Genomic DNA, 113,664 nt, shown 5'->3' with positions numbered 1-113,664 from the left:
CGCCGACCTGGTCGACGTCGACTACGAGGAGCTGGAGCCGGTCCTCGACATGGAGGCCGCGCTCGCCGAGGGCGCCACCCTCGTGCACCCCGACCTGGGCACCAACGAGAACGCCACCTGGGTGTTGGACTCCGGGGAGGCGGGCACCGGTGGCCGCATCGGCGACGCGATCGCCGCCGCCGAGGCCGACCCGGACTCCGTCGTGGTCAAGCGCCGGTTCCGCCAGCAGCGGCTGATCCCGGCGTTCATGGAGCCGCGCTCGTGCGTGGTCGACCCGTCCGGCGAGCAGCTGACGATCTACGCGGCCACCCAGGTCCCGCACATCCTGCGGACCATGACCACGGTGACCATGGGGCTCAACGAGAGCAAGGTCCGGGTCATCGCCCCGGACGTGGGCGGCGGCTTCGGCGGCAAGATCGGCGTGCTGCCCGAGGAGATGCTCTGCGTGGCGCTGGCCAACAAGCTGCGCCGCCCGGTGAAGTGGACCGAGACCCGCTCGGAGTCCATGCTGGCCGCCCACCACGGGCGCGACCAGATCCAGGACATCACCATCACCGCCAAGCGCGACGGCACGGTGACCGGCCTGGACGTGCACCTGCTCGCCGACATGGGCGCCTACCTGGGCCTGGTCGGGCCGGGCGTGCCGATCCTGGGCGCGTTCATGTACAACGCGATCTACAAGATCCCGGCGCTGAAGTTCAGCTGCACCAACGTCTTCACCACCAAGACGCTCACCGACGCCTACCGCGGCGCCGGGCGCCCCGAGGCCACGTTCGCCATCGAGCGGATCATGGACGAGCTGGCCGTCGAGCTCGGCCGCGACCCGATGGACCTGCGCAAGCAGAACTGGATCCCCCACGAGGAGTTCCCGTTCACCACCGTGGCCGGGCTGACCTACGACTCGGGCAACTACGAGCAGGCCACGGCGCAGGCCGTGGAGATGTTCGACTACGACGGGCTGCGCCGCGAGCAGGAGGAGCGCCGCCGCAACAACGACCCGGTCCAGCTGGGCATCGGCATCTCCACGTTCACCGAGATGTGCGGCATCGCGCCGTCGCGGCTGCTGGGCTCGCTGTCCTACGGCGCCGGCGGCTGGGAGGCCGCCAGCGTACGGATGCTGGCCACCGGCAAGGTCGAGGTGACCACCGGCGCCTCGCCGCACGGCCAGGGCCACGAGACGGCGTTCAGCCAGATCGTCGCCGACCAGCTGGGCGTGCCGTTCGAGGACGTCGAGATCCTGCACGGCGACACGCAGGTCTCGCCCAAGGGCCTGGACACCTACGGCTCGCGCTCGCTGGTCGTCGGGGGCATCGCGGTCGTCAAGGCGGTCGACAAGGTCATCGCCAAGGCCCGCAAGATCGCCGCGCACCTGCTGGAGGCCTCCGAGGACGACCTGGAGTTCGCCGACGGGACGTTCACCGTCCGCGGCACCGACAAGGGCAAGGCCATCCAGGAGATCGCGTTCGCCGCGTTCGTGGCACACGACTACCCGGAGGACATGGAGCCCAGCCTCGACGCCGACGCCGTCTACGACCCGGAGAACTTCTCCTACCCGCACGGCACGCACCTCGCCGCGGTCGAGATCGACACCGAGACCGGCCGGGTCCACCTGCGCAAGTACGTCTGCGTCGACGACGTCGGCACGGTGATCAACCCGCTGATCGTCGAGGGGCAGGTGCACGGCGGGCTGGCCCAGGGCATCGCCCAGGCGCTGTTCGAGGAGGCCAACTACGACGAGCAGGGCACGCTGGTCAACGGCACGTTGGTCGACTACACCCTGCCGTCGGCTGCCGACCTGCCCAACTTCGACACGGCGGTCGTCAGCACCCCGGCGACCAGCAACCCGCTGGGCGTCAAGGGCGTCGGGGAGGCGGGCACCATCGCCTCCACCCCGGCCATCGTCAACGGCGTGCTCGACGCGCTGCGCCACCTCGGGGTGCGCGACATCGAGATGCCGACCACGTCCCAGCGGGTGTGGCGGGCCATCCAGGAGGCGCAGGGCCGCAGCACCCAGCAGACCCCGGTCGACACCCACTCGCCGGGCGCCGGTCTGGGCTCGATCGACCCCAACAACCCGCAGGAAGAAGAGGTCCAGTGATCCCGGCCAAGTTCGACTACGTCAAGCCGGCGTCGGTCGCCGACGCGGTGCGGGCCCTGCGCGAGGGCGGCGACGACGCCAAGATCATCGCCGGCGGGCAGAGCCTGCTGCCGGTGCTGCGGCTGCGCCTGGCCGCCCCGTCGCTGGTCATCGACCTGGGCGGGATCGCGGAGCTGCGCGGCATCCGCGACGACGGCGACCGGATCGCCATCGGCGCGATGACCTCCTACTACGACATCCTGCGCGACGACCTGGTGAAGCAGCACGTCGCGCTGCTGGGCCAGGCGACCGAGACGGTGGCCGACAACCAGGTGCGCCACCGCGGCACGCTGGGCGGGGCGCTGGCGCACGCCGACCCGGCGGGCGACCTGGGCGCCCCCGCCCTCGCGCTGGACGCCGAGATGGTGATCGCCGGCGAGTCCGGCACCCGCACGGTGCCCGCCGCGGAGTTCTTCGTGGACTACTTCACCACCGCCATCGGCGAGGGCGAGATCCTCACCGAGATCCGGTTCCCGAAGTACACCGGCTGGGGCAGCCACTACGAGAAGTTCAACCGCACCGCGCAGGCCTGGTCGATGTGCGCGGTGGCCGTGGCGGTCCGCGTCGACGGCGGCAGCATCGCCGAGGCCAGGGTGGGTCTGACCAACATGGGCACCACCCCGATCCGGGCGACCGGCGTGGAGCAGGCCCTGGTCGGGCAGCAGGCGACGGCCGAGGCCATCCGGGCGGCAGCCGATCGTGCGACGGAGGGCACGGCCGCTCCGAGTGACGCAGATGCCGCCGCGGACTACCGTGAGCACCTGGCCAGGGTGCTCACCGGCCGCGCGGTGCTCGCCGCCGCGGGCTGATACGACGCTTTGCACAGCGGACGTGCGCCCCCGGGGGCCCGGGGGGGCGGGCGCCCGCGGGTTTGACGCGGGGGCGGGCTCTCCCTCTAGTGCTCCCCCCCGCGCGCCGCCCGGGGCCCGCCGCCGCCCCCCGTCCGCTCGCTTTTATCCGAGGAGAGCTCATGCAGCTGGAGAACAAGTTCACCATCGAGGCGCCGATCGAGAAGGCGTGGGAGGCGCTCAACACCCCGGAGATGATCGCCCCCTGCTTCCCGGGCGCCACCCTGACCGAGTACGAGGGCGACTCCTTCACCGGCACGGTGAAGGTCAAGCTCGGCCCGATCTCGCTGACCTACAAGGGCAAGGGCACTTACGTCACCCGCGACGAGAGTGCGCACAAGGTGGTCATCGAGGCCAACGGGCGCGACTCGCGCGGCAACGGCACCGCCAGCGCGACGGTGACCGGCTCGATGACCGCCGACGGCCCGGACAAGACCGCGGTCACCATGGTCACCGACATGACCATCACCGGCCGCCCGGCCCAGTTCGGCCGCGGCGTCATCTCCGACGTGGCCGACAAGATCATCGGCCAGTTCGCGACCTGCGTGGCGGGGAAGCTGACCTCGCAGGAGGAGACCGGCCCGGCCAGCCCGGCCGGAGCGGGCAGCGCATCCAGCGCGGCGCCTGCGCCGGCCGGGTCGGCCAACGGCACCGCGAGCAGCACCGCCAAGCCGACCAGCGGCACGGCCACCGGGATCGTCCCGTCGACCCCGGCGAGCAGCACCGGCGTCAACAAGCCCACCCCGATGGCCAGCCCGTCCGGCCCGATGAAGAGCGACATCGACGCGATCGACCTGCTCGACACCGCTGGTGCCCCGGTCCTCAAGCGGCTCGCCCCGGTGCTCGCCGGCGGCCTGCTGCTGCTGATCATCTTCCTGATCCGGCGCAGCCGCTCCGGCAGCTGATCCCCGGCCCGGCCCGGCCCGCCCCGGCCCCGGCCCCGGTCCGGCTCGACGTCAGGAAAGCCACCTTCAGGACGCCAGACGTCCTGAAGGTGGCTTTCCTGACGTCCGGGGGTGGGGGTGGGGAGGGAGCGGGCGGGGGCGGGGGCGGGGTGGGTGGGTCAGCGGCGGGCGGCGACGGCCGAGCGGGCGAAGTCGGCGACCAGCCGGTCGTAGAGCTGGGGGTCGGGCACCGCGTCGACGTCGTCGACGGCGAAGAAGCCCACGTGCGCCATCGTGCGCGCGAGCTCCGGGAGCACGCCGTAGTCGGCGTCGCTGATCCCGACGAACTGCCAGAACGCCGTCGCGGCCCCGGCGGAGCGCAGCTGGCGGCGGATCTCCTGGTCGCGGGTGATGCCGCCGTCGGAGACGAACAGCACCAGCGTGGGCCGCGGGCCGCGGCGGACGAACCGGCGCACCTCGGCGAGGGCCTTCGGCTCGTCGTTGAAGACGCCCACCTCGCCCATGTCGACCTGACCGGGCAGCAGCCCGCGCTGCTTGTGCCGCGAGCCGACCCGCACGTGCAGCTCGATCCACCGCGGCAGCTCGTCGAGGCGCAGGTCGGGCAGCCGGGCGGGGTCCGCGGCGAACGTCCAGGCCGCCACCTCGCCGCCGTCGAGGCGCGCGGCCACGGCGGCCAGCCGCTCGACCACCCGCGCCATGACGCCGTGCTCGTAGAGCCACTCCGTGGTGAGGGAGGCGTCGAGCACCAGGACGACGCGGGCGGTCAGGTCGGCCGCGCCGTGCTCGGCCAGCGCCGTCGCCGCCAGGCGCGTGCGGAGCGCCAGCAGCTCCGCCGCGCTGATCGGCCGCGCGGGCTGCTGGACCGGCTCCGGGACGGCCCGCGGCTCCGGTTCGCGCGGCGGTACCGGTCGCTGGGGCGGTGCCGGTGACCGGGGTGGTGCCGGTTCAGCGGGTGGTGCCGGGTCAGCGGGCGGGGCCGGTTCGGCCGGAGCCGGTGGGGCGACCGGCGGCGGGGGCGCGGCCGGCTCGGCGAGACCGATCCCGAAGTCGGCGACCAGCCGGGCCAGCCCGGCGGCGTAGCCCTGCCCGACCGCCCGGAACTTCCAGCCCTCGCCCCGGCGGTAGAACTCCCCGCCGATGACCGCGGTCTCGGTGGCGGCGGTCAGCGCGAAGTCGGCGATCCCGCTCCCGTCGGCGGAGTCGAGGACGCGCAGCCGCAGGTCGCGCACCCCGCCCAGGTCGCCGCGCTCGGTGGAGGCGACGAGCACCACCCGGTCGACGCCGTCCTCGACCCGGCGCAGTGCCACCTGCACCGCCTCCCGGTGACCCTGCTCACCGAGGTGGCGCACCGCTCCGGAGGGGTGCTCCGGCTGGTTGTAGAAGACGAAGTCGTGGTCGCCGCGCACCCGCCCGTCGGCGGCGACCAGCAGCGCCGAGGCGTCGACGTCGGGACCGTCGGCGGTCGTCGTCCAGGACAGCTCGACGCGCACCCGCACCGCCCCGACCGGCAGGTTCTCGCCCTTGCTCAGGCTCGCCACCCCGGCAGGATGCCATCCGCGGGTGCGGGTGCCGGTCGCTACCGGAGGATGCCGGCCGAGCGCGCCGCGGTGATCCAGCTCGGGAACTCCGAGAGCAGCCGGTCGTAGAGCTCGGCGTCGGGCACGTCGTCGATGTCGTCGACGGCGAAGAAGCCGACGTTGTCGACCTTGCGCCCGGGCAGGGAGTCGAAGCGCTCCAGCACGCCGAAGTCGGCGTGGCCCAGCCCGACGAACTGCCAGAAGATCGGCTCGCTGGCCGCGGCGGTCAGCTCCTTCTCGATCTCCCGGTTGCGGTAGACGCCGCCGTCGGAGAAGAACAGCACCAGGGTGGGCTCGGGCAGGGGCGCGAACTGCACGTGGCCGCGCACCTCGGCGATGACCTTCTGCTCCTCGTTCTGGATGCCGACGGTCTTCATGTCCAGCTGGCCCGGCTCCAGCCTGCGCTGCTTCATCATGGCGCCGACCCGCACGTGCAGCCGGATCCACTCGGGGAGCTCGCCCAGCTCGAAGTCGGGCAGCCGGGCCGGGCGGGAGGCGAACGTCCAGGCCTGCATCTGGCCGTCGTCGTCGAGCTGGGCGGCGACCGCGGCCATCCGCTCGACGACCCGCCCGACGACGCCGTCGGCGTAGAGGCCGGTCATCGACCCGGACGCGTCCAGGACCAGGATGACGCGGGCGCTGATCCCGGCCGCGCCGCGCTTCTCCAGCGACACCGCGACCTGCTGCTTGCGCAGCGAGAGCCGCTTGCGCACGTCCACCGGCAGCTTCTCCTCGCCCTTGGTCAGCCGGGCGCGGGCCGGCGCCGGAGTGGCTGGAGGGGCGGCCGCGGGTGCGGCGGCGGGCGGGGCCTCCTCGGCCACGCTGATCCCGAACTCGGTGGCCAGCCCGGCGAGGCCGGAGGCGAAGCCCTGCCCGACGGCCCGGAACTTCCAGCCCCCGCCGCGGCGGTAGAGCTCACCGCCGATGAACGCGGTCTCGGTGCTCGCGGTCATCGCGAAGTCGGCGATCTCACCGCCGTCGCCCGCGTCGACCAGCCGCAGTCGCAGGTCGCGCACCTGGCCGAAGGTGCCGCCGTCGGCCGAGGCGGCGAACACCACCCGGTCGACGGCGTTCTCCACCCGGCCCAGCTCGACCTGCAGCGCGTCGCGCGAGCCCTGCTTGCCGAGGTGGCGTACGGCGCCGGAGGGGTGGCCGGGCTGGTTGTAGAAGACGAAGTCGGTGTCGTCGCGGACGCGGCCCGCGGCGGTGACCAGCAGGGCCGACGCGTCGACGTCGGGCACGCCCCCGCCGGCCGCCCAGGACAGCTCGGCCCGCACCGCGGTCGCGGCGACCGGCACGTTCGCACCCTTGCTCAGGCTGGTCATGGCGGTGATCCTGCCAACCCCGTATCGCCTGGTCAGCGCCGCCCCGGAAGATCACCCGCAGTGGTGGGGGCGGTGCGCGGGGTGGTCGTCGACGAGCTCGGGCGCGTGCCGAAGGCCGGCACCAGGTCCGGGTCGTTGAACGCGGTGATCCGGGAGATCCGGTCGCCGAGCACGGTCAGGACGAACACGCCGTGCGCGACGTGGCGGCCGTCGCCCGCGCGCTCGTAGGCGACGGCGGCGGGTTGGCCGTTGGCCCCGGTGGGCACCAGCCGCCACTGGTCGGGACGGCGCAGGACGCGGGTGGCGAGGAACCCGACCACGGCCGGTCGGCCGGTGAACCAGGTCGGGGTCGGCGGCATCTCCAGCTCGACGTCGGCGCGCAGCAGGTCGACCAGCGCGTCCGGGTCGGCGCGGGTGAACGCGTCGACGTAGGCGGTGAGCAGGGCGCGGCGGGTGCCCTCGGCCGGCTCGACCAGCTCGTCGGGCACCGTCCCGGCCGCGGTCAGCCGGGTCCGGGCGCGGCGCAGGGCGCTGTCCACGGCCGCGGTCGTCGTGCCCATGATCTCGGCGACCTCGGCCGTCCGGAACGCCAGCACGTCGCGCAGGGTCAGCACGGCCCGCTGCCGGGCGGGCAGCAGCTGGAGCGCGGCGATGAGCGCCAGCCGCACCCCGGCCCGCCCCACCGCGACCGCGGCCGGATCGTCGGCGTCGAGCAGCGCGTCGGGGACGGGCTGGAGCCAGGGCACCGCGGGCTCGCCGGGCGCCACGGCCACCCGGTGGTCGTCCGCGGGTGCGCCGAGCCCGGAGGGCAGCGGCCGACGGGAGCGCCGCTCCAGTGCGGTCAGGCAGGCCGTCGTGGCGATCCGGTAGAGCCACCGCCGCACCGAGGAGCGGCCCTCGAACCGGTCGAACCCGCGCCACGCCCGCAGGTAGGTCTCCTGGACCAGGTCCTCGGCGTCGTGGATCGAGCCGAGCATCCGGTAGCAGTGCGCGAGCAGCTCCGGCCGGAACCGCCCGGTCAGGCCGGCGAACTCGGCGTCGGACACGGCCGCACCGGTCCCACCCACCGGGCGCCTCAGCCGATCCGGCTCAGCCCGGCGCTGCCGAGCTGGTACTCGGGCGCCGCATCGGGGTCCGCGGCGACCTTGAGCACCGCCTCGCCGACCTGCTCCGCGGTCAGCACCGGCTGCATGGCCCGCACGAAGGTGTCGCGGTCGACGCCCTGCCGCGCCGCGTAGCCCACGACGCCGGTCTCGCCGACGCCCCCGGCCGGGGTCATCCCCGGCAGCAGCGCGACGAACCGGATGCCCAGCCCGGCGCGCTCCGACTCGCCTGCCGCGTACCGGGACAGGTGCCGCACGGCGGCCTTGGCCCCGGCGTAGCCGCCGCTGAGCGGGGAGCCGTGCAGGGCGGCCCCGCTGGACATGGTCACGACCGCGCTGCCCGGCGCCAGCGGCTCGCGCAGCGCCGCCCGGGTCCAGCCGAACGCGTGTCGGGTGTCGGTGTGCCAGTTGCGGCTGAAGCTCTCCCAGGTCTGCTCCTGCACCGGGGCCATCGGCGGCGCGGCCCCGGCGTTGAGGACGAGCAGGTCGGGGCGGTGCTCGTGGAGCACGTCGCGGGCGAGGGCCTCGTCGGTGGCGTCGGCCGCGAGCGCGGTGAAGAGGTCGCCGAGCTCGTCGCCCGCGGCGCGCAGGTCGTCGCGGCTGCGGGCGATGCCGACGACGCGGGTGCCCGCGGCGACGAGCGCGGCCGCGACGGCGCGGCCGAAGCCGCGTCCGGCGCCGGTGACGACGGCGGTCTGGTGGGGGTCGGACATGGGGTGGCTCCGGGGTGCTGGTCGGGTCGGGTCGGGCATCGAGACCAGCCCCGGCCCGGGAACCCGTCACCACCGTCCCACATTCTTCTGTGGTGTGCGTCACACCCCCGCCGCGTCCGGGCGATCCCCGTCACGCCGCACCGGCGCGGGCCGCGGGCGGCGGCAGGATGTCCGGATGCGCACCGGAGCGGAGAACGCGGTGACCGACGTGCCCGGGCTCGCCGTCGGGCACGCGGAGGTCGCGGGCGGCCTGAGCGGCACGACCGTCGTGCTGGCCCCTCCGGACGGCGCGGTCGCCGGCGTCGACGTGCGCGGGGCCGCGCCCGGCACCCGGGAGACCGACCTGCTCGACCCGCGCAACACCGTCCAGCGCGTGCACGCGATCGTGCTCAGCGGCGGCAGCGCGTTCGGCCTGGCCGCCGCCGACGGCGTCATGCGCTGGCTGGAGGCGCGCGGCCGCGGCTTCCCGGTGCCCGGGGCCGTGGTGCCGATCGTGCCCGCCGCCGTGTTGTTCGACCTGGGCCGTGGGGGCGACGTGGCCGCCCGCCCGACCCCGGAGACGGGGGCCGCCGCGTGCGACGCCGCCGCTGGGGGGCCGGTCGCCCAGGGCGTCGTCGGCGCCGGGACCGGGGCGCTCGTCGGCGGCCTCAAGGGCGGCATCGGGACGGCCAGCGCGGTGCTGGAGGGCGGGGCCGTGGTGGCCGCACTGGCCGCGGTCAACGCGGCGGGGTCCGCGGTCGACCCGGCCACCGGAGCCCTGCGGGCGGCCCGGCTCGGGCACCCCGGCGAGTTCCCGGACGTGCCGGTCACCCCGGCCGGGCTCGACGCCCTGCGCGCCGCGTCCACCGCGCCGCCGCCGCGCCTGGGCACGGCGACGACGCTGGCCGTCGTGGCCACCGACCTGGCGCTCGACAAGGCCGGCTGCGCCCGGCTGGCCGGCATGGGCCAGGACGGGCTGGCCCGGGCCCTCTCGCCGGTGCACACGGCCCTGGACGGCGACGTGGTCTTCGGGCTGTCCACCGCCGCCCGGCCCGCTCCCGAGCTGGCGCAGCTGATCGCCCTGCAGGCCGCCGCGGCCGACGTCGTCGCCCGGGCCGTGGTGCACGCCGTGCTGGCGGCCACGACCGTCACCACCGGGGTCGGGACGTTCCGCTCCTACCGCGAGCTGGCCGCGCTGTCCTGACCGCGCGCGGGCCGGGCAGCCTGGTCCCGGCGGACCCAGGATGATCGGGGCGTCCCCGCGGCCGCGCCGCGGGAGCACAGTGGACGCAGGCTCCCGGGACCCGCGGGAGCCGGGAAGGTGAAGACCATGACATCCCCCGTGCTCCCCGGCGGCACCTACCGCGTCGGCGACCTCGACCTGACCCGCTTCGGCTACGGCGCCATGCAGCTCGCCGGCCCCGGTGTGTTCGGCCCGCCGGAGGACCGCGCCGCCGCCGTCGCCGTGCTGCGCGAGGTCGTCGAGCTGGGCATCACCCACATCGACACCTCGGACTACTACGGCCCGCACGTCACCAACGAGATCATCCGCGAGGCCCTCGCGCCCTATCCGGACGACCTGCACATCGTCACCAAGGTCGGCGCCCGCCGCGACGAGCAGGGCGGCTGGCCGCCCGCGCGCAGCCCCGAGGAGCTGCGCGACCAGGTCCACGACAACCTGCGCCGCCTCGGCCTGGACGCGATGGACGTGGTGAACCTGCGGATGGGCGGGTTCGACGCCCCCGAGCCGGGCTCGATCGCCCCGCAGGTCGAGGCCATGGCCGAGCTGCAGCAGCAGGGCCTGATCAAGCACATCGGACTCAGCACCGTCGACGCGGAGCAGTTGGCCGAGGCGCAGACCATCGCCCCGATCGTCTGCGTGCAGAACCTCTACAACATCGCCCGCCGCGAGGACGACGCCCTGGTCGACCTGACCGCGGCGCAGGGCATCGCGTTCGTGCCGTACTTCCCGCTGGGCGGCTTCTCCCCGCTGCAGTCCGACGCCCTGCACAAGGTGGCCGGGGAGCTGGGCGCCACCCCGATGGCGGTGGCCCTGGCCTGGTTGCTGCAGCGCTCGCCGAACATGCTGCTGATCCCCGGCACGTCCTCGGTCGAGCACCTGCGCGAGAACGTCGCAGGCGCCGCACTCGACCTGCCCGCCGACGCCCTGGCCGAACTCGACGCCATCGGCACGTGACGGCCGGTCAGCCGCCGGCGAAGGGGGGCAGGACGTCGAGGGTGGCGCCGTCGTGCAGCGCGGCGGACAGGTCGCGGGCGGCGACCTCGTCGAGCAGGTAGCTGCACCGGTCGAGGACCTCGGCCAGCTCCGCCCCGTGCTCGGCGCGCACGGCGTCGAGCAGGTCGGCGATCGAGGCGCCCGCCCCGACCCGCACCTTCTCCTCCTCGACGCCGGCCGCGGCCCGGGCGGCGGCGAAGTAGCGCACGACGACGGTCATGCCGGCCATCCCCGCTCAGCCCCCGATCGCGCTCATCGGACGGTCGGGCTGCAGGAATCCGGGCTCGTCGATGCCGTGCCCGGCGAGCTTGCCCCACATCGCGGTCCGCCAGGTGTCAGCGATCTCGGCGTCGCCCGCGCCGCCGCGCAGCAGGGCGCGCAGGTCGGTCTCGGTGCGCGCGAACAGGCAGGAGCGGATCTGGCCGTCGGCGGTGAGCCGGGTGCGGTCGCAGGCCCCGCAGAAGGGGCGGGTGACCGAGGCGATCACCCCGACCACGGCCGGGCCGCCGTCGACCAGCCAGCGCTCGGCGGGGGCGCCGCCGCGCTCGGTCGGGTCGGGGGTGAGGGTGAACCCGGTGCGCAGCCGCTCGAGGATCTCCCCTGCGGTGATCATCTCGGTGCGCTCCCAGCCGTGCTGGGCGTCGAGCGGCATCTGCTCGATGAACCGCAGCTCGTAGCCGTTGTCGACGGCGAAGCGCAGCAGGTCGACGGCCTCGTCGTCGTTCTGGCCGCGCAGCAGCACGCTGTTGATCTTGATGGGCTTCAGGCCCGCGGCCCGGGCGGCGGCCATGCCGTCGAGCACGTCGGCGAGCCGGTCGCGGCGGGTGATGGTGGCGAAGCGCTCCTGGCGCAGCGTGTCCATCGAGACGTTGAGCCGGTCGACCCCGGCCGCGGCCAGCGCCTCGGCCCGGCGGGCCAGCCCGATGCCGTTGGTGGTCAGCGAGATGTCCGGGCGGGGCCGCAGCGCCGCCGACGCCGCGACCAGCTCCTCCAGCCCGCGGCGCAGCAGCGGCTCGCCGCCGGTGAACCGCAGCTCCTCGATCCCCAGGTCGCGCACCGCGATCGTGATCAGCCGGACCAGCTCGTCGTCGGTGAGCTGCTCGGACTTCGGCATCCAGTCCAGGCCCTCGGCCGGCATGCAGTACGTGCACCGCAGGTTGCACCGGTCGGTGAGGGAGATGCGCAGATCGGTCGCGACCCGGCCGAACGTGTCGACGAGTCGGGGGTCGGCGGGGCGGTTCGGGTCCGGCGGAGCGGTCCGACGGACCGCGGGGAGGCCGAGCTCGGTAGCCGTCACGACTCCAGCGTAACCGCGCTCGGCGATCTCCGACCCGCTCGCGACCCGGGAGGGCGAGCGCCTCCGCATCCGCGGTGACGATCGCGCAGCGGAGCCGCAGAAGCGCGTCACGAGGGGTGGATGTGACCGGTCCGGCCTCCCCCTGCGGAGAGGATCAGCTCTCCGCAGGGGCGCCGCTCAGGTGTGGCGGCCCAGCTCCTGGCGGGCGACGGTGCGCAGGTGCACCTCGTCGGGGCCGTCGGCCAGGCGCAGGGCGCGCGCCCAGACGTAGAAGTAGGCCAGCGGGGTGTCGTCGCTCATCCCGGCGCCGCCGTGGACCTGCAGCGCCCGGTCGATCACGGCGCAGGCGATCCGCGGGACGATCACCTTGATCGCGGCGATCTCGGTCGCGGCGCCCTTCGCGCCGTACTTGTCGATCAGCCAGGCCGTCTTGAGCACCAGCAGCCGGGCCTGCTCGACCTCGATGCGGGACTGCGCGATCTGCTCGCGCACGACGCCCTGCTCGGCCAGCGGCCGGCCGAACGCGACGCGGTTCTGCGCGCGGCGCACCATCAGGTCGATGGACCGCTCGGCCATCCCGATCAGGCGCATGCAGTGGTGGATGCGCCCGGGGCCCAGCCGGGCCTGGGCGATGGCGAAGCCGCCGCCCTCCTCGCCGAGCAGGTTCGTCGCCGGCACCCGGACGTCGTGGAAGGCGATCTCGGAGTGCCCGTGCTGGTCCTGGTAGCCGAACGTGGGCAGGTGCCGGACGATCTCCATGCCGGGGGTGTCGCGCGGGACCAGCACCATCGACTGCTGGCGGTGCTTGGGCGCGTCCGGGTCGGTCTTGCCCATCACGATGAAGATCCTGCAGCGGGGGTCGGCGGTGCCCGAGATCCACCACTTCTTGCCGTTGATGACGTAGTCGTCGCCGTCGCGGCGGATCGAGGTCTGCACGTTGGTGGCGTCGGAGGAGGCCACGTCGGGCTCGGTCATCGCGAACGCCGAGCGGATCTCGCCGGCCAGCAGCGGCTCCAGCCACTCCTGCTTCTGCTCGGGGGTGCCGAACAGGTGCAGCGTCTCCATGTTGCCGGTGTCGGGGGCCTGGCAGTTGATCGCCTCCGGGGCGATCACCGGCGACCACCCGGACACCTCGGCGACCGCGGCGTACTCCAGGTTGGACAGCCCGGAGATCGCCGGCAGGAACAGGTTCCACAGGCCGCGGGCCCTGGCCTCGCTCTTCAGCTCCTCGACGACCGGGGGCAGGTCCCACTCCCGGGGGGTGCCGCGGCGCTCGGCGCGGAAGGCCTCGTAGCCGGCCTCGGCCGGGAGCACCTTCTCGTCCAGGAACGCGCGCATGCGCTTGGTGTAGTCGTCGGCCGCGGCGCTGGGTGCGAAGTCCACGCCCGCAGCAAACCACAACGACGCCGGCATCTGGCCGAACTCGCAGATGCGGAACTAGATTTGGCGTCGTGCCGCAATTCAGGATCGCTGACGCCGCCCGGCTGCTCGGGGTCAGCGACGACACCGTCCGCCGCTGGGTCGACGCCGGGACGCTGTCCGTGCAGGTCGACGGCTCCAACCGGAAGGTCGTCGACGGGGCCGAGCTGGCCGCGTTCGCCCGCCGGCAGGCCAGCGTGCCGCCGGACCCGTCGGGGGTGCAGAGCTCGGCGCGCAACCGGCTGGTCGGCCTGGTCACTGCGGTGCTGACCGACCGGGTGATGGCGCAGGTGGAGATGCAGTGCGGCCCGCACCGGATCGTCTCGCTGATGTCGGCCGAGGCCGTCGGGGAGCTCGGGCTGGAGCCGGGTGTGCTGGCCGTGGCCGTGATCAAGTCGACCACCGTCGTGGTGGAGACGCCGGGGGGCACCTCGTGAGGGGGTCCGCAGTGCTCGTCGCCGCAGGTGCGGCGTTGCTGCTCACCGCGTGCGCCTCGGGGGGCGCGGCCCCCGACGCCGGGGAGCTGACCGTGTTCGCCGCGGCCTCGCTCACCGAGACCTTCACCGAGCTGGGCGAGCGGTTCGAGGCCGAGCACCCCGGGGTCGCCGTCAGGTTCAACTTCGGCGCCTCGTCCGACCTGGCCCAGCAGATAGCCAGCGGCGCCCCGGCCGACGTGTTCGCCGCGGCCAGCGAGGCCACCATGAAGACCGTCACCGACGCCGGCGCCGCCGCGGGCACGCCCACCGTGTTCGCCACCAACGTGCTGCGGATCGCCACCGCGCCCGGCAACCCGAAGGGCATCGCCACCTTCGCCGACCTGGCCAGGCCCGACCTCAAGGTCGTCGTGTGCGCGCCCCAGGTGCCCTGCGGGGCCACCGCGGAGAAGATCGAGGAGGCCACCGGGGTGATGCTGAGCCCGGTCAGCGAGGAGCCCGACGTCAAGTCCGCGCTGGGCAAGGTGACCTCCGGCGACGCCGACGCCGGGCTCGTCTTCGTCACCGACGTCACCGACGTCACCGGCGCGGGCGCCGACGTGCAGGGCGTCCCGTTCCCGGAGGCCGCGCAGGCCGTCACCGACTACCCGATCGTCGTGCTCGAGGACGCCCCGCAGGCCGGCCTGGCCGCGGAGTTCCAGGACCTGGTGACCGGCGAGCGGGGCAGGGAGGCGCTGTCCGCCGCCGGCTTCGGCACCCCGTGACCGACACCACCTCCCGGCGCCGGGCCACCCAGGCGGTGGCGCTGCCCACGCTGCTGTGGGTGCCCGCCGCCGTCGGGTTCGCGCTGATCGCGCTGCCGGTCGTCGGGCTGGCGCTGCGCGTGGACTGGGCGCGGCTCCCGGAGCTGCTGCTCAGCGAGGCCGCGCTGTCCGCGCTGCGGCTGTCGCTGATCACCGCGGCGATCTCGACGGCGCTGTGCATCCTGCTGGGCGGGCCGCTGGCGGTGGTGCTGGCCCGGGGCAGGCTGCCCGGGATGCGGTTCCTGCGCTCGATCGTGCTGCTGCCGCTGGTCCTGCCGCCGGTGGTGGGCGGGCTGGCGCTGCTGTTCCTGCTGGGCCGTCGGGGCCTGGTCGGCGCCCAGCTGGACCTGTGGTTCGGCATCACCATCCCGTTCACCACGGCCGCCGTGGTGCTGGCCCAGACCTTCGTCGCCCTGCCGTTCCTGGTGGTCAGCGTGGAAGGTGCGCTGCGCACGGCCGGGCAGCGCTACGAGGCGGTCGCGGCCACCCTCGGCGCGGCCCCCGGCTACGCGTTCCGCCGGGTGACGGTGCCGCTGGTGCTGCCGGGGCTGCTGTCCGGGGCGATCCTCGGCTTCGCCCGCTGCCTGGGCGAGTTCGGTGCGACCATCGCGTTCGCCGGCAGCCTGGAGGGCGCCACCCGGACCCTGCCGCTGCTGGTCTACCTGGAACGGGAGACCGACGTGGACGCCGCCGTGGCGCTGTCGCTGCTGCTGGTCGTGGTGGCCGTGATCGTGATCGCGGTGGCCCGGCCGCGGTCGGGGGAGGGGCTGGCATGACCGCCGGGGTGGACGCGCGGGTGGTGGTCAGCCGCCCCGGGTTCGAGCTCGACGTGCGGCTGTCCGTCGAGCCCGGCGAGGTGCTCGCCGTGCTCGGGCCCAACGGCGCCGGCAAGTCCACGCTGCTGTCCGTGCTCGCCGGCCTGCTGCGCCCGACCGACCCCGGCTCCCACGTCCGCCTCGGCGACCGCACCGTCACCGCCGCCGGCGTGCACGTGCCGCCGCACCGCCGCGGCGTCGGCCTGCTGGCCCAGCAGGCCCTGCTGTTCCCGCACCTGAGCGCGCTGGCCAACGTGGCCTTCGGGCCGCGCTCCCGGGGCAGACCCCGCCGGGAGGCCGAGGCCACCGCGCGCGACCTGCTCGCCGCCGTCGACGCCGCCGAGCTGGCCGACCGCCGCCCCGCGCAGCTGTCCGGCGGCCAGCAGCAGCGCGTGGCGCTGGCCAGGGCACTGGCCGCCGAGCCGGGGCTGCTGCTGCTCGACGAGCCGCTGGCCGCGCTCGACGTCGACGCCGCCCCGGCCATGCGCTCCCTGCTGCGCCGGGTGATCCGCGGCAGCGGGCAGACCGCCGTGCTGGTCACGCACTCCGCGCTGGACGCCGTCGTGCTGTCCGACCGGGTCGTCGTGCTGACCGCGGGCCGCATCGTCGAGCAGGGCCCCACCCGGGAGGTCGTCGCCCACCCGCGCAGCCCGTTCACCGCCCGGATCGCCGGCCTCGACCTGGTGCCCGGCACGGCCTGCCCCGGCGGACTGCGCACCGCCGACGGCCAGGTCGTCTCCGGGCGGGGCGCCGCGCTCGTGGAGGGCGAGCCCGCGGTCGCGGTGTTCCCGCCGTCCGCGGTCGCCGTCTACGCCGCCGCGCCCCAGGGCAGCCCGCGCAACGTGCTCGCCGTGCGGCTGGCCGCGGTGGAGCCGCACGGCGACGTCGTCCGGCTGCGGGCCGCGGCCCGCCCCGGCGGACCGTCCTGGGTGGACGGGCTGGCCGCCGACGTCACCCCGGCCGCGGTGGCCGACCTGGCCCTCGAACCCGGCGCTGACCTGTGGTTCGTCGTCAAGGCGACGGAGGTCGGGGTGCACGCCGCGACCGCCGGGGTACCCGCCGCACGGCACGGGCCAAGCGCCCCCATCGTGTCGTTGTCGCGGTCGCCCACGCCTCCGTAACTTGCTGCGCGTGCGCCGCCCGCAACTGCTCGTCGTCGCCCTGGTCGTCGGAGTCGGGGTCGTCGCGGCGTGCGCACCGCCGCCCGCGGCCCCCGCCGGCTACGTCGTCCGGACCACCACCGCCGGCTCCGCCGCCGCGGCGGCGGACGCGGTCGGCGCGCGACCGCGGCAGGTGTTCGGCTCCGTCGTGACCGGCTTCGTCGCCGACCTCACCGCCGGGCAGGTGCACCACCTGCTGGCCACCGACGGCGTGCTCGCCGTCGAACCCGACGGGGCGCGCCCCGTCCTGAGCGAGGCCGACCACGGCCCGAGCGCCCCGGTCCCGCCCGCCGCCCCCGCCGGCTGGGGGCTCGACCGCATCGACCAGCGCCATCTGCCGCTCGACGGCGACTACCGCACCGCCGCCGACGGCTCCGGGGTGACGATCTACGTCCTGGACACCGGCGTCGACACCACCCACCCCGGGTTCGAGGGCCGCGCCGCCACCGGCGCCAACCTCGTCGACGACATCGGCGGCGACTGCGACGGCCACGGCACGATCGTCGCCGGCATCGCCGCCTCCCGCGACCACGGCGTCGCCCCCGGTGCCCGCGTGGAGTCGGTGAAGGTGCTCGACTGCGCCGGGGCCGGCACCCTGTCCTCGCTGATCGGCGGCATCGACTGGGTCGCCCGCGACCTGGACGGCCCGGCGGTGGCGGTGATGTCGTGGAGCTTCGGGCGGTCCGATTCGCTCGACGCCGCCGTCCGCGGTCTCGTCGAGCGCGGTGTGCTGGTCACCGCGTCGGCCGGCAACACCGGCACCGACGACTGCGCCATGGCCCCGCGCTCCGTCCCCGGTGTGCTGGTGGTGGCCAACTCCACGATCGAGGACCGGCGCGAACCCACGTCCTCGACCGGGTCCTGCGTCGACCTCTACGCCCCCGGCACCTCCATCGTCTCGACGGCGGCAGGCGGCGGCACGGCCAGCTGGACCGGCACCTCCATGGCGGCCCCGCACGTGGCCGGCGTGGCCGCCCTGCACAGGCAGGCCTTCGGCGACGCGCCGAGCGCGGTGCTGGAGCGCTGGCTGATCGACAACGCCACCCCCGACGTCGTCGCCGACGCCCCCGGCCCCGCCAACCGCCTCCTGCACACCGCCGGCCTCTGACCACCCCGACCCTCACCCCGCTCCGCCCCCTCCCCGTCGTGGCCTTCCTGAACCCACAGGAGGCGCCGGCCACCAACCCCCGGACGTCAGGAAAGCCACTTTCCGGACGCCAGGCGTCTGCAAAGTGGCTTTCCTGACACGGGGCCGGGCGGGTGAGGGTCCGGAGCGCGGGTCAGGCGGGGGTGAGGCGGTCGAAGCCCGTGTAGGGGACGAGGGCCTCGGGGATGACGACCGAGCCGTCGGCCTGCTGGCCCTGCTCCAGCAGTGCGACCATGGTGCGGCCGATGGGCAGGCCCGAGCTGTTCAGGGTGCCGGCGAAGCCGCGGGTGCCGTCCTTGGACCTGGTGCGGATGGCGGCCCGGCGGGCCTGGAAGGTGCCGAAGTCCGAGGCCGAGGCGATCTCGCGGTACTTCTGCTGGCCGGGCAGCCACACCTCGAGGTCGTAGGTGATCTGGGCCGAGAAGCCGAGGTCGCCCGCGGCCAGCTTGACGACCCGGTAGGCCAGGCCGAGGCCCTGCAGCACGGCTTCGGCGTGCCCGACGAGGACCTCCAGCTCGTCGCGGGTGGTGGTGGAGTCGACCACGCGGACGAGCTCGACCTTCGAGAACTCGTGCATGCGGATCAGGCCGCGGGTGTCCTTGCCGTACGAGCCGGCCTCCGAGCGGAAGCAGGGCGTGTGCGCGGTGTAGGCCAGCGGGAGTGTCTCGGTGGCCAGGGTCTCCTGCGCGTGCAGGTTGGTCAGCGGGACCTCGGCGGTGGGGATGAGGAAGAGCTCGCGCTCGTCGACCCCGGTCTTGAACAGGTCCTGCTCGAACTTGGGCAGCTGCCCGGTGCCGGTCATCGAGGTGCGGTTGACCAGGGTGGGCACCGAGTACTCGGTGTAGCCGTGGCGTTCGGTGGCGAGGTCGAGGAAGTAGCGGGCGAGGGCGCGCTCCAGCGCCGCGCCGCGCCCGCGCAGCACGGCGAACCGTGGGCCGGCCAGCTTGGTGGCCCGGGGCAGGTCGAGGATGCCCAGCCGGTCGCCGAGGTCGACGTGGTCGAGCGGGGTGAAGTCGAGCGCGGGCGGCTCGCCCCACGTGCGCACGAGCTCGGCGTCGTCGTCGCTGGCCCCGTCGGGCACCTCGTCGAGGGGCAGGTTGGGCACGTCCAGCAGCAGCGCGGTGAGCTCGGCGTCGAGCGCCTTGTGCTCCTGCTCGGCGGCGCCGACCACGGCCTTCAGGTCGCGGGCCCGCTCGACCAGTGCGGCGCGCTCGTCGGGGTCGGCGCCCTTGACCGCGGTGGCCACGCGCTTGGCCTCGGCACGGGCCTCGTCGCCGCGCTGGATCGCCGCGTTGCGCCCGGAGAGCAGCTTCTCCAGGGAGCCGAGGTCCAGCGAGTAGCCCCGGCGGGCCAGCTTGCGGACGGCGTCGGTCGCGGGATCGAGCAGGACACGGGGATCGTGCATCGCCCCAGGGTATCGGGGGCGCGCCAGCGGTATCGCGGCCGTGCCCCTCCCCATCGGGAGGTAGCGGGGCGGCGGGTGATCGTCGCAGGATGTGGGCGGAAGCACATCGAGTGACGAGAGGCCCGCTGCCGTGTCCCCAACCGCTCCCTCGGTCCCGTCGTACGCGTCCGGGGTGTCGGACGTCCCCCTGCTCGGCGACACGATCGGCGACAACTTCGACCGCACGGTCGCCGCCCACGGCGACGGTGAGGCCATGGTCGAAGCGGCCACGGGCCGTCGCTGGACCTACCGGCAGCTGCGCGACGACGTCGACGCGGTGGCGCTCGGGCTGGTGGCGGCGGGCGTGGAGAAGGGCGACCGGGTCGGCATCTGGGCGCCGAACCAGGCCGAGTGGACGCTGACCCAGTACGCCACGGCCAAGATCGGCGCGATCCTGGTCAACATCAACCCGGCGTACCGGACCCACGAGCTGGAGTACGTGCTCAAGCAGGCCGGCATCTCGCTGCTGGTGGCCGCTCCGTCGTTCAAGACCTCGGACTACGCGGGGATGATCGAGCAGGTCCGGGGGAACTGCGCGGCGCTGCGCCGGGTGGTGCTCATCGGCACCCCCGACTGGGACGCGCTGGTGGAGTCGGGCCGCGGCGGGGACGCCGCGGAGCTGGCCCGCCGCCAGGGCGAGCTCAGCCCGGACGACCCGATCAACATCCAGTACACCTCGGGCACCACCGGCTTCCCCAAGGGCGCCACCCTCAGCCACCACAACATCCTCAACAACGGCTACTTCGTGGGCCGGGGCTGCGGGTACACCCACGAGGACAGGGTCTGCATCCCGGTGCCCTTCTACCACTGCTTCGGCATGGTCATGGGCAACCTGGCGTGCACCTCGCACGGGGCCACGATGGTCATCCCCGCGCAGGGCTTCGACCCGAAGGCGACCCTGGCGACGGTGGCCGCGGAGCGCTGCACGTCGCTGTACGGGGTGCCGACGATGTTCATCGCCGAGCTCAACGACCCCGACTTCGAGTCCTATGACCTGTCCTCCCTGCGCACCGGGATCATGGCCGGCTCGCCGTGCCCGGTCGAGGTGATGAAGCAGGTCGTCGAGCGGATGGGCATGACCGAGGTGACCATCTGCTACGGCATGACCGAGACGTCCCCGGTCTCCACCCAGACGGGCGCCGACGACGAGCTGGAGCGCCGGGTGTCGACCGTCGGGCGGGTGCACCCGCACGTCGAGTCGAAGATCGTGGACCCGGCGACCGGGCTGACGCTGCCCCGCGGCGAGCCGGGCGAGCTCTGCACCCGCGGCTACTCGGTGATGCTGGGCTACTGGGACGAGCCGGAGAAGACCGCCGAGGCCATCGACCGGGCCCGCTGGATGCACACCGGCGACCTGGGGGTGATGGACGCCGACGGCTACATCAACATCACCGGCCGGATCAAGGACATGGTCATCCGGGGCGGCGAGAACGTGTACCCGCGCGAGATCGAGGAGTTCCTCTACACCCACCCCGACATCCTCGACGCCCAGGTCATCGGCGTGCCCGACGTCAAGTACGGCGAGGAGCTGTGCGCCTGGGTGACCCTGCGCCCCGGCGCGCCGGAGCTGACCGCGGAGGCGGTGCGCGAGTTCGCCACCGGCAAGCTGGCGCACTACAAGATCCCCCGGTACGTGCTGGTGGTCGACGAGTTCCCGATGACCGTCACCGGGAAGGTGCGCAAGGTCGAGATGCGGGAGAAGAGCGTCGACCTGCTCGACCTGCGCGAGGCCGCGAGGGTCCGCAACGCCTGACGGCCCCGGGTGCTCCGTCCCGCCGACGCGGGTCCCGTGCCCGGTGCACGGAAATGCCGAGCGCCGATGGGCCGGTTAGACGGCTGCGCAGGGGTGGACGCTCGGTCTACGCTTGCGCGACGCGTCCCGGTGCAGCTCGACGGGCAGGTGCGATGGCCCGAGGCATCAGGACGCGTTCGTCGTGTGGTCCACGAAGGCCCGCATGGCGCGGGGTTCGAGCGAGGAACGGGTGAACAGGGTGCCGACCGGCAGGGTCAAGTGGTACGACGCCGAAAAGGGCTTCGGGTTCCTCGCCCAGGACGGGGGCCAGGACGTCTACGTCCGCAAGGCCGCGCTGCCGGCCGGGGTCGAGGGGCTCAAGCCGGGGCAGCGCGTGGAGTTCGGCATGGCCGAGGGCAGGCGGGGGCCGCAGGCGCTGTCGGTGCGCCTGGTCGACGCGCCGCCGTCGGTGGTGGAGGCCGCGCGGCGCCCCGCGGAGGACCTGCACAGCCTGATCGAGGACATGATCCGGCTGCTGGAGACGAAGGTGCAGCCCGACCTGCGCCGCGGCCGCTACCCCGACCGCAAGACCGCCAAGCTGGCCGCCGAGGTCGTCCGGGCCGTCGCCCGCGACCTGGACGGCTGAGGGCTCGTGACGCGATCCGCGATCGACGTCCGCGCCCGACTGGCCGCGGCCCGCGCCGGCGATCCCGGCCTGCGCCGCTTCGGTGCCGCCGAGCACCACTACGCGCTGCGGCCCCCGCTGGACGGGGCCGCTGTCGCGGCCTTCGAGGCGCGGCACGCCGTGGTGCTGCCGACGGAGTACCGCCGCTTCCTGCTGGAGGTCGGCTCCTGCGGCGCCGGGCCGCACTACGGCCTGTACCCCCTGGACGGGAGCGGCATGGAGCCCGTCGACCTGGCCGAGCGGGAGCTGCCCGGCCACCTGGCCACGTCCTTCCCGCACACCGAGGCGTGGAACCCGGCGGGGACCATGAGCGAGCAGGAGTACAGCGCCGACGGCCGCACCACCGGTTCGCTGGTCGTCTGCCACTTCGGCTGCGGGGCGCTGTACCGCCTGGTCGTCACCGGCCCCGCCCGCGGCCAGGTGTGGTTCGACGACCGCTGCTCCGCCGCCGGGCTCACCCCCGGTCCCGGCTTCGACCGCTGGTACGGGGACTGGCTGCACGCGCTCTGAGGTGGGTCCGACAGGGTCGCCCGATGATCAACAGCGCTCGACATGAACCTCATGGGGCTCGAACGCGCCGCCGAGCCCCACCAGCTACATCTCACGCCGTAGAACCGGGCGCGGCCACGGGGCCGATCGGGTGCAGCGGGGGGTCAGGCCCCGGTGCGGACCACCCAGCTGGCCCGCACCGGGAACTGGATCTCCTGGGTCTGCGGGTCCATCTGCGGGGCCGGGCCGAACTGCTGCACCTGCGCCTCCAGCAGCTGCGCGGTCGGGGTGGGCAGCTGCAGGGTGTAGCCGCTGCCGGTGTCGGGGGCGAACAGCCTGCTGCGCTCGTCGACCTGCTGACCGGTGTCGTCGCGGTAGCTGAACACGACGTGCCACGGGGCGTCGGCGACCTCGTCGGGCACGGTGATCTGCAACGCCGTGCCCCCCGGGACGGCCAGCTCGGCCGGGGCGCCCGGCTCCGCGCACTCGCTCAGGTCGATGTCGCAGTACTGGGTGGGCGCGGCGGTGACACTGGCCGTCCCGGCGGCGAAGGTGACCTGCGGGGGCGGGGCGTCGGCGCAGGCCGTGGCCAGCAGGCCGGTCGCCAGCGCGGCGACGATGGCGGTCCGGCGGGGCACGGCGACCAGGGTAGGCCGCCCGCTCACCGCACCGGGGCGGCGGCCTTGCGCCGCCGCGGCAGCATCGACTTCCCCTTGGTGACCAGCGCCGTCTGCGTCCCGGAGACCGCCACCAGCGCGGCCACCACGGTGAAGCCGAGCCAGTAGGTGTCGTGCGGCAGCAGCACGCCGACGACGCCGCCGAACACCCACGCCAGCTGCAGCACCGTCTCCGACCGGCCGAACGCCGACGCCCGGGACTCCTCCGGCAGGTCGCGCTGGATCACCGCGTCCAGGCAGACCTTGGCCAGCGCGCTCGCCGTCGCCGCGACCAGCCCGACCACCGCCGCCGTGGCGATCCCGGGGACGACCGCGGCGAGCGTGGCGACCGCGACGCACGCCCCGATGCAGGACAGGATCACCCCGTCGACGCGGGCGAAGCGGGCCCGAGCGCCCGCGGCGTTGCCGACGAACGAGCCGAGGCCCGCGGCGGCGCCGACGATGCCGATCAGGAGCAGCTGCTGGGAGGCGTCCGGCGCGGGCAGCCCGGCCGCGGCCGCCTCGGCCTCGCCCGCGCCCTTGACCACGAACGCCACGAACAGGGTCAGGAAGCCGGTGAGGATGCGGATCGAGCCGTTGCCCCACAGCGCCACGGCCACCGCGTGGCTCACCATCGGCCGCTTCTTGCGGCTCGTGCTGCGAAGCGCGGCCGGGACCTCGCCCGCCGTGGACTCCACCCAGCGCGGTATCCGCAGGCAGAGCCACGCGCCGGCGATCGAGAGCACGGCGGTGTAGACCAGCGCGCCGGGGGAGTCGGCGAAGAAGGCCACGCCGGCCGCGAGCCCGCCGCCGACCGCCCCGGCGGCCAGCCCGAACGCGTTGAGCCGGGAGTTGGTGATGGTCAGCGTGATCTCCGGGGGCAGCACCCGGGGCGTGACCGCGGCCTTGAGCACCACGAACGACTTGCTGAGCACGAGCATGCCCAGCGCGCACGGGTAGAGCAGCCAGGAGTCGTAGTTGAGCGCCAGCACCAGCGCCAGCGCCGCCCGCCCGGCGAACGACACGGCCAGCGCCGCCCGCCTGCCGCGCTGGATGCGGTCGAGCATGGGGCCGATGACCGGCGCCACCAGGGCGAACGGGGCCACCGTGATCGCGAGGTAGAGCGCGACGTTGGTCTTGGACTCGGCGGTGGCCGCGGCGAAGAACAGGGTGTTGGCCAGCGCGACGGCGACCGCGGCGTCCACCGCGTAGGTCATCATCGTGGCGTAGGTGAGCGCCGTGAGCCCGGAGCGGTCGGCGCCGTCGGCGGTGGCCGCGCGGCGGAACGCGGCGATCCCCTTGCCGGTCAGCTCGCGCCCGCGCAGGGCGGCGACCCTGGTCACGGTGAGCTTGCGGGGCACGCGCATCCCGGTCGGGGTGTCCGCCGGCGCCGACGCGGCCGGGACGGCCTCCTCCGGCTCCCTCACCGGTGGCGGCGCGGGCGGTGGTGGCGCGACCCTGGCCGCCGGCACGGGCGGCACCCACTTGGTGGTGGCCGGGGGCGTGCGGCGGTGCGCGGACGGGTCGTAGTCGGGGTCGTCGTGCCAGGGGTAGCGCCGTCGCGGCTGGTACGGGTCCGGAGCGGGCGGCTCGGCGTTCAGCGGCGGGGTCCTCTGCTGTGGCCTCTGCGGTGGTCGGCTCCGCGGGTGCTCCGGCGCGTCCGGCTCGTCCTCGGCCCGGCCCCGGCGCCCCTCGCGACGACCGCGGTCGCGCCAGGAGGACTCGGATCGGGCCACCCTCCCATTCTGACCCATCGCGGGGCGTCGCGGCGTCCGCTCCGGACGACCCGGACGGGGCGCCCGCTCACCCGGGCGGGTCGAGCCGGACGCGGAACGCGGTCGGCCAGAGCTTGCCGGTCAGCAGGTACTCGTCGCCGCCGGCGTGGGCGATGCCGTTGAGCACGTCCGCCCCGTCCCTGCGGTCGTCGGGCAGCAGCCCGGTCGCGTCCACCACGGCGTCGACGACCCCGTCGGCGGGGTCGATCCGGACGATCTCGTCGCTCTGCCAGACGTTGGCCCACACCCGCCCGTCGACGCACTCCAGCTCGTTGAGCTCGTCCACCGGGGCGCCGTCGCGGGTGACGGCGACCGAGCCGGTCTCGGCGAAGGTCGCCGGGTCGTGGAAGCGCAGCCGGTCGGTGCCGTCGCTGCGGACCAGGCGGTCGCCGTCGCGGCACAGGCCCCAGCCCTCGCCGTCGACCGCGACCTCGCGCCGCAACGCGAACGTCGCCTTGTCCCACTCGATGGCCACGCCGTCCCGCCAGGTCAGCTGCCAGATGCGGTCGTCGACGACGGTGATGCCCTCGCCGAACATCCCGTCGGGCACCGGGACCGAGCGGCGGACGTCGCCGGTCGCCGGGTCGAGCTCGCGCAGCTGCGAGAGCCCCGCCAGGCCGGTGCCCTCGTAGAGCGCGTCGCCGTCGAACTCGAAGCCCTGGGTGAAGGCGGCGGTGTCGTGCGGGACCTCGGCCAGCACCTCGGGGCGCAGCACCGGCACCCCGCCCGGGTCGGGCGCCGCCGCGCAACCGCAGAGCACCGCGGCGAGGGCGATCGCCTGCCCGGTCGCCCGGAGGAGTGCGCGGCGGACGGGCATGGCGGGGAGGATGGCACAATCGCCGACGTGACCGCCCCACCAGTCGTGAACCCGCCCCAGCGGCTCGTCGACGCGGTGGCCCGGGCCAGGGCAGCCGCCGAGGAGGAGGCCGCCGCCGACCTCGGCGCCGACGCCGCCGCGGCCGCCGTCGGCGAGCACCTCGACGTCGTCACCGAGATCGCGGACGAGCCCACCCCCGAGTTCGACGGCGTCGTCACCCACTACTTCGCCGCCGAGCGCGACGGCTACCGCGGCTGGCGCTGGTCGGTCACGCTCGCCGCCTGCGCGGACGGCCCGATCACCGTCTGCGAGGTCGTGCTGCAGCCCGGCCCGGACGCGCTGGTCGCCCCGGCCTGGGTGCCGTGGGAGGAGCGGGTCCGCCCCGGCGACCTCGGCGTCGGCGACCTGCTGCCCACCGCCCCCGACGACGACCGGCTGGTCCCCGGCTACCTCGCCTCCGACGACCCCGCCGTCGAGGAGGTCGCCGTGGAGGTGGGCCTGGGCCGGGTCCGGGTGCTGTCCCGCTCCGGTCGCGAGGACACCGCCCAGCGCTGGTCCGACGGCGCGCACGGCCCCGGCGCCGACATGGCCCGCTCGGCGCCCGGCCAGTGCGGCACCTGCGGGTTCTTCCTGCCGCTGGCCGGCTCCCTGCGCGGCTCGTTCGGCGCCTGCGGCAACCGCTACTCCCCGGCCGACGGCTCCGTCGTCGCGGTCGGCTACGGCTGCGGCGCGCACTCCGACGTCGTCGCCGACACCTCGTCCCCGGTCACCGTGAGCGAGCTCGTCTACGACGACGGGGTCGAGCTGGAGCCGGCCGGCCGGTAGTGGGCGACCGGTACGGGACCGCCGCCCTCCGGGCCGGGGTCCTCGACTCCTGGGCGGCCTCGCCGACCCGGTTCCGCGAGGACGCCAACGCGGAGGAGGACCTGCGCCTCGGCGGCTACGCCGACGCGTGGCTCGTCGAGCTCGCGCAGAACGCCGCCGACGCGGCCAGGGCGGCCGGGGTGCCCGGCAGGCTGGCCCTCGCGCTGGTCGACGGGCCGGGCGGCCCCGAGCTGCGGGTGGCCAACACCGGGGCCGGGCTGGACGTCGCCGGGGTGGCCGCGCTGGCCTCGCTGCGGGCCTCGGCCAAGCGCGACGACCCGGGCGCCGTCGGCCTGTTCGGGGTGGGGTTCGCGGCCGTGCTGCCGCTGTCGGACGCGCCGCGGATCGTCTCCCGGACCGGGCCCGCCGACGACCGCTGGGGCGGGATCGGGTTCTCCGCCGAGCGCACGGCGGCGGCCGTGGCCGGGCTGGCCGGGCCCGCCGCCGAGCTGGCCCGCCGCGGCGAGCCGCCGATCCTGCGGCTGGCCTGGGACCTGGAGGAGCTGGCCGCGGCGGTCGGCGCCCCTGGCGTCCCGGCCCCGCCCGCCGGCTACGACACCGAGGTGCGGCTGCCGCTGCGCCCCGGCGTCGACGGCGCCGCCCTGCTCGACCGGGCCGCCGCCACCGCCGTCGACCTGCTGGTCGCCCTGCCCGACCTGGTCGAGGTCGCGGTGGCCGGGCGCGAGCCGGTGCGCCGCGAGCCGGGGGAGCGCCCGGGCGAGGTCGTCGTCGGCGGGCGGCGCTGGCTGCTGGCCCGCGCCACCGGCACCCTCGACGAGGACGCCACCCGGGGGCAGGGCGCCGAGCAGCGGTCCCGGCGCAGCTGGTCGGTCTGCTGGGCGCTGCCGCTGGCCGCGTCCGGGGCGCCCGAACCGCTCTCCGACGAGGTCCTGCACGCGCCCACGCCCACCACCGAGCGGCTCGCCCTGCCGGCCCGGCTGATCGCCACGGTGCCCGTGGAGCCCGACCGCCGCCGCGTGCGGCCCGGCCGGGCGACCGACGCCGTGCTGGCCGGGGCGGTCGCGGCCTACCTCGACCTGGTCGCCGCGGTCGCGCCCGGGCAGCGGGTCGCGCTGGTGCCCGAGGTCGGCTTCCCGCGCTCCGAGCTCGACGGCAGGCTGCGCGAGCTCCTGGTCGACGCGCTGCGCGCGGCCCGCTGGCTGCCGGGCGCGTCCGGTGCCGAGCTGGCCCCGGGCGGCGCCGAGTGGCTCGACCTGCCCGGCGCCCCCGACTCGCTGCGCGCCCGGCTGGCCGCGGCCGGCTTCGACAGGCTCGCCGCCACCGACCCGGCCCCGCCCGCCGCCCTGGGCGTGGCCAGGGTGAGCGCCATCGACCTGGTGTCGCGGCTGTTCGGGATCGAGCGGCCGCCGTCGTGGTGGCGGGAGCTGTACGCCGAGCTGGCGCCGGTCGCCGAGGACGTGCCCGGGCTGCTCGACGAGCTGCGCGCGCTGCCGGTCCCGCTGGCCGACGACCGCACCGCCGCCGGCCCGGCCACGGTGCTGCTGCCGGGGGCGGGATCGGGAGCCGCGCCCGACCCGGCCGTCGCCGCGGTGGCCGCGCTGGGCCTGCCCGGCCTCCACATCGCCCACGTCGACGCCGTGCACCCCCTGCTGGTGCGCCTGGGCGCCCGCGCCGCCGACCCGGCGGCGCTGCTGGAGCACCCGGCGCTGGCCGAGGCGGTCGACCGCTCGCTGGACGACGCCGACGCCGGCCTCGACCCGGCCCCGCTGGCCGCCGCCGTGCTCGGGCTGGTCGCCGCGACCGGGGGCGGCGCCGGGCGTCCCGGCCTGGCCGCGCTCGCCCTGCCCGACGAGCGCGGTCGCCCCGCGCGGGCCGACGAGCTGGTGCTCCCGGACGCCGCGCTGCGCCCGCTGCTGGCCCCGGACGCGGGGCTGGACGTGCTCGACCCGGCCTGGGCGGCCCGGTTCGACCGCGCGGTGCTGACCACCGTCGGCGTCGTCGACGGGTTCGTCGTGCTGGTCGACGAGGAGCCGCTGGGCCCCGACCACGACCTCGACGGCGAGGAGGACTGGTGGGACGGGCTGGACGGGCCGCCCGCCCGGCTGGTCGCCGTGCGCGACCTCGACCTCGTCGACGACGAGGCCTGGCCGGCCGCGCTGGCCCTGCTGGCCGGCGAGCGGGAGACCCGGGAGGCGCTGCTCACCCCCGGCTCGTACACGCAGTGGTGGCTGTCCCGGCACGCCCGCCTCGGCGGCCACCGCCCCGCCCACTGGCGGCTGTCCTCGGCCATCGACCTGGCCGCCCTCCACGAGGACGTGAGCGAGGATCCCGGTCCGGACCGCGAAACGCGCTCACGACCGGTGGACGAGCAGGTGCTGGCGGCGATCGGGGTGCGCGCCGACCTGCGCATCCGTGACACCGCCTCGGCCGACGACCTGCTGCTGCGGCTCACCGACCCCGACCGCCACCCGGACGCCGCGCTGATCGCCAGGGCGCACGCCGCGCTCTCCGAGTCGGTCGCCCGCGGCGACGTGCTGGCCGACGACCTGGCGCTGCCCGAGCGGGTCCGGGCGCTGGACGGCACGGTCGTCGACGTCGACCTCGCCGTCGTGCTCGACGACGTCTGGCTGGGCGCGGTGCTGCCGCCCGGCGAGGTCGTGGTCGGCGGCGACCCGGCCGCCCTGGCCGAACTGCTGGACCTGCCGCTGGCCTCCGAGGTCGTCGCGGCCGAGGTGGAGGGCGCCGGCGAGCCGGTCCGCTGGTCGGCCCTGGGCGAGATCGTGCTCACCTGTGACGTACTCGGCGTCCCCGTGCCCGACGGCGAGCTGCGCCGCCACGAGGCGCTCACCGTGGCCGTCACCCGGCCCTCGACCGGCCGGTTCACCGTCCCGGCCTGGCGCGACGCCGCCGGGACGTGGCATGCGGCCGATCCCGTGCGCGCCCTCCTGGGCCTGCTCGGCGGCGGAACGGACCAGGATTAGGTCACCCCGGCGCGTGCTACACAGGATCGTGTCCCATGTCAGCCATTGGCGGCGACCGACGAGGGTCTGCCTGCTCTCCGTGCACACGTCGCCCTTGGAGCAGCCGGGAACGGGCGACGCCGGCGGGATGAACGTCTACGTCGTGCAGACCGCCACCCGGATGGCGCAGCGCGGGGTCGACGTCGAGATCTTCACCCGGGCGACCTCCTCGGAGCACCCGCCGGTCGTCGAGCTGGCGCCGGGCGTGCTCGTGCGGCACGTGGCGGCCGGGCCCTACGAGGGGCTGGGCAAGCACGACCTGCCCAGCCAGCTCTGCGCGTTCACCGCCGGGGTGCTGCGCACCGAGGCCCGCCACGAACCCGGGTACTACGACGTCGTGCACTCGCACTACTGGTTGTCCGGGCAGGTCGGCTGGCTGGCCCGCGACCGCTGGGGCGTGCCGCTGGTGCACAGCGCCCACACCCTGGCCCGGGTGAAGAACGCCGCGCTGGCCGCGGGCGACCCGCCCGAGCCGATGGTCCGCGTCATCGGCGAGGACCAGGTGGTCGCCGAGGCAGACCGGCTCATCGCCAACACCGACGCCGAGGTCCGCGAGCTCGTCGAGCTCTACGGCGCCGACCCGGCCCGCACCGTCACCGTCCCGCCCGGCGTCGACCTCGACCGCTTCACCCCCGGCTCGCGGCAGGCCGCGCGCCGCGCGCTCGGCATCGCCCCGGACGCCGTGGTGCTCGCCTTCGCCGGGCGCATCCAGCCGCTCAAGGCCCCCGACGTGCTGCTGCGCGCCGCCGCCGAGCTGCTGCGCCGCGACCCGGCGCTGCGCTCCCGGCTGGTCGTGCTGGTGGCCGGCGGGCCGTCGGGCAGCGGCCTGGCCGCGCCCACCGCGCTGCAGCAGCTGGGGGCGTCGCTGGGCATCACCGACGTGCTGCGGTTCCTCCCGCCGCAGACCGCCGACGGCCTCGTGCACGTCTACCGGGCCGCCGACGCCGTCGCCGTGCCCAGCCACAACGAGTCCTTCGGGCTGGTCGCCCTCGAGGCCCAGGCCTGCGGCACGCCGGTCGTCGCGGCCGCCGTGGGCGGGCTGCCCGTCGCGGTGGCCGACGGGCGCTCGGGGCTGCTGGTGCCCGGGCACGGCTCCACCCAGTGGGCCGACGCGCTCGCCGCCGTCGCCCTGGTGCCCGCCCGGCGCGACGAGCTCGGCCGCGCCGCCGTCGGGCACGCCCGCGGGTTCTCCTGGGACCGCACCACCGACGCCCTGCTCGCCACCTACACCGGCGCGGCCAACGAGTTCGCCGCGCGGCAGCGCCGGATCCTGGAAAGGATGACCGGGTGAACCCCGCCGGGATCGATGAGGAGCAGGTCGACGCCACCCTCGCGGCGGCGCTGGCCGACATGGACGTCGAGCACCACCGCCGCGCGCCGGGCGAGTACATGGTCACGCTGCCGGGCACCAACCGCCTGCAGACCCACTGCTGGCTCGTCGTCCGCGACCACGCCCTGTTCGTGCAGGCGTTCGTGTGCCGCAAGCCCGACGAGGCCCACGAGGCCGTCTACCGGTTCCTGCTGCAGCGCAACGCCCGCCTCTACGGGGTCCACTACGCGCTCGACCGCATCGGCGACATCCACCTGATCGGCCGGATCAGCCTGCGCGCCGTCGACGCCGACGAGGTCGACCGGGTGCTGGGCCAGGTGCTCGACGCCGCCGACAACGACTTCAACACGCTGCTGGAGATCGGCTTCGCGGGGTCGATCCGGCGCGAGCACGCCTGGCGCCGGGAGCGCGGGGAGTCGACGGCCAACCTGCGGGCCTTCGAGCACCTCTTCAACTGAGGGGCGGCCGGGTCACGCGGGCACGGCCACCGCGCCGTGCAGCGCGACGCCGTCGGCCCGCAGCCGGTCCAGGAACGCGTCCGGCTCGACGAGCCGGTCGAGGTGGTGCACCCCGGCCGGGGCGGTGCCGGTGTCGAGCAGGGCGGCGACGTGCGCGGCCACCCGCGCGGTCGCGGCGCTCTCGCCGTGCCCGGAGGCCGCCGCCCAGCGCCGCCGGCCGCCTGCGCCCGTGGCCGCCGCGTGGACCACCCACCGGTCCGACCCGAACCCGATCCGCGCCATCGCCCCGACCAGCGGCCCGTCCGCGCCCAGCCGCCGCAGCGCGGTGAACAGCCCGGCCCGGCGCAGCGCGAACAGCGCGCCGGTCAGCGGGGCGGAGTCGAGGCAGAGCCGGGTGGTGACCGGGATGCCGAGCGAGGCGGCGAGCGCGTGCTGGTCGGAGAACCCGAACGGGTACGCGGTGCGGGTCCCGCTCCCCGGCAGCTCGACCCGCTGCCGCCGGGCGCCCGGTCGCGGTGCGGCGAGCTGCTCGACGAGCCAGCGGAGCGCGTCCGGGCCGTGGTCGCCCGCCGTGCCGAGCAGCACGGTGAGGTCGACGCCGGTCGCGTCGGGCAGGCGCCGCACGCACGCCGCGGCCAGCACGTTGGTCAGCCCGGGCGCCAGGCCCACGCTGAGCGCCACCGTCGTGCCGCGGGCGACCGCGGCCCCGTGCAGGTCCTCGATCCGGGCGAGCACCGGGCTGGTCGCGCAGATGTCCACGTAGTGCGCGCCGCGCTCGACGCAGGTGCGGGCCACGGCGGGGTTGGCCCGCTCGACGCACATCACGACGACGGCCGCCGACCCGGCCGCCGCGGCGACCTCCGCCGGCCGCTCGACGTCCACCCGGATCGCGCGCACCGCGCCCGGTAGGGCCCAGGCCAGCTCGCGGGCGCGGGCGAGGTCGCGGCCGGCCACGACCACCCGGCCGGGGAACCACCCGGCCAGCGCCCGGGCGACCTCCCGGCCGGTGGCGCCGTACCCGCCCAGGACCACGAGGTCGCGCCGGCTCATGCCGCGTCCTTGCGGCGGGCGACGACCCGCAGCCCGAGCGGTTGGAGTGCGCCCTGGTCGACCCGCAGGGCCTCGACCTCGCGCAGGGCGGCGAAGACGCCCGGTGCCCCCGGACCGTCGCCCAGGTGGCCGCCGAGGTAGCGGTGCAGGTAGGGGACGCGGGCCTCGGCGACGACGCGGAACGGTCCGGCGATCGAGCGCAGCATGTCCGCCGCGGGGTGCATCGGGTCCTCGTCGCGGTGGTGGTGGCGCCAGCGCCGCAGGGGGTCGGGCGCGGGTCCCCGGCCCGCGCCGGGGCGCAGCACCCCCGCCGCGTCCAGCAGGGCGTGGACGTCGTGGAACCAGGTCGCGGTGGCCCGGTCGGCGCGGTCCCACCCGAACTCGTCGACGACGAGCACCCCGTCCGGCGCGAGCAGCGCGGCGGCCCGGGCGACGGCGTCGTCCAGGCGCCCGACGTGGTGCAGCGACAGCGAGAACACGACGGCGTCGAACGGGCCGCCGGTGAACCCGGCGATGTCGGCCCGCACGGCCGGCACCCCGGCGCGCCCGGCCGCGGCGACCGCGTCGGGGTCGGTGTCGACGGCGGTGACCCGGTAGCCCCGCTCGGCCAGCGCCGCCGCCAGCGCGCCACGCCCGCACCCGGCGTCGAGCACCCGGGCCGGTGGGGCGGGCAGCCACGCGCCCAGGAACTCCAGTTGCTCGGCCAGCACCTGCGCCGTGACGTCCAGGGTTTCTGCATGCATGGAGCGAGCGTGCGGCGGATCTGCCATGCGCGCCACTACGGATCAGGCATCGCTGCCATAACCTGGGCGCATGCTGGATGCGTGGAGCCTGCGGGTGCTCGTCGAGGTCGCCGACCACGGCTCGTTCTCGGCCGCGGCGCAGGCCCTGTCGATGACCCAGCCCGCGGTGTCGCGGCAGGTCGCCGGCCTGGAGCGGCGGCTGGGCGTGCCCCTGTTCCGCAGGGTCCACCGCGGCACCCGCCCGACCGGGCCCGGTGGGGTCGCCGTCGAGCTGGCCCGGGACGTGCTGGCCCGGATGGCGGCGCTGGAGGCCCGGATGGGCGCGTTCGGCGGGCTCGCGGCCGGTGAGCTGCGCCTGTCGGCGTTCCCCAGCGCCAACGCGGCGCTGGTGCCCGCGGCGATCCGCCGGTTCGGCCGCGACCACCCGGGCATCGCCCTCAGCCTCGTGCAGTCCGACCCGGACGGGCCGCTGCCCGCGGTCCGCGGCGGGCGGGTGGACCTCGCGCTGCTGACGTCCTGGCAGCTCTACGCCCACCCCGCGGCCGCCCGCACCGATCCGGACGCCGTCGCGCTGACCGACCGCGACCTGGCAGGCCTCGACCTCCTGCCGCTGCTGGACGAGCGGCTCAGCGTGGCCCTGCCTGCCGGGCACCCGCTGGCCGGCGCGGACCCGGTGCCGCTGGCCGGGCTCCGCGACGAGATGTGGATCGAAGGGGGTCACCCGGACTGCCTCGGCCCGATCCCGCAGCTGGCCGCGGCGCTGGGCGGTCCGCCGCGGATCGGGTTCTTCTGCGAGGACTGGAACGGCAAGCAGGCGCTGGTCGCGGCGGGCGCGGGCGTCACGCTGGTGCCGACGCTGGCCCGCGCGGCCGTGCGCGACGGCGTGGTGCTGCGCCCGACCGCCCCGGAGCTTCCCACCCGGCGGCTGTACGCCCTGTCGGCGGCACCGCCGCAGCGGCTGCCCGCGGTGACCGCGATGCTGGGACTGCTCACCGAGCTGGCCGGGGCCCTCGCCGCCGGGGCCCCGGAAGCGCCCGTGGGGCGTAAGCCGCTCCCGTCGGGCACATCCGAGACCGGATCGTGATCCGGGCCGTCCAACCGCGGGCGGCGCCCCGAGCGTCCTGTGCCCGACGACCCCGGACGGACCGGGTCGGCGGAGGGGTGAGGGCGATGGCGCGGTGGGCGGGGTGGAGGTCCGGCGGGCGGCGGCTGCGGTGGCCGAGCCGCAGGGCCGTGGTCGTGACGGCGGTCGTGGTGGGTGTCGTGGTGGCCGGGGGGTCCGCCGCGGTGCTCGGTGCGCAGTCGCGGACGTCGTCGTCGGGCGGCGGGGTGTGGGGCGGCTCGGGGACGTCGGCCGTGGCCCCGTCCATGCCCGACTACGGCGCCGGATCCGACTACGGGCCGAACTCGGAGGCCGGGGACGCGTCGGCGGAGGTGGGCGCCCCGGCGCCCGCGCCCTCGTCGATGCCCTCCGGCGAGGCCGCCGGCTCGACGGCCGACCGCGACGCCTCCGTCGGGAACGTCCCGACCGGCACCGTCGGGCGCGACCTGATCCGCAGCGCCCAGCTCAGCATCGAGGTGGACGACACCGGGGCCCGCACCCGCCAGGTGCGCACGGCGGCGGCCGCGGTCGGCGGGATCGTGGTGGAGGAGCAGTCCGGCGACACCGGCGGCTGGCTGACGCTGCGGGTGCCCGCGGACTCCCTCGACCGGCTCGTCGACGACATCGCCGGGCTGGGCAAGGTGGTGCAGCGCTCGGCGCAGGTGTCCGACGCCACCGAGCAGGTCACCGACCTCGACGCGCGGGTCGCCAGCCAGCGGGCCAGCGTCGACCGGGTGCGGACGCTGCTCGCGCAGGCGCAGACGATCGGCGACATCGTCGCCATCGAGTCGGAGCTGGCCGACCGGGAGGCCGAACTGGACTCGCTGGTGTCGCGGCTGGCCGCGCTGCGCGACCAGGTGGCCATGTCCACGCTGACCGTCGACCTGCGCGGACCGGGGGCGCCGGTGCCGCCGGTCGAGCCGGACGGCCCGGCCGGGTTCGCCGACGGGCTGGCCGCCGGGTGGTCGGGGCTGCTCGCGGTCGGCACGGCGGCGGCCGCCGTGGTGGGCTTCGTGCTGCCGCTGCTGCCGCTCGTGGTGGTCGGGCTGCTGCTGGTGCTGCTGGTGCGGCGGTTGGCGCGCGGGCGCCGGACCCCGGCGCCCGCCCCGGCAGGCGGGTCGCCCGCCCCGGGCGCCGCACCCTGACCGGACGAGGGGGCGAGGGGCGGGGGCGGAGCGACCCGGGAACCGAGGGGGAGTCATGGACTCGGGTCGCTCCACCGTCCGACCGGTCGCCGGGACCGCGCAATCGGGGGCGTCACGCGGTCGTCGGCGACCGTCCCGGGGTGGCGAGGGGGGCGCCGTTCCCGGGTCCGGAGGACGGGAGGGGGGTTCCGTCCGGTCCGGCGATGCACACCATGACACTCCGTGACAGGTTGAACAAGCCCGGACGACTGGGCCTTTCGAGTGTTTGATCTTATGTCACCGGAGCCGCGCTGGGCCTAGGCTTGGCCCGTTCCGGACCCCGGTGTCCGGTCCCGCCACTCGCAGAGGAGCCCCCGCATGGTTGTCCGCAGCCCGTACCCGGACGTCGAGATCCCCGAGGTGTCCCTGTACGACTTCCTGTTCTCCGGCTTCGGGGACCGGGGCGGGGCCACCGCGTTCGTCGACGGGATCAGCGGAGCGTCGCTGACCTTCGACCAGCTCGAGGACATGGTCGACAAGATCGCCGCGGGGCTGGCAGAGCGCGGCATCGCCGCGGGCGACGTGGTCGGCCTGTTCGCCCCCAACACGCCGTACTACGCCGCGGTGTTCCACGGCGTCCTGCGCGCCAACGCGGTCGTGACCAGCGCGAACTCGCTCTACACCCCCGGCGAGCTGGCCCACCAGCTGACCGACTCCGGGGCCAAGCTGCTGGTCACCGTCTCGGCCTTCCTCGACCGGGCCACCGCCGCGGCCGAGCAGGCCGGCCTGCCCCCGGAAGCGGTCATCACCCTCGACCCGGTCGAGGGCCACACCTCGCTGATCGACCTGATCAGCACCACGGCCGAGCCGCCTGCGCAGACGGTGGGCGCCACCGACATCGCGGTGCTGCCGTACTCGTCGGGCACCACCGGCCGGGCCAAGGGCGTGATCCTGACCCACCGCAACCTGGTGGCCAACCTGGTCCAGTTCGGCGCGCTGACCGGCGTCAACACCGAGTCGAAGATCCTTGCGGTGCTGCCGTTCTTCCACATCTACGGGATGACCGTGATGATGAACAACGGCATCCACAAGCGCGCCACGGTCGTCACGATGCCGCGCTTCGACCTGACCGACTTCCTGCGGGTCATCGCCGAGCACAAGGTCACCTACGTCTACATCGCCCCGCCGATCGCGGTCGCGCTGGCCAAGCACCCGGTCGTCGACCAGTACGACCTGTCCAGCATCGAGATCATCTTCTCCGGCGCCGCCCCGCTGGACGCCGAGCTGGGCCGGGCCGTGGCCAAGCGCCTGGGCACCCGCGTCCGGCAGGGCTACGGCATGACCGAGCTCAGCCCCGTCAGCCACTCGATGCGCGAGGAGGACGACGACGCCGACCTCAACAGCGTCGGGGTCGCGCTGCCCAACATCGAGTGCAAGCTCGTCGACCCGGAGTCCGGCGAGGAGGTCGGCCCGGGCGGGCGCGGCGAGCTGTGGGTGAAGGGCCCGAACGTGATGTCGGGCTACCTGAACAACCCCGAGGCCACCGCCATCACCCTGGACGCCGACGGCTACCTGCACACCGGCGACGTCGCCACCGTCACCGACGACGGCGTGTTCACCATCGTCGACCGCGTCAAGGAGCTGATCAAGTACAAGGGCTACCAGGTGCCCCCGGCCGAGCTGGAGGCCCTGCTGCTCACCAACGACCGCATCGCCGACGCCGCGGTGATCGGCGTGCGCGACGCCGAGGGCGAGGAGGTCCCCAAGGCGTTCGTCGTCCGCCAGGCGAACGCCGACGACCTCAGCGAGGACGAGGTCATGTCGTTCGTGGCCGAGCGGATCGCCCCGCACAAGAAGGTGCGGGTGGTGGAGTTCATCTCCGAGATCCCGAAGTCGTCCTCCGGCAAGATCCTGCGCAAGGACCTGCGCGCCCGGGAGACCGCGACGGGCTGAGCCCACCGGTCCGACCGCCAACGGGTCCGCGGCGAAACGCACCGGCCGGCCGCACCGGCCGGCCGCACCGGCCGGCCGGTGCGTTCGTCGATTGTCGGCCGATGGAGTACGTCTCCCGGGCTCCCGCGCCGCCGCTGCCCATCGTCGACGACCTCTACCAGCTCGCGGGGACCCCGCCCTACCCGCGACTGACGATCCCGCCGATGCCTCGGCGCTGGTGGTCGTCAACCTCGGGGCCCCGTTCCGCTTCGTCGACGGCGTGACCGAGGCCGTGCGCGTCGCACTGACCCGGGTCCGGATCGTCGGGGTGGCGTGCTCTGCTGTCGCCGTGCACGAGACCGGTCGACGGCAAGAGCTCCTGGGCGCGTCCCCGAGCATGTCCACCAGCGCGATCGTCGCGGCGGCGGTCCTGCCGCCGTCGGCGGGATAGGGGCCCGCGATGGCACTCGACCTCTTCGCCGGGATCTACGTCCGCGACTACCCGGCCGCGCTGGCCTGGTACACGCGCCTGCTCGGCTCGGAGCCCGACTTCATCGCCTCCGACACCGAGGCGGTGTGGGAGCTGGCCGAGCACCGCTCGCTGTTCATCGAGGAGGGCGCCGAGCACGCCGGGCACGCCCTGCACACGGTCTTCGTCGACGACTTCGACGCCCGCATCGCCGCGATCGCCGAGCGCGGCATCGAACCGGTGCAGCGCGAGACCTACCCGAACGGCGTTCGCAAGGCGCTCTTCCGCGACCCCGACGGCAACGAGGTCGGGTTCGGCGGCGGTCCCGCCTGACCGGGCGCTACCCGGTCGTCCGCAGGTGGCGGGCGAGCGCGGCGAGGGGGTGCTTGACATGCAGCTGCATGGCTGCTTATTTTTAGGCAGCCAGATGGCTGCATGACGGAGGTGGGGATGGACGAGGTGTTCCGGGCGCTGGCCGACCCGAGCCGGCGTCGCCTGCTGGACGACCTCAACGCGCGCAACGGGCAGACCCTGCGCGAGCTGTGCGCCGGGCTGGACATGGCCCGGCAGTCGGTCAGCAAGCACCTCGCCGTCCTGGAGGCGGCCGATCTGGTGACCACGGCGTGGCGCGGGCGGGAGAAGCTGCACTTCCTGAACGCGGCGCCGATCAACGCGATCGCCGAGCGCTGGATCGACCGCTACGACCGCGGTCGCGCCCGCGCGCTCGACGACCTGACCCGAGCCCTGGAGGCCACTGTGCCCAGCACCGAGAACCCCGTGTTCGTCTACGCCACCTACATCGCCACGACCCCCGAGCGCCTCTGGGAGGCGCTGACCGCCCCGGCGTTCACCCGCCGGTACTGGGGCGGCACCGAGCTGCACTCCGACTGGGCGGTCGGCTCCCCGGTGCTCTGGCAGGACCTCGGCAGCGAGCCGAAGGACCTCGGCCAGCTCGTGCTGGAGGCCGACCCGCCGCGCCGGCTCTCCTACAGCTGGCACGGCTTCCAGCCCCAGCACGCGGAGTTCTTCGGCTGGACGCCGGAGGAGTTCGCCGAGCGGAGCGCGGAGCGCCGGTCCAAGGTCACCTTCGAGATCGAGCCGCACGGCGACGCCGCCGTCCGGCTCACCGTGACCCACGACGACTTCGACCCCGGCAGCGTGATGCACCGCGCGATCAGCGGCCAGCTGCCGCCCAGCGGCGGCTGGCCCGAGCTGCTCGCCGACCTGAAGACGCTGCTGGAGACCGGCGACCTGATGTCCGGGGTCGGCGCCCGCACCTGACCCGACCCCGCCGGAGTTCAGGAAAGCCACGATGCCGAACCCACAGGGCAGCATCGTGGCTTTCCTGAACCGGGGCCGGGCGGTGTCGTGGGTGACGAACAGTTGCCGGTGGGCGTGCCGCCCGACCAGACTTGCCCGATGCGGTGCGCGACGGCTGGTCGACGGCCGGTGCCCGCGTCCGGGGCCGGCGGTCGGTGATGGCCGCCCGCACGCTGAGCCGGGTGGCCGGCACCCCGCTGTGGGCCCAGCTGCTGGCCGACCTGCGCCGCCGCCTCGACCAGGACGAGTTCGGCGCGGCCTTCCCCGGCGAGCTCGCCCTGGTCGCCGAGTACGGCGTCAGCCGGCACACGGTGCGCGAGGCGGTGCGGCGGCTGCGGGACGAGGGCGTGGTCGTCGCCGGGCGCGGGCGGTCGCCGCGCCGGGCCGAGCCCGCCGAGATCGAGCAGCCGCTCGGGGAGATCTACAGCCTGTTCAGCGCGGTGGAGGCCACCGGGCGGGTGCAGCGCAGCGTGGTGCGCACGCTCGACGTGCGGGCCGACGGGGTGGTCGCGGCCCGGCTCGGTCTGGAGGAGTCGACCCCGCTCGTGCACCTGGAGCGGCTGCGGCTGGCCGACGCCGAGCCGCTGGCCGTCGACCGGGTCTGGCTGCCCGAGCGGTTGGCGGCGCCGCTGCTGGAGGTCGACTTCGCGCGCACCGGGCTGTACGCGGAGTACGCGACGCGGTGCGGGGTCCGGGTGACCGGCGGCAGCGAGCGCATCCGGGCCGTCGTGCCGGGGACGGCCGAGCGGGTGCTGCTGGGCACCGCGCCGGAGGTGGCCGCGTTCGCGATCGACCGGATCGGACTGGCGGGCGGGACGCCGGTCGAGTGGCGCCAGACCCTCGTGCGCGCCGACCGGTTCAGCGTGACGGCGCGGTTCTCCGCCCGCGACGGCTACCGCATGGAGGGCGCAGGCTAGGCAGGCTCACCGCACGTCGACGTGGACGCGCACCGTGGTGCCGGTGGAGCGGCGGTGGATGCGGACCAGGTCGCACACCTGGTGCACGATGTAGAGCCCGTGGCCGACCTCCGGCGGGGCCGGCGGGCGCCGCCCGACCAGCGGGTCGCTGATCCGGCCGCCGTCCTGGATCTGGCAGACGACCTGCCCGCCGGTGGTCCAGATGCTGAGCAGGCCCTGCCCGCCGCTGTGCACGAGGGTGTTGATGACCAGCTCCTGCACGGCCAGCCGCAGGTCGCCGAGGCGCTCCGCGGTCATGCCCGCCGCCGTGCCGAACTCGTGCACGAAGCGCCGGGCCGAGCGGGTGCCGGTGGTGCTGCTGACGACCATGACGTCGGCGTCGGGCGGGGAGAGCGGGAGCGGCGAGTCGAACAGCATCGCCACGGCGGCCGGGTCGGCGTAGCCGGGGCTGGCCCAGCGGTCGTCGTCGGAGGCCATGATCGGGTGCGTGCGGGTGGCGTCGACCAGGACGGACTTCTCCAGCTTCGTGACGTCGTAGGGGCAGCGGATGAACGCGGGCGCGTCGGCGAGCGCCACGTTGATCAGCGCCTCGTGCTCGGCGCAGGCCGGGTACTCGGCGGCGTCGCGGCCGGCCCAGATGGGCTCGCCGATGATCCGCACGCGGGTGCCGGGGTGCTCGGCGACGAACGCGGTGAGCACCGAGCCGATGATCCGCCCGGGGTTGCGGCCGTCGACCGACATGTCGGCCGTGCGCACGCGGGCCAGCTCGGAGTCGTCGAGGGCGGCGCGCAGCAGGCCGAGGCCCGGCTGCGGGACGGCGACCAGCACCGGCTCGCCGAGGGCGAGGCCTTCGCGGATGAACGGGACCAGCCCGGCGCGGTAGGTGGAGGCGTCCGTGTAGAGGAACGCGTCGTGCTCAAGGGTGCCGAGGGAGCCGTGGGGACGGAGTCCGTCGGCACGGTCCACACTTCCGCCGACGGTCATCGGCCTCCTCAATCACCGGTCCGGGTCGCCGCTCACGGTGGTGGGTCGACCACGCAGGGCGACAGGATACCCGCTCCGCCGCGGGCTGCGAAGAGGTGGGCGATGTGGACGGTGTGGACCCCGGTCGGGGAGTCGTCGCGGGTCAGCGCACCGCGACCGACACGCCGATGCCACCCGGGGTGTCGGCGCCGTAGCGGGCGATCTCGGCGTCGAGGTCGAGGACCGCGGTGCGCATCCCGGTGGTGCCGTCGAGCAGGTCGGCCGGCACCAGCCAGCTGACCTCGAACTCGATGCCGTCGGGGTCGTGGGCGTAGAGCGCCTTGGTGGAGCCGTGGTCGGAGGCGCCGACCAGTGCGCCGCGCTCGACCAGCGCCTCGCGGACGCGCCGCAGCTCGCCGAGGGTGTCGACCTCCCAGGCGAGGTGGTAGAGCCCGACGGTCCCGCGCCCCGCTGGCGAGTCGCCGGCCTGCGCGCCGACCTCGAACAGGCCAAGGTCGTGGTCGTTGGTGGAGTCCGCCGCCTGCAGGAATGCGGCCTTGCCGCCCATGTTGGTGATCACCCGGAACTCCAGGGCCCCGGTGTAGAAGTCGACGCTGCGCGCGACGTCGCGGACGTAGAGCACGGCGTGGTTGAGGCGTTGGACCGGCATCGTTTCCTCCAGTAGTTGAACGTTCAAGTTCAACCATAACCGGCGGGCCCGCGGACTTCAACCGGATCCGACGGGCCCGCGGGGTGCGCGGCGTCACCGCCCGCACACCCGTACGAGGCCGGGCACGGTCGTACCGCCCGGTAGTCTGTGCAGGTGGACGAGGGGTCGACGCGCTGGCTCGAACCGGCGGAGATGCGCGCCTGGCTCTCCTACGTCGCCGGGTCGACGCTGCTGGAGGCCGCGCTCGACCGCCAGCTCCAACGCGACTCCGGCATGCCGCACGCCTACTACCAGATCCTGGCCATGCTCTCCGAGGCACCGGACCGCACCCGCCGGATGAGCGACCTGGCCGCCGCCACGCAGAGCTCGCAGAGCCGGCTCTCGCACGCGGTCAGCCGCCTGGAGGCCAACGGCTGGGTGCGCCGGTCGCAGTGCCCCGACGACCGCCGCGGCACCCTGGCCACGCTCACCGAGCAGGGCATGGCGGTGCTGCGCGAGGCCGCGCCGGGGCACGTGCGCACCGTCCGCGAGCACCTGTTCGACCGGCTCACCCCCGAGCAGGTCGAGCAGCTCACCGACATCTGGCAGACCGTGCTGGAGGGCATGGGCGACCGCGACGGCGTCCCCGCCGCGGCTCGCGCGGTGCTGGGCGAAGCGGCGCGCTGACGCCGCGTCGTACGGTGTGTGGCGGTCGTCCGGTCCGGGCGTCCGGTCGATCATCGCCCGTAATGCCGGGCGGCGCGCCACGACATCTCCGATGAGGCCCACGATCGGGTGATCGTCGGCGCAGCTTTCGGGGGAGGACTCGATGTCACGTTCCGTTCCGGTCTCCGCGCGGGTGGCCGCCGCGGTGGTGCTCGCCGCCGCGCTGGCGCTCGGCGGTTGTTCCAGCGAGGTCGCCGGGTCGGCCTCGCCCGTGGCCGGCGGCGGAGCGGGCGCCCCGGCCGCCGGGCCGGAGCCGTCCGGCGCGCCGCAGCCGACCTCGGCCGCGCCCACCCCGGGCGGCGGCGGCCAGGCGCGCCAGGGCGACGCCTTCGACGACGCGCAGGGCCGCTTCGACCTGCTCCCGCCCGAGGGCTGGGACGTCGACACCAGCGGCCAGCAGGGCACCACCGCGGTCTTCCTCGACCCGCAGCCGGTGAGCACCGCGGCCGGGCAGTTCCGGGTCAACGTCAACGTCATCGTCGGCGCCTTCGACGGCGACCTCGACGACCTGCTCGCCGAGACCCGCACCCAGCTCACCACCTTCACCGCCTACACCTCCACCGCCGACGAGGACGTCGAGCTGTCCGACGGCACCAAGGCGCACCTGATCGGCGGCACCTTCACCGACGACGCCTCCGGGTTCGACCTGCAGAACCTGCAGCTGTTCACGGTCGACGGCGGCAACGTCTTCGCCGTCACCGGCACCGCGCCCGTCGAGGTGTGGGACGACTACGAGGCCGAGCTGGAGAGCACCCTGCGCTCGCTGACCCTCTCGGTCTGACCCGGGCGGGTTTCCCCGTTCGGCCCCGCGGACGGGGCTCGCGCTGCGAGACTCCGCGCGACCCGCCGCCCGGGCGGGTCGCGATCCCCGGGGGGCGAGGATGACCGGTTCCGTCCGGCCGCGGGCGGCGGGCGCGCTGCTCGTGGCGCTGCTGGCCCTGCTCGGCCTCACCGGCTGCGCGGTCGCCGTGGCCGGTGAGCCCGCGCCCGCCGCCGCCACCGGCGACTACCGCGACCCGCAGGGCCGCTTCGCGCTGGCCCTGCCGCCGGGCTGGACGCGCGACCCGAGCCACCCCGGTCCGGCGATCGTGTTCCTCGACGCGCCCGCCGTCCCCGACCCGCTGGCCCGGCTGACGTCCCCGGCCATCGAGGTGCGCGTGCTCGACTGGCCAGGCGACCTGGGGCGCGCCGTCGACACGTTCCACCCGACGCTCGGCGCGCGCGGCCCGGCGGCCTTCGACGAACCCGTCACGCTGCCCGACGGCACCCCCGCGCACCTGTTCGGAGACACCGTCCCCGACGGCCTCGGCCCCGGCTTCGACCGGCGGGAGCTGCAGGTCTACGCGGTCACCGGGGGCAGGCTCGTGACGGTCACCGCGCGCGGGGAGACCGGGGACTGGAACGGCTACGGCGAGCCGCTGTTCGACACCGCGGTGCGCAGCCTCACCGTCGGGCCCTGACCCCGGCCGGTCTCCCGCGCACCTGGCAGAGTGACCGCCATGGGAACACTGGTGCTTCTCCGGCACGGCCAGAGCGTGTGGAACGCGGAGAACCTGTTCACCGGCTGGGTGGACGTCCCGCTCTCCGAGACCGGTGAGCAGGAGGCTCGCCGCGGCGGCGAGCTCATGCGCGAGACGGGCCTGCTGCCCGACGTCGTGCACACCTCGTTGCTGCGCCGGGCGATCTCCACCGCCAACCTGGCCCTGGACGCCGCCGACCGGCACTGGATCCCGGTCCGCCGCGACTGGCGGCTCAACGAGCGCCACTACGGCGCCCTGCAGGGCAAGGACAAGAAGCAGACGCTCGACGAGTTCGGCGAGGAGCAGTTCATGCGCTGGCGCCGCTCCTACGACGAGCCGCCGCCCGCCATCGAGCGCGGCTCGGAGTTCGACCAGTCCGGCGACCCGCGCTACGCCTTCGACGAGGTGCCGGCCACCGAGTGCCTCGCCGACGTGGTGGCCCGGTTCCTGCCGTACTGGGAGTCGGCGGTGGTCCCCGACCTGCGCGCCGGGAAGACCGTGCTGCTGGCCGCGCACGGCAACTCGCTGCGCGCGCTGGTGAAGCACCTCGACGGGGTCTCCGACTCCGACATCGTCGGGCTGAACATCCCGACCGGCATCCCGCTGCGCTACGAGCTCGACGACGAGCTGCGCCCGACCGTGGCGGGTGGCACCTACCTCGACCCGGAGGCGGCGAAGACCGCCGCCGCCGCCGTCGCCGCGCAGGGCCGCTGACGCGCGGACCCGGTCGGGTGAACGGGGCGTGAACGGCGGCGGAAATGTCGCACTGAGCGGCGTCAGCAGCGTCACGACCAGCCGTTGACGCTGGCCGCGGGACCGGTCTGACTGCCTATATTGCGGTCGTGACCGTGCCGGCGACCGTGGTGATCGCGGCCGTGGCGCTCGTCGTCGGAGTGGCGATCGGGGTCGCGGTCGCGCGGCGGCGGGTGCCGCCGCCCGCCGGGGGCGCGCTCCCGGCCCCGGAGCCGCCGCCGGACGCCGACCTGCTGCAGCGGGCGTTCCGGGCGGCCGAGGTGGGCATGGCGGTGCTCGACCGGGCGGGCGAGGTCGTGCTGCACAACGCCCAGGCCGCCCAGCTCGGAGTCGTCCGCGACGGGCGGGTCGACGCCCGCGCCGTCGCGGCCCTGCAGACGATGCTGCAGACCGGCGCCCCGGTGGCCGTCGACCTGTCGCCGCTGCGCGGGCGGGCCCGCCCGCCCGCGGCCGTGCTGGCCAACGTGCGCCCGCTGGTCGACGGGTTCGGCCTGGTGGAGGCCAGCGACACCTCCGAGGTGGTGCGCCTGGAGGCCACCCGCCGCGACTTCGTGGCCAACGTCAGCCACGAGCTGAAGACTCCGGTCGGGGCGATGGGAGTGCTGGCCGAGGCCGTGCTGGATGCCGCGGACGACCCCGACGCGGTGCGCCGGTTCGGCACGAAGATCGTCAGCGAGGCGGCCCGGCTGGGCAACCTGGTCACCGAGCTGATCGCGCTGTCCCGGCTGACCGGCGCCGAGCGGCTGCCGGAGATGTGCGCGGTGAGCCTGGACGACGTCGTGGACGCCGCGCTGGCCCGGTCCAAGGTGACCGCGGAGTCGGCCCGCATCGAGATCGTCGTCGACCGGCCGCTGGGCATCGAGGTCGACGGCGACGAGACGCTGCTGGTCACCGCCCTGTCGAACCTGGTGGAGAACGCGATCGCCTACTCCCCGGCCGAGGCGACGGTGTCGGTGTCGCGGCGCCGCTCCGGGCAGTGGGCGGAGATCTCGGTGACCGACCGCGGCATCGGGATCGCCCCCGAGCACCAGCAGCGGGTCTTCGAGCGCTTCTTCCGGGTCGACCCGGCCCGCTCCCGCGCCACCGGCGGCACCGGCCTCGGCCTGGCGATCGTCAAGCACGTGTTGGCCAACCACGGCGGCGAGGTCGGCCTGTGGAGCAGCCCGGGCACCGGGTCCACGTTCACCATGCGGCTACCGGTCCGCGCCGCCGACCGCCGACCGCTCCCCGATCCCGACGCGGCCCCCGCCGGCGCCGACGACCAGCCACGACCGGAGGCAGCGCCGCCCCCGCCCCCCGTCCCGACCGGCGCGACCCGCCGGCCGGCCGACCTCCCCGACCGCGTCGGGTGACCTGGAGGATCCGATGACCAGGGTGTTGATCGTCGAGGACGAGGAGTCCTTCGCCGACCCACTCGCCTTCCTGCTGCGCAAGGAGGGTTTCACCACCGCCATCGCGGTCACCGGTCAGGACGCGCTGGAGGAGTTCGACCGCAACGGCGCCGACATCGTGCTGCTCGACCTGATGCTGCCCGGCATGAGCGGCACCGACGTCTGCAAGGCTCTGCGCGCCCGCTCGGCCGTCCCGGTGATCATGGTGACGGCCCGGGACAGCGAGATCGACAAGGTGGTCGGCCTGGAACTGGGCGCCGACGACTACGTCACCAAGCCGTACTCGGCCCGCGAGCTGATCGCCCGCGTGCGCGCCGTGCTGCGCCGGGGCGGCGACGCCGCCGACGCCGACGTCCCGTCCGGCGTGCTGGAGGCGGGCCCGGTCCGGATGGACGTGGAGCGGCACGTCGTCTCGGTGAACGGGTCGACGGTGGCGCTGCCGCTCAAGGAGTTCGACCTGCTGGAGTACCTGTTGCGCAACGTCGGCCGGGTGCTGACCCGCGGCCAGCTGATCGACCGGGTCTGGGGCGCCGACTACGTCGGCGACACCAAGACCCTGGACGTGCACGTCAAGCGGCTGCGGGCCAAGGTCGAGACCGACCCGGGGGCACCCCAGCACCTGGTGACGGTGCGAGGGCTGGGCTACAAGTTCGAGTCGTAGCCCTCGGCCTCGGGGGCGGATCGAGCGCTTCCGGAACGGGCCTCGCTCGGTTCGCAGAGGGCTGTGAGGTCGACCCGAGCCGGGTCCACCGCGCCGTGGGGTGACCGACGTCCCATGCGGGTTGGCGGGCGGGGGGAGGGGTACCCGAGTAGTTGAGGCAACAACTACTACTCGTGGAGGCACGTCCGTGACGGACCTGCGAACAGCGGTCATCTACTACTCGGCCACCGGCAGCGTGTACGCGATGGCCCAGGCCGCCGCGAAGGCGGCCGAGCACGCCGGCTCGGAGGTGCGGCTGCGCAAGGTGCGCGAGCTGGCCCCCGAGCAGGCCATCGCCGGCAACGAGGGGTGGGCCGCGCACGCCGCCCAGACCCAGGACGTCCCCGAGGCGACCCTGGACGACCTGGAGTGGGCCGACCTGCTGGTCGTCGGCGCGCCGACCCGCTTCGGCCTGCCCGCGGCCCAGCTCAAGCAGTTCCTGGACACCACCGGTCCGCTGTGGGGCGAGGGCAAGCTGGTCAACAAGGCGGCCACGTCGTTCACCTCGGCGGCCACCGCGCACGGCGGCCAGGAGACCACCATCACCGCCCTGAACAACACCTTCTACCACTGGGGCTGCCTCATCGTGCCGCCCGGCTACGCCGACCCGATCCAGTTCCAGGCGGGCAACCCCTACGGCAGCAGCCACACGTCCAACAACGGCACGACGCCGCCCGGCCAGGTCGAGCTGGACGCCGTCGCGTTCCAGGCCCGGCGCGCGGTGCAGGTCGCGCAGGCCCTCAAGACCGGTCTCGCCGCGGCCTGACGCCCCGCCCCCGCACCCCCCGGCACCCCCCGCACCGGTACCGGCCCCGCACCGGCGCGGTTCAGGAAAGCCACGATGCTGCCCCCACAGGACGGCATCGTGGCTTTCCTGAACTCCGGGACGGGACGGACGGGCGCTCCGCTGACAGCAGGTGTCAGTGGGGTGCTCCTAGCGTGCGTCGGGTGACGACCTCCCCAGTCCCTCCCGTCGGCGACGGCCGGGCGGACTTCGACTTCCTGCACGGTTCCTGGCGCATCGCCGCCCGGCGGCTGAGCGACGTCTTCGACCCGGCGTCGCCCTGGGTCGACTTCGACCTGACCGCGGAGGTCCGGCCCGTCCTGGCCGGCCTGGGCAACCACGAGGTCTGCCACGGGCCCACCGGCCCGTCCGGCGGCCCGTTCGACGGCATGACGCTGCGGCTGTTCGACCCCCGCACCCGGACCTGGCGCATCTGGTGGGCGTCGACCGGCGATCCGGGGCACCTCGACCCGCCGCTGGAGGGCCGGTTCGACGGCACCCGCGGCGACTTCCACGGCCGCGACCGCGTCGCGGGCACCGACGTCGACGTGCACTTCCGCTGGGACGACGGCGGTGGGGACGCGGCCAGCTGGGCCCAGGCGTTCTCCACCGACGGCGCCCGGACGTGGGTCACGAACTTCACCATGGACTTTCGGCGGGGGTGAGCGGTCAGCCCGGCCGGCCCGTGGCATGTCGCGCTGCGCGACCGGGTCGTCGACGACATCGACCGCTTCCCGCGGTCGACCTGGGATCAGGGCGAGACCTCGGCCACGACCTTCGCGATCCGCCGCGCCCGGGTGTCGGCCGCCTTCGCGCCCTCGACCGACAGCACGTGCCGGCGCTGGTTGCTGTAGGAGAGCGCGGCGAACGCGGCCTGCGCCGCGGGCACCTCGGCGAGCGCGGCGGCGAGGTCCGCGGGCACCTCCACCACCCGCGGTTCGGTGTCCACCTCCACCTCGACCTCGATCTCGTCGCCCGCGGCGACACCGGCGGCCGCGCGCACCTCGGCGGAGACCGGCAGCAGGTACCGCCCGCCCATCACGGCCACGGTGGACCGGTAGGTGCGGCCGTTGATCGTGACGCGGACGGGGACGCGCTTGCCGCCGAGCCCGGTCACGACCGCATCGGGCACTTCGATGCCGGTGGCGGTCTTCCTGCTGAGCTCCACAGTGGTCCGGAATCTCATGGGCGCAGTCTGCCCCGATCGCCCTGGGTGGCGGGAACACGACACCGCGGCTGAGCAACCATCCCCAAGGTGTGGACAGCGGTGTGGGCATCCGGGCAGCTCGCACAGTGATCGGCCCCGGACGTCGGTTGCGCGAACCTGAGAGCGTGTGTTCCGGCGTCCGGGTGGTGTGCCGGGCCTGGGGATGTCGCTGTGAGTAGTAGTGCTCTACGCTTGGTGGCGGGTTCGGTCACGGCCGCATCACGACCAGGCAGTAGCCTGCTCCCGTGCGCACTCGTGTGCTCGACGTCGTGGACCGCTCCCCGCTCGAGACCCCCGTCCCCGCCGCCCGCCCGGTCGGGCCGGGCGGGCGTCGCGCCATCCTCGGTTCCGGAACCGACCGCTCGGCGCAGGACGCGCCGTGCGGGCTTGGACGCTTGACGCGCTTCGGGGCACGGTGTACGCGATGAGTTCCGAGACCGACCAGCCCCGCCAGCGGACCGTCGCCGAGCTGCTCGCCCAGCACGGCGGCAGTGACGCGACGTCGACCGGCCGTCGGCGCCGTCGTCGGGACCCCGACGACGTCTCGGACGACGCGGGCGCCCCCGGTGCTCCCCAGTCCAACGGATCCAACGGCGCCGACCCGCCCGGCGGGTCGGGCGCCTGGCCCTCGGCCCGGTCGCCGCAGCCCGAGCGCCCGTCCGGGCCGCCCCCCGCCTCGCTGGCCGGACCGGCCGGGGCCCGGGAGTCCGGACCGCGCCCTCCCGGAGCCCTGCCCCACCAGTACCAGTCGCCCGCCGTCGACTTCCCCGGCGGCCCGGGGAACGGCTCGCCCAACGGCGCCACCAACGGCTCGGCGAACGGCTCGGCCAACGGGGCCGGCCGCGGCGGTCCCGGCCAGTGGGGCGGCCCGCCGCGCCGCGAGCCCGAGCGCGATCAGGACGCGACCAGCGCATTCCGGTCCGACGCCTTCCGCCCCGAGCCGCCGCGCGACCGCCCCGCCCCCGGGTGGGACCCGGCGGGCCAGCCCGACCAGCCCCGCATGGAGCAGTCCCGGACCGACCAGCACCGCCCCGACCAGGCCGGTGCGGCGTGGGACGCCCAGGGCCGTCCCGGTGCCGGGCGCGACCGCCAGGGCCCGGCGGAGCCGCCGGGGGGCCAGCGCGGCCCGCAGCAGTTCGGTCCCCGCGAGCAGCCGCCGCAGCGCGCGTTCCCGCAGGTGGCGGAGCAGGCGCGACCCGCGGGCCCGCCGCACGCGTCCGCCCCGCACGCGGGCGGGGCCCCGCTGGCCGCGTCGGCGCTGCCGGCGCCGCTGTTCGGGCCGCCGTCGGCCGGGCCGAACGGGCAGCCCAACGGGCGGCCGCCGTTCGAGGTGCCGGGGTACGGCCGTCCCGGCGCCGACCCCAACCTCACCGGTCCGATCGACCACCAGCGGCTCGAGGCGCTGCGCCAGTCCGAGGCCACCAGCCGCGTGCAGGCCGCCGACCGCGGCGCCCGCGCACCCGTCGACGACGGCGGCCCGGCCACCGCCGTGGGCGCGGCGCCCGCGGGCGCCGAGGACTGGCACCGCGCCCGCACCGGTCAGGACCGCCCGCCCGGTGCCCCCGCCGTCGACGCCGGCCCGCCGACCGAGGCCGCCGCCCCGATGGACTTCGACGACTTCGACGACGACGGCCACCCCGCAGGCCTCGGTCCGGCCGAGGCGGGCGCCGACCGCCCGGCGGGCACCCGCACCGACTCCGACGCCGACCCGGCCGACGCCGACGACGAGGTCGCCGAGGGCGAGGGCACCGCGCAGTCGTGGGCGCCGGTGCTGGCCCAGTGGGTCGTCGGGGCGATCGGCGGCGCCGCTCTCTGGGTGGGCTTCCGGTACCTGTGGAGCAGCCTGCTCGTCGTGGCCATCGCGGCGGCTATCCTGGTCACCGCGGGTCTGGTCGTCGTCGTGCGGACCCTGCTGCGCAACAGCGACCTCCGCACCACGGTCGCCGCGATCCTGGTGGGCGTCCTGCTGACCGTGTCGCCGGCCGTGCTGGTCCTGCTGGGGAGATAGCCGGGGAGGAGATGCCATGCCGTCGGGACCACCCGTCGCGCTGTCGACGGCATCGGTGTACCCCGAGCCCACCCCGGCCGCGTTCGAGCTGGCTGCGGAGCTGGGCTACGACGGCGTCGAGCTGATGGTCTGGAACGACCCGGTCAGCCAGGACGTCGCGGCCGTCTCGCGGCTCTCCAGGCAGTACGGCGTGCCCGTGCTGGCCGTGCACGCGCCCTGCCTCGCCGTCACCCAGCGCGTGTGGGGCAGCGACCCGATCGGCCGCATCCGCCGCTCGGTGACCGCCGCCGCGGAGTGGGGTGCGAGCACCGTCGTGCTGCACCCGCCGTTCCGCTGGCAGCGCCGCTACGCCGGTCTGTTCGCCGACGAGGTGGCCCGCGCGGGGGAGGCGGCGGGCGTCGCGCTGGCCGTGGAGAACATGTTCCCGGTCAGCCGGGCGGGCGTGCGCAGCGTCCCGTACGCGCCCGGCTTCGACCCCACCGAGGTCGGCCACCGGCACTACACCCTCGACCTCTCCCACACCGCCGCCTCCGGCGTCGACGCGCTGGCCATGCTCGACCGGATGGGCCCGGCCCTCAAGCACCTGCACCTGACCGACGGCAGCGGCGCCCCGCGCGACGAGCACCTCGTGCCGGGGCGGGGCTCGCAGCCGTGCGCGGAGGTGTGCCAGCGCATCGCCGACAGCGACTTCGACGGCGTCGTCGTGCTCGAGATCAGCACCCGCCGCTGCCGCACGCGCTACGAGCGCGCCGCCCTGCTGGCCGAGTCGCTGCTGTTCGCCCGCCTGCACCTGCAGCCCACCGGCACCCGCCAGGCGCGCCCCCGCGTCGTCGAGCCAGCCCGGTAGCGGTCAGCCCTGACGGCGACGCGGATCACACCCGGTTCCGCAGGCGCCCGGCACGGTGATACCCCTGTGGCATGACCACCGAAGCGCGGGTGGACGACCCGCCCGCGGCGCCGTTCCGGGCCGCCGTCGCGCTGCAGCCGCTCGGCGACGGGCGCTACTCGGCCGAGCTGGGCCGCCACTGGACGGTCGGGCCGAAGGCGCACGGCGGCCTGCTGATGGCCCTGATGGCGCGCGCCGGGCTGGCGGCCGTCGAGGACGCGGCGCCGGGCGTCGCCCCCGACCCGCTGGCCGTGGCGGCCGACTTCCTGCGCGCCCCCGACCCCGGACCGGTGGAGTTGAGCACCGAGGTGCTCAAGACCGGGCGCACGGTGTCGGTGGTGGCGGTCCGGCTCGTGCAGAGCGGCCGGTCGATGCTGGCCGCGACGGTGACGGCGGGCCGGCTGCCCGACGTCGCGCCCAGCTGGACCGACCTGCCCGACCTGCCCCCGGAGCCGCCCGACGGCGCCCGCGACGCCTCGCTCGGGCGGGGCGGGGAGGGCCTCGGCGCCGCCTGCGACCTGTGGTTCGATCGGTCGACGATGGCGTTCACCCGGCACGAGCAGGGCCCGCCGGTCCTGCGCGGCTGGGTGCGCCCCCGCGGCGAGCCGGTCGACGCACTGTTCGCCATGGTCGCCGGCGACATCCTGCCGCCGACGGTGTTCAACCTCGGCACCGACTTCGGCTGGGCCCCCACCGTGCAGCTCACGGCGCTGCTGCGGGCCCGCCCGGCGCCGGGCTGGCTGCGCCTGGAGGCGCGCTCGGCCAGCGTTACCCGCCCGTGGTTCGACGAGGACGTCCTGGTCATCGACTCGGCGGGCCGGCTGGTCTGCCAGACCCGCCAGCTCGCACTGGCCCCTCTGCCCCCGTCCTGACCCCCGTCTCGACGGAATCCGGTGGCGGGGGAGTCGTAGGGTCGCGGCCATGACACGGATCGCGGTGCTGGGTGCCGGGAAGATCGGCGAGGCCCTGCTGGCCGGCCTGCTGGCCGCGGGGCAGGACGCCGACGAGCTGATGTTCACCGAGCGCCACCCGGAACGGGCCGACGAGCTGACCGCGCGCCACGGCGTGCGGGCGGTCGACGTGGCCACCGCCGCCGCCCGCGCGGAGATCGTCGTGGTGGCGGTGAAGCCGCAGGACATCGGGCCCGTGCTGGACGAGCTGGCCGGCGCGCTGAGCCCGGGCACGCTGGTCGTCTCGCTGTGCGCGGGGCTGCCGACGTCGCTTTTCGAGGGCGCCCTGCCGGAGGGCACGCCGGTGGTGCGGGTGATGCCGAACACGCCGATGCTGGTCGGTGAGGCGATGAGCGCCATCTCCGCGGGCACCCACGCCACCGACGACCAGCTGGCGGTGGTGGAGAAGATGCTGGCCTCGGTGGGTCGGGTGGTCCGGGTGCCCGAGTCCCAGCAGGACGCGGTGACCGCGCTGTCGGGCTCCGGCCCGGCCTACTTCTTCTTCCTGGTCGAGGCCATGATCGACGCCGGGATCCTGCTGGGGCTGCCGCGCGAGGTGGCGGCCGACCTGATCGTGCAGTCGGCGTTCGGGGCCGCCCGGATGCTGCGCGAGTCCTCCGACCACCCGGTGCTGCTGCGCGAGGCGGTGACCTCGCCCGCGGGGACGACGATCGCGGCGATCCGGGAGCTGGAGCGGCACGGGGTGCGGGCGGCGTTGATCGACGCCATCGAGGCGGCGCGGGACCGGTCGGTGGAGCTCGGCAAGCAGAGCTGACGCGGCCGTCGAGACCGGTCGCCCGAAGCTAGGCCGATCAGTTTAGTCCATTCACCCTTACGCGCCGACGCCATGCAGTCTCTCGGGGTAGGGCAGGGTCTGGGGCGTCACACCGGCCCCGGTAAGCTCACCGGCAACATCACGGTCACGTGCTCGCCGCCGACGAGGTCGGGCACGGCCGGTGCGACCACGAAAGCGGTGATCGGATGCCGTCCGACCCCCCCGACATCTCCCTGGCCCAGGTGCAGTTCCTGACGGTGGCCGAGGTGGCGTCGATGATGCGGGTGTCCAAGATGACCGTGTACCGGCTCGTGCACGCGGGCGACCTGCCGGCCGCGCGGGTGGGACGCTCCTTCCGGGTGCCGCGCGCCGCCGTGGCGGACTACCTCCGCAACGCCTACTTCGACGCCGGCTGATCGGCCGCCCGGCCCGCTCGGGGGTGCCCCGGGTAGAGTGGGCCACCGGTCATGGTCCGGCCCGGCGCGTGGGCGCCGTCTCGGCCGGGCAACCACAGCATGGCGGCCTTCGCGGGCCGCGGACGTCATCATCACCGAAGGGTCGACGCATGGGTTCAGTCATCAAGAAGCGCCGCAAGCGGATGTCGAAGAAGAAGCACCGCAAGCTGCTGCGCAAGACCCGCGTCCAGCGCCGCAAGCTCGGCAAGTGATGGCGACGGCCGGCGGAGACGCCGGCCGTTCCCGTTTCCGCGCCGCGACGCGGTTCACCGGTGTGACGGCTCACGATGCGCGCCGAGCGGTGTCACCGCAGCGCCGTGAGGTCTAGCATCGGTCACTCGCCGCACCCGATACACATTCCTGAGGTAGGGCCGTGACGCCATCCGTCGTGCTCGTCACCGGCGTCAGCCGGTTCCTCGGTGGGCACCTCGCCGCGCGGCTGGCCGCCAACCCGGCGATCGACCGGGTCCTTGGCGTCGACACCGTCCCGCCCCCGCGCGACCTGCTGCGGCGGATGGGCCGCGCCGAGTTCGTGCGCGCCGACATCCGCAACCCCCTCATCTCCAAGGTCATCTCCAACGCCGGCGTCGACACCGTGGTGCACGCGTCGGTGTCGGCCAACCCCGGCTCGTCCGGGGGCCGCACGGCGATGAAGGAGATGAACGTCATCGGCACCATGCAGCTGCTGGCGGCCTGCCAGAAGGCGCCGTCGGTGCGGCGAATGGTGCTCAAGTCGACCACCGCCGTCTACGGGTCCAGCCCGCGCGACCCGGCCCTGTTCGACGAGTCCATGACCCCGAAGGACCTGCCCTCGGGCGGCTACGCCAAGGACGCCGCCGAGATCGAGGGCTACCTGCGCGGCTTCGCCCGGCGCCGGCCCGACGTGTCGGTCACCGTGCTGCGGTTCACCAACTTCATCGGCCCGCGCATCGACACCGTGTTCACCCGCTACTTCGCGCTGCCCGTGGTGCCCACCGTGCTCGGCTACGACGCCCGCGTGCAGCTGCTGCACGAGGAGGACGCGCTGGCCGTGCTGGAGCGGTCGGCGAGCCAGGACATCCCCGGCGTGTTCAACGTCGCCGCGGACGGCGTGATGCTGCTGTCGCAGGCCATCCGGCGGGCCGGGCGGGTGCCGCTGCCGGTGCCGAGCCCGGCCGTGGGCCCGGTGAGCCGGGTGTTCCGCGGCGCCCGCATCGTCGACTTCTCCCCGGAGCAGATGCGGCTGCTCAACTTCGGCCGAGTGGTCGACAACCGGCGGCTGCGCCAGCAGTTCGGGTTCGCCCCCCGCTGGACGACCGTGCAGGCCTTCGACGACTTCGTGCGCGGGCGCGGTCTGCGCCCGGTGATCGGCCCCGAGCGGGTCGAGACCGTCGAGCGGGGCGTGCGCGCCCTCGTCGGGATGCTGCGGTGAGCCCCCGCAGACCGTCGGCGGGCAGCCGCAACGGCCGGGTGCGCCCCGCCGCCCTGCCCGCACCGCGCACCGCACCGACCACAGGAGGGAGGCCGCCCGTGACCGAGGCCAGGGTGATCCCGCTGCACGCCGACGACGCAGGCGCGCGCAGGCGCTGGCGGCTCGGCGGCCCGCAGAACGGCGGGCCCGCGCCGGAGCCCGAGCCCGAGCCGGCCGTCGAGGCCGAACCGGAGCCCGGCGCCGAGTGGGACGAGCTGATCGAGTTCGCGAAGCGCCGCCTCGGCGGCGACTACACCGTCGACGACTTCGGCTTCGACCGCGAGCTCACCGACAACGTGCTGCTCCCGGCGCTGCGCCCGCTGTACCGCAGCTGGTTCCGGGTCGAGACCATCGGCATGCACAACGTGCCGGGCGAGGGCGGCGCACTCGTCGTCGCCAACCACTCCGGCACGGTCCCGATCGACTCGCTGATGACGGCCGTCGCCCTGCACGACGACCACCCCGATCACCGCCACCTGCGGTTGCTGGGCGCGGACCTGATGTTCCGGCTGCCCGGGATCGGCACCCTGGCCCGCAAGGGCGGCGCCACCCTGGCCTGCACGCCCGACGCCGAGCGGCTGATGTCGAGCGGGGAGCTGGTCGGCGTGTGGCCGGAGGGCTTCAAGGGCATCGGCAAGCCCTTCCACGACCGCTACAAGCTGCAGCGCTTCGGCCGAGGCGGCTTCGTCTCGGCCGCGCTGCGCACCGGCGTGCCGATCATCCCGTGCGCCATCGTCGGCGCCGAGGAGATCTACCCCAAGATCGGCGACATCCGGCCGCTGGCCCGGCTGTTCGGGGCGCCGTACTTCCCGGTGACGCCGCTGTTCCCGTGGTTCGGGCCGCTGGGGATGATCCCGCTGCCGTCCAAGTGGTACATCGAGTTCGGCACCCCGATCCCGACCGACACCATCGGCGCCGCCGAGGCCGACGACCCGATGACGGTGTTCAACCTGACCGACCAGGTCCGCGAGACCATCCAGCACACGCTCTACCGGCTGCTGTCCCAGCGCCGCAACGCGTTCACCGGCTGACCGGCACCTGCAGCTCCGTCACCCACTTGTCGACGTCGTCCGCGGGGCATTCGAGGTAGACCTCGCGGGCGAAGCCGGGCCCGACGGGCCGGTAGCCGTTGTCGTCGATCCAGCCCGCGATCGTCTGCTCGGTGCGGAACGCCTCCGACATCGATCCGTGGTGCAGCATCGTCGCCGCGGCCTCGACCGCCGGTAGTTCGACGACCGCGAACCCGCAGTCCACCGGCGGCTCCCCGACGATCGGGAACGCCGCGTGCACGGTGATCGTCTCGTCGCCGGGCTCGCGCGGCGCGGGCTGGTAGTAGGCCAGCGGCGGGCCGACCACCGCCGTGCCCGACGCCTCCAGCAGCTCCATCAGCCGCGGGTAGAGCGGGCTCAGGTTCTCGGTGATCGACGTCGGGTGGTCGTAGCCGGCGGCCGTGGCCGACAGCTCCGCGACCCGGACCGCCGGGATGGGCTTGAGCACGACGTCCTGGGTGGGCATGCGTCCCTCCTCCTCGATGGATCGGAGCCTCGCGTCGACCCGGGCCAACCGCGCGGTGTCGGCCTCGACCTGGGCGGCCAGCTGCGCCCGCCGCAGCCGCAGCATCCCCCTCAGCTCCCCGACGTCCACCTCCTCGACGATCACGGCCTGCACCTGCTGCAGCGTCAGGCCGAGGTCCTTGAGCGCGAGGATCCGGTTGAGCAGCGCCAACTGGGCGGCGGCGTAGTAGCGGTAGCCGTTGTCCGGGTCGACCCGGGCCGGGCGCAGCAGACCGATGGCGTCGTAGTGGCGCAGCATGCGCACGGACACCCGGCCCAGGCCGGCGAACTCTCCGATGCTGAACATGGCGGGGTCCACTGTGGGCCCTGACAGGGTGTCAGGGTCAAGCCGGGAGCGGAGGCGGGACGGCGGGCCCGGGAGGGGGTCGGGCCCGCCGCCGCGGACTCGGGCGGGGTCTCCGCCGTCGTCGGAGGTGCGTGACCGTCCACCCGCCGCCGTCCATGTCGGCGAGCGGGAGCGGGCGGACGCCGTGCTGGGGAAACGGCTCGCCCGGCGGACCGGTCGCCATGACGGTCCGTGCACCTGCAACCATTCGATCGGGTGACGGTGGCGACCGCCAGGAAGAACCACAGGCAGAAACCGCCGGCAGGCGGTTCGGGAGGTGCGTGGTGGACGACCCCGCGTTCGGGGCGCGGTTGCGGCGGCTGCGGCACGCGGTGGGGCTGACGATCGAGGAGCTGTCGTCGGCGTCGGGGGTGAGCGAGCGCACGATCGGCAACATGGAGCGCGGGACGAGCCGCCGTCCGCAACGCGCCACCGTCGGGCTGCTGGCCGATGCGCTCGGGCTCACCGGCGCCGGGCGCGACGAGCTGCTCGCCGCGGCCCGGGCCGGTCGGCGCAGCCCGGTCGAGGTTGCCTCGGCCCTGCTGGCGATGCCGCGCGGGGTCGTCGACTTCACCGGGCGGGAGGCCGAGCGCGCCCTGCTGGCCGACATGGTGCCGGACGGGCCGGCGGGCACCGCGGCGGTGGCCGTGGTCAGCGGGCCGCCCGGCGTCGGGAAGACGTCGCTGGTCGTGCGCGCCGCGGTGGAGCTGGCCGCGCGCTTCCCGGACGGGCAGCTGTTCGTCGACCTGCGCGGCCTGGACGCGCGCCCGCTGGACCCCGCGCTGGCCCTGGAGCGCCTGATCACGGCGCTGGACGCGGGGCACGGGCCGATCCCGTCCGACCTCGCCGGGCGCACCGCGCTCTACCGGTCGCTCGCGGCCGCGCGGCGGGCCGTCGTCGTGCTGGACAACGCCGCCGACGAGGCCCAGGTGCGTCCGCTGCTCCCGGCGACCGGCGCCGGGCTGACGCTGGTCACCAGCCGGCGGCTGCTGACCGGGCTGGAGGGCGTGCGGCGGGTCCGGCTCGACCCGCTGCCCGCCGCCGACGCCGACCGGCTGCTGCTGAACCTGATCGCCGAGCGCCCCGACACCGGTCCCACCGCCGACGCGGAGATCGACCCCGCCGACCGGGCCGTCGTCGCCGAGCTGTCGCGGCTGTGCGGGAACCTGCCGCTCGCGCTGCGGATCGTCGGCAACCGGCTGGCCCTCCGGCCGGATTGGACACCGGCCCGGTTGCTGAGCCGCCTCGGCGACGCGGGTCGCAGGCTGCCCGCGCTGGTCGCGGGCGACCTGGAGGTCAGCGCGGCGTTCCGGTTGTCCTACGCCCAGCTGTCGGACGGGGCGCGCAGGCTGCTGCGCAGGCTGGCCCTGGTACCCGGGCCCGACACCGGACCGGCGCTGGCCGCCGCGCTGACCGGTGAGCCGGTCGAGGCCACCGAGGACGCTCTCGACGAGCTGGTCGAGCTCGGGCTGCTGCAGTCCGGGTTCACCGGCCGCTACCGGCTGCACGACCTGATGCGCCTCTACGCCGCCGACCGCCTCGACGAGGAGGAGACGGCGGCCGACCGGTCAGCCGCGCACGACCGCGCCGTCGACTGGCTGCTCGACACCGCGATCGTGGCCGGGCGCTGGTTCGAGCCCGAGTTCGGCGGCACCCCGGGCGGCTGGGCGGGGGCGGCCGGGCTGGACACCGAGCAGCGGGCCGAGCGGTGGCTGCGCGCGGAGGCCGACAACTGGCTGGCCGCGCTGGAGGACGCGGCCGCGGCCGGTCGGCACCGAAAGGTACTGGCGGTGGCCGAGGCGATGCACTGGTTCTCCGACCGGTGGATCCACTGGGGGCACTGGCCGCGGGTCTTCACCCTGTCCAGCCGGGCCGGCCTGCACCTCGGCGACGACGGCGCCGCCGCGACCCACCTCAACTACCTGTCCTGGGCCTGCGGGAGCTGCCTCGGCGACGCCGCCGCGGCGGCCGCCTGCGCCCGTCACGCCCACCGCCGCGCGGTCGCCGCGGCCGATCCGCGCCAGCAGGGCTGGGCCCGCTCCTACCTGGCCACCGCGCTGCTGGCGTCGGGCGACCCGGCGGCGGCCCTGGTGAGCGCCCGGCAGGCCGCCGGGCTCTTCCGGGAGGCGGGCGACCGGGAGGGGCTGCCGCACGCGCTGGCGCTGGCCGGGCGCTCCCTGGAGCGCACCGGCCGGTTGGACGCCGCGCTGCGCACCTTCCGGGAGCGTCTCGTGGCGGTCTGCGACCCGGCCACCGCGCCCGTCGCCCAGGTCGCGGCGATCACCCGGGTGTCGGCGCTGTTCGACATCGGCCGGCTGCACATGCGCCGCGACGAGTGGGCCGAGGCGGTCGCGGCGCTGGAGACGGCGCTGGCCTCGGACGTGGCCGGGGCGATCCCGCAGTGGCAGGCCGCGATGTACGTCGCGCTCGGCGAGGCCCGCGGCCGGCTCGGGTCGACCGCCGCGGCGCAGGACGAGCTGCGCCGCGCGGAGGCCGTCCGCCGCCGCATCGGGGAGGGCGAGCACGCCGCGCGCACCCGCGAGTGGCAGGACCGGTTGCGCCCGCTGCCCGCCGGGGGCGGCTGAGGCAGCGGCGAACGGACCTCGCGCCGCCGCACCCGGGGTTGCGATCATCCGGGCGTGGCCGCAGCCGGGATCGCCGTCCGCCCCGTCGAGCGCGGGGACTTCGACCGCTGGCTCCCGCTGTGGGACGGCTACAACGCCTTCTACGGCCGCTCCGGGCCGACGGCGCTGCCCCGCGAGGTCACCGACGTGACGTGGGCCCGGTTCTCCGCCGCAGACGAACCGGTGTACGCGCTGGTCGCGGAGGCCGACGGCGAGCTGGTCGGCTTCACGCACTTCCTGCTGCACCGCAGCACGACCGCGATCGCCCCCAGCTGCTACCTGCAGGACCTGTTCACCGCCCCGGCCGCCCGCGGGAGGGGTGCCGGGCGGGCGCTGATCTCGGCGGTGGCCGACCGGGCCCGGACCGCGGGGGCGGCGCGGCTGTACTGGCACACCCACGAGACCAACCGCACCGCCCGGCGGCTCTACGACGAGGTCGCCGAGCTGACCGGGTTCGTCGTGTACAGCCACCCGCTCGGCTGAGCGCGCGGGCTCAGCGGCGGCGGGCCGCCACCCGCGCGGCGACGGCGCCGGCGATGGCCCCGGCGCCCAGCACCGAGGGCACGCCGATCCGGGCGGCCTTGCGCCCGGTGCGGAAGTCGCGGACCTGCCAGGCGCGTTCCTTGGCCACGTCGCGCAGCTCGGAGTCGGGGTTGACGGCGACCGCGGTGCCCACGGCCGACAGCATCGGCACGTCGTTGACGGAGTCCGAGTAGGCCGTGCAGCGGCGCAGGTCGAGGCCCTCGGTGGCGGCGAGCGCGCGGACGGCGTGGCCCTTCGCCGGGCCGTGCAGGATCTCGCCGACGAGCCGGCCGGTGTAGACGCCGTCGATGCTCTCGGCCACCGTGCCGAGGGCGCCGGTGAGCCCCAACCTGCGGGCGATGATCAGGGCCAGCTCGACCGGGGTGGCGGTGACCAGCCAGACCCGCTGGCCGGCGTCGAGGTGCATCTGGGCCAGCGCCCGGGTGCCCGCCCAGATGCGGTCGGCCATCAGCTCGTCGTAGATCTCCTCGCCCAGCTCGGTGATCTCGGAGACGGTGCGCCCGGCCACGAACGACAGCGCGGTGTCGCGGCCGGTGGTGGTCGAGTACCGGGTCTCCCGGCCGCCGATCCGGAACTTGAGCTGCTGCCAGGCGAAGCCGGCCAGGTCGTGGGTGGTGAAGAACTTGCGGGCGGCCAGCCCGCGGGCGAAGTGGAAGATCGACGCGCCGATCATCATCGTGTTGTCGACGTCGAAGAACGCGGCGGCGGTGAGGTCGGTGTGCGGGACGTCGGGCGGGCCGCTGTCGCCCGCGGCCACCGCGGCGGCGGCCGCGGCCTCGCCTGCGCGGACGGCGGAGTCGGTCGACGTGGCCGCCTCGAGCACCCCGGGGGATTCGGTCGCGCCGCTGGGTTCACCGGACGCGGTGGGCGTCAGCGGCCCGCCGGGCACTGGTTCTCCAACCACGGTGGGGCCTCCGGAATGGGAGTCGTGTCCGTCCAGCCTACTGGCGCGGCTGGAGCGGACCCGGCCCGGTTTCCGCACGCCGTGCGAACGCCGGGGCCGCCGCCGGGCGCGTGTCCGACGGCGGCCGCGAGCGGTGCGGGTCAGCCGATCGAGACGCCCGGCAGGCCCGGCAGCAGTGGCGGGACCTCGACCGGCGGCAGCCCGCCGTCGGAGCCGCCCGGGTCGTCGGAGTCGTCCGAGCCGCCCTGCTCGTCGTCCGACGAGGAGGAGCCGGAGGGACCGGAGCCGGCAGGGCCCTGGTCGCCGGAGCCGCCGACGACGCCGCCGAGCGGGTCCTCCGGGAGCAGGCCGGGGAGCAGTGAGTCCTGGCCGCCGCCCTGCTGGCCGCCCTGGCCGGACCCGCCGCCGGAACCGGACTGACCGGTGGGCGGGGCGCCGGTGCGTCCGGCCTGGGCCGGGTCGGTCGGCGCGGTGCCGGTGGCGGCGGTGCCGGGCAGCCCCGCGTCGGTGGTGGCGTCGGTGCAGGCGCCGTCCCCGCAGGCCCCGTCGAGGGTGCCCGGGCCGCTGAGCTGCTCCAGCCGCTCCAGCGAGCCGGCCGCGCCGGTGGCGGCGGGGGCCGGCAGGTCGCCGCGCAACGCGGCCAGCCGGGCCGCCTGGTCGGCGGCCCATGCCTGCCACTCCGCCTCCGCGGCCGCCCGCGACTCCTCGGCCGACAGCAGCAGCCGGTAGCCCTCGTCGGCCTCGGTGTCGAACTCCTGCAGCCCGGAGCGGAACACCTCGGGGTCCATCTCGGCGCCGTCCTGGGCGAGCAGCTGCTCGACCTCGCCGATGCGGGTGCTGGCCAGGTCGAGGTGCCTGCGGCCGCGCTCGGTCTCGTCGAAGGTCATCGCCAGGCCCGCGGACTCGGCCACCCGCTTGACCGGGTACAGCCCGTCGCCGGGCAGCGCGTTGCGGCTGGCCAGCACCCCGGCGCCGCCGAGCACGGCGGTGCCCAGCACGGCCGCGGCGGCCACCACCACGATCCGCCCGCCGATCGGTGGGCGACGGGTCTCGGCGTCGGCACGGCGGCTCGGCATCGCGTGCCGGCGCGCGCCGCGGGTCCGGCGCAGCCTGGCCAGCTCGTCGATCGGCTCCGGGGCGGGCTCGGGTTCCGGCTCGTCGACCACGGCCTCGAGCAGTGCGGTGCCCTGCGGCGGCCCGCCGGAGCGGACCGGCTCGGTGCCGGGCACCTCGGCGTGGTCGGACGGGTCCTCCGCCGCGGCGAGCCGGGCGAACACGGCCGCCCTGGCGCGGGCGCGCTCGTCGGGCTGTGGGGCGAGCTCGGGGCCACCGGCCTGCAGCAGGGCCACCAGCTCCAGGTCGCGGGCCAGCTCCACGTCACCGGCGAAGGCCGGGTGGGTCCCCCGGTCCACGGCGGTGGCGAAGATCTCCTCGTCGCCGGCGGGCATGCTGGCCGTCCTCACTGCGTACCTGCGCTGTCGGTGCTCGCGCCACGGCCCTGGCAGCCGCGGCTTTCGACAGCACAACGAGCCGCGGCGCGCCGGGTTACGCCCGATTCGCGGATCGGTGGGACGGCGTGTGCGGTCGGGTTCACCGCAGGCCCTCCGGCAGCAGCTGGGCGAGCCTGCGCACGGCGCGGTGCTGCAGCGCCTTGACCGCCCCTTCGTTGCGGTCCATCAGCGCGGCCGTCTCGGCCACCGACAACCCCTGCAGGAACCGCAGGGTGATGCACTCCTGTTGGTCGGGGTTGAGCCGGCCGATGCAGCGCAGCAGCTCGGAGTTGGTGGCGCCGTCGAGCACCTGCTGCTCGGGGCCGTGCGTGGCCGGCGAGTGCTCGACGATCTCGTCGGTGGCGTGCTCCAGCCGGTACCGGCTGGACTTGACGTGGTCGAAGATCAGGTTGCGGGCGATGGTGACGAACCAGGCGCCGATGTCGCGGCCCTGGTAGGTCACCGAGCCGATGCGCCGCAGGGCGCGCACGAACGTCTCCTGGGCGATGTCCTCGGCCTGGGCCCGGTCGCCGTTCATCCGGACCAGCGCGAACCGGAAGACCATGTCGAAGTAGCGGTCGAACAGCTCGCCGAACGCCTTCATGTCGCCGGCCTGGGCCATCTTGACCAGCGCCCAGGAGCCGTCGTGCCCATCGCCGGCCGGCTGGGGCTGGGGCTGGGGCTGGGGGACGGCGGCGGTGCCGGGCTCGGCCACCGCGACCGGCCGTGCGTGCGGCGGGCCGGACGGCTGGCGGGCAGCACCGGAGTACGGCCCAACCGCCTGGGTGGGGTACGGGGCAACAGCCTGCCCCGGATGGGTGTGCTGCGGCCGCGGCCGGGGCATCGGCGGGCCGGCCGGTCGGGGGGCTCCGGGGTACGCCGCGTCGACGGGGCGGACCGCGGCGGGTCGCGCCGGGGAGGGTGGGACGGGGCGCGCGGACGGTGCGCCTGCGCCGGGTGGGGCGATGACGTGGGACGTGCTGGGCTGGGGCATCGCTACCTCTCCACCCGCCGGGTGACGGGCGGTGTCGAACGGGAGCAGCCGGGGCGGACGCGCGGGCTCGGTCACGGCTCCAGATCGGCCCCGCCTCGCGGTGCGCCCGTGCGGGCGGGTGCGGTCCGCGGTGCGCCGGAGACGACTGGGTGCATGCCACTCCCTTTGGGTGAGTCGCGCGACGAAGCCGGGCGACCGGGCGTTGAGGTTCGGTAGCGGCGGAGCATAGGACTGGGAGGGACGCCGGGAAGCGCGCTGCCGTACGGACCAACAGCCTTTCCGGCGAACGGATACCCACGCGCGGTGAGCGACACGTCGCTCTGCGTGTCAGGGGGTGGTTGGGGCGCGCGGTGCGACGAACGTCGCGGGACACGCGCCGCCCGGTTCGTGCCAGACTCGCCGCAGCCCGCGAGCAGCCTCTCCGCCTGCCGAGTCTCGACCCGATGGAGGACCGTGGACAGCGCGCCCGACCACCAGCCGCGGACCGCGGCCCACGTGGCCGACCTGGTCGCCCTGGCCGCGGCCAGGGGGCCCGACCAGCCCGCCATCGTGGACGTGTCGACCGCCGGCCCGGAGCGCACCCTCAGCTGGGCGCGGTTCGACGCCGCCGTCACCGCGGAGGCGGTGCGGCTGCGGGCGGCCGGCGTCGGCCGCGGCGACCGGGTCGTCATCCGGCTGGGCAACGGGGCCGCGTTCTGCGTCGCGGTGCTCGGGGCGCTGCGGGCCGGTGCGGTCGCCGTGCCGTACGGGCCGATCGCCGTCGTCCGCGAGCTGGAGATCGTCTTCGCCGACGCCGAGCCGTCCGCGGTGATCGCCACCGACGACGACGCGGCCGCGCGCACCTGCGCCGGACCGGTCGGCGCGCGGTTGCTGCCGCCGCCCGACCTCGACCCGGCCCCGGTCGACCCGGCGGAGGTGCCCGACCAGGGCCCGGGCGGCGAGGAGTTGGCGCTGCTGGTCTACACGTCCGGCACCACCGGGCGCCCGCGCGGCGTGCAGCTGTCGCACCGGGCCGTGCTGGCCAACCGGGAGCAGACCGCGGCCGTGCGCCCGGCGCCGGTCACCCCGGTCGACCGGGTCCTGCTGTCGCTGCCGCTGTTCCACATCTTCGGCCTGGCCGCCGGGCTGCTGCAGGCCTGCTGGGCCGGGGCCACGGTCGTCGTCACCGACCGCTTCGAGCCCGAGCACGTGGTCGAGGTGCTGACGCGGCAGCGGGTCAGCGCGGTCGCCGCCGTGCCGTCGATGTTCCGCTCGCTGCTCGACGTGCCGCCCGCGCGGCTGCGCGCGGCCACCTCCGGGGTGCGGCTGTGCACCTCCGGCGGGGCGCCGCTGCCGCCGGAGTGGCTGGTGTCCTTCAAGGAGGCCACCGGCCTGCCGATCTTCGAGGGCTACGGGCTCACCGAGGGCGGCCCGGTGATCACCACCAACGCGATCGGCGGGGTGGCCAAGCCGGGGTCGGTCGGGCGTCCGCTGCCGGGCATCGAGCTGCGCCTGGTCGACTCCGCGGGCCGCCCGCTGGACGAGGCCGCCGAGCCCGACCCCGACGCCGACGACGACGGCTTCGACCCCACCGAGGACACCGGGCTCGTCGCGCTGCGCGGCCCGAACCTGTTCTCCGGCTACTGGCCCGACGGCGCGGGCGGCCCCGACGAGGACGGCTGGTTCCGCACCGCCGACGTCGGCTTCCTGGACGCCGACGGCGACCTGCACCTGGTCGACCGCTCGTCCGACGTGGTGATCGTCAACGGCTTCAACGTCTACCCGCGCGAGGTCGAGCAGGTCCTGCTGGAGCTGGACGGGGTGGCCGAGGCGGCCGTCGTCGGCGTCCCGGACGAGCGCCGCGGGGAGCGGGTGCTGGCGGTGCTGGTGCGGGCGGCCGGGGCCGAGCTGACCGACGAGCGGGTCCGCGAGCACTGCGTCGAGCGGCTGGCCCGGTTCAAGGTGCCGGCGGTGATCGAGTTCGTGGACGAGCTGCCCCGCACGCCGACCGGCAAGGTCGCCCGTCGGACCCTCGCGGCGCAGCGGCGATGACCGGCGTCGAACCGCGGGTGACGGTCTACACGCGCGTCGGCTGCCACCTGTGCGAGGTCGCCGCGCAGGCGGTCGAGCGGATCTGCGGCGAGCTGGGCCGGACCTGGCGCGCGGTCGACGTCGACGCCGACCCGGCCCTGCGCGCCGAGTACGGCGACCAGGTCCCGGTGATCATGGTGGACGGGCGTGAGCACGGGTTCTGGCGGGTCGAGGAGGACCGGCTCCGGGCCGCCCTGGCCTGACTCGGCCCTACTTCTTCTGGTTCAGCGGATAGGTCTGATCAGACCATCGGTGGTGCTGCTGTACGGTCCTGCGCCGACCCGACCGCCGTTCCCAGAGGAGACCCGGTGCACCGGATCCGCATGTGCGCGACCGCCCTCACCCTGACCGCCGTCGCCGCGGGCGCCGTCGCCTGCGCCGGGCCGGTGACCGCGCCCGGCACCGGCGCCGCACCGCTCGTCGCCCCGGCCGCGAGCGCCACGCCGATGGCCGAGCCCTACGGCGACTGCGCCGACGTCCCGACGACCGAGCTGGGGAACCGGCCCCTCGTGGCCGCGCTGGCCGCCGTCCCGCGGCTGGCCGCGCTGTCCGCAGCGCTCGGGCGGCTGCCCGCACTGGCCGGCGCCCTCGACGCGGCCCCCGCCCTGACGGTCTTCGCGCCGACCGACGCGGCCTTCGAGGCGCTGCGCGGCCGCCTCGGCGCGCCGGAGTTCGACGCGCTGATGGGCGACGCCGAGCGCCTCGACGGCCTGCTGTCCTACCACGTGACGGAGAAGCGGCTGGACGCCCGCGGCCTCGTCGAGGCGGGCAAGACGACCCAGCTGGCCTGGGGCGACGTGACGGTGGCCGACACACCCGAGATGCTCACCCTGGCCAGTACCGACGAGGGCACCGCCGGGGTGGTCTGCGGGAACGTCCAGTCCGCGAACGCGACGGTCTTCCTGGTCGACGCCGTGCTGACGCCCGCGACGCCCACGGCTCCGCCGGCGCCCTGAGCCGCTCAGCCCGGGCGGATCCGCAGGATCACCCGCGTGCGGTGCGCTCGGGCGCCGGGATCGACGGCACCGGTCCTGCTCGACGGCCGCAGCGCGACCCGCGGGTCGCGGCGCAGCCGCTTCACCTCGCCGGGTGCCGGCCGGCGTCGTGACGACCAGCGCATCCCCGTCGCGCGCCGCCTTCCCCGAGCGCTGGAAGGTCGTCAAGGACACGAACTTCTCCTCGCCATCCGCCGCACACCCCGACCGTAGGTCGACGCGGTCGCGCGCGTCGCGGCTCTGCTGGTCCGGTCCGGCCGGGCCCAGTCGCGTGTGGGCGGGTGTGTTCCGGCGCGTAGGTGGTTCCGTTGCGACAACAACGAATAGTGTGGTTGCGCTGGCGGCCGTCCCCGATCCGAGGTGCCGGTTGTGATTGTGAACGCTTCCCTTGCGAGCGCGGCGACTATCCCGTGGTGCCGATCCTTCCTCGACTTCGCACGAATGTTCGAGTAGAATCGAGGCATGATTCCGACCGAACTCGCCGCCACGGCAGACCGCATTCTTGCGGTCGCTGCCGGGTTGCGCGAGAACGGCTCGGACCAAGACGCACTGGATGCTCTGACTCTCAGCCGAGAACTGACCCGGGCGATATCGCAGTTGCAGGTCGAGGCCGTGGCCGTGTTGCAGCGCAGCGGCGCGTTCGCCGCCGCCGGACACCGGCGACCCGACTCCGCGGTGGCCTCGGTGCTGACGGTCGATCGGGGGCGGGCGCGGGAGATCGTGCGCGCGGCCGAGCACGTCGCCGCGCGAGTGGACCTGCAGGGCCAGGTGCTGCCGCCCTTGCTACCTGCCATGGCCGCCGCCTTCACTAGCGGTGCGGCCAGCTTGCAGCACATCGATCTGATCGCCCGACTCCTCGACTCACCGGCCGCGCGGCGGATCCCGCCCTACGCCTGGGCGGGCATCGAAGAACAGATCGCCGCGGTCGCCGACACCTGCACCCCGACGGAGTTGGCCAGGTTCGGAGCCGAGCTGGTGCGGGCCTACGACCAGGACGGCGCCGAACCGGACGATCGGGAACCGGTACAGGTCAACGAGCTACGACTCACCCCGCTACCCGGGGGCGGCGGGAAGATCAGCGGGGTGTTCACCGACCCGGTCCGCTACGCCATGATCGCCACCGTCATCGACGCCAAAGCCACCCCGTTGACCGCGCAAGACCCGCGCAGCGCCGCCGAACGCAACGCCGACGCGTTGACCGAGGTGTGCGGATTCGTCGCCACCCACGGCGACACCATCCTCCCCGACAAGGCAGGCGAACGCCCCCATGTCGCCGTCACGGTCAGGCTGGCCGACCTGGAGAACCGCGCCCGCGCCGCCTGCCTCGACCTCGGTGGCACCCCGACTCCGGCGGCGCTGCGGGCACTCTGCTGCGACGCCAAGGTCATCCCCATCGTCCTCGACGGCGACAGCCAACCCCTCGACATCGGGCGAGAAGCCCGCACCATCCCCCTCCCGATCCGCCGCGCGATCGTCGCCCGCGACCACGGATGCGCCCACCCGGGATGCGACCGCCCACCCAGCTGGTGCGAAATCCACCACATCAAAGAATGGGCCCGCGGCGGCCACACCAAAACCGACAACCTCGTCATGTTGTGCTGGACGCACCACCAAGAGATCCACTCCACGGAATGGCTCGTACGCATCGCCCGCGACGGACTACCCGAATTCATACCCCCGACCTGGCTCGACAAAGAACGCACACCCCGACGCCACCCCAGAACCGCGCCACCCGGGCGCCCGGACTCGACTCGACCACCGCAGACCAACCCCGGCCGGAGTGTGTCCCGTGTTCCGCGCTGACCCCGTGGGCACTGGTGCCCACCCCGGTCCCGAAGCCCCTGCCGTCACGTCGGCACGCGCAGCGTGCACGTCCGGCACGGCCCCCGCCGCCCCGGCCGACCCAGCCCACATGCGCGCAGGCGCCGCCGGAGGCAGCAGCAGCGCAAGGCCCACCCCGGGCCACCCACTGAACCGGACGCTCCGGACAGCCGAACGTCGTCCATGGTCGTCACCGAGCAGTCGCGCCACACCCCCCACCCGCTGCCGGGGCGCCGCGTCGCCGCGACCGTCGGCCTGCTCTCCGTGGCCGCGGCCGTCGGCACCGGCCACCTGGTGGCCGGCCTGCTCGCGCCCCGGTCCTCGCCGTTCCTGGCGGTCGGGGACGCGGTCGTGCGGCTGTCGCCGTCCTGGCTGACCGAGTTCGCGAAGGGGGCGTTCGGCACCGCCGACAAGCCCGTCCTGCTGGCCGGTACGGCAGTGCTGCTGGTCGTCGTGGCGGCGGTGATCGGGTTGGCCGCGCGGCGGCGGGTGCTGCCCGGGGTCGTGGGGGTGGTGGGGCTGGGGTTGGCCGGGTTGCTGGCGGTCGTCACGGCGCCGGGGGTCGGGCCGGTGGACCTGGTCGCGCCGCTGGCCGCACCGGTGGCGGGGGTCGCGGTGCTCGGGTGGTTGCGCGGGTTGGCGGGGGGTGCCGGCGGCGGGCGTCCCGCCGGGGGCGGGCCGTCGCGGCGGGCCGTCCTGATCGGCTCGTCGGTGGCCGTCGGTCTGGTCTCCGTCGGGGCCGGGCTGGGCGGGGCGCTGGTGGGCGGCGGGCTGGTGGAGTCGCGGCGGGCGGTGAGCGAGCGGCTGGCCCGCATCCGGCCCGCGCGGGCCGCGCCGGCGATCCCGGCGGGGGCGGCGTTCCCGGAGTCGGGGACGCCGCCGTTCGTCACCGCGAACCCCGACTTCTACCGGGTCGACGTCGCCCTGCGCGTGCCCGCGGTCACCGCTGAGGAGTGGCGGCTGCGGGTGCACGGCATGGTCGACGACGAGCTGACCCTGACCTTCGACGACCTGCTGGCCCGCCCGCTGCTGGAGCGGACGATCACGATGACGTGCGTCTCCAACGAGGTCGGCGGGCCCTACATCTCCACGGCCACCTTCCTGGGGGTCGACCTGCGGGAGGTGCTGCGGGAGGCGGGGGTGCGGCCCGGGGCCGACCAGGTGCTCAGCACCAGCACCGACGGCTGGACGGCGGGCACCCCGCTCGACGTGCTGCTGGAGCCGGAGCGGGGCGCGCTGCTCGCGGTCGGGATGAACGGCGAGGCGCTGCCGCCCGAGCACGGGTTCCCGGTGCGGATGGTGGTGCCGGGCCTCTACGGGTTCGTCTCGGCCACGAAGTGGGTGGTCGACCTGGAGGTCACGACGTTCGCGGAGCGGCAGGCGTACTGGCTGCAGCGGGGGTGGGGGCGGCTGGCCCCGATCAAGACCCAGTGCCGGATCGACAGCCCGCGCGGCTTCGCCACGGCGCCGGCCGGGCGGGTGGTGGTGGCCGGTATCGCCTGGTCGCAGCCCGTCGGGATCGGTGGGGTCGAGGTGCGGGTCGACGGCGGGCCGTGGCAGGGGGCCGAGTTGGCCACCGAGGTCGGCGGGGACACCTGGCGGATGTGGCGCACGGCGTTCGACCTGGCCCCGGGCAGCCACACGGTGCAGGCCAGGGCGACCGACCGGGACGGGGTCACGCAGACCGAGGAGCGGGCCGCGCCGATCCCGGACGGGGCGTCCGGGTGGCCGGCGCTCATCTTCACCGTGAGCTGAACGGCTCAACCATTTTGCTCCTGTGATCTCATCGTCACTACGTCCGATGAACCGGATCCGGAGCACCTGCGAACGCTGTGCAGAGGTCCGGATCGACCGGGCCACCCCGAGGAGGACCCAGTGCGAAAGACCCAGCGACTGGCCGCCGTCGGCGCGATGGCCGCGATGACCCTGGCCCTCGCGGCGTGCGGCGGCTCCGAGCCGACGACCACCGGCAGCGCCCCGACGAGCGGTTCCCCGATGAGCGGGTCGGCCCCGATGAGCGCGGCGCCGACCACCGCCGCGGCCGGCGGCGTCACCCAGGTCTCCGACATCTTCGGCCCGGGCTGCAGCGCGGTCCCGACGTCGGGCGAGGGTTCGGCCGAGGGCATGGTCGACGACCCGGTGGCCACCGCGGCCTCGAACAACCCGCTGCTCTCGACCCTGGTGACCGCGGTCGGAAAGGTGCCCGGCCTGGCCGAGACGCTCAACTCGCAGGAGGCCATCACCGTCTACGCGCCGTCCAACGACGCGTTCGCGGCGGTCCAGCAGGAGGTCGGCGACGAGGCGTTCAACGCCCTGCTCGCCGACCCCGCCGAGCTCGGCGCGCTGCTGTCCTACCACGTCGTCCCGCAGCGCTACGACGCCGCGCAGCTGGTCGAGGCGGGCAAGAGCACCGAGCTGGCCGGGGGCGACGTCACCGTCGGCGGCACGGCCACGGCGCCCACGCTGACCAGCGGCGGCGGCACCGAGGCGAACGTCCTGTGCGGCAACATCCCGACCGCGAACGCCACCGTGTTCGTGATCGACAAGGTGCTCATGCCGGCCGCGGGCTGATCCACCGCACTCCCGACGGGGCGGCTCCGGACTTCCGGGGCCGCCCCGTTCCGCGTGCCGTCCGGCGCCGGGTCGGGCGCCCGTTCCGTCCGGTGCGGTGCGACGAACGGGCACCCTGCGGCGATCACCGGTCGCTCTCCCGGGTGTCGGCGACTGAGCACGGTCCCGTTCAAGATCGCAACTTTGTGCGTGCCTTCACAAGCGGCTACCGTGGAAAACCGTCGCCGTCAACGCCCGGTCCCAGCGGATTGTCGGCCGGGTTCCCCAGCCGACGCGCCGCCGGACCGGACGCCACGTATCGATCGTGGCCGATGGCGGCTCCTTGTCAGCAGACACACCCAGCAGAGCAGCGCGAGGAGAGGCCGTGACGTTGCCGCAGGCCGGCTCCGAGGGGGTGGCCGCACGGGTCCCGAGGTCGATCCCCGAGGCCAGCGTCGCCCGCCTCGCGGTGTACCTGCGGATGCTCGGTGAGCTCGCCGAGCAGGGCGCCGACACGGTGTCCAGCGAGGAGCTCGCCGCGGCCACCGGGGTCAACTCGGCCAAGCTCCGCAAGGACCTGTCCTACATCGGTTCCTACGGCATCCGCGGCGTCGGCTACTCCGTCTCGGCGCTCGTGCACCAGCTGGAGCGCGCGCTCGGGCTCAACCACCGGCAGGCCGTCGCGCTGATCGGCGTCGGCAACCTGGGCCACGCGCTGGCCGGCTACGGCGGCTTCGGCGGGCGCGGCTTCCCGGTGACCGCGCTGTTCGACGTCGACCCCGACCTGGTCGGCATCCACATCAACGGCATCCTCGTCGAGCACGTCCGCGCCATCGGCGACACCTGCCGCGAGCGCGGCATCACGATCGGGATGATCGCCACGCCCGGGCCGGCCGCCCAGGGCATCTGCGACATGCTCGTCGAGGCCGGCGTGCGGTGCATCCTCAACTTCGCCCCGGTGGTGCTGCAGGTGCCCGACGAGGTCGAGGTCCGCAAGGTCGACCTGGCCGTCGAGCTGCAGATACTGGCCTTCCACGTGGCCCGCAAGCGGCTGGTGGCCGAGAGCCCGGAGACCGAGGCGTCGCTGGCCGTGCCCGCCACCGACGTCGACGTCGTCCCGCCCCCGGACGCGCAGACCAACGGGCACCCCGTGAACAGCACGTTGAACGGTGGGATGCGGTGAGCGAGCTCGCGAGCGAATCATCGACACAGCGCTTCCGCGAAGCGCCGACCGAGTGCAGCGAGGTCGGGCGATGAGCGTCATCGTGGTCGGGCTGTCGCACCGCAGCGCGCCCGTCGACGTCCTGGAGCGGGCCGCCGTCGGATCCGACGACGTGCCCAAGCTGCTCGACGAGCTGCTGCGCCGGACGCACGTCTCCGAGTGCCTGCTGCTGTCGACCTGCAACCGCATCGAGGTCTACGCGGTCGTCGACGCCTTCCACGGCGGACTCGGCGACATCTCCGCGGTGCTCGCCCGGCACGCCGGGACGACACTCGCCGAGCTCACCGAGCACGTCTACGTGCACTACGCGGGCTCGGCCGTGCAGCACATGTTCGCCGTCGCGGCCGGGCTGGACTCGATGGTCGTCGGCGAGGCCCAGATCCTCGGCCAGCTGCGCACCGCCTACGCCGCCGCCGACGAGGCAGGCACGGTCGGGCGCTCGCTGCACGAGCTGGCCCAGCACGCCCTGCGCACCGGCAAGAAGGTGCACGCCGGCACCGGGATCGACGCCGCGGGCGCGTCCGTGGTGTCCGAGGCCCTGGTCGAGGCGGCCGCCGTGCTCGGCGGCGACCTCGCCGGGCGCCGGGCCGCGGTCGTCGGGGCCGGGGCGATGGGCGGGCTGGCCGCCGCGCACCTGCGCCGCGCGGGCGCCGCCGAGATCGTCGTGCTCAACCGCAGCCCCGCCCGCGGCGCCCGGCTGGCCGAGATCACCGCCGCCGACGGCACCCCGGCGCGCTCCGCCGGGCTCGACGCCCTGCCCGAGGCGCTGGCCGGCGCCGACGTGGCCGTCGTCTGCACGGGCGCGATCGGCACCGTCGTCGACGCCGCCAGCGTGGCCGCCGCCGTCGCCACCCGCGCCGGGCGCCCGCTGGTCGTCTGCGACCTCGGGCTGCCCCGCGACGTCGACCCGGCCGTCGCCGAGCTGCCCGGCGTCACCGTGATCGACCTGGCCACCCTGCAGGTCAAGCTGGCCGACGGGGTCGGCGGCGCCGCGGTCGCCGCGGCCCAGGACCTGGTGGCCGAGGAGGCCCAGGCCTACCTGGCCGCGCAGCGCTCCGCCGAGGTCACCCCCACCGTCACCGCGCTGCGCAGGCGCGCCGCCGAGGTCATCGACGCCGAGCTGCTGCGGCTGGACTCCAGGCTGCCCGGCCTGGACGGCGGCGTCCGCGACGAGTTCGCGCGCACCGTGCGCCGCGTCGTCGACAAGCTGCTGCACACGCCGACGGTGCAGGTGAAGCGGCTGGCCGAGGGCCCGGACGGCGACAGCTACGCCGCCGCGCTCCGCGCCCTGTTCGAACTCGACCCGCAGACCCCCGCCGCTGTCGCCGTGCAGCGCAGCGGCGACGTCCTCGGTGCGCTGGAAGCGCGCACCGAGCGCGAGGAGGACCGCTGATGACGCCCACCCCACCGCTGCGCGTCGGCACCCGGCCGAGCGCGCTGGCGATGGCCCAGAGCGGCCTGGTCGCCGACCGGCTCCGCGCCGCGGGGCACCCCTGCGAGCTGGTCGAGGTCAGCACGCGGGGCGACCGATCGTCGGCTCCGGTGGCCGAGCTCGGCGTCGGCGTGTTCGTCTCGGCGCTGCGCGACGCGCTGGCCCGCGGCGACGTCGACGTGGCGGTGCACTCCTACAAGGACCTGCCCACCGCTCCCGACGCGCGGCTCACCCTCGCCGCGGTGCCCGGTCGGGAGGACCCGCGCGACGCGCTGGTCGCCCGCGACGGGCTGGTGCTCGGCGAGCTGCCGACGGGGGCCACCGTCGGCACCGGCTCCCCGCGGCGCAAGGCCCAGCTCGACGCGCTCGGGCTCGGCCTGGAGGTGGTGGCGATCCGCGGCAACGTCGACACGCGGATCGCGAAGGTCCGCGACGGCGAGCTGGACGCCGTCGTGGTGGCCGCGGCCGGGCTGCGCAGGCTCGGGCGCGTCGGGGAGGCCACCGAGCTGCTCGATCCGCTGCAGATGCTGCCCGCCCCCGCCCAGGGCGCGTTGGCGATCGAGTGCCGGGCCGGGACGGCCGACGGCGACCTCGCGCTGGCCCGCACGCTCGCCACCGTGCTGGACGACCCGTTCACCCGGGCCGCGGTCCTGGCCGAGCGGGCCGTGCTGGCCACCTTGGAGGCGGGCTGCAGCGCGCCCGTCGCCGCGCTGGCCGACGTGGTGTCCGACTGGGAGTACGGGCCCGACGACGAGGACGGCCACCCGGTCGACCGGGTGTCGCTGCGGGCCGTGATCGGCACGACCGGCGGGGGGCTGCTGCGCGCCTCCGCGACCGGTGACCTGGACAACGCCGAGAAGCTCGGTGCGGCGCTGGCCGCGGAGCTCCTCGACATGGGGGGCCTCGCGGCCCCCGCGGAACAGCTGGATCGGGAGACCTGAGATGAACCGAGCACCATCGCCCCCCCAGGAGGCGCCCGCGGCCCCCGGCGCGGCGTCCGCTGAGCCGGCGCCCGCGCCCGCGGCCCCGCCCGCGCCGCCCCGGGCGGTCGACCGCTCGGTCGTGCCGGGCCGGATCGCCTTCATCGGCACCGGCCCCGGCGACCCGGGCCTGCTCACCGTGCGGGCCCGCGACGCGCTCGCCGCGGCCCCGCTGGTGATCGTCGACCAGGAGGTGCCGGAGACGATCCTGGCGCTGGTCGCCGACGGCGCGGAGGTCCGCACCGCGGTCGGCGAGCCCGCCGACGTCGCCGCCGAGCTGCTGACCGAGGCCCGCAACGGGCGCGCGGTCACGCGGCTGGTCAGCGGCGACCCGCTGACCACCGACTCGGTCGTCGCCGAGGCCGTCGCGGTGGCCGCGGGCGACGTGCCGTTCGACGTGGTCCCCGGCGTCGCCGCCGGCACCGCGGTCCCGGCCTACGCCGGCGTGCCGCTGGGCTCGGCGCACATCGAGGCCGACGTCCGCACCGGCATCGACTGGGCCCGCCTGTCGGCCGCCCCCGGCACCCTGGTGCTGCACGCGACGGCCGCCCACCTGGCCGAGGTCGCCGCCGCGCTCACCGAGAACGGCGTGGCGGCGCAGACCCCGGCCGCGGTCACCGCGAACGGCACCGTCACCACCCAGCGCACGGTGCAGACCACCCTGGCCGGGCTGGCCGGCGACGCCGGCGACCTGGAGGGCCCGCTCGTGGTCACCATCGGCGAGGAGGTCGGCCTGCGGCCGTCCCTGTCCTGGTGGGAGTCGCGCGCCCTCTACGGCTGGCGGGTGCTGGTGCCGCGCACGAAGGACCAGGCGGGTGCGATGACCGAGCGCCTCGCGGTGCACGGCGCGAGCGCCGAGGAGGTGCCCACGATCGCCGTGGAGCCGCCCCGCTCGCCCACCCAGATGGAGCGCGCGGTCAAGGGCCTCGTCGACGGCCGCTACCAGTGGGTGGTCTTCACCTCCACCAACGCGGTCCGCGCCGTGTGGGAGAAGTTCGCCGAGTTCGGCCTGGACGCCCGCGCCTTCTCCGGCGTCAAGATCGCCTGCGTGGGCGCGGCGACCGCGGAGAAGGTGCGCGCCTTCGGCATCGTCCCCGAGCTGGTCCCCGACATCGACGAGGGCCAGGAGTCCTCGTCGGAGGGCCTGCTCAAGATCTTCCCGCCGCACGACGACATCCTCGACCCGGTCGACCGCGTCCTGCTGCCCCGCGCCGACATCGCCACCGAGACCCTCGCCGCCGGTCTGCGCGACCGCGGCTGGGAGATCGACGACGTGACGGCGTACCGCACGGTCCGGGCGGCCCCGCCGCCCGCCCCGATCCGCGAGGCCATCAAGACCGGCGGCTTCGACGCGGTGTGCTTCACCTCGTCGTCGACGGTCCGGAACCTGGTCGGCATCGCCGGCAAGCCGCACGCCCGCACGATCGTGGCCTGCATCGGTCCGCAGACCGCCGAGACGGCCCGCGAGTTCGGCCTGCGCGTCGACGTCCAGCCCGCAGAGGCCCGCGTCCCCGCCCTGGTCGACGCGCTGGCCGCGCACGCCGCCCGGCTGCGCGCCGAGGGTGCCCTGCCGCCCCCGCGCAAGGCCAAGGCCCGCCGCCGCTGACCCACCCGGCCCGCCCGGTTCAGGAAAGCCACGATGCTGCCCGCGGCGGGCGGCATCGTGGCTTTCCTGAACTCCGGGGGGTCAGGCGGGCAGGTCGAGCACGGCGACGGCGCCCGGGAGCGCGACGTAGGCGCGGCGGCCGTCGGGGCTGACCGCGACCCCGCGCGGGGCGCCGCCGGTGGGGATCTCGGCGACCACGGCGTTGGTGCCGGTGTCGACGACCGACAGCGTCTCGGAGTACGCGTTCACGACGAGGACGTGCCGGCCGTCCGCCGAGATCGCGACCTCGTCCGGCTCGTCGCCGACGACCACGGTCGTGATCACCGCCCCGTTCGCCGCGTCGACCACCGTCAGCGTGCCGTCCGCGGTGTTCGCGACGTAGGCCCGCGCGCCGTCGGGGCTGATCACCAGGCCGCGCGGCGCCTCGCCGACCGGGATCGTCGCCAGCACGTCGTCGCGCCCGGTGTCGACGACCAGCAGGCTGTCGTCGCTCCACCAGCTGGTCAGGCTGACCAGGGCGCGCGACCCGTCGGGGGTGACCACGACCTCGTCGCCGGAGTCGCCCCAGAGGGCGCTGACCCGCAGCGGCTCGTCGACGGTCCGGGTGGCGGTGTCGATCACCGAGATCGTGCCGCCCTCCTGGTCGTTGACGAAGGCCCGACCGCCGTCGGCGTCGAGGGCGACGTCGGTCGGCTCCTCGCCGACCGGGACCGTGGCGACGACGACGCGGTCGGCCAGTCGGATGATCGAGACGGAGTCGGCGCCGTGGTTGACGACGTAGGCCGCGGCGCCGTCGGGGCTGAGCGCAATGGCCCGGGGCGCGTCGCCGACCGGGACGGACGCGACCACCGCCCGGGCGGTGAGGTCGATGACCGACACGGTGTCGGCGGTCGCGTCGGTCGTCCACGCGGTCAGCCCGTCCGGGCTGAGCGCGATCGCGCCGGGCTCCCCGGCCACCGGGATCCCGGCCTGCGGGGGTTCGCCCTCACCGGAGGCGAGCCACAGCCCGCCCGCTGCGAGCGCGGCCGCGGCGGCCAGGCCCGCGAGGACCCGTCCGACGCGCCGGGGCCGGCGCCGGCCGTCGCCGGCGCTCGGCCTGCCGGGCCCCGGCTGTGGCCTTGGCCCTGGTTCTGGACGAGGACGTGGGGGTGGGGGCGGCTCGGCGGTGGAACGCGGGTCGGTCGGGGTCCGCCCACCCGACGCCGGTCGGCCCGTCCGCCGCTTCACCCACGGGGTCTCCGGGGTGGTGAGCGCTTCACGAGCGGCGACCGCGAACCGACCCGCCGTCGCGTACCTGCGGTCCGGGTCGCTGGCCAGGCCCGTGACGATGACGCGGTTCAGGCCCTCGGGGATTCCCCGCCGCAGCGTCGACGCCCGCGGAGGGGGTCGGGTCTCCCCGAGTTCCGGCCGGTTCCCCTCCGGGAACGCGGGGCGTCCGGTCAGGGCGTGGAACAGCAGGCAGGCCAGGGCGTAGACGTCGATCCGCCGGTCCCCGGCGACCCGGGCCACCCGCTCCGCCTCCGCCGCGCGCGCTTCGGGCCGCACGGCGCGCGGGAACCGCTCCGGCGCGATGTGGCGGGGAGCGGTGAAGACCCCGCCGGCGCCGGTCACGCCCCGCCCGTCCGCGCCGACGGAGCACCCGACGCCGAAGCCGTTCAGGTAGGCGGTCCGGGGCACCTCCCGGACCAGCACCTTGGACGGCCGGAGGTCCCCGTGCACGAGGCCCGCGTCGTGCACGGCGTCGAGCGCGGCGGCGACCTGCTCGATCACCTCCACCGCCGCGGCGGGCGGCAGCGGCCCCCGGTCGCGGACCTGCTCGACGAGGTCGCCGTCCAGGAGCTGGGTGGCGACGTAGAGCCGCCCGTCGTGCCGGGCGAACGCCGTGATCGGGGCGATGTGGTCGTGCCGGAGCTCGGCCACCTCGTCGAGCTCGCGGAGGAAGCGCTCGCGGAACGGCTGGTCGTCGCTCCGCTCGGGGCGCAGCATCCGCACCGCCACCCTGTCGCCGGTCGCGACCTCGACCGCCGACCAGACCTCGCTCGAGGGATTGCGCCACAGGCGGCGTCGCAGCTCGTAGGGACCGAACGCTCGTCCCACCGGATCCCCCCTCCGCCGCGCCCGTCCACTCTCGGCGATGGCGCTCGGATGGTGAAGCGGCGGCGCCCGATCGGCCGAACCGACGATGTCGCGGACCGGCCGGAGCGGGGTCGTAGCCTGGGGCGATGGGCTTCCCCGTACAGCGTCCGCGCCGCCTCCGCACCACCGCCGCCATGCGCCGCCTCGTCGCCGAGACCGACCTGCGCCCGCGCCACCTGGTGCTGCCGCTGTTCGTCAAGGAGGGCGCGACCGAGCCGCTGCCGATCGCGTCCATGCCCGGCGTCGTCCAGCACTCCAGGGAGTCGCTGCGCAAGGCGGCCGTGGAGGCCGTGGCGGCCGGGGTCGGCGGGCTGATGGTGTTCGGGGTGCCGGAGCGCAAGGACGCCACCGGGAGCGCGGGCGTCGACCCGGACGGCGTGCTCAACGTCGCACTGCGCGATCTGCGGGCCGAGCTCGGCGACGATACGGTGATCATGGCCGACACCTGCCTCGACGAGTTCACCGACCACGGCCACTGCGGCGTGCTCGACGAGCGGGGCCGGGTCGACAACGACGCCACGCTGGCCGTCTACGCCGACATGGCGGTGGCGCAGGCCGAGGCCGGGGCCCACCTGCTCGGGCCGAGCGGGATGATGGACGGCCAGGTCGGGGTGATCCGGCAGGCGCTGGACGCGGCCGGGTACACCGGGACCGGAATTCTGGCCTACACCGCGAAGTACACCTCGGCGTTCTACGGGCCTTTCCGGGAGGCGGTCGAGTCGTCCCTGCAGGGCGACCGCAAGACCTACCAGCAGGACGGCGCGAATGTCCGCGAGGCGTTGCGGGAGCTCGCCCTCGACCTGGACGAGGGCGCCGACCTGGTGATGGTCAAGCCGGCCATGGCTTATCTCGACGTGCTGCGGGCCGTGGCCGAGGTCTCCGACGTCCCCGTGGCGGCTTACCAGGTCTCCGGCGAGTACGCGATGGTGGAGGCGGCGGCCGCGAACGGGTGGATCGAGCGCGACCGGGCGATCCGGGAAACGTTGACGGGTATCCGCCGCGCGGGTGCGGAAATCGTGCTCACGTACTGGGCGACCGAAGTCGCCCGTACTCTTTGACCTCGGTTCGTGACGCGTTCGCAATCCGGTGGGGGGATCCGCCTCCGCCGTCCGGCCCAGGCGGCGTATAGCATCACGCACCGTTGATCAGGAGGTCTTCCCATGTCCTATGACCCCGGTGCGCCCGGCGACCGGTCCCAGCCCCCCGGCGGTTACGGCGGGCCGGGCGGTCCGCCGCCGTACGGCAGCGGCTACGGCCAGCAGCCTCCGCCCGGCGCCTGGGGCCCGCCCCCCGGCGGTCCGCCGCAGGGCCCGCCCGGCGGCTACGGCGCCCCGCCGTACCAGGAGCCGAGCAAGAACTTCTTCAGCGGCCTGATCGACTTCAAGTTCGGCAGCTACTTCACCACCGTCATGCTGCCGATCGTCTACGCGCTGGGTCTGGTGTACCTGGTCGTCGACCTGATCCGCTCGGTCTACGTCGTGTTCCAGCTGGACTCCGGCCAGGGGATCCTGGCGCTGGTCTTCGGCCTGATCGGGGTCGCGTTCTTCGCCGGCCTGCTCAAGGTGGGCCTGGAGCTGGTGAAGGCCGTCGTCGAGGGCGCCGAGCGCGACCGGCGCTGAGCGGCCCGTCGGCCAACCGAAGCCGAACGGTGTCGTGAACGTCACCCGGCGCCGGTAGCGTGGGCCCGGTGAGCAACCCAGGTCAGGGCGGCAACCAGCCGTACCAGGGCGATAACCCGTACGCCGGGCCCGGTGCCTACCGCGGCCCGTCCGACCCGGGCCGCTACGGCTCCTCACCCGCCTACGGGCAGCAGGAGCCCTACGCCTACAGCCCGTACGCCAACCAGGGCCCGGCCGGGACGGGCGGCGCCGACCAGCCGGCGCCCGTGCGGCGGCCGGGGCTGCTGGTGCTATCGCTCGTGCTGCTCGTGCTGAGCGCGCTGCCGTTCCTGATCGGCGGGCTGGTGTTCCTGGTCGTCGCCATCGACGTGCAGGAGATCGTCGCCCTGCTCCCGACGATCGATCCGAACGGCCAGCTGGCCGCGGCGGGCATCACCCCGGAGCAGATCCTGGACATCGTCCGCACCGCCGGTGGCATCGTGGCCGCGATGGCGGCGATCTACGTGCTGTTCGCGGTGCTGGCGTTCACCGGCCGCAACTGGGCCCGCATCGTGGTCGCCGTGCTGACCACGGGTTTCGGCCTGCTGCTGCTGGCCGGGCTGGTGCAGGGGGCCAGTGCCGGGTCGGGTTCGGGGCTCAGCATGGCCGTGCTCGCGGCCTCGGTCGCCGGCACGGTGCTGATGTTCGTGCCGGCCTCCCAGCAGTACTTCGCGAGCCGTCGGCGCTGATCCGACCCCCGTCCGGCTCACCCGACGCCGCCGCCGCTCGGCCGCGGCTGTAAGACTGGGTGCGTGGCCAGCACGCCGATCCCCACCGCGACCGACACCTCGAAGCAGCTGTTCGACCGGGCCAGCTCCGTCATCCCGGGCGGGGTGAACTCGCCGGTCAGGGCGTTCAAGTCGGTCGGCGGCACCCCGCGGTTCATGGTCTCGGCCAGCGGGCCGTGGCTCACCGACGCCGACGGCACCCGCTACGTCGACCTGGTCTGCTCGTGGGGTCCGATGATCCTCGGGCACGCCCACCCCGCCGTCGTCGACGCCGTGCGCGCGGCGGCGGGCAGCGGCCTGTCGTTCGGCGCGCCGACGCCCGCCGAGGTCGAGCTGGCCGAGGAGATCATCTCCCGGGTGCCGCCGGTCGAGCAGGTCCGGCTGGTCAACTCGGGCACCGAGGCGACGATGAGCGCCATCCGGCTGGCCCGGGGGATCACCGGGCGCAAGGTGATCGTCAAGTTCGCCGGGTGCTACCACGGCCACGTCGACGCGCTGCTGGCCCAGGCGGGCTCCGGGGTGGCGACGCTCGGCCTGCCGACCAGCCCGGGGGTGACCGGCGCCCAGGCCGCCGACACCGTCGTGCTGCCCTACAACGACCTCGACGCCGTGCGCGCGGTCTTCGCCGAGCGCGGCTCCGAGATCGCCTGCGTGATCACCGAGGCGGCGGCGGGCAACATGGGCGCGATCGCCCCGGTGCCCGGGTTCAACGCCGGCCTGCGGGACGTCTGCCACGCCCACGGCGCCCTGCTCGTCGTCGACGAGGTGATGACGGGGTTCCGGGTGTCGGCGTCGGGCTGGTTCGGGCGCGACGGCGTGGCCGGCGACCTCTACACGTTCGGCAAGGTGATGTCGGGCGGGCTGCCGGCGGCCGCTTTCGGCGGCTCGGCGGCCCACATGGGCCACCTCGCCCCGGCCGGGCCGGTCTACCAGGCGGGCACCCTGTCGGGGAACCCGGTGGCCGTGGCGGCGGGCCTGGCCACGCTGCGGGCCGCCGACGAGGCCGTCTACGCGGCCCTGGACGCCAACGCCGCCCGCCTCGGCGACCTGATCCACCGGGCGCTGGAGGCGGAGAGCGTGCCGCACCGCGTGCAGTTCGCCGGCAACCTGCTCTCGGTCTTCTTCACCGGGGACGAGGTCGTCGACTACGCCGGCGCGCAGGCCGCGCAGACCTGGCGCTTCCCGGCGTTCTTCCACGCGATGCTCGAGCGCGGCGTGTACCTGCCGCCGAGCGCCTACGAGGCCTGGTTCGTCTCCGCCGCGCTCACCGACGAGACCTGGGAGGTCATCGCCGACGCGCTGCCCGCGGCGGCGAGCGCGGCGGCCACCGCCACCGCACCGGCGGAGGCCGCGCAATGAGTGCGGTCGCGGGCGGATCATCGCCGCGCACGGTGGTCCACCTGCTGCGCCACGGCGAGGTGCACAACCCCACGGGCGTGCTCTACGGCAGGCTGCCGAACTTCCGGCTCTCCGACCGCGGCCGCGAGCAGGCCGAGCTCGTGGCCAAGGCGCTGACCGGCAACGACCTGGTCGCGGTGATCGCCTCGCCGCTGCAGCGCGCCCAGGAGACCGCGGCGCCGGTCGCCGAGGCCCACGGCCTGGAGGTGGGTGTCGACGAGGGCCTCATCGAGTCGATCAACCGGTTCGAGGGCATGCCCACGTCCCCGGGCGACGGGGCGTTCCGCAACCCGCGGTACTGGCCGTGGCTGCGCAACCCGTTCCGGCCGTCGTGGGGCGAGCCCTACCAGGAGATCGCCCAGCGCATGGTCGCCGCGGTGCACCGGGCGCGCCGCGCGGGCGAGGGCCACGAGGTGCTGTGCGTGTCCCACCAGCTGCCGATCTGGACGCTGCGCCGGTACGTCGTCGGCCAGCACCTGTGGCACGACCCGCGCAACCGCCAGTGCGGCCTGGCCTCGCTGACGTCGCTGGTCTTCCGCGGCACCGCGCTGACCGAGGTCCGCTACACCGAGCCCGCCACCGCCTGGGCCGACCACGCGTCGGGGACGAACCCGTTGTGACCGGGAAACCTGTTCGATCACGACGGGTCGGTCGCCGGAAGGGGCTGGCCGGGCTGGTGGCGGTGCTGGCGCTGCTGGCCGGGTGCTCCGGCACCCAGGAGGCGGTGGCCGGGGGCACCGAGTTCGCGTTCGTCGCGCCGGGCGGCAAGACGTTCATCACCTACGACCCGCCGGAGTCGCGCGGCACGGTCACCGGGATCTCCGGCGACAGCCTGCTGCGACCGGGCGAGACCGTCGGCCTGGACGACTACCCGGGCCGGGTCGTCGTGCTCAACCTGTGGGGCTCGTGGTGCGGGCCGTGCCGCGAAGAGGTGCCCGACCTGCAGTTCGTCGCCGAGCAGACCGGCGCCACGGTGCTCGGCATCGACCTGCGCGACGACCGCCAGGCGGCCACCGACTTCCTGCGCGACCGCGCGGTCGGCTACGACTCGATCTACGACAACCCCGGCCGGACGCTGGTCGCGCTGAGCGGCTACCCGCGCAACGCCGTGCCCTCGACCCTGGTGCTGGACAAGCGGCACCGGGTGGCGGCGGTCGACCTGCTGCAGATCCGGCCCTCGGAGCTGATCCCGCTGGTGCAGCGGCTGCAGTCGGAGCCGTAGCCCGGGCGGGAACGGGTGGCGAACGCCGCACCGATCTTCTGCTACGACGTGTAGAACCCGCCGCGCGCACCGCCGCCACCGGGGCATACCCTGATCCGTGATGGACCCTTCGACCACCCTCGCGGTCTCCGGGCCGCTGCTGGTCGCGGCCGCGGTGGCGGTGGCGGCCGGAGCGGTGAGCTTCGCGTCGCCGTGCGTCGTCCCGCTGGTCCCCGGCTACCTGGCCTACCTGGCCGGGCTGGTGGGGGCCGACACGCCGCCGGCGACCGCGGCCGAGGCGGAGCAGGCGCGCTCGGGGCGCTGGCGGGTGGCGGGCGCGGCGGGGCTGTTCGTCGCCGGGTTCACCGTCGTCTTCGGGACCGTGCTGGTCGGCGTGGTGTGGCTGGCCGACGCGCTGGTCGCCAACGAGGCCGTGCTGCAGCGCGTCGGCGGCGTCGTGATGATCGCGATGGGCCTGGCGTTCGTCGGGCTCATCCCCGTGCTGCAGTACGAGCGCCGGGTGCACTGGGTGCCCCGCGCGGGCGTCTGGGGTGCCCCGCTGCTCGGCGCGGTGTTCGGGCTGGGCTGGGTGCCGTGCATCGGCCCGACGCTGGCCGGTGTCGTCGCCGTCGCCGCCGGGACGGGCGGCGGCTCGCTGCGCGGCGTCGTGCTGACGCTGGCCTACTGCGCCGGGCTGGGCCTGCCGTTCGTGCTGATCGCGCTGGGCGCGTCGCGGGCGGTGCGGGCGCTGGGCTGGTTGCGCCGCCACACCCGGGCCATCCAGATCGCCGGTGGCGTGCTCCTCGTCGCGGTGGGGCTGCTGCTGGTCACCGGTGTGTGGGGCGGGCTGCTGGCCGCGCTGCAGGTGTCCGTGGCCGGCTTCACCCCGGTGCTGTGAGCCGAACGTGATGAGCCGACCGTGACGACCGAGGCCCCGCCCCGCCCGGCCACCGCCGAGGAGCCCCCGCGCGGGGGCCGCTTCGCCCTGCTGCGCAACACCTGGCGCGGTCTGACGTCGATGCGCACCGCGCTGGTGCTGCTGTTCCTGCTGGCCCTGGCGGCGCTGCCGGGCGCGCTGCTGCCGCAGCGCTCGCTGAACCAGCGCCTCGTCGAGCAGTACTTCGCCGACAACCCCTCGATCGCCCCGCTGCTGGACTCCCTGGGCTTCTTCGACGTCTTCGCCGCGCCCTGGTTCGCCGCGGTCTACCTGCTGCTGATGGTCTCGCTGGTGGGCTGCGTGCTGCCGCGCACCGTGGAGCACGCCCGCGCGCTGCGGGCCGCCCCGGTGGCCGTGCCGCGCAACCTGTCCCGGCTGCCGCACCACGGCTCGGCCGAGCTGCCGGTCGGGCTGGACGAGGCCGCCGCGCTCGTCCGCGGCAGGTTGCGCGGCTGGCGGGTCGCCGAGCGGTCCGACGACTCGGGGGACGCCGCCGGGCGCAGCTTCTCCGCCGAGAAGGGCTACCTGCGCGAGGCCGGCAACCTGCTGTTCCACCTGAGCCTGATCGGGCTGCTGGTGATGTTCGCGGTGGGCAAGCTGTTCGGCTACGAGGGCCAGGTCATCGTGCTCTCCGGCGGCGGCCAGTTCTGCAACACCGGCATCCTGGGCTACGACTCGTTCCGCGCGGGCCTGCGCGTCGACGGCACGGAGCTGGAGCCGTTCTGCATCCGGGTCGACGACTTCCGCGCCGAGTACGAGCAGACCGGCCAGCCCAGCTCGTTCACCGCGTGGCTGGGCTACCAGACCGCCGACGACCTGGCCGCCGGGCGCACCGACAGCTGGCGGCCGTACACGCTGGCGGTCAACCACCCGCTGCGCGTCGACGGCTCCCGCGTCTACCTGCTGGGCCAGGGCTACGCCCCGCGCTTCACCGTCACCTTCCCCGACGGCCAGCAGCGCACCGGGGAGATCCAGTGGCGCCCGGTCGACCAGACCACCCTGCTGTCGGAGGGGGCCACGAAGTTCGAGCCGCCCGGCGTCACCGACGACGAGCAGCGGCGCACCCGGCAGCTGGCGGTCACCGGGCTGTTCGCCCCCACCAGCTCCGGCGGCGAGGTCGTGACCTCGATCTTCCCGGACCTGCGCAACCCCGAGGTCGCCGTCGACGTGCTGCGCGGCGACCTCGGCCTCGACGACGGCCGCGGCCAGTCCATCTTCCAGGTCGACCAGTCGAAGATCGACTCCGGCGAGCTGGTCCGGGTGGCGCGCGCCAACCTCGTGCCCGGGCAGTCGGTCACCCTCGACGACGGCACCGTGGTCACCTTCGACGGCGTGCGCAGCTTCGTCTCGCTGCAGGTCAGCCACGACCCCGGGCAGGTGGGCGTGCTGGTGTTCGCCGTCGTGCTGCTGGCCGGGCTGGGGGCCTCGCTCAGCGTGCGCAGGCGGCGGTTCTGGGCCCGGCTCACCCCCGTCGCGGACGACGGCGGCGGCCCCGCGCGGACCGTCGTCGAGGTGGGCGGGCTGGCCCGCACCGACCGCGCCGGCTACGGCGAGGAGTTCGACCGCCTGCGGGCGGACCTTCTGGACGCACCGACGGCCGCTCCGGCGGACGATCACGAGGAGAGCTGATGCCGGCCGAACTCGCCCTCTACAGCGACCGACTGTTCTTCGCCGCGGTCGTCGTGTACGTCCTGGCGATGGTCCTGCACGGCGGCGAGTACTCGCGTCGCCGCTCGACCAGGGCCGCGGCCCTGGTCGGGGCGGGCGCCGCGGCGGAGGTCGGCCCGACCCCGGACGAGGGTCCGCCCGCCGGCGACGGCGGAGCGGCCCCCGGGCCGCGCCGCGACCCCGCCGAGCGCCTCGGCCGGATGGCCGTCGCGCTGACGGTACTGGGCGCCGGGCTGCACCTGGCCTCGATCGTGCTGCGCGGGGTGGCGGCGCAGCGCTGGCCGCTGGGCAACATGTACGAGTACACCTCGATGATCTGCCTGGCCGCGGTGGTCGCCTGGCTGGTGCTGCTGCGCCGCTCGCCGGCCAGCCGCCCGGTGGGGCTGTTCGTGCTGCTGCCGGTGCTGATCCTGCAGTTCCTCGCCGGCACCGTGCTCTACGTGCCGGCGGGTCCGGTGGTGCCGGCGCTGCAGTCGTACTGGCTGTCGATCCACGTCACCACGATCGCCGCGTCCTCGGGGCTGCTGCTGGTGCCCGGCGTGGCCAGCGTGCTGTACCTGGTCCGGCGGACCGGGCGCAGCAACGCGGTGCTCGACCGGCTGCCCTCGGCGTCCGCGCTCGACCGGCTCGCCTACCGCACCACCATCGTCGCGTTCCCGCTGTACACGTTCGCGATCATCGTCGGGGCGATCTGGGCCGAGGCGGCGTGGGGGCGGTTCTGGGGCTGGGACCCGAAGGAGACCGTGGCCTTCGTCGCCTGGGTGGTCTACGCGGCCTACCTGCACGCCAGGGCGACCGCCGGGTGGCGCACCGGGGCGGCGGCCTGGATCAACATCCTGGCCGTCGCGGTTATGATCTTCAACTTGTTCTTCATCAACATGGTGGTGGCGGGCCTGCACTCTTACGCTGGTCTCGGTTGAGTGTGACCGGAGTCGCCGAGACCGGTCCACACCTCGACGAGAAGGAGCCGCGCGACTACCGTCGGCTGCAGTGTTCGGGATGAGCGGTCGAGACGACGGGTTGAGCGGGAATTGTCAATGACGGAGCGTGATTACGGGGGCGACCGGGACTACCCGGACGGCTCGGTGGGCCGCTACGTGCGCGAGCGCTGGGGGGCACCCCCGCCCGCCCGCGCGCCGCGCCCCTACATCGCCCCCGTCGAGGCACCGGCCCCGGTCGCGCCCGACCCCTACGCCGACGACGACCCCTACGCCGACGAGATGGACGCCGAGCTCGAGCTCGACGACCCCGAGCGTGGCGATGCCGCGCTGAACGGCGAGCGGCCCACCGACCCGCTGAGCCACCACACCCCCGGAGCGCCCCCCTCCGACGAGACGCAGGCGCTGCGGGAGGCCCGCGCCGACCTGCGCAGCCCGCGCGCCCCGATGAACCCGGTGTCCGAGCGGTACGACTCCGACCGGTTCGACTCCGACCGGTTCGACTCCGACCGGTTCGACTACCGCGACGACGACGTCGACCCGGACGCCGAGACGCCCCCGTCGGCCGTGGCGCCGACGTCCCCGGTCGACGTCGACATCGAGCACCGGTCGTCGGCGGGTGCCCCGGCGCCGCCCCCGCCCACCCGCGCCCCGCGCGGCGGCGGCGTGCGCGACCCGCTGCCCGAGGTGCCCACGTCGAGCGGCAGGCGCACCAGCCGGGCGCCCGGCGAGCTGTTCGGCGGCGCCGACGCCACCGGCGCCCCGGCGACGCCGCCGCAGGGCGCGCGCTGGACCGACCCGGGCGCCATCGCCGCGCAGGAGGCCCAGCGGGCGCGCAGCGGCTCGCAGGTCGCCGCCGACCCCGACCTCTCCTCGGCGCGCCTGCTGCGGGCCACCAAGCGGCCCCCGCAGTCGGGCTGGCGCCGGCTCGTCTACGTGCTGTCCGGGCGGCTGATCAACCCCGGCGAGAGCCCGTCGGACGTGCGCCGCCGCGAGCTCACCGCGCGGATCAACCAGCCGCTGCTGGGCTGCTACAAGATCGCGATGCTGAGCCTCAAGGGCGGCGTCGGCAAGACCACGGTCACCGCCACGCTCGGCTCCACGTTCGCCTCGCTCCGGGGCGACCGCGTCGTCGCGGTCGACGCCAACCCCGACCGCGGCACCCTCAGCCAGAAGATCCCGCTGGAGACCAGCGCCACCGTGCGCCACCTCCTGCGCGACGCGCAGCGCGTGCGCCGCTACACCGACGTGCGCGCCTACACCTCCCAGGGGCCTTCCCGGCTGGAGGTGCTGGCCAGCGAGCAGGACCCGGCCGTCTCCGAGGCGTTCAGCGAGGACGACTACCGGCGCACCGTCACCCTGCTGGAGCACTTCTACAACATCGTGCTCACCGACTGCGGCACCGGGCTGATGCACTCGGCGATGTACGGGGTGCTCGGCGTGGCCGACCAGCTCATCATCGTCTCGTCCGGCTCGATCGACGGCGCGCGCAGCGCATCGGCCACCATGGACTGGCTCGACGCGCACGGCCACGGCGACCTCGTCCGCAACTCGGTCGCGGTGATCAACTGCGTGCACCGGTCGTCCGGCGGGGTCGACCTCGACCGGGTCGCCGAGCACTTCTCGGCCCGCTGCCGCTCGGTGGTGCGCATCCCGTTCGACGCGCACCTCGAGGAGGGCGCGGAGGTCGACCTCGACCGCCTGGAGCCGGCCACCCGGCTGGCGCTGCTGGAGCTGGCGGCGACGGTCGCCGATGTCTTCGAAGGCGTCCCCGCCTGAGGGTGAGGGCGCGGGCACGGTAGGCCCACGACACGCGCACCGCAGCGGCCCGGCGCAGGCCCGGCGCACGCCGAAGGCCCGGTGCACCCGTGGGGGGTGCGGCCGGGCCGTCGTCGTCTAGCGGTAGCGCGGTGGCGAAGGTCAGGCCGTCGGGTCGTCGCGCCGACGGACCTTCTCGTCGAGCTGGCGCAGGAAATCGGCGTCGTCGTCCGGACCGCTGACCCGGGGACGGGGCCGGGTCGGGCCCGTGTACTGGCGCCGCGGGGGCGGAGCACCGTCCGGCTGGGCGGTGTTCATCGCCTTCCACAGCACCAGTGCGACCACCGCGGCACCGACGAACGCGATGAGGAACAGCATCGGAACCACCTCCGACCAAGAGGTTAGCGGAGGGGGCGCAATGCCGGAGTGAAGTGTCGGCGAGCCGTCGTCATCAGTGGCTCGGCGGCGCGGTGGCCTCACTGGTCAGGTCGGCGAGCAGGTTCTTCACCTCGGACTCGCGGAACCGGCGGTGCCCGCCCGGGGTGCGGATCGACCCGATCCGCCCGGCCGACGCCCAACGGGTGACGGTCTTGGGGTCGACCCGGAAGAGCGTGGCGACCTCGCCCGGGGTGAGCAGCCGCTCGCTGCTCCCGGTGTGCATAGTCACTGTCATCTGGACCTCCACGACCTGTGTCCAACGACCGGGGCCCGAGGACCTCGGATGTTCCGGGTCATCGTGACACTCGGGACCCCAGGTACTCGAACGGTTGTCCGGAGGTAAAGGGCTCTTAAAGGACGAACCGGACAAGTGGCCGACCCCGGACCAGCGGGTCGGCGCTCGGCCCGCCGGCCGTCGTACCCTCGGGACATGGCCACCTCACCTGCGCCGACGCGCCCCGGGTTGGGGCCGACCATCGCCCTCTACGCGCTCGCCCGGCTGGGCCTGCTGGCGCTGATCGCCCTGGCCCTGGTGCTGGCCGGGGTGCCGGCGCTGATCGCCGTGCTGGTCGCGCTGATCGTCGCGCTGCCGCTGTCCATGGTGCTCTTCCGCGGCCTGCGGGCCCGCCTCGACGAGGCCCTGTCCGTGGCCAAGCAGCGCCGGGCGGTCGAACGGGAGGCCCTGCGGTCGCGGCTGCGCGGCGACGAGCCCCCGGCCGACGCGCAGCCCGACCCCGAGGTGCGGCACGTCGCCCGCGCGGAGCCCGCCCCGTCAGACGTAGCGGCCCCAGACCAGCCCGACCGCCGTCAGGACTGAGAAGGCCAGCAGCAGCGCGCCGGTCCGGCCCAGCACGGCGACCAGCGCTCCGCCCTGCGCCCCGCGCAGGACGGCCCGCACCGGCGGCACCGCCAGCGGCAGCGCCAGCAGCGCCAGCAGCATCGGCCAGCTGCGCAGCCCGCCCACCGCGCTCAGCAGGAACGGGGCGAGCGCCAGCGCCGCGTAGAGCCTGCGGGTGTCGGTGTCGCCGAGCAGCACGGCCAGCGTCCGCTTGCCCGCCACCGCGTCGGTCGGGATGTCGCGCAGGTTGTTGGCCACCAGCACCGCGCAGGTCAGCATCCCCACCGCCACCGCGGAGACCACCGCGGGCGCCCCCGGCGCCCCGCTCTGCGTGAGCACGGTGCCCAGCACGGCCACCGGCCCGAAGAACACGAACACCGCGGCCTCGCCCAGCCCCGCGTAGCCGTAGGGCCGCCGCCCCCCGGTGTAGAACCACGCCCCCGCGATGCACACCGCACCCACCGCGAGCATCCACCACTGCTCGCTCAGGGCGACCAGCGTGATCCCGGCCAGCGCGGCGACGGCGAAGCAGACGAACGCCGCGGTCCGCACCGCCTCCGGCGACGCCGTCCGCGACCCGACCAGCCGCATCGGCCCGACGCGCTCGTCGTCGGTGCCGCGGATGCCGTCGGAGTAGTCGTTGGCGAAGTTGACGCCGATCACCAGCGACACCGCCACGACGAACGCCAGCGCCGCGGGCAGCGGCGCCACGACACCGTCGCCGACCGCGGCGCCGGTGCCCACGAGGACGGGGGAGACGGCGGTCGTCAGGGTGCGGGGGCGGGCCCCCTGGACCCACTGCGCCGGAGTGGCCACCGCCCAACGCTATCGCCCGCGCCCACCCCCCGGCCGTGATGTCCACCGCTCCGGTCGAGGCACCACCCCCGTCCGGCCGATCCGCCGCAGGGAAGCCGCACTCGACCGGGGCCCCGCGGGCTCAGTCGCCGAGCAGGGCGGCGACCGCGGTGCGGTCGGGCTTGCCGATCCCGCGCAGCGGCAGCTCCGCGACGACCCGCAGCACCCGCGGCACGGCGGCGCGGCCGAGCTCGGCGCGCACGGCGGCGCGCCAGCCCTCGTCGTCGGCGGGGGCGCCGGGCTCGGGTTGCACGGCGGCGCCCACGACCTGCCCCCACTCCGGGTCGGGCAGCCCGACCACGCAGGCCGAACGCACGCCCGGCTGCGCCGCCAGCACCCGCTCCACCGCCGAGGGCGCCACCTTCTCCCCGCCGGTGTTGATGACGTCGTCGGCCCGGCCCAGTACCTCCAGCCTGCCGTCGCGCCACCGACCGAGGTCGCCGGTGCGGAACCGGCCGCCGGTGAACGCGGGGTCGTCGGGCCGGCCGAGGTAGCCGGTGGCCAGGGTGGCCCCGCCGAGCAGGACGCGGCCGTCCGGGTCGAGGTCGACGTCGACGCCGTCGAGCGGGACGCCGTCGTAGACGCAGCCGCCCGCGGTCTCCGACATGCCGTAGGTGGTGACGACGCGCACCCCGGCCGCCCGCGCGCGTTCGCGCAGCCGGGCGTCGAGGGCGGCGCCACCGACGAGGATGGCGGTGTAGCTGCGCAGGGCGTCCAGCGCCGGGCCGCCGGCGTCGAGCAGCCGGCCGAGCTGCGTCGGCACCAGGCTGGTGCAGCGCGCCCCCGGCCCGAGCCGCCCGGTGGCCGCGACGAAGTCGTCGGTGCGGAACCCGCCGCGCAGGTCCTGCACCTGCGGCGGCGCTCCGGCCAGCAGCGCCCGCACCACCACCTGGACCCCGGCGATGTGCTCGGCGGGCAGCGCCAGCAGCCACCGCGCCGGGCCCCCGAGCCGGCGCTCGGTGGCCCGGGCCGACGCCTCCAGCGCCGCGGCGGAGAGCACCACCAGCTTGGGCACCCCGGTGGACCCGGAGGTGGCGATGACCACGGCGGAGCCGGGCGGGGGCTCGGCGGCCGGCGGGGGGACGGGAGCGGGCCCGACGGGCAGGACGGGCGCACCGCCCGCGAGTGCGCCGCGGAGGGCGTCGGCGAGGTGGGCGGCGGCGGCGGGGGAGCCGTCCACCTGCAGGTGCAGCACGGTCGTCCCTTCGGTGGCGCTGCGGCGACGCTACCCCGGCGGACCACCCCGCCCGATCTCCGTCGACCGTTCCGCGACCACGTCGCGGAGTCCGTGGACCCGTCGCAGGCGCCGCGGCCTCAGCGACGGGTACCCAGCCCCTGGAGGTGCGGAAGTCGGTGGAGGGCTGCCCGCGGGGGGTGCAGGGTGACGGTGTGGATCTGGTGACCGTGCTCCCGGCGTTCCTGCTCGCCGTCCTGCTGATCTCCGCCACGCCCGGCCCGGCGATGGCGCTGATCCTGCGCCGGGCGGCCCTGCGCGGCACCCGCGCCGCCGTCCCCACCGTCCTCGGGCTGGAGGCCGGGCTCTACCTCTGGGCGCTGGCGGCGGGTGCGGGGCTCGCAGCGCTGGTGGCGGCGTCGGAGGTGGCGTACACCGTGCTGCGGGTGGTCGGGGCGGCCGTGCTGCTCGGGCTGGGCCTGCGGGCCTGGTGGGCGGTGTGGAAGGACCGGCGCGGGGCCGAGCCGGAGCCGCCGCGGCGGCGGTCGTCGGGCGGCGCGTTCGTCGAGGGGCTGCTCGTGCAGCTGGCCAACCCGAAGGCGGCGGTGTTCGTGTTCGCGTTCTACCCGCAGTTCGTCCCGCAGGACGGGCCCGTGCTCGCCTGGACGGCCGGGCTCGCCGCCCTGCAGGTCGTCGTGGAGACGGCGCTGTGCCTGGGGCTGGCGGCGGCGGTCGGGCGGGCGTCGGGCTGGTTCCGGCGCCCCCGGGTCCGGCGCAGGCTCGAGGCGGTCAGCGGCACCGTGCTGGTCGCGCTCGGCGTCCGGGTCGCCGTCACCGCCCCCTGAACCCACGAAGCCCGCCCCGCGCCCACCACCCCGCGCCTCGTGTCAGGAAAGCCACCATCAGGACGTCTGGTGTCCTGATGGTGGCTTTCCTGACGTCCGGGCCGGGCGGGGCGGGGCGGGGCGGGTCAGTAGTGCCAGGGGTAGGGGGACCAGTCGGGGTCGCGCTTCTGCAGGAAGGCGTCGCGGCCCTCGACCGCCTCGTCGGTCATGTACGCCAGCCGCGTCGCCTCCCCGGCGAACAGCTGCTGCCCCACGAGCCCGTCGTCGAGCAGGTTGAACGCGTACTTCAGCATCCGCTGCGCGGTCGGCGACTTCCCGTTGATCTCCCGCGCCCAGTCCAGCGCCACCTCCTCCAGGTCGGCGTGCGGGACCACCTCGTTCACCGCGCCCATCCGGTGCATCTGCTCGGCGGTGTACTCGCGGCCCAGGAAGAAGATCTCGCGGGCGAACTTCTGCCCGACCTGGCGGGCCAGGTAGGCCGAGCCGTAGCCGCCGTCGAACGAGCCCACGTCGGCGTCGGTCTGCTTGAACCGGGCGTGCTCGGCGCTGGCCAGCGTGAGGTCGGCGGTGACGTGCAGGGAGTGGCCGCCGCCCGCCGCCCAGCCGGGGACGACCGCGATCACGACCTTGGGCATGAACCGGATGAGCCGCTGGCACTCCAGGATGTGCAGCCGCCCGGCGCGGGCCGGGTCGACGGTCTCCGCGGTGTCGCCGGAGGCGTACTGGTAGCCGGTGCGCCCGCGGATGCGCTGGTCGCCGCCGGAGCAGAAGGCCCAGCCGCCGTCCTTCGGGGAGGGGCCGTTGCCGGTGAGCAGCACGCAGCCGACGTCGGGGGTCTGGCGGGCGTGGTCGAGGGCCCGGTACAGCTCGTCGACGGTGCCGGGGCGGAACGCGTTGCGCACCTCCGGGCGGTCGAACGCGATGCGCACGGCGCCGGTGTCGACCGCGCGGTGGTAGGTGATGTCGGTGAAGTCGAACCCCTCGACGACCTGCCAGGCCGCGGGGTCGAAGATCTCGGAGACCTGGTCGGGCACGCCGCCACCCTACGGTCAGCCCTCGGCGGCTTGCTGGGCCTTCGCGTAGGCGAGCTGCAGGAAGTCGGCCCCGGTGGTCGCGGTGAAGGTCGCCGCGACCAGCCGGGTGGCCCGCGGGGCGAAGACGAAGCCGATCGCGAAGCCGGTGGAGATCCACACGTCCAGGCAGAACGGGCAGGTCAGCAGCTCGCCCAGGGAGTGGCGCAGGCCGCCGGCCGCGCGCACCTCCTCCATCACCTCGGCCGGCCCGCCGTTCCCGGAGTACCGGGTGAACGGGGCGCGCAGCGGCGCGGTCACCGAGTCCTTGCTGATCGTGCGGGACAGCTTGTGGGTGCCTGCGGCGAGCAGGGCGACGTCCCACGGCGAGATCGTCGCGGGCAGCCGCCTGCCGGTGAGCGCGGCCAGCCCGGCCGCGCCGGCGACCAGGGCGGCGAACACCGCCATCACCAGGACGTAGCCGCCCAGCGGGCGGTCGGCGCCGTCGCGGTGGGCGTCGGCCTCGGCCTCGGCCCTCGCCGCGACGTCGTTGCTGAGCTGGTTGCGGGTCATGCGGTCTCCTTCGTCGCAGCCCCGGTACCCCGGCTGGGCGCGCTCATGCCGTGCCCGGGCGAATCCGCCCGCCCGGCACCGGGCCGACGTCGTGCACCCGGCGCCCGCCCGCCAGCTCGGCGTGCCGCTGACCGGGGGAGACGCCCGCGGCGGCGGCCAGCCGGTCGGCCACGGCGCCGGTGACGAAGGCGTAGACGGCCTTGCCCGCGAGGTCGACCGCGAGCTCGTCGCGCGGCCAGGTCCACGGGGGCGCGCCGACCCCGGTCCAGTTCTCGACGATCTGGTCGGCGGTCAGCCGCACCACGGTGAACATCGACGACGCCCACGGCCCGCGCAGCCCGGCGAACGCCATCACCCCGCGCACCGCACCGACGCCCGCGGCCATCCCGACGTGCATGCCCCACATCCGCCGCTGCAGCCCGCGCCGGTCGGTGCCGCCCAGGCGCAGCACCCGTCCGGCGACCCGGCCGGGCACCTGGGAATCCGGGCGGCGCGTCAGCGCCTGCTCGAGCTTCTCCGCCACCGTCATCGCGGCGACCCCGGCCAGTCCCGCCGCCACCCCACTGCCCACCGCTCGCGCCAACATGGCGCCCGGATACCCAGCGCGGGGCCGATCAGCCGCGCATCCGCGACGACTCTGCGCCGTCCGCGTCGGACTACTGGCAGGATCACCGCCGTGCAGAGCCTCGCCAAGGGCGCCAACGCCCCGCTTCCCGCCGGCCCGGTCGCCGTGCGGGTCCGCGCCGCCGCCCCGGTCGACATCTCCGCGCTGCTGCTCACCGCGGCCGGCAGCGTCCGCAGCGACGACGACTTCGTCTTCTACAACCAGCCCTCGGCTGCGGGCGTGCGCTACCGCGAGGACGGCGTCGACGTCGACCCGGCGGCCGTCGAGGCGGCCATCGAGAAGGTGACGGTCACCGCCAGCCTGGACGGGCGGGGTCCGGCGAACTTCGGCGCGCTGGGCGGGCTGCGGATGGACGTCGAGGTCGCCGGCGCACCGGTGGTGTCCTTCGAGCCCGACGGCCTGAGCACCGAGACGGCGCTGCTCTGCGTGGAGATCTACCGCCGCGGCGACCAGTGGAAGGTGCGCGCGGTCGGCCAGGGCTACTCGGCCGGGCTGGGCGGCATCGCGAAGGACTTCGGCATCTCCGTCGCCGACGACACCCCCGAGCCCACCCCGCCGCCCGCGCCCGCCGCGGCCCCGGCCGCCGCCCCTGCCGCCCCGGCCGCCGTCGCCCCGTCGCAGCCGGCCGCCGCTCCGGCCGCGTCCGGCGGGAAGCTCGACCTGAGCAAGGGCAAGGTCTCGCTGGCCAAGCGGCAGACCGTCTCGCTGACCAAGGGCGCCGGGACCCCGCCGCTGCGCCGGGTGAGGATGGGCCTGGGCTGGGACCCGGCCAGCCACGGCCGCAACGTCGACCTGGACGCCTCGGCCATCGTCATCGGCGCGCGCGGCAAGAAGGTCGACTCGGTCTGGTTCATGAGCCAGAACGCCTGCAAGGGCGCGATCGGGCACTCCGGCGACAACCTGACCGGCCACGGCGGGGGCGACGACGAGATGATCAGCGTCGACCTGGAGAAGCTGCCCCCCGACGTCATGGCGATCGTGTTCACGGTCAACTCGTTCCAGGGCCAGAAGTTCACCGACGTGCGCAGCGCGTACTGCCGGCTGGTCGACATCGACACCGAGACCGAGCTGGTCCGCTTCGACATCACCGAGTCGGCGCCGCGCACCGGCGTGGTGATGAGCGTGCTCAAGCGCAACGGAGCGGTCTGGGAGATGACCGCCATCGGCGAGTTCGAGGACGGCCGCACCGTGCGCTCGATGTACAAGGTCGCCGAGCGCATCGTGGGCGGGCTGGGGCCGGGCTGGTAGTACTGCCCCATGGAGCGGCTGGGGCAGACCACGACGGTCAACGCCAGGGTGCTCGACGCCCTGCGGGCCGCCGTCGTCAGCGGTGAGCTGGCGCCGGGCACCCTGCACTCGGTGCAGACCCTGGCCACCCAGCTCGGCGTGTCCCGCACCCCGGTCCGCGAGGCGCTGATCAAGCTGGCCCAGCAGGGCATGGTGCGCTTCGAGCGCAACCGGGGCGTGCGGGTCCTGCAGACCTCCCTGCACGACCTGGAGGAGATCTTCGCGCTGCGGCTGCTGCTGGAGGTGCCGGCCACCCGCCGGGCCACCCAGCTGCTCGACGACGGCGGGCGCAAGGAGCTGCGCAAGCTGTTCCGGCAGATGCAGCGCGCCGCCGAGGCCGACGACGAGTTCCGGCTGTGGCAGTACGACCGCCGGTTCCACGAGGCGCTGATCGCCGCCTCCGGCAACACCCGGCTGGTGTCCTACGTCGACGGGCTGCGCGACACGGTGCTGCGCCAGGGCGTGTCCACCGCGGGTTCGTCGCGCTCGTTGGCCGACATCCTGGCCGAGCACGAGGTCATCCTCGACCGGGTGGAAGCGGGCGACGCCGACGGGGCCGCGGCCGCGATGCGCCGTCACGTGCTGCACACCGCCGAGCTGCTGATCGCGCAGGAGGGCGGCGGCACCGACGTCGCGCTCGACTGGGCCTGCCCCGCCCCCTGACGGCGGGACCTGGTCGAGCGGGTGGGCGCGCGTTGACGGGTGGAGTGCTACATGCCACCGTGACTCGATCTCCGGTGCGCGCCCCGGAACCCCGCCCACCCCTCCACCGTCGAAGGGAAGCCCATGGCCACCGCGAACAAGGTCACGATCCTGCCCTGCGGGGCGATGACCGCCGACCTGACGTGGCTGCTGCTCAAGCCCGGCAGGTCGATCACCGACCGCAGCTCGAAGAACAACCCCGCCCCCTGGGTCGACGTGCCCACGCACTGCGTGCTCGTCGAGACCGACGAGGGCCGCATCCTGTGGGACACCAGCTGCCCGCGGGACTGGGAGGAGCGCTGGGGGCCGACCGGGCTGCAGGAGTTCTTCCCCTACGACAAGGTCAGCGACTCGGAGTACCTCGACTCGCGGCTCAACCAGGTGGGCGTGGGGCTCGACCAGATCGACAAGGTCATCCTGTCGCACCTGCACTTCGACCACGCCGGCAACGCGAACATGTTCAAGGGCACGAACGCGAAGCTGGTCTGCCACGAGAAGGAGCGCGACTTCGCGTTCGGCTTCGAGGGCCTGTTCACCGGGGCCCACCTGAAGACCGACTACGAGGAGCTGACCTTCGAGACGGTCTCCGGCGACACCGAGATCGCCCCCGGCGTCACGCTGATCGAGACGCCCGGGCACACCGTGGGCACGATGTCGATGCGGGTGGACCTGCCCGACAGCGGCACCATGATCTTCACCTCGGACGCCGTCTACATGGGCGAGAGCTGGGGCCCGCCCGCCGTGCCCGCGGCGATCGTGAACAACCTGGAGGACTTCTACTCCTCGGTGGAGAAGCTGCGCGTCATCCAGGAGCAGACGAACGCGACGATGGTGTTCGGCCACGACGCCGACCAGATCCACCAGCTCCGCGTCGCGCCCGAGGGGGCCTACACGTGACAGCTCCCGACCTCACCGAGGAGACGATCTTCACCTGGGGCGCGCCGCCGCTGAAGTTCGGCGCAGGCGCCACCGACGAGATCGGCTTCGAGCTCAGCCAGTACGGCGTCAAGCGGGTGCTGATCATCACCGACGCGGGGATCAGCGCGATCGGCGTGCCGCAGCGCATCGCCGACAACCTGCGCCGCTACGAGATCGACTCGGAGATCTTCGACGGCGTGCACGTCGAGCCGACCGACGACTCGATGAACAAGGCCACCGAGTACGCCCGGGTGCAGGGCCCGTGGGACGGGTTCGTCGCGGTCGGTGGCGGCTCGGCGATCGACACCGCCAAGGCGATCAACCTGCTGACCAGCCACCCCGGCGAGCTGATGGACTACATCAACAAGCCGATCGGGAACGCCAAGGTGCCCCCGGGCCAGCTCAAGCCGCTCATCGCGGTGCCGACCACGGCGGGCACCGGCTCGGAGTCCACCGCGATGTGCGTGCTGGACATCCTGTCGATGAAGGTCAAGACCGGGATCAGCCACTGGCGGCTGCGCCCGACGCTGGCCGTCATCGACCCGCTGCTGACGCTGACGCTGCCCGCCGGCGTCACCGCGGCGTCCGGGATGGACATCGTCTGCCACGCGGTCGAGTCCTACACCGCGCGCTACTACACGACGTTCGACCGCAAGAAGCCCGAGGAGCGGGTCACCTACTGCGGCTCGAACCCGGTCTCGGACCTGTGGTGCGAGAAGGCGATGGGCCTGATCGCCCAGTCGTTCCGCACCGCGGTGCACGAGGGCGACAACCTCGAGGCCCGGTCGAACATGATGATGGCCGCGACGTTCGCCGGGATGGGCTTCGGCAACTCCGGCGTGCACATCCCGCACGCCAACGCCTACCCGATCGCCGGCATGGTCAAGGACTACCGGCCCGTGGGCTACCCGCAGGACGAGCCGATGGTCCCGCACGGGGAGTCGGTGTCGCTGACCGCGCCGGAGGCGTTCCGGTTCTCCTTCTCCAGCGCCCCGGAACGGCACCTGCGGGCCGCCGAGCTGATGGACCCGCGCGCCGACAAGGTCAACGACCAGCGCGAGCAGCTGCCCTCGGTGCTGGTGTCGCTGATGCGCGACATCGGCATCCCGAACGGGATCGGCGGGGTCGGCTACACCGAGGCCGACGTCCCCGACCTCGTCCCGGGCACGATGAAGCAGCAGCGGCTGCTGGCGACCTGCCCGAAGACGCCCACCGAGGACGACATCGCCGACATCCTCACCAAGTCCGTCGAGAACTGGTAGCCGTGCCGATCTACGTCTACCGCTGCACGTGCGGGCTGCGCTTCGAGCAGCTCGCCCCGTTCGACGCGGCCGCACCGCAGTGCCCGGACTGCGGCGGGGAGACCCGCAAGATCCCCGCCGGGTTCAGCCTGGGCGGGCGGGCCGACGCCGGGCTGAGCAAGGAGCAGATGCCCCAGACCTGGAAGGGCACCTACGCCGGCGACCGGGAGTACACCACCGGGCTGCAGCGCCAGTGGGAGCGCCGCCAGAAGCTGGAGGCCAAGCACCCGGAGCTGGCCGGTGACCAGCGCCCGATCATCGCCCACGAGGGCCGCTACCACGGCGCGCCGCTGCGGGCGGGCGACCCGGTGGTCGGTGGCGGTGCCGGCCACGGTCACGGGCACGGCCACGGGCATGGGCACGGTCACGGGCACGGGCATGCGGACAAGCCCGCGGCGAAGCCGGAGACCCCGGCCCCGACGTCGCCACCGAAGAAGCCGAGCAGCGGAGGCACCACCTGAACGACCGACCCAGCGCCCTGCAGCGCGACCTCGCCGCGGCCGTCCGCGGCGAGGTCCGCTTCGACACCGCGACCAGGGCCATGTACTCCGCCGACGCCTCCAACTACCGCCGCGTCCCGATCGGCGTGGTCGCGCCGGTCGACGAGGAGGACGTCGCCGTCGCGGTCGCCCTGTGCCACGCCCACGACGTGCCGCTGATGCCGCGCGGCGCCGGCACGTCGATCGGCGGGCAGGCCGTCAACACCGCCGTCGTGCTCGACTTCAGCCGGCACATGACCCGGATCCTGGAGATCGACCCGCAGGCCCGCACGGCCCGCGTGCAGCCCGGCGTCGTGCTCGACCGGCTGCGCGCCGCGGCCCAGCCGCACGGCCTGACCTTCGGCCCCGACCCGTCCACGCACAACCGCTGCACGCTCGGCGGGATGATCGGCAACAACGCCTGCGGCTCGCACTCGGTGGCCTGGGGCAAGACCGTCGACAACGTGCACGCCATGGACGTGCTGACCTACCGCGGCGAACGCTTGTCGCTGGGCACCGGGCAGGCCGCGGGCCGCATCCCGGACGCGCTGCGCGAGCTGGGCGGCAGGTACGCCGACACCGTCCGCAGCTCCTTCCCCGACCTCACCCGCCGCGTGTCGGGCTACAACCTCGACCAGCTGCTCCCGGAGAACGGCTTCGACCTGGCCAAGGCGCTGGTCGGCACCGAGGGCACCTGCGCGACGATGCTCGCCGCCACCGTGCGGCTCGTCGAGTCGCCGCCGGTGCGGGCGCTGGCCGTGCTCGGCTTCCCCGACGCCTACCTCGCCGCCGACCACGTGATGCCCATCCGCGAGCTGGGCCCGCTGACCATCGAGGGCATGGACGCCGGGCTGATCGCCGCGCTGCGCGCGTCGCGCCCGAACGAGACGGCGTCGCGGATGCTGCCCGCGGGCGCGGGCTGGCTCTACGTCGAGACCGGCGGCGCGACCCGCGCCGAGGCCGTCGCCGCCGCCGACGCCGTCGTCACCGCCATGAAGCCCTACGGTCCGTCCAGCCTCGTGGTCAGCGAGCCCGCGCGGATGCGGGCGCTGTGGCGGATCCGCGAGGACGGCGCCGGCATCGTCACCCGCTCCCCGGACGGCGGGGAGGCCTACCCCGGCTGGGAGGACGCCGCCGTCCCGCCCGAGCGGTTCGGCGCCTACCTGCGCGAGTTCGACGCCCTGCTCACCCGGCACGGCCGCCGCGGCGCCTACTACGGCCACTTCGGCGACGGCTGCCTGCACGTCCGCCTCGACTTCGACCTGCTGACGACGGGCGGCGTGGCCGGCTTCCGGGCGTTCATGGAGGACGCCGCCGACCTGGCCGTCGCGCACGGCGGCTCGCTGTCGGGCGAGCACGGCGACGGCGTGGCTCGCGCCGAGCTGCTGCCCCGGATGTACCCGCCGGAGGTCATCGGGGCGTTCGAGGAGTTCAAGGCGGTCTGGGACCCCGACGACCGGATGAACCCCGAGCGCGTCGTGCGGCCCGCGAAGCTCGACGACGACCTGCGGGTCTTCGTCGGCATGCCCACCCTGCGCGACGAGCCGGAGCTGGCCTTCGCCCACGACCGCGGCTCGTTCACCCGCGCCACCCGCCGCTGCCTCGGCGTCGGCAAGTGCATCAGCGCGAGCGGCGGCGTCATGTGCCCCAGCTACCGCGCCACCGGCGAGGAGATGCACTCCACCCGCGGCCGGGCCCGGCTGCTGTTCGAGATGGCCTCCGGCGACGTCATCACCGGCGGCTGGGACTCCCCGGAGGTCGGCGAGGCCCTCGACCTGTGCCTGTCCTGCAAGGGCTGCAAGAGCGACTGCCCGGTCGGGGTGGACATGGCCGCGTACAAGACCGAGTACCTGGCCCAGCGCTTCCGGGGGAAGCGGCGCCCGGCGTCGCACTACTCGATGGGCGCGCTGCCCCGCTGGATGGGCCTCGTCGGCCGGCTCCCGGCCGGCGCCGTCGCCGCCCTCAACGCCGCCGCCCGCAGCCCCCTCGCGGCCGTCGCGAAGCGCCTCGGCGGCATCGACCCGCAGCGGTCCATCCCCCCGATCGCCCCCACCCCCTTCACCCGCTCGGCCTCCCCCGCCCGTCGTCGTCTCGCGCTCCGGTTCAGGAAAGCCACGATGCTGCCCCCACAGGGCGGGAACGTGGCTTTCCTGAACCAGGGCGGGGGCAATTCGGCGGGGACGCGGGGGCGGGTGCTGCTGTGGCCCGACACGTTCACCAACCACTTCGACCCCGCCGTCGCCGCCGACGCCGTCGCCGTGCTGGAGAGCCTGGGCTACACCGTGGAGATCCCGCCACGGGACGTCTGCTGCGGGCTCACCTGGACCTCGACCGGCCAGGTCGACACCGCGCGCCGGGTGCTGCGGCGCAGTCTGCGCACCATCGAGCCGTGGCTGCTGGCCGGGGTGCCGGTGGTGGGGCTGGAGCCCTCGTGCACGGCGGCGCTGCGCTCGGACGCCGGGGAGTTGCTGCCCGACGAGCCGCTGGTCGCGGTGCTGCCCGAGCGCGTGCGGACGTTCGCCGAGCTGCTCGCCGGGCACGTCGACGAGCTGCGGGGCGCGGTGGCATCGCCCGGGCGGAAGGCGCTGGTGCAGGTGCACTGCCACCAGCACGCCGAGCTGGGCACCGAGGCCGACCGGGCGGTGATGGCGGCGCTGGGCATCGACGCCGAGGTGCTCGACTCGGGCTGCTGCGGGCTGGCGGGCAACTTCGGGTTCGAGAAGGGCCACTACGAGGTGTCGATGGCGTGCGCGGAGCGGGTGCTGCTGCCGGCCGTGCGCGCCGCGGCGCCGGACGTCGAGGTCCTGGCCGACGGGTTCAGCTGCCGCACGCAGCTGCGCCAGGCCGGCACCCGGGAGCCGGTGCACCTGGCGACCCTCGCCGCCCGCGCGCTCCAGGTGGGCACCGCCCGCTCCTGAGAGCGCGTAGACCAGGCGCTCGGGGCCGGGCGCAGCGGGAAGCAGCTCGGCCGGCGCGTCGCGGTGTCCGTAGCCGAGCGCCCCGAGCCGGGCGACGACCTCGCGGGCGTAGTAGACGACCGCGTCGACGAGATCGCCCCGACCGGCATCTTGTCAACGTCTAGATATGGGAAGTTGTCGCGCTCCGCCGCGCAGGCGATCATTGCGCCCGTGGGGGACACAGCGCTGGTGCTCGGCGGCGGCGGCATCACCGGGATCGCCTGGGAGCTGGGCATGCTGGCCGGCCTGGCCGAGCACGGCGTCGACCTGACCACCGCCGACCTGGTCGTCGGCACCTCCGCGGGCTCGGTCGTCGGCGCCCAGATCGCCACCGGCGTCGACGTCGAGGAGCGCTACGCCGCGCAGCTGGTCGACCCGACCGGCGAGATCGCCGCCCGCCTCGGCCGGGCCACCCTGGCCCGCTTCGCGTTGGCCGTCGTCGGCCCGCGCGACCCCCAGCAGGTGCGCGCGCGGATCGGTGGGGTCGCGCTGCGCAGCCGCACCGTCCCCGAGGCCGAGCGGATCGCGGTGATCGCGAACCGGCTGCCCGTGCACGAGTGGCCCGAGCGCGCGCTGCGCGTCACCGCCGTCGACGCGCGGACCGGGGAGTTCCTGGTGCTCGACAAGGACTTCGGCGTGCCGCTGGTGCACGCCGTCGCGGCCAGCTGCGCCGTGCCCGGCGTGTGGCCGCCGGTGACCGCGGGCGGGCGCCGGATGATCGACGGCGGGGTGCGCTCCCCGGTCAACCTCGACCTGGCCGCCGACCACGGGCGGGTGGCCGTGCTGGCCCCGCAGGCCCGCGGGCTGTCCGCGGGCGGCGGGGTGGCCCGGCAGGCGGCGGCCCTGCGCGCGGCCGGGGCGCGGGTCGTCGTGGCCTCGCCCGACCAGGCCGCCACCCGGGCCATCGGGCGCAACGTGCTCGACCCCGCGCGCCGGGCCGCCGCCGCCCGCGCCGGGCGCGCCCAGGCCGCCGCGGCCGTGGCGGAGTTCGACCGGATCTGGCGGTCCTGACCGGGGGCACTTTTGCCGGACCCGATCTCCGGGTACGACCCCGGTCATGGTCGACGTTCCGAACGTCCGTCTGAACAACGGCGTCGAGATCCCCCAGTTCGGCTTCGGCGTGTTCCAGATCCCGCCGGAGCGCACGGCCGAGATCGTGCGCACCGCGTTCGAGGCCGGCTACCGCCACATCGACACCGCGCAGGGGTACCGCAACGAGGAAGGGGTGGGGCAGGCGGTCCGGGAGTCCGGGCTGTCGCGCGACGAGGTCTTCATCACCACGAAGCTGGACAACAGCCGCCACGGCGACCCGGTGCCTGCGCTCGAGGAGAGCCTCAAGCGCCTGGGCACCGACCACGTGGACCTGTTCCTCATCCACTGGCCGCGCCCGCGGCACGACCAGTACGTGCAGGCGTGGAAGGGCCTGGAGCAGCTGCTCGCCGACGGTCGCGCGCGTGCGATCGGGGTGTCGAACTTCCAGGTGCCGCACCTGCAGCGGCTCGCGGAGGAGACCGGCACCGTGCCCGCGGTCAACCAGATCGAGCTGCACCCGCGGCTGCGGCAGGCCGAGCTGCGCGCCTACCACCGGGAGAACGCCATCGCGACGGAGGCGTGGAGCCCGCTGTTCCAGGGCGGCGACCTGCTCGACGAGCCGGTGCTGGCCGACATGGCCGCCCGCCACGGCAAGACCCCGGCCCAGGTGGTGCTGCGCTGGCACGTCCAGCTGGGCAACATCGTGTTCCCGAAGTCGGCGACGCCGGCCCGCATCGCGGAGAACATCGACGTGTTCGACTTCGAGCTCTCCGCGCAGGACGTGGCCGCGATCGACGCGCTGGACACCGGCACCCGGCGCGGCCCCGATCCGGACACGTTCGGGTAGCCGCCGTTCGGAGCACGCCGTTCGTCCGGCGCGCGGGGGCGCCGCCCATCGCGCACAGGGCCCCACCCGTCGGCCCGGCGGCCTCACGCGCTGCGGGGCCGGCGGGGCTCGCCTACCGTTGAGGCCCATGTTGGCAATCACCGATACCGCGGCAGAGGCCATCAAGTCCTTGACCACCGATGCGGAGCTGCTCGACGGGGGCGGCCTCCGGATCGCGGCACCGGACCCGGACGAGGGCCTGGAGCTCTCGCTGGCCGGGCGTCCCGACGCCGACGACGTCGTCCTCTCGGGCGACGGCGTGGCCGTCTTCCTGGAGCCGCTGGCCGCCGAGGTGCTCGACGACAAGATCCTCGACGTCCAGCCGGTCCCGACCGACGACGGCCAGGAGGAGCTGCGCTTCGCCATCGGCCAGCAGCAGGCCGGGTCCCTGGCGTAGCGGTGTGATCCGGGCCCACCGAGCCGAACGACCCGAGTAGTCCGCCCGACTCCGACTCCCGAGCCCACGTCCGACGGGGCGGTGCGACCGGCCACCAGGCCGGCGGCGCCGCCCCGTTCGTCACGTCCGGACCCGTTCCAGCACGGCGTCGAGGGGGCGGGGGACCCGGTCCGGGGCCAGCGCCTCCACCAGCAGCCGGGCGTAGTGGATCTTGCGGCCGCCGCGGCTGCCCAGGAACCGGTGCAGCTGCGCCGCCGCCGACCGCTCGCGCTGGGCGGGCTGGTGGCGCAGCGTCCGCAGCGCGCCGAGCTCGCCCTCGGCGGCCACCACCCGCTCCACCGCGGCCACGCCGAGTGCCCTGATCAGCTCGTCCTCCAGGTCGGTGTCGCAGACGAAGAAGCCCAGCCCCTCGACCTGCGTGCGGCTGGTCGGCGTGCCCAGGCCGGTCCGCGCCAGGTGCCGGCGGACGTGGCGCTCCTCGCCCGCGTCGCACAGCCCGGCCACGGTGATCCCGCAGCCGGTGGGGCCGAACCGGTCCAGGAAGTGCCCGATGTTGGTGATACCGCCCATGGCCAGCACGGCGACGCCCTCCGCGGCCAGGTCGCGGCCGCGGAGGACGGCCAGGGCCAGCAGCGCGGCCCGGTCGCTCTCGCCCTCCAACAGCACCACCGCCCGCGTGCCGTGCGCGAGCTCGACGCCCGTGGCGGTGGAGCTCACTCCCGGACCAGGTGGACGAGTGCGGCGTGGTCGGGGTGCAGCGCGGGCGGCGGCACCCCGACGGCGCCCAGCACGCGCCCGGAGTGGACCAGCCCGCCGGCCTGCCAGGACGGCCGCGACTGCCCGGAGATCGGCTCGCTACCGGCGCCGGGCCCGACCGGGACCAGCCGGTAGGCGGCGTCGGGGTCGAGGCCGGGCAGCCGGACCGGTCCGGGCGGCCAGGTCAGCGGCCGCTCCATCATCACGAACGCGAACAGCGCCGCGGACCGGTCCGGCGCCACCACCCCGTGCGCCCACAGCGCCGGGTCGGGGTGGTCGACGCGCACCGTGCGCCCGCCGTGCAGCAGCGGGCGGAACCGCTTCGCCAGCGCCACCCACCCCGCCAGCTCGGCCAGCTCCGCCGCGGAGCAGCCGGTGACGTCCCACTCGATCCCGAACGAGCCGAACAGCGCCGTCGCCCCGCGGAACGACAGGTCGTGGGCGCGCCCGGTGGAGTGCGAGACCGGGCTGCCGACGTGGCTGCCGACCAGCTCGGGCGGCAGCAGCTGACCGGTCCAGCGCAGGATCCGCTGGCGCTCGTGGGGGTCGATGCAGTCGCTGGCCCAGATCCGGTCGGTGCGCTGCAGGACGCCCAGGTCGGCGCGGGCCCCGCCGGACGAGCACGACTCGATCTCCAGGCCGGGGTGCGCGGCGCGCAGCTCGTCGAGCAGCCGGTAGACCGCCAGCGTCTGGGCGTGCACCCCGGCCCGGTGGGTGGCGGTGGAACCGGCGTCGACGAGGTCGCGGTTGTGGTCCCACTTCAGGTAGGCCAGGTCGTACTCCGCGACCAGCGCGGACAGCCGTTCCAGCAGGTAGGTGTGCACCTCGGGGCGGGCCACGTCGAGCACCTGCTGGTGGCGCGACGGCACCGGCAGCCGCCCGCCCGTCTGCAGGATCCAGTCCGGGTGCTCGCGGGCCAGCCGGGAGTCGGGGTTGACCATCTCCGGCTCCACCCACAGCCCGAACTGCATCCCGAGCGCCCGGACCCGGTCGACGAGCGGGTGCAGGCCGTCCGGCCAGACCGTCGGGTCGACGTACCAGTCGCCCAGGCCGGCGGTGTCGTCGCGGCGGCCCATGAACCAGCCGTCGTCGAGGACGTATCGCTCCACGCCCAGCTCGGCGGCCACCTCGGCCAGGCGCAGCAGCCGGTCGAGGTCGTGGTCGAAGTAGACGGCCTCCCACGTGTTGAGCACGACCGGGCGCGGCGAGCGCGGGTGGCCCGGGCGGGCCCGCAGGTACTCGTGCACGCGGGCGGCGGCCTCGTCCAGGCCGTCGCCGTGGGTGGCGTAGAGCCACGGCCCGACGTAGCCCTCGCCCGGCCCGAGCACGACCTCGCCGGGCAGCAGCAGCTCGCCGCCGCTGAGCAGGGTGTCCCCGGTCGCCGTGCGCTCCACAGCGGAGCGGTGGTTGCCGCTCCAGCCGACGTGCAGCCCCCACACCTCGCCGGCGCCGAACCGGAACCCCGCCTCCCCGGCGAACAGCACGGTGGCCGCGTCCGGCCCGGTGCGCCCGCGCCGGTTCTCCCGCAGGTGGACCCCGACGGTGAGCGGGCGGCGCTGCGGCGCCCGCTCCCGCGACCACCGCCCGGCCTGGTCGAGGACCTCGGCGGCGACCGGCGGCACCGGGAGCGCGAGGTCGAGCCGCTCCAGCGCGTACGGGCCGGCGCCGGTGTTGCGCACCTCGGCCCGGCAGCGCAGCAGGCCCGACGCGAACAGCTCGACCTCGACGTCCAGGTCGAGCCCGGCGGCCGGGTCGGTGTGCCGGACCCGCAGCCGCTCGCCGCCACCGGACGGCGTGACCCGGTGGCCGGTGCGGCGGAAGCGCGGGGACCAGGCGTCGCCGTCGCGGTGCCCGAGCAGGCCCGGCGCGCCGACCCAGCCGGTCGCGGCCTCGGGCAGCATCCCCACCCGTTCCGCGACGTCCGGGGCGTTGTGCCCGGCCATGGGGGTCAGCCCGGTTGCCAGGTCGCGCAGGGCGGCGGGGTCCAGCGGGCCCAGGTCGGTCCCCCAGTGCAGGACGACGGGCGGCCCCACGACGGGCAGGTCGAGCACCAGGGACACCCCGCCTGCCCGCAGGTGCAGCGGATCGCTCGGCCCCGGTTGAGGGGAGGTCGGTGAGGGGAGCGGCACCGGTCCACCGTGCCGTGCCGGGCGCCGGTTGGGCTAGTGGTCGCGGTCGGGCGAACCTCCGACCCGGGCCACTGGCACCGGCCGTGCGCCGTACCCGTCCGTCACGGCGATGCGGCCGAAGGCGCATCCGACGGGCGTTGGATAGCCTAGACGGGGTAGCTCCCGCTGCGCAGCGGATACCGTCCCGGGCTGCCCACCGCGGCCCGTCGTCGGGGAAGGGGAACGCGTGGCCCGGGTCACCATCACCGAGATCGCCCGCCGGGCCGGGGTGTCGAAGGGCGCGGTGTCCTACGCCCTCAACGGCCAGCCCGGGGTGTCCGCGTCCACCCGCGCCCGGGTGCTGAGGGTCGCCGCGGAGCTGGACTGGGTCCCCAACAGCGCCGCCCGGATGCTCTCCGGCGCCCGCACCGACACCATCGGCCTCGTCCTGGCCCGCGGGGCGACCCGCGAGCCGTCGGTGCTCGAGTTCGTGGCCGGGATGGAGACCGTGCTGGCCCGGCACGCGCAGGTGCTGCTGCTGCGGATGGCGTCCGGGGTCGACGAGGAGGTGGCCGGCTACCGCAAGTGGGCGTCCGAGCGGCGGGTCGACGCGGTGGTCGTCGTCGAGGTGCTGGTGGACGACCCGCGGGTGGCGCTGCTGGGCTCGCTCGACCTGCCCGCACTGGTCGCGGGCGACCCGGGGCTGGCCGGCGGGCTCGCGGCGGTGGGCGTCGACGACGGCGCGGGGGTCACCGCGCTCGTCGAGCACCTGGTCGGGCGGGGGCACCGCACCGTGGGATGGGTATCGGGCCCGGCCCACCTCGGCCGGGTGCACGTCCGGGAGCGGGCGTTCGCCGCGGCGGAGGGCATCGCCGTGCGGCAGCACGCCACCGACCTCACCGGCGGGGCCGTCGACGCGGCTACCCGAGAGCTGCTGGGCGGGGACGACCGCCCCACCGCGATCGTCTACGACGGCGGGCCGGCCGGGGTGGCCGGGCTGTCGGCGATCGGACGGCTCGGGCTGCGGGTGCCCGACGACGTGGCGGTGGTCGTATGGGGCGACTCGGCGGTGTGCGGGGTGACCGAGCCTGCGCTGACGGCCGTCGGGTGCGATGTCGCGGCGTACGGGGCGGCCGTCGGGGAAGGCGTGCTCGGGCTCGTGGGCGGACGCCTGCGCGGCGGGATGATGGGGGCGGTGCCGACGCTGCGGGTGCGGGACAGCAGCTGAACCCGGCCCGGGCCGCGGGGCCGAGTCAGGTCGAGGTCTCGGTGAGCGAGCCCGCGTCGACCACCCACCGGCGCGTCGAGCGCACGGTGTCGAGCATCCGCCGGTCGTGGGTCACCAGCAGCACGGTCCCCGCGAACGAGTCGACGGCCTGTTCGAGCTGCTCGATCGCGGGCAGGTCGAGGTGGTTGGTGGGCTCGTCGAGCACCAGCAGGTTGACCGCCCTGGCCTGCAGCAGCGCCAGCGCCGCCCGCGTGCGCTCGCCGGGCGACAGCGACGCCGCGGGCCGGGGCACGTGCTCGCCGGTCAGCCCGAACTTCGCCAGCAGCGTGCGCACGTCCGCGTCCGACCAGTCCGGCACGGCCTCGCCGAACGCCCTGACCAGGGGATCGGGACCGAGGAACAGGCCGCGGGCCTGGTCGATCTCGCCGACGCGCACCCCGGAGCCGAGGCCGGCCCGGCCCTCGTCGACGGGGATGCGGCCGAGCAGCGCGCCGAGCAGCGTCGTCTTGCCCGAGCCGTTGGCGCCGGTGATGACGATCCGGTCGGCCCAGTCGACCTGGGCGGTCACCGGGCCCAGCGTGAAGCCGCCCCGGCGCACGACCGCGCCGTCGAGCGAGGCCACCACCGCACCGGAGCGGGGGGCGGCGGCGATGCTCATCCGCAGCTCCCACTCCTTGCGCGGCTCCTCGACCACCTCCAGGCGCTCGATCATGCGCTGGGTCTGGCGGGCCTTGGCGGCCTGCTTCTCGCTGGCCTCGGTGCGGGTCTTGCGGCTGATCTTGTCGTTGTCGGTGGCCTTGCGGCGGGCGTTGCGCACGCCGGCGGCCATCCAGTTGCGCTGCATCTGGGCGCGGTCCTTGAGCCCGCCGAGCTTGTCGTCGTACTCCTCGTAGGCATCGCGGGCGTGCCTGCGGGCCACCTCCCGCTCGGCCAGGTAGCTGTCGTAGCCGCCGTCGTAGACGCCGACCCGCTGCTGGGCCAGGTCGAGCTCGACGATCCGGGTGACCGTGCGGGCCAGGAACTCCCGGTCGTGGCTGACGATCACGGTGGGGCCGCCGCGGCCGGTGCGGGCGCGCTCGGTGACGAACCGCTCCAGCCGCTCCAGGCCGTCCAGGTCGAGGTCGTTGGTGGGCTCGTCGAGCAGCAGCAGGTCGTAGCGCGACAGCAGCAGCGCGGCCAGCCCGGCCCGGGCCGCCTGCCCACCGGAGAGCCCGGTCATCTCCGCGGTGGCCGGGTCGACCGCGAGCCCGACGTCGGCCAGGACCTGGCCGGTGCGCTCGTCGAGGTCGGCGCCGCCGAGGGCGAGCCAGCGGTCGAGGGCCTCGGAGTAGCGGTCGTCGGCGCCGGGCTCCCCGGTGCCCATGGCCTCGGCCGCGGCGTCCATCGCCCCCTGGGCGGCGGTGACGCCGGTGCGCCGGGCCAGGAAGCCGGCGACGGTCTCGCCCGCGCGGCGCTCCGGCTCCTGGGGCAGGTGGCCCACGGTCGCGCCCGGCGGGCTCAGCGAGACCGAGCCCTCCTCCGGCGGCTGCTCGCCGGCCAGCATCCGCAGCAGGGTGGACTTGCCCGCCCCGTTCACGCCGACCAGCCCGAGGACGTCGCCGGGGGCGATGACGAGGTCGAGACCGGAGAACAGGGTGCGGGCGCCGTGACCGGCGGCCAGGCCGGAGGCCTTCAGGGTGGCGCTCATCTCGGAGTCCACGCTACCGGCCCGCCCCCACCCGCCCGCCCCCTCCCGCCAAGGGGTCGAGGTCCTCCCGAGGGGTGGGGGTGGGGGCGGGTCAGGTGGTGGCGCCGAGGAGGGAGACGGGGGCGCGGCGGGTGCCCGACCAGGTGGCCAGGGCGCTGGTGACCGCGGTGACCAGGTAGAGGCCGCCGGCCAGCAGGCCGATCAGCGCCCACGGCACGGCGAGGGTCGCCACCCCCGTCATCGTCGCGGTGAGGGCGAGCACCGCGATGAACGACCCGCCGGCGGCCAGCCCGCCGAGCAGCAGCCCGACGGTGGTCACCGCGGCCGACTCCAGCAGCGCGGCGCGCAGCACCTGGCGGCGGGTCAGGCCGGACAGCCGGGCGGTGGCGAACTCCGCCGGTCGCGGGGCCGCCCCGACGACGACCGCGTTCACCACGCCGATCAGCGCGTACAGCCCGCCCAGGCCCATGATCACGGTGAACACGGCGACGGTGGTCGTCTCGCGGGCGGCGGTGTCGGCGGCGATCCAGTCCGGCACTGTGGAGACCGTGCCGAGGGCGGCCAGCGCGGCCAGCACCCGGTCGCGGTCGGCGTCGGGGGCCAGCGCCACCACCGTGCGCGACGGGGCAGCGGCCAGTTCCGCGGCGGGCACCGCGTCGGCGGTCAGCAGCAGGTCGGCGCCGCCGCCGATGGCGTCGGGCACACCGGCGACGATCGGCAGCGGGCCCAGGTCGCTCCCGCCGACCAGGACGCCGACGGTGTCGCCCGGCGAGCCGGCGCCCGCGCCGGGGCCGGCCACCGCGACCCGTCCGCCGCGCAGCGCCTCGACGGCCTCGCGGCCCGGGTGGGCGGTCGCGTAGGCGGCCGGGTCGACGACCAGCGCCTGCCCGTCCTCGCGCTCGACGTCGTCGCCGGAGCCCCAGCTGACGGTGAGCGGCAGCACGACCTCGGTGGACGCCCACGCCACGCCGGGCAGGTCGGTGACGTCGCCGCCGACGGGGCCGGTGGCGTCGAGCACGAGGTCGCCCGCGGTCGCGCGGCGCTGCTCGGCCGCGCCGGCCGCGGTCGTGGAGGTCAGCATCGTCGCCTGCGCCAGCACCAGCCCGACCAGCACGATCACCGGAGCGGCGGTCGCCGCGGAGCGGCGCACGCCGTCGCCCAGCGCGGCCACGGCCAGCTCGCCGACCGGCCCGCGCACGGGGATCAGCCGGGCCACGACGGGCACCAGCAGCGGGCTCAGCGCGCTGAGCGCCACCGCCAGGCACAGCGCCGCGTTGCCGCCGAGGGCCTGGCCGCCCGCGGCGCCGCCGATCGGCGTCAGGATGACGAGCGCGATACCGCCGGCCAGGAACAGCAGCCCGGCCACCCAGCGGGTCGCGGTCATCACCCGGGCCGAGTCGCCGGTGTCGCGCAGGGCCTCCAGTGGCCGCACCCGGCCGGCCCGCCGGGCCGCGACCAGCACGCCGGCCAGCGAGACGCCGATCCCGACGCCCGCGCTCACCCCGAGGATCCAGCTGCGCCACTCGCCGTTGAAGCCGTCGGGCACCATGCCCAGCCCGACCAGCAGGCCCGACTGGAACCGGGTCGCGGCCAGCCCGACCGGGATCCCGGCGGCCGTGCCGATGATCGCGAGCAGCACGGCCTCGCCGACCAGCAGCCGCCGCATGGCGCCCCGCCCGGCCCCGACCAGCCGCAGCAGCGCCAGCTCCGGGCGGCGCTGGGCCACGGTGAACGCGAACGTCGAGGACACGATGAACACCGCGAGGAACGCCGAGAACGCCAGGGTCAGCGCGCTGAGCGTGACCGCGGTCGTGCTGCCCTCGACGAACGCGGCGCGGGCGGCCGGGGCGAGCCCGGCTGGCACCGGCAGGGTGGCCGCGGAGATCAGCACCAGCAGCGAGGACTGCACCAGCGCGACCCCGATGCAGACGGTCAGGGCGGCCCCGACGAACAGCGGCCAGCGCTGCCGGAACGTGGCCCGGCTCAACCCGAGCATCACGCCTCCAACCGGACGAGGCGGTCGGCGACGTCGTGGGCGCTCGCCCCGACCAGCCGGTCGGCGACCCGCCCGTCGCGCAGGAACACGACCGCCCCGGCGCGGGCGGCGGCCGCCGGGTCGTGGGTGACCATGACGATGGTCTGGCCGCGCGCGGCCATCGCGGCGAGCAGGTCGAGCACCGTGCGCGCGGATGCGGAGTCGAGCGCGCCGGTGGGCTCGTCGGCGAAGAGCACCTCGGGCCGGGTGACCATGGCGCGGGCGATCGCCACCCGCTGCTGCTGGCCGCCGGACAGCTCGCGCGGGCGGTGCCGGGCCCGGTCGCCCAGCCCGACCATGGACAGCGCCGCGCGGACCTCGGCCCGCGGCGGCCTGCGGCCGGCCAGCCGCAGCGGCAGCGCCACGTTCTGCTCGGCGGTGAGCGCGCCGATCAGGTGGTAGCCCTGGAAGACGAAGCCGATCCGCTCGCGGCGCAGCGCGGCGAGCTCGTCGTCGGAGGCGGCGGTGATGTCGGTGTCGCCCAGCCGCACCCGCCCGCCGTCGACGCGCTCCAGGCCGGCCGCGCAGTGCAGCAGCGTCGACTTCCCGGAGCCGGACGGCCCCATCACCGCCGTCCACGCCCCGCGCGGGAACTCGAGGTCCACCCCGTCGACGGCGCGGACCGCCGTCGGGCCGCGCCCGTAGGTCCGGGTGACCCCGTGCAGCGCGACGGCGGCCGCCGTGCCCGGGGCGGTGCCGGGGAAGCTCCCGGCGAAGGTCGTTGTGGTCACGGGAACCATCACACGCGTCCGGGCGTTCGGCCACACTCCGCCCGGCCCCCGACCCGGGGTGGGGCGCTCCCTACCCGGTGGGGTCGGGCGGCGCGGTGGGCGTGGCGGGTGGTGGGCGCGGGGCCGCCCTCCGCCGCGCCGCCCCGCCGGCGCCCTCGACGACGGTCCCCTCGGGGTTCGCCGCCGGGACCACGCCGGCCGCGTCGGCCGGGCCGGCCGGGCCGGCCGGGGCGGCCGGGCCGGCCGG

Annotated in this window: 107 protein-coding genes (1 of these 107 only partly in view); 74 read left to right on the top strand and 33 right to left on the bottom strand. The window is 75.3% G+C overall.

Annotated elements, in window-relative coordinates:
* The 3 genes from KDL28_RS17535 to KDL28_RS17525 all read left to right on the top strand — a co-directional run.
* Window positions 1-2,098, top strand: the 3' portion of a protein-coding gene (locus tag KDL28_RS17535) for a xanthine dehydrogenase family protein molybdopterin-binding subunit (protein ID WP_252439915.1). Its footprint begins 395 nt before the window's first position; the window shows 2,098 of its 2,493 coding nt (coding positions 396-2,493); its start codon lies off the left edge, out of view; the stop codon is at window positions 2,096-2,098.
* The gene (locus tag KDL28_RS17530) at window positions 2,095-2,946 is read left to right on the top strand and encodes an FAD binding domain-containing protein (RefSeq protein WP_252439913.1); all 852 of its coding nucleotides are present in this window, start codon (window positions 2,095-2,097) and stop codon (window positions 2,944-2,946) included. The genes KDL28_RS17535 and KDL28_RS17530 overlap by 4 nt, the downstream gene beginning before the upstream one ends.
* 161 nt (window positions 2,947-3,107) lie before the next feature.
* Window positions 3,108-3,890 carry an SRPBCC family protein gene (locus KDL28_RS17525; protein ID WP_252439912.1) on the top strand — a complete coding sequence of 261 codons (783 nt, stop codon included), beginning with the start codon at window positions 3,108-3,110 and terminating at the stop codon, window positions 3,888-3,890.
* A gap of 158 nt (window positions 3,891-4,048) precedes the next feature.
* Here KDL28_RS17525 and KDL28_RS17520 read toward each other — a convergent pair whose 3' ends face one another.
* From KDL28_RS17520 to KDL28_RS17505, 4 genes are read right to left on the bottom strand one after another with little or no spacing between them, the layout of a single operon-like run.
* Complete coding sequence (locus tag KDL28_RS17520; protein WP_252439911.1) at window positions 4,049-5,428, bottom strand: VWA domain-containing protein; 1,380 nt, start codon at window positions 5,426-5,428, stop codon at window positions 4,049-4,051.
* A 38-nt stretch (window positions 5,429-5,466) separates the two neighbouring features.
* Window positions 5,467-6,792, bottom strand: coding sequence for a VWA domain-containing protein (locus KDL28_RS17515; protein ID WP_252439909.1), 1,326 nt, complete (start codon window positions 6,790-6,792; stop codon window positions 5,467-5,469).
* A gap of 32 nt (window positions 6,793-6,824) precedes the next feature.
* A complete protein-coding gene (locus KDL28_RS17510; protein ID WP_252439908.1) occupies window positions 6,825-7,838 on the bottom strand; it encodes an RNA polymerase subunit sigma-70 in 1,014 nt (337 codons plus the stop codon).
* Between the two features lie 29 nt (window positions 7,839-7,867).
* The gene (locus KDL28_RS17505; RefSeq protein WP_252439906.1) at window positions 7,868-8,608 is read right to left on the bottom strand and encodes an SDR family oxidoreductase; all 741 of its coding nucleotides are present in this window, start codon (window positions 8,606-8,608) and stop codon (window positions 7,868-7,870) included.
* A gap of 175 nt (window positions 8,609-8,783) precedes the next feature.
* Here KDL28_RS17505 and KDL28_RS17500 point away from each other — a divergent pair, with 175 nt between their 5' ends.
* Together KDL28_RS17500 and KDL28_RS17495 are read left to right on the top strand one after the other, a co-directional pair.
* A complete protein-coding gene (locus tag KDL28_RS17500; RefSeq protein WP_252439905.1) occupies window positions 8,784-9,791 on the top strand; it encodes a P1 family peptidase in 1,008 nt (335 codons plus the stop codon).
* Window positions 9,792-9,917: 126 nt separating this feature from the next.
* Complete coding sequence (locus tag KDL28_RS17495) at window positions 9,918-10,784, top strand: aldo/keto reductase family oxidoreductase (RefSeq protein ID WP_252439904.1); 867 nt, start codon at window positions 9,918-9,920, stop codon at window positions 10,782-10,784.
* 7 nt (window positions 10,785-10,791) lie between these two features.
* On the opposite strand, the gene KDL28_RS17490 is transcribed toward KDL28_RS17495, so the two are convergent.
* From KDL28_RS17490 to KDL28_RS17480, 3 genes are all read right to left on the bottom strand, one after another.
* A complete protein-coding gene (locus KDL28_RS17490) occupies window positions 10,792-11,043 on the bottom strand; it encodes a MoaD/ThiS family protein (protein ID WP_305882216.1) in 252 nt (83 codons plus the stop codon).
* 15 nt (window positions 11,044-11,058) lie between these two features.
* On the bottom strand, window positions 11,059-12,120 hold the full coding sequence (gene moaA, locus KDL28_RS17485) for a GTP 3',8-cyclase MoaA (RefSeq protein ID WP_252439901.1): 1,062 nt from the start codon (window positions 12,118-12,120) through the stop codon (window positions 11,059-11,061).
* Window positions 12,121-12,297: 177 nt separating this feature from the next.
* Entirely contained in the window at window positions 12,298-13,503 is a 1,206-nt protein-coding gene (locus KDL28_RS17480) for an acyl-CoA dehydrogenase family protein (RefSeq protein ID WP_252439899.1), read from the bottom strand.
* A 68-nt stretch (window positions 13,504-13,571) separates the two neighbouring features.
* Here KDL28_RS17480 and KDL28_RS17475 point away from each other — a divergent pair, with 68 nt between their 5' ends.
* The 5 genes from KDL28_RS17475 to KDL28_RS17455 are packed head-to-tail and all read left to right on the top strand — an operon-like array spanning window position 13,572 to window position 17,859.
* The gene (locus KDL28_RS17475) at window positions 13,572-13,976 is read left to right on the top strand and encodes a TOBE domain-containing protein (RefSeq protein WP_252439898.1); all 405 of its coding nucleotides are present in this window, start codon (window positions 13,572-13,574) and stop codon (window positions 13,974-13,976) included.
* Complete coding sequence (modA, locus tag KDL28_RS17470; RefSeq protein WP_252439897.1) at window positions 13,973-14,737, top strand: molybdate ABC transporter substrate-binding protein; 765 nt, start codon at window positions 13,973-13,975, stop codon at window positions 14,735-14,737. The genes KDL28_RS17475 and modA overlap by 4 nt, the downstream gene beginning before the upstream one ends.
* Window positions 14,734-15,552 (top strand): ABC transporter permease, encoded by an 819-nt coding sequence (locus KDL28_RS17465; protein WP_252439895.1) that lies wholly within the window; start codon window positions 14,734-14,736, stop codon window positions 15,550-15,552. The genes modA and KDL28_RS17465 overlap by 4 nt, the downstream gene beginning before the upstream one ends.
* Window positions 15,549-16,712, top strand: coding sequence for a sulfate/molybdate ABC transporter ATP-binding protein (locus KDL28_RS17460; RefSeq protein WP_252439894.1), 1,164 nt, complete (start codon window positions 15,549-15,551; stop codon window positions 16,710-16,712). The genes KDL28_RS17465 and KDL28_RS17460 overlap by 4 nt, the downstream gene beginning before the upstream one ends.
* A 10-nt stretch (window positions 16,713-16,722) precedes the next feature.
* Entirely contained in the window at window positions 16,723-17,859 is a 1,137-nt protein-coding gene (locus KDL28_RS17455; protein WP_252439892.1) for a S8 family peptidase, read from the top strand.
* Window positions 17,860-18,031: 172 nt separating this feature from the next.
* Here the strand turns inward: KDL28_RS17455 and serS are convergent, their stop codons facing one another.
* Complete coding sequence (gene serS / locus KDL28_RS17450) at window positions 18,032-19,303, bottom strand: serine--tRNA ligase (RefSeq protein WP_252439890.1); 1,272 nt, start codon at window positions 19,301-19,303, stop codon at window positions 18,032-18,034.
* Window positions 19,304-19,433: 130 nt separating this feature from the next.
* Between serS and KDL28_RS17445 the strand changes: the two genes are divergently transcribed.
* From KDL28_RS17445 to KDL28_RS17435, 3 genes are all read left to right on the top strand, one after another.
* A complete protein-coding gene (locus KDL28_RS17445) occupies window positions 19,434-21,095 on the top strand; it encodes an AMP-binding protein (RefSeq protein WP_252439888.1) in 1,662 nt (553 codons plus the stop codon).
* 238 nt (window positions 21,096-21,333) lie between these two features.
* Entirely contained in the window at window positions 21,334-21,720 is a 387-nt protein-coding gene (locus KDL28_RS17440; protein WP_252439886.1) for a cold-shock protein, read from the top strand.
* A gap of 6 nt (window positions 21,721-21,726) precedes the next feature.
* Window positions 21,727-22,269 (top strand): SMI1/KNR4 family protein, encoded by a 543-nt coding sequence (locus KDL28_RS17435; protein WP_252439884.1) that lies wholly within the window; start codon window positions 21,727-21,729, stop codon window positions 22,267-22,269.
* Window positions 22,270-22,412: 143 nt separating this feature from the next.
* Here the strand turns inward: KDL28_RS17435 and KDL28_RS17430 are convergent, their stop codons facing one another.
* From KDL28_RS17430 to KDL28_RS17420, 3 genes are all read right to left on the bottom strand, one after another.
* Window positions 22,413-22,886 carry a DUF2771 family protein gene (locus KDL28_RS17430; RefSeq protein ID WP_252439882.1) on the bottom strand — a complete coding sequence of 158 codons (474 nt, stop codon included), beginning with the start codon at window positions 22,884-22,886 and terminating at the stop codon, window positions 22,413-22,415.
* Between the two features lie 23 nt (window positions 22,887-22,909).
* Entirely contained in the window at window positions 22,910-24,640 is a 1,731-nt protein-coding gene (locus KDL28_RS17425; RefSeq protein WP_252439880.1) for an MFS transporter, read from the bottom strand.
* A gap of 67 nt (window positions 24,641-24,707) precedes the next feature.
* Window positions 24,708-25,496 carry a glutaminyl-peptide cyclotransferase gene (locus tag KDL28_RS17420; protein WP_252439879.1) on the bottom strand — a complete coding sequence of 263 codons (789 nt, stop codon included), beginning with the start codon at window positions 25,494-25,496 and terminating at the stop codon, window positions 24,708-24,710.
* Window positions 25,497-25,523: 27 nt separating this feature from the next.
* On the opposite strand from KDL28_RS17420, the gene KDL28_RS17415 reads away from it, so the two are divergent.
* Genes KDL28_RS17415 through KDL28_RS17400 form a run of 4 tightly spaced genes read left to right on the top strand, consistent with a single transcriptional unit; the run spans window position 25,524 to window position 31,129 of the window.
* Window positions 25,524-26,321, top strand: coding sequence for a DUF3027 domain-containing protein (locus tag KDL28_RS17415; protein ID WP_252439878.1), 798 nt, complete (start codon window positions 25,524-25,526; stop codon window positions 26,319-26,321).
* Window positions 26,321-29,302: a sacsin N-terminal ATP-binding-like domain-containing protein gene (locus KDL28_RS17410; protein ID WP_252439877.1), complete on the top strand. Its 2,982-nt coding sequence runs from the start codon at window positions 26,321-26,323 to the stop codon at window positions 29,300-29,302. Before KDL28_RS17415 ends, KDL28_RS17410 begins: the two co-directional genes overlap by 1 nt.
* Before the next feature lie 25 nt (window positions 29,303-29,327).
* Window positions 29,328-30,632 carry a D-inositol-3-phosphate glycosyltransferase gene (gene mshA, locus KDL28_RS17405; protein WP_252440115.1) on the top strand — a complete coding sequence of 435 codons (1,305 nt, stop codon included), beginning with the start codon at window positions 29,328-29,330 and terminating at the stop codon, window positions 30,630-30,632.
* A complete protein-coding gene (locus KDL28_RS17400; protein WP_372497002.1) occupies window positions 30,629-31,129 on the top strand; it encodes a type III secretion system chaperone family protein in 501 nt (166 codons plus the stop codon). The genes mshA and KDL28_RS17400 overlap by 4 nt, the downstream gene beginning before the upstream one ends.
* A 12-nt stretch (window positions 31,130-31,141) precedes the next feature.
* Here the strand turns inward: KDL28_RS17400 and KDL28_RS17395 are convergent, their stop codons facing one another.
* Both KDL28_RS17395 and KDL28_RS17390 read right to left on the bottom strand, forming a co-directional pair.
* Window positions 31,142-32,179 carry a saccharopine dehydrogenase NADP-binding domain-containing protein gene (locus KDL28_RS17395; protein ID WP_252439876.1) on the bottom strand — a complete coding sequence of 346 codons (1,038 nt, stop codon included), beginning with the start codon at window positions 32,177-32,179 and terminating at the stop codon, window positions 31,142-31,144.
* Window positions 32,176-32,922: a class I SAM-dependent methyltransferase gene (locus KDL28_RS17390; RefSeq protein WP_252439875.1), complete on the bottom strand. Its 747-nt coding sequence runs from the start codon at window positions 32,920-32,922 to the stop codon at window positions 32,176-32,178. The genes KDL28_RS17395 and KDL28_RS17390 overlap by 4 nt, the downstream gene beginning before the upstream one ends.
* A 70-nt stretch (window positions 32,923-32,992) precedes the next feature.
* Here KDL28_RS17390 and KDL28_RS17385 point away from each other — a divergent pair, with 70 nt between their 5' ends.
* The 7 genes from KDL28_RS17385 (at window position 32,993) to KDL28_RS17355 (ending at window position 39,786) form a co-directional block, all read left to right on the top strand.
* Window positions 32,993-34,006 carry a LysR family transcriptional regulator gene (locus tag KDL28_RS17385; protein WP_252439874.1) on the top strand — a complete coding sequence of 338 codons (1,014 nt, stop codon included), beginning with the start codon at window positions 32,993-32,995 and terminating at the stop codon, window positions 34,004-34,006.
* Window positions 34,007-34,161: 155 nt separating this feature from the next.
* Window positions 34,162-35,169 (top strand): DUF4349 domain-containing protein, encoded by a 1,008-nt coding sequence (locus KDL28_RS17380; RefSeq protein ID WP_252439872.1) that lies wholly within the window; start codon window positions 34,162-34,164, stop codon window positions 35,167-35,169.
* Window positions 35,170-35,526: 357 nt separating this feature from the next.
* On the top strand, window positions 35,527-37,101 hold the full coding sequence (locus KDL28_RS17375) for an AMP-binding protein (RefSeq protein WP_252439870.1): 1,575 nt from the start codon (window positions 35,527-35,529) through the stop codon (window positions 37,099-37,101).
* 217 nt (window positions 37,102-37,318) lie between these two features.
* Window positions 37,319-37,531: a hypothetical protein gene (locus KDL28_RS41540; RefSeq protein WP_308216017.1), complete on the top strand. Its 213-nt coding sequence runs from the start codon at window positions 37,319-37,321 to the stop codon at window positions 37,529-37,531.
* A 9-nt stretch (window positions 37,532-37,540) separates the two neighbouring features.
* Window positions 37,541-37,882 (top strand): VOC family protein, encoded by a 342-nt coding sequence (locus KDL28_RS17365; RefSeq protein ID WP_252439868.1) that lies wholly within the window; start codon window positions 37,541-37,543, stop codon window positions 37,880-37,882.
* 117 nt (window positions 37,883-37,999) lie between these two features.
* Window positions 38,000-38,830, top strand: a complete 831-nt coding sequence (locus tag KDL28_RS17360; protein ID WP_252440098.1) for an ArsR/SmtB family transcription factor — start codon at window positions 38,000-38,002, stop codon at window positions 38,828-38,830.
* Window positions 38,831-38,961: 131 nt separating this feature from the next.
* Window positions 38,962-39,786: a GntR family transcriptional regulator gene (locus tag KDL28_RS17355; RefSeq protein WP_443698374.1), complete on the top strand. Its 825-nt coding sequence runs from the start codon at window positions 38,962-38,964 to the stop codon at window positions 39,784-39,786.
* 6 nt (window positions 39,787-39,792) lie between these two features.
* On the opposite strand, the gene KDL28_RS17350 is transcribed toward KDL28_RS17355, so the two are convergent.
* Both KDL28_RS17350 and KDL28_RS17345 read right to left on the bottom strand, forming a co-directional pair.
* Window positions 39,793-40,770: an anti-sigma factor RsbA family regulatory protein gene (locus tag KDL28_RS17350; RefSeq protein WP_252439866.1), complete on the bottom strand. Its 978-nt coding sequence runs from the start codon at window positions 40,768-40,770 to the stop codon at window positions 39,793-39,795.
* Window positions 40,771-40,912: 142 nt separating this feature from the next.
* Complete coding sequence (locus tag KDL28_RS17345; RefSeq protein ID WP_252439864.1) at window positions 40,913-41,419, bottom strand: VOC family protein; 507 nt, start codon at window positions 41,417-41,419, stop codon at window positions 40,913-40,915.
* 192 nt (window positions 41,420-41,611) lie between these two features.
* On the opposite strand from KDL28_RS17345, the gene KDL28_RS17340 reads away from it, so the two are divergent.
* From KDL28_RS17340 to KDL28_RS17305, 8 genes are all read left to right on the top strand, one after another.
* A complete protein-coding gene (locus KDL28_RS17340) occupies window positions 41,612-42,085 on the top strand; it encodes a MarR family winged helix-turn-helix transcriptional regulator (RefSeq protein ID WP_252440094.1) in 474 nt (157 codons plus the stop codon).
* 142 nt (window positions 42,086-42,227) lie between these two features.
* Window positions 42,228-42,905: a hypothetical protein gene (locus KDL28_RS17335; RefSeq protein ID WP_252439862.1), complete on the top strand. Its 678-nt coding sequence runs from the start codon at window positions 42,228-42,230 to the stop codon at window positions 42,903-42,905.
* 100 nt (window positions 42,906-43,005) lie between these two features.
* Window positions 43,006-43,584: a hypothetical protein gene (locus KDL28_RS17330; protein ID WP_252439860.1), complete on the top strand. Its 579-nt coding sequence runs from the start codon at window positions 43,006-43,008 to the stop codon at window positions 43,582-43,584.
* Between the two features lie 30 nt (window positions 43,585-43,614).
* Window positions 43,615-44,358, top strand: a complete 744-nt coding sequence (locus tag KDL28_RS17325) for a phosphoglyceromutase (RefSeq protein ID WP_252439858.1) — start codon at window positions 43,615-43,617, stop codon at window positions 44,356-44,358.
* 128 nt (window positions 44,359-44,486) lie between these two features.
* Entirely contained in the window at window positions 44,487-45,749 is a 1,263-nt protein-coding gene (locus KDL28_RS17320) for a sensor histidine kinase (RefSeq protein WP_252439856.1), read from the top strand.
* 13 nt (window positions 45,750-45,762) lie between these two features.
* A complete protein-coding gene (locus KDL28_RS17315) occupies window positions 45,763-46,449 on the top strand; it encodes a response regulator (RefSeq protein WP_252439854.1) in 687 nt (228 codons plus the stop codon).
* Between the two features lie 187 nt (window positions 46,450-46,636).
* Window positions 46,637-47,254 carry an NAD(P)H:quinone oxidoreductase gene (gene wrbA, locus KDL28_RS17310; protein ID WP_252439852.1) on the top strand — a complete coding sequence of 206 codons (618 nt, stop codon included), beginning with the start codon at window positions 46,637-46,639 and terminating at the stop codon, window positions 47,252-47,254.
* Window positions 47,255-47,436: 182 nt separating this feature from the next.
* Window positions 47,437-47,937, top strand: coding sequence for a hypothetical protein (locus KDL28_RS17305; protein ID WP_252439850.1), 501 nt, complete (start codon window positions 47,437-47,439; stop codon window positions 47,935-47,937).
* 86 nt (window positions 47,938-48,023) lie between these two features.
* Here KDL28_RS17305 and KDL28_RS17300 read toward each other — a convergent pair whose 3' ends face one another.
* Window positions 48,024-48,458, bottom strand: coding sequence for a YdeI/OmpD-associated family protein (locus KDL28_RS17300; protein WP_252439848.1), 435 nt, complete (start codon window positions 48,456-48,458; stop codon window positions 48,024-48,026).
* 445 nt (window positions 48,459-48,903) lie between these two features.
* Here KDL28_RS17300 and KDL28_RS17295 point away from each other — a divergent pair, with 445 nt between their 5' ends.
* The 8 genes from KDL28_RS17295 to KDL28_RS17260 all read left to right on the top strand — a co-directional run bounded on the left by KDL28_RS17295 (window position 48,904) and on the right by KDL28_RS17260 (window position 56,034).
* The gene (locus tag KDL28_RS17295; protein ID WP_252439846.1) at window positions 48,904-50,487 is read left to right on the top strand and encodes an Rv0497 family membrane protein; all 1,584 of its coding nucleotides are present in this window, start codon (window positions 48,904-48,906) and stop codon (window positions 50,485-50,487) included.
* Window positions 50,488-50,503: 16 nt separating this feature from the next.
* Window positions 50,504-51,334, top strand: coding sequence for a sugar phosphate isomerase/epimerase family protein (locus tag KDL28_RS17290; RefSeq protein ID WP_252439844.1), 831 nt, complete (start codon window positions 50,504-50,506; stop codon window positions 51,332-51,334).
* Between the two features lie 71 nt (window positions 51,335-51,405).
* Window positions 51,406-52,245, top strand: coding sequence for a thioesterase family protein (locus KDL28_RS17285; RefSeq protein ID WP_252439842.1), 840 nt, complete (start codon window positions 51,406-51,408; stop codon window positions 52,243-52,245).
* A 49-nt stretch (window positions 52,246-52,294) separates the two neighbouring features.
* Window positions 52,295-53,098, top strand: coding sequence for a pyrroline-5-carboxylate reductase (gene proC, locus KDL28_RS17280; RefSeq protein WP_252439840.1), 804 nt, complete (start codon window positions 52,295-52,297; stop codon window positions 53,096-53,098).
* A 206-nt stretch (window positions 53,099-53,304) separates the two neighbouring features.
* Window positions 53,305-53,514, top strand: coding sequence for a helix-turn-helix domain-containing protein (locus tag KDL28_RS17275; RefSeq protein WP_252439838.1), 210 nt, complete (start codon window positions 53,305-53,307; stop codon window positions 53,512-53,514).
* Window positions 53,515-53,663: 149 nt separating this feature from the next.
* On the top strand, window positions 53,664-53,765 hold the full coding sequence (locus KDL28_RS17270) for a 30S ribosomal protein bS22 (protein WP_010241351.1): 102 nt from the start codon (window positions 53,664-53,666) through the stop codon (window positions 53,763-53,765).
* Between the two features lie 161 nt (window positions 53,766-53,926).
* Entirely contained in the window at window positions 53,927-54,964 is a 1,038-nt protein-coding gene (locus KDL28_RS17265; protein WP_252439836.1) for an NAD-dependent epimerase/dehydratase family protein, read from the top strand.
* Between the two features lie 98 nt (window positions 54,965-55,062).
* Entirely contained in the window at window positions 55,063-56,034 is a 972-nt protein-coding gene (locus tag KDL28_RS17260) for a lysophospholipid acyltransferase family protein (RefSeq protein ID WP_252439834.1), read from the top strand.
* Here the strand turns inward: KDL28_RS17260 and KDL28_RS17255 are convergent.
* A complete protein-coding gene (locus KDL28_RS17255) occupies window positions 56,024-56,863 on the bottom strand; it encodes a MerR family transcriptional regulator (protein ID WP_252439832.1) in 840 nt (279 codons plus the stop codon). The two genes, KDL28_RS17260 and KDL28_RS17255, sit on opposite strands and share 11 nt — an antisense overlap.
* Before the next feature lie 323 nt (window positions 56,864-57,186).
* On the opposite strand from KDL28_RS17255, the gene KDL28_RS17250 reads away from it, so the two are divergent.
* Complete coding sequence (locus tag KDL28_RS17250) at window positions 57,187-59,487, top strand: ATP-binding protein (protein ID WP_252439830.1); 2,301 nt, start codon at window positions 57,187-57,189, stop codon at window positions 59,485-59,487.
* A gap of 54 nt (window positions 59,488-59,541) precedes the next feature.
* Window positions 59,542-60,009 carry a GNAT family N-acetyltransferase gene (locus KDL28_RS17245; RefSeq protein WP_252439828.1) on the top strand — a complete coding sequence of 156 codons (468 nt, stop codon included), beginning with the start codon at window positions 59,542-59,544 and terminating at the stop codon, window positions 60,007-60,009.
* Window positions 60,010-60,019: 10 nt separating this feature from the next.
* On the opposite strand, the gene KDL28_RS17240 is transcribed toward KDL28_RS17245, so the two are convergent.
* From KDL28_RS17240 to KDL28_RS17230, 3 genes are all read right to left on the bottom strand, one after another.
* Window positions 60,020-60,892, bottom strand: coding sequence for an HAD family hydrolase (locus tag KDL28_RS17240; RefSeq protein WP_252440092.1), 873 nt, complete (start codon window positions 60,890-60,892; stop codon window positions 60,020-60,022).
* Window positions 60,893-61,113: 221 nt separating this feature from the next.
* Complete coding sequence (locus KDL28_RS17235; RefSeq protein ID WP_252439826.1) at window positions 61,114-62,421, bottom strand: DUF5667 domain-containing protein; 1,308 nt, start codon at window positions 62,419-62,421, stop codon at window positions 61,114-61,116.
* 142 nt (window positions 62,422-62,563) lie between these two features.
* Complete coding sequence (locus KDL28_RS17230) at window positions 62,564-63,178, bottom strand: sigma-70 family RNA polymerase sigma factor (RefSeq protein WP_252439824.1); 615 nt, start codon at window positions 63,176-63,178, stop codon at window positions 62,564-62,566.
* Window positions 63,179-63,910: 732 nt separating this feature from the next.
* Between KDL28_RS17230 and KDL28_RS17225 the strand changes: the two genes are divergently transcribed.
* From KDL28_RS17225 to KDL28_RS17180, 10 genes are all read left to right on the top strand, one after another.
* Window positions 63,911-65,488, top strand: a complete 1,578-nt coding sequence (locus KDL28_RS17225) for a class I adenylate-forming enzyme family protein (protein ID WP_252439822.1) — start codon at window positions 63,911-63,913, stop codon at window positions 65,486-65,488.
* Window positions 65,485-65,730 (top strand): glutaredoxin family protein, encoded by a 246-nt coding sequence (locus KDL28_RS17220; RefSeq protein ID WP_252439820.1) that lies wholly within the window; start codon window positions 65,485-65,487, stop codon window positions 65,728-65,730. Before KDL28_RS17225 ends, KDL28_RS17220 begins: the two co-directional genes overlap by 4 nt.
* 105 nt (window positions 65,731-65,835) lie before the next feature.
* Window positions 65,836-66,483: a fasciclin domain-containing protein gene (locus tag KDL28_RS17215; protein ID WP_252439818.1), complete on the top strand. Its 648-nt coding sequence runs from the start codon at window positions 65,836-65,838 to the stop codon at window positions 66,481-66,483.
* Between the two features lie 501 nt (window positions 66,484-66,984).
* Window positions 66,985-68,325, top strand: a complete 1,341-nt coding sequence (locus KDL28_RS17210; protein ID WP_252439816.1) for an HNH endonuclease signature motif containing protein — start codon at window positions 66,985-66,987, stop codon at window positions 68,323-68,325.
* A gap of 201 nt (window positions 68,326-68,526) precedes the next feature.
* Complete coding sequence (locus KDL28_RS17205; protein WP_252439814.1) at window positions 68,527-70,098, top strand: molybdopterin-dependent oxidoreductase; 1,572 nt, start codon at window positions 68,527-68,529, stop codon at window positions 70,096-70,098.
* A 120-nt stretch (window positions 70,099-70,218) separates the two neighbouring features.
* Entirely contained in the window at window positions 70,219-70,914 is a 696-nt protein-coding gene (locus KDL28_RS17200) for a fasciclin domain-containing protein (RefSeq protein ID WP_252439812.1), read from the top strand.
* Between the two features lie 301 nt (window positions 70,915-71,215).
* The gene (locus KDL28_RS17195) at window positions 71,216-72,076 is read left to right on the top strand and encodes a redox-sensing transcriptional repressor Rex (protein WP_372497005.1); all 861 of its coding nucleotides are present in this window, start codon (window positions 71,216-71,218) and stop codon (window positions 72,074-72,076) included.
* Between the two features lie 70 nt (window positions 72,077-72,146).
* On the top strand, window positions 72,147-73,508 hold the full coding sequence (locus tag KDL28_RS17190; RefSeq protein ID WP_252439808.1) for a glutamyl-tRNA reductase: 1,362 nt from the start codon (window positions 72,147-72,149) through the stop codon (window positions 73,506-73,508).
* Window positions 73,508-74,488 (top strand): hydroxymethylbilane synthase, encoded by a 981-nt coding sequence (hemC, locus tag KDL28_RS17185; protein WP_252439806.1) that lies wholly within the window; start codon window positions 73,508-73,510, stop codon window positions 74,486-74,488. The genes KDL28_RS17190 and hemC overlap by 1 nt, the downstream gene beginning before the upstream one ends.
* Before the next feature lies 1 nt (window position 74,489).
* Window positions 74,490-76,133, top strand: a complete 1,644-nt coding sequence (locus KDL28_RS17180; protein WP_252439804.1) for a bifunctional uroporphyrinogen-III C-methyltransferase/uroporphyrinogen-III synthase — start codon at window positions 74,490-74,492, stop codon at window positions 76,131-76,133.
* Window positions 76,134-76,214: 81 nt separating this feature from the next.
* Here KDL28_RS17180 and KDL28_RS17175 read toward each other — a convergent pair whose 3' ends face one another.
* Window positions 76,215-78,230 carry a protein kinase domain-containing protein gene (locus KDL28_RS17175; protein ID WP_252439802.1) on the bottom strand — a complete coding sequence of 672 codons (2,016 nt, stop codon included), beginning with the start codon at window positions 78,228-78,230 and terminating at the stop codon, window positions 76,215-76,217.
* Between the two features lie 125 nt (window positions 78,231-78,355).
* On the opposite strand from KDL28_RS17175, the gene hemB reads away from it, so the two are divergent.
* From hemB to KDL28_RS17125, 10 genes are all read left to right on the top strand, one after another.
* On the top strand, window positions 78,356-79,327 hold the full coding sequence (gene hemB, locus KDL28_RS17170) for a porphobilinogen synthase (RefSeq protein ID WP_252439800.1): 972 nt from the start codon (window positions 78,356-78,358) through the stop codon (window positions 79,325-79,327).
* A 102-nt stretch (window positions 79,328-79,429) separates the two neighbouring features.
* Window positions 79,430-79,888, top strand: coding sequence for a DUF4282 domain-containing protein (locus KDL28_RS17165; protein ID WP_252439798.1), 459 nt, complete (start codon window positions 79,430-79,432; stop codon window positions 79,886-79,888).
* Between the two features lie 68 nt (window positions 79,889-79,956).
* Window positions 79,957-80,616: a hypothetical protein gene (locus KDL28_RS17160; RefSeq protein ID WP_252439796.1), complete on the top strand. Its 660-nt coding sequence runs from the start codon at window positions 79,957-79,959 to the stop codon at window positions 80,614-80,616.
* A 63-nt stretch (window positions 80,617-80,679) separates the two neighbouring features.
* Window positions 80,680-82,014 (top strand): glutamate-1-semialdehyde 2,1-aminomutase, encoded by a 1,335-nt coding sequence (gene hemL / locus KDL28_RS17155; protein WP_372496999.1) that lies wholly within the window; start codon window positions 80,680-80,682, stop codon window positions 82,012-82,014.
* The gene (locus tag KDL28_RS17150; protein WP_252439794.1) at window positions 82,011-82,673 is read left to right on the top strand and encodes a histidine phosphatase family protein; all 663 of its coding nucleotides are present in this window, start codon (window positions 82,011-82,013) and stop codon (window positions 82,671-82,673) included. The genes hemL and KDL28_RS17150 overlap by 4 nt, the downstream gene beginning before the upstream one ends.
* Before the next feature lie 56 nt (window positions 82,674-82,729).
* A complete protein-coding gene (locus KDL28_RS17145; protein ID WP_252439792.1) occupies window positions 82,730-83,275 on the top strand; it encodes a TlpA family protein disulfide reductase in 546 nt (181 codons plus the stop codon).
* A gap of 100 nt (window positions 83,276-83,375) precedes the next feature.
* Window positions 83,376-84,152 (top strand): cytochrome c biogenesis CcdA family protein, encoded by a 777-nt coding sequence (locus tag KDL28_RS17140; protein ID WP_252439790.1) that lies wholly within the window; start codon window positions 83,376-83,378, stop codon window positions 84,150-84,152.
* A gap of 21 nt (window positions 84,153-84,173) precedes the next feature.
* Window positions 84,174-85,820, top strand: coding sequence for a cytochrome c biogenesis protein ResB (gene resB, locus KDL28_RS17135; RefSeq protein WP_372496998.1), 1,647 nt, complete (start codon window positions 84,174-84,176; stop codon window positions 85,818-85,820).
* The gene (ccsB, locus tag KDL28_RS17130; RefSeq protein ID WP_252439788.1) at window positions 85,820-86,779 is read left to right on the top strand and encodes a c-type cytochrome biogenesis protein CcsB; all 960 of its coding nucleotides are present in this window, start codon (window positions 85,820-85,822) and stop codon (window positions 86,777-86,779) included. Before resB ends, ccsB begins: the two co-directional genes overlap by 1 nt.
* A 117-nt stretch (window positions 86,780-86,896) precedes the next feature.
* Window positions 86,897-88,576: a MinD/ParA family ATP-binding protein gene (locus KDL28_RS17125; RefSeq protein WP_252439786.1), complete on the top strand. Its 1,680-nt coding sequence runs from the start codon at window positions 86,897-86,899 to the stop codon at window positions 88,574-88,576.
* Between the two features lie 141 nt (window positions 88,577-88,717).
* Here KDL28_RS17125 and KDL28_RS17120 read toward each other — a convergent pair whose 3' ends face one another.
* Entirely contained in the window at window positions 88,718-88,933 is a 216-nt protein-coding gene (locus KDL28_RS17120) for a hypothetical protein (RefSeq protein WP_252439784.1), read from the bottom strand.
* Between the two features lie 73 nt (window positions 88,934-89,006).
* On the bottom strand, window positions 89,007-89,228 hold the full coding sequence (locus KDL28_RS17115) for a BldC family transcriptional regulator (RefSeq protein ID WP_372496997.1): 222 nt from the start codon (window positions 89,226-89,228) through the stop codon (window positions 89,007-89,009).
* 195 nt (window positions 89,229-89,423) lie between these two features.
* Here KDL28_RS17115 and KDL28_RS17110 point away from each other — a divergent pair, with 195 nt between their 5' ends.
* Entirely contained in the window at window positions 89,424-89,810 is a 387-nt protein-coding gene (locus tag KDL28_RS17110; RefSeq protein WP_252439782.1) for a DUF4229 domain-containing protein, read from the top strand.
* On the opposite strand, the gene KDL28_RS17105 is transcribed toward KDL28_RS17110, so the two are convergent.
* Both KDL28_RS17105 and menE read right to left on the bottom strand, forming a co-directional pair.
* Window positions 89,766-90,647: a 1,4-dihydroxy-2-naphthoate polyprenyltransferase gene (locus KDL28_RS17105; RefSeq protein WP_252439780.1), complete on the bottom strand. Its 882-nt coding sequence runs from the start codon at window positions 90,645-90,647 to the stop codon at window positions 89,766-89,768. The genes KDL28_RS17110 and KDL28_RS17105 overlap by 45 nt on opposite strands.
* 121 nt (window positions 90,648-90,768) lie before the next feature.
* On the bottom strand, window positions 90,769-91,881 hold the full coding sequence (gene menE, locus KDL28_RS17100) for an o-succinylbenzoate--CoA ligase (RefSeq protein WP_252439778.1): 1,113 nt from the start codon (window positions 91,879-91,881) through the stop codon (window positions 90,769-90,771).
* 194 nt (window positions 91,882-92,075) lie between these two features.
* Between menE and KDL28_RS17095 the strand changes: the two genes are divergently transcribed.
* Complete coding sequence (locus KDL28_RS17095) at window positions 92,076-92,705, top strand: LysE family translocator (protein WP_252439776.1); 630 nt, start codon at window positions 92,076-92,078, stop codon at window positions 92,703-92,705.
* A 125-nt stretch (window positions 92,706-92,830) separates the two neighbouring features.
* Here the strand turns inward: KDL28_RS17095 and KDL28_RS17090 are convergent, their stop codons facing one another.
* Genes KDL28_RS17090 through KDL28_RS17080 form a run of 3 tightly spaced genes read right to left on the bottom strand, consistent with a single transcriptional unit; the run spans window position 92,831 to window position 94,874 of the window.
* Window positions 92,831-93,739 (bottom strand): 1,4-dihydroxy-2-naphthoyl-CoA synthase, encoded by a 909-nt coding sequence (locus KDL28_RS17090; RefSeq protein ID WP_252439774.1) that lies wholly within the window; start codon window positions 93,737-93,739, stop codon window positions 92,831-92,833.
* Between the two features lie 15 nt (window positions 93,740-93,754).
* On the bottom strand, window positions 93,755-94,288 hold the full coding sequence (locus KDL28_RS17085) for a DUF1360 domain-containing protein (RefSeq protein ID WP_252439772.1): 534 nt from the start codon (window positions 94,286-94,288) through the stop codon (window positions 93,755-93,757).
* A gap of 43 nt (window positions 94,289-94,331) precedes the next feature.
* Complete coding sequence (locus KDL28_RS17080) at window positions 94,332-94,874, bottom strand: hypothetical protein (protein WP_252439770.1); 543 nt, start codon at window positions 94,872-94,874, stop codon at window positions 94,332-94,334.
* A 90-nt stretch (window positions 94,875-94,964) separates the two neighbouring features.
* Here KDL28_RS17080 and KDL28_RS17075 point away from each other — a divergent pair, with 90 nt between their 5' ends.
* The 9 genes from KDL28_RS17075 (at window position 94,965) to KDL28_RS17035 (ending at window position 104,872) form a co-directional block, all read left to right on the top strand.
* Window positions 94,965-96,161 carry a TerD family protein gene (locus tag KDL28_RS17075; RefSeq protein WP_252439768.1) on the top strand — a complete coding sequence of 399 codons (1,197 nt, stop codon included), beginning with the start codon at window positions 94,965-94,967 and terminating at the stop codon, window positions 96,159-96,161.
* Between the two features lie 9 nt (window positions 96,162-96,170).
* On the top strand, window positions 96,171-96,863 hold the full coding sequence (locus tag KDL28_RS17070) for a GntR family transcriptional regulator (protein ID WP_252439766.1): 693 nt from the start codon (window positions 96,171-96,173) through the stop codon (window positions 96,861-96,863).
* A 123-nt stretch (window positions 96,864-96,986) separates the two neighbouring features.
* A complete protein-coding gene (locus KDL28_RS17065; protein ID WP_252439764.1) occupies window positions 96,987-97,799 on the top strand; it encodes an N-acyl homoserine lactonase family protein in 813 nt (270 codons plus the stop codon).
* Window positions 97,796-99,082 carry a hydroxyacid-oxoacid transhydrogenase gene (locus KDL28_RS17060; RefSeq protein ID WP_252439762.1) on the top strand — a complete coding sequence of 429 codons (1,287 nt, stop codon included), beginning with the start codon at window positions 97,796-97,798 and terminating at the stop codon, window positions 99,080-99,082. The genes KDL28_RS17065 and KDL28_RS17060 overlap by 4 nt, the downstream gene beginning before the upstream one ends.
* Before the next feature lie 2 nt (window positions 99,083-99,084).
* Window positions 99,085-99,582, top strand: coding sequence for an FmdB family zinc ribbon protein (locus KDL28_RS17055; protein ID WP_252439760.1), 498 nt, complete (start codon window positions 99,085-99,087; stop codon window positions 99,580-99,582).
* An 80-nt stretch (window positions 99,583-99,662) separates the two neighbouring features.
* Window positions 99,663-102,518 (top strand): FAD-binding and (Fe-S)-binding domain-containing protein, encoded by a 2,856-nt coding sequence (locus KDL28_RS17050; RefSeq protein WP_308216016.1) that lies wholly within the window; start codon window positions 99,663-99,665, stop codon window positions 102,516-102,518.
* A gap of 210 nt (window positions 102,519-102,728) precedes the next feature.
* Complete coding sequence (locus KDL28_RS17045; protein WP_252439758.1) at window positions 102,729-103,568, top strand: patatin-like phospholipase family protein; 840 nt, start codon at window positions 102,729-102,731, stop codon at window positions 103,566-103,568.
* A 46-nt stretch (window positions 103,569-103,614) separates the two neighbouring features.
* The gene (locus KDL28_RS17040; RefSeq protein ID WP_252439756.1) at window positions 103,615-104,436 is read left to right on the top strand and encodes an aldo/keto reductase; all 822 of its coding nucleotides are present in this window, start codon (window positions 103,615-103,617) and stop codon (window positions 104,434-104,436) included.
* 127 nt (window positions 104,437-104,563) lie between these two features.
* A complete protein-coding gene (locus tag KDL28_RS17035) occupies window positions 104,564-104,872 on the top strand; it encodes an adhesin (protein WP_252439754.1) in 309 nt (102 codons plus the stop codon).
* A 120-nt stretch (window positions 104,873-104,992) separates the two neighbouring features.
* Here the strand turns inward: KDL28_RS17035 and KDL28_RS17030 are convergent, their stop codons facing one another.
* Window positions 104,993-105,589, bottom strand: coding sequence for a TOPRIM nucleotidyl transferase/hydrolase domain-containing protein (locus KDL28_RS17030; RefSeq protein ID WP_252439752.1), 597 nt, complete (start codon window positions 105,587-105,589; stop codon window positions 104,993-104,995).
* Complete coding sequence (locus KDL28_RS17025; protein WP_252439750.1) at window positions 105,586-107,757, bottom strand: alpha-galactosidase; 2,172 nt, start codon at window positions 107,755-107,757, stop codon at window positions 105,586-105,588. The genes KDL28_RS17030 and KDL28_RS17025 overlap by 4 nt, the downstream gene beginning before the upstream one ends.
* A 226-nt stretch (window positions 107,758-107,983) precedes the next feature.
* Here KDL28_RS17025 and KDL28_RS17020 point away from each other — a divergent pair, with 226 nt between their 5' ends.
* Window positions 107,984-108,964: a LacI family DNA-binding transcriptional regulator gene (locus KDL28_RS17020; RefSeq protein ID WP_252439748.1), complete on the top strand. Its 981-nt coding sequence runs from the start codon at window positions 107,984-107,986 to the stop codon at window positions 108,962-108,964.
* A 25-nt stretch (window positions 108,965-108,989) separates the two neighbouring features.
* On the opposite strand, the gene KDL28_RS17015 is transcribed toward KDL28_RS17020, so the two are convergent.
* The 3 genes from KDL28_RS17015 to KDL28_RS17005 all read right to left on the bottom strand — a co-directional run bounded on the left by KDL28_RS17015 (window position 108,990) and on the right by KDL28_RS17005 (window position 113,417).
* Entirely contained in the window at window positions 108,990-110,651 is a 1,662-nt protein-coding gene (locus tag KDL28_RS17015; RefSeq protein ID WP_252439746.1) for an ABC-F family ATP-binding cassette domain-containing protein, read from the bottom strand.
* 91 nt (window positions 110,652-110,742) lie between these two features.
* Window positions 110,743-112,647 (bottom strand): FtsX-like permease family protein, encoded by a 1,905-nt coding sequence (locus KDL28_RS17010; RefSeq protein ID WP_252439744.1) that lies wholly within the window; start codon window positions 112,645-112,647, stop codon window positions 110,743-110,745.
* Window positions 112,647-113,417 (bottom strand): ABC transporter ATP-binding protein, encoded by a 771-nt coding sequence (locus KDL28_RS17005; protein ID WP_372496995.1) that lies wholly within the window; start codon window positions 113,415-113,417, stop codon window positions 112,647-112,649. The genes KDL28_RS17010 and KDL28_RS17005 overlap by 1 nt, the downstream gene beginning before the upstream one ends.
* Window positions 113,418-113,664: the final 247 nt, after the last annotated feature.

It is taken from the genome of Pseudonocardia humida, assembly GCF_023898865.1.
GTDB lineage: Bacteria > Actinomycetota > Actinomycetes > Mycobacteriales > Pseudonocardiaceae > Pseudonocardia > Pseudonocardia humida.
The sequence above is the reverse complement of the archived record's forward strand: the minus strand, read 5'-3'. Positions and strand labels throughout refer to the sequence as shown.

Excerpts from the sequence above, each read along its gene's own strand:
- KDL28_RS17290 (WP_252439844.1), top strand. The coding sequence starts at position 50,504 with ATGCCGTCGGGACCACCCGTCGCGCTGTCGACGGCATCGGTGTACCCC.
- KDL28_RS17395 (WP_252439876.1), bottom strand. The coding sequence starts at position 32,179 with ATGAGCCGGCGCGACCTCGTGGTCCTGGGCGGGTACGGCGCCACCGGC.
- KDL28_RS17255 (WP_252439832.1), bottom strand. The coding sequence starts at position 56,863 with ATGTTCAGCATCGGAGAGTTCGCCGGCCTGGGCCGGGTGTCCGTGCGC.
- KDL28_RS17275 (WP_252439838.1), top strand. The coding sequence starts at position 53,305 with ATGCCGTCCGACCCCCCCGACATCTCCCTGGCCCAGGTGCAGTTCCTG.
- KDL28_RS17205 (WP_252439814.1), top strand. The coding sequence starts at position 68,527 with ATGGTCGTCACCGAGCAGTCGCGCCACACCCCCCACCCGCTGCCGGGG.
- KDL28_RS17505 (WP_252439906.1), bottom strand. The coding sequence starts at position 8,608 with ATGTCCGACCCCCACCAGACCGCCGTCGTCACCGGCGCCGGACGCGGC.
- KDL28_RS17235 (WP_252439826.1), bottom strand. The coding sequence starts at position 62,421 with ATGCCCGCCGGCGACGAGGAGATCTTCGCCACCGCCGTGGACCGGGGG.
- KDL28_RS17010 (WP_252439744.1), bottom strand. The coding sequence starts at position 112,647 with ATGCTCGGGTTGAGCCGGGCCACGTTCCGGCAGCGCTGGCCGCTGTTC.
- KDL28_RS17035 (WP_252439754.1), top strand. The coding sequence starts at position 104,564 with ATGTTGGCAATCACCGATACCGCGGCAGAGGCCATCAAGTCCTTGACC.
- KDL28_RS17385 (WP_252439874.1), top strand. The coding sequence starts at position 32,993 with ATGCTGGATGCGTGGAGCCTGCGGGTGCTCGTCGAGGTCGCCGACCAC.
- serS (WP_252439890.1), bottom strand. The coding sequence starts at position 19,303 with ATGCACGATCCCCGTGTCCTGCTCGATCCCGCGACCGACGCCGTCCGC.
- KDL28_RS17080 (WP_252439770.1), bottom strand. The coding sequence starts at position 94,874 with ATGTTGGCGCGAGCGGTGGGCAGTGGGGTGGCGGCGGGACTGGCCGGG.
- KDL28_RS17495 (WP_252439904.1), top strand. The coding sequence starts at position 9,918 with ATGACATCCCCCGTGCTCCCCGGCGGCACCTACCGCGTCGGCGACCTC.
- KDL28_RS17210 (WP_252439816.1), top strand. The coding sequence starts at position 66,985 with ATGATTCCGACCGAACTCGCCGCCACGGCAGACCGCATTCTTGCGGTC.
- KDL28_RS17125 (WP_252439786.1), top strand. The coding sequence starts at position 86,897 with ATGACGGAGCGTGATTACGGGGGCGACCGGGACTACCCGGACGGCTCG.
- KDL28_RS17050 (WP_308216016.1), top strand. The coding sequence starts at position 99,663 with ATGTACTCCGCCGACGCCTCCAACTACCGCCGCGTCCCGATCGGCGTG.
- hemC (WP_252439806.1), top strand. The coding sequence starts at position 73,508 with ATGACGCCCACCCCACCGCTGCGCGTCGGCACCCGGCCGAGCGCGCTG.
- KDL28_RS17140 (WP_252439790.1), top strand. The coding sequence starts at position 83,376 with ATGGACCCTTCGACCACCCTCGCGGTCTCCGGGCCGCTGCTGGTCGCG.
- proC (WP_252439840.1), top strand. The coding sequence starts at position 52,295 with ATGACACGGATCGCGGTGCTGGGTGCCGGGAAGATCGGCGAGGCCCTG.
- KDL28_RS17315 (WP_252439854.1), top strand. The coding sequence starts at position 45,763 with ATGACCAGGGTGTTGATCGTCGAGGACGAGGAGTCCTTCGCCGACCCA.
- KDL28_RS17420 (WP_252439879.1), bottom strand. The coding sequence starts at position 25,496 with ATGCCCGTCCGCCGCGCACTCCTCCGGGCGACCGGGCAGGCGATCGCC.
- KDL28_RS17270 (WP_010241351.1), top strand. The coding sequence starts at position 53,664 with ATGGGTTCAGTCATCAAGAAGCGCCGCAAGCGGATGTCGAAGAAGAAG.
- KDL28_RS17070 (WP_252439766.1), top strand. The coding sequence starts at position 96,171 with ATGGAGCGGCTGGGGCAGACCACGACGGTCAACGCCAGGGTGCTCGAC.
- KDL28_RS17085 (WP_252439772.1), bottom strand. The coding sequence starts at position 94,288 with ATGACCCGCAACCAGCTCAGCAACGACGTCGCGGCGAGGGCCGAGGCC.
- KDL28_RS17190 (WP_252439808.1), top strand. The coding sequence starts at position 72,147 with ATGAGCGTCATCGTGGTCGGGCTGTCGCACCGCAGCGCGCCCGTCGAC.
- KDL28_RS17390 (WP_252439875.1), bottom strand. The coding sequence starts at position 32,922 with ATGCATGCAGAAACCCTGGACGTCACGGCGCAGGTGCTGGCCGAGCAA.
- KDL28_RS17120 (WP_252439784.1), bottom strand. The coding sequence starts at position 88,933 with ATGCTGTTCCTCATCGCGTTCGTCGGTGCCGCGGTGGTCGCACTGGTG.
- KDL28_RS17065 (WP_252439764.1), top strand. The coding sequence starts at position 96,987 with ATGGCCACCGCGAACAAGGTCACGATCCTGCCCTGCGGGGCGATGACC.
- KDL28_RS17295 (WP_252439846.1), top strand. The coding sequence starts at position 48,904 with ATGAGTTCCGAGACCGACCAGCCCCGCCAGCGGACCGTCGCCGAGCTG.
- KDL28_RS17340 (WP_252440094.1), top strand. The coding sequence starts at position 41,612 with ATGCGCGCCTGGCTCTCCTACGTCGCCGGGTCGACGCTGCTGGAGGCC.
- KDL28_RS17525 (WP_252439912.1), top strand. The coding sequence starts at position 3,108 with ATGCAGCTGGAGAACAAGTTCACCATCGAGGCGCCGATCGAGAAGGCG.
- KDL28_RS17500 (WP_252439905.1), top strand. The coding sequence starts at position 8,784 with ATGCGCACCGGAGCGGAGAACGCGGTGACCGACGTGCCCGGGCTCGCC.
- hemB (WP_252439800.1), top strand. The coding sequence starts at position 78,356 with ATGGGCTTCCCCGTACAGCGTCCGCGCCGCCTCCGCACCACCGCCGCC.
- KDL28_RS17110 (WP_252439782.1), top strand. The coding sequence starts at position 89,424 with ATGGCCACCTCACCTGCGCCGACGCGCCCCGGGTTGGGGCCGACCATC.
- KDL28_RS17015 (WP_252439746.1), bottom strand. The coding sequence starts at position 110,651 with ATGAGCGCCACCCTGAAGGCCTCCGGCCTGGCCGCCGGTCACGGCGCC.
- KDL28_RS17460 (WP_252439894.1), top strand. The coding sequence starts at position 15,549 with ATGACCGCCGGGGTGGACGCGCGGGTGGTGGTCAGCCGCCCCGGGTTC.
- KDL28_RS17490 (WP_305882216.1), bottom strand. The coding sequence starts at position 11,043 with ATGACCGTCGTCGTGCGCTACTTCGCCGCCGCCCGGGCCGCGGCCGGC.
- KDL28_RS17115 (WP_372496997.1), bottom strand. The coding sequence starts at position 89,228 with ATGACAGTGACTATGCACACCGGGAGCAGCGAGCGGCTGCTCACCCCG.
- KDL28_RS17360 (WP_252440098.1), top strand. The coding sequence starts at position 38,000 with ATGGACGAGGTGTTCCGGGCGCTGGCCGACCCGAGCCGGCGTCGCCTG.
- KDL28_RS17180 (WP_252439804.1), top strand. The coding sequence starts at position 74,490 with ATGAACCGAGCACCATCGCCCCCCCAGGAGGCGCCCGCGGCCCCCGGC.
- KDL28_RS17350 (WP_252439866.1), bottom strand. The coding sequence starts at position 40,770 with ATGACCGTCGGCGGAAGTGTGGACCGTGCCGACGGACTCCGTCCCCAC.
- KDL28_RS17220 (WP_252439820.1), top strand. The coding sequence starts at position 65,485 with ATGACCGGCGTCGAACCGCGGGTGACGGTCTACACGCGCGTCGGCTGC.
- KDL28_RS17515 (WP_252439909.1), bottom strand. The coding sequence starts at position 6,792 with ATGACCAGCCTGAGCAAGGGTGCGAACGTGCCGGTCGCCGCGACCGCG.
- KDL28_RS17285 (WP_252439842.1), top strand. The coding sequence starts at position 51,406 with ATGACCACCGAAGCGCGGGTGGACGACCCGCCCGCGGCGCCGTTCCGG.
- KDL28_RS17150 (WP_252439794.1), top strand. The coding sequence starts at position 82,011 with ATGAGTGCGGTCGCGGGCGGATCATCGCCGCGCACGGTGGTCCACCTG.
- KDL28_RS17335 (WP_252439862.1), top strand. The coding sequence starts at position 42,228 with ATGTCACGTTCCGTTCCGGTCTCCGCGCGGGTGGCCGCCGCGGTGGTG.
- KDL28_RS17375 (WP_252439870.1), top strand. The coding sequence starts at position 35,527 with ATGGTTGTCCGCAGCCCGTACCCGGACGTCGAGATCCCCGAGGTGTCC.
- KDL28_RS17165 (WP_252439798.1), top strand. The coding sequence starts at position 79,430 with ATGTCCTATGACCCCGGTGCGCCCGGCGACCGGTCCCAGCCCCCCGGC.
- KDL28_RS17365 (WP_252439868.1), top strand. The coding sequence starts at position 37,541 with ATGGCACTCGACCTCTTCGCCGGGATCTACGTCCGCGACTACCCGGCC.
- KDL28_RS17300 (WP_252439848.1), bottom strand. The coding sequence starts at position 48,458 with ATGAGATTCCGGACCACTGTGGAGCTCAGCAGGAAGACCGCCACCGGC.
- KDL28_RS17040 (WP_252439756.1), top strand. The coding sequence starts at position 103,615 with ATGGTCGACGTTCCGAACGTCCGTCTGAACAACGGCGTCGAGATCCCC.
- KDL28_RS17345 (WP_252439864.1), bottom strand. The coding sequence starts at position 41,419 with ATGCCGGTCCAACGCCTCAACCACGCCGTGCTCTACGTCCGCGACGTC.
- ccsB (WP_252439788.1), top strand. The coding sequence starts at position 85,820 with ATGCCGGCCGAACTCGCCCTCTACAGCGACCGACTGTTCTTCGCCGCG.
- KDL28_RS17330 (WP_252439860.1), top strand. The coding sequence starts at position 43,006 with ATGACCGGTTCCGTCCGGCCGCGGGCGGCGGGCGCGCTGCTCGTGGCG.